The organism is Psychrobacter sp. S1-30-MNA-CIBAN-0213 (assembly GCF_040309845.1).
In the GTDB taxonomy this organism is placed as follows: domain Bacteria; phylum Pseudomonadota; class Gammaproteobacteria; order Pseudomonadales; family Moraxellaceae; genus Psychrobacter.
On the sequence record NZ_JBEOPE010000003.1, the window covers coordinates 230,686 to 346,028 of the forward strand.

The following is a 115,343-nucleotide window of genomic DNA, read 5'->3' on the forward strand; positions in this document are numbered from 1 at the left end:
TATAGAGCACGCTATTGTCTATTTTAAAGCTTCAAAATATAATCAATGACACGCGTAAATAAAACAATAATATGGTTATTTTTTACGGTAAATTTTCCACACTCCATTGTCCGCTAGCGGATTGCTATATGCGTCATTGCGACGCTTACGCGGCGTCTGCCGACTATCAATTATTTTGAAATCTGGCAGCGCATGGACGATAAGCCCAGTACGATAAAAGCGTATGCGTTCAGGCTCTAACATCTCGCTTTTATGGTCACGGCAAAAAACATACGCTCGCAGATCAATAAATTCACGATGGGCAACTAAGCGCGCCTCATCGTCATTATCAAATACTGACGACATACGCGCGATCTCATCAGCACTGTAATCACCGCATTTATCGGTAAGCGCACCGACCGACCCAAAGCTTTTGGATTCTTTTGCATGGGTCTTGGTTAGATGTAGGCGCTGAACATGGTAGATAAACTGTGGAATCTCAAGACTGGCCGGCAATGGTAGATAGTCGGGTGGTAGATTGGCAGCAGGATAAAATGCCATTGCACGCTCAAGCAGAATTTGCCAGCGTTGTTGGTAGGCTTGGACTTCTGCTAAGTTACCTTCATAAATGGGCATGTCGCGAATTTGGCGCAAAATATCAGGCGGAAACTGCTCATTACGAAAGCTGGAGATATCCTCTTGCAGCGTTGATAGCAAAACCTTGGCGTGTTTTTTGCCGTCTGTTGAAGTAGGGTTGTCGATATAGTCGGGGGCGACAAAGGGCGCCGAGCGTCTAGACATAGTGTTATATCATCAATAGATAAGTTGAAAAAATACTAATAAGTATGTTTGCCAAAGTCAATCTATAGCTTAAATGGTGGTTTACAATAGTTATTATAACCATATAAGCCTGCTTGGAATGGTTTTTTTTGAAATCGGATAAGCAAAAGCTTGATAAAAGTTGTTAAGGTGATTTTAACGGAAGAGGCAAACGAGGTTATAAATGGACAGGCTTTATAAGATTGAGAAAAATGGAATAAAGTAAAAATCGAGACTAATTTATCATGGAGCATCAACCAAACTCCCTTCCTACTATAAATAAGCAACATGCATTATTAATATCTATCGGAAAAGTATTTGTCAGAATACTGGTTGCAGTCTTAGCACTAGCCTCTGGATTTTGGTTAGTAATGGCGTCGAATATGGGGCCAGCTTATCTGACTAATGTGTGTAATGGATGTTTAGACTTTTGGATTAGAATGAAGTTGTTAGGTCTTGGATTTATCGTTTGGATTATCACAGTAGCTTGGTTATTCTGGCCTATATTACGCTATATTTATCGCTGCATTAGAGGTAACCACTAATTAGCTGCATCTGTATCATCTACGATTCTACCTAACAGCCAGTAATTGTTTCTTCATTACCAATGACTGTTACTAATGGCTGTGACCAATATGGCTATTACCATCAGCAGGACGCTCTGAGATATCACAGACCAGCGCATCACTATGTGCCTCAGTTTGCGGATGCGATAAGCTTTCGACCTGAATGGTGGCGTGATGAATACCGAGCTCTAACAAGCTTTGTTCAAGATTGGCAATCAATAAGCTGGCATCCGAGATTCTCATGTCACCATCGACCACCACATGACAAGATAAGGCGTTTAAGCCGCTGGTGATGCTCCAAACATGCAGGTCATGGACTTTTTGTACCTGTGGATGGGCAACCAATTTATCCTCAACATCAACCAGTGATATTCCTTCTGGCGTACCTTCCATTAAGATATGCACCGAATCACGTACGACGCGGTAACCACTGATTAAGATTAGTATGGCAACAATCACTGACGCCGCTGCATCTGCCCAAACCCAACCAAAACTCATCATCAATAGCGCAGCAATAATAGCGGCAACGGATCCCATTAAATCGCTCAGTACATGTAAGTAAGCACTTTGCATATTGAGATTAACGGGTTCTTTATTGTCCGAGGCTTTGGTATTTGCGTTGTCTTTATTTGAGCTATGACTGTGATTGTGAGCGTGTTCATTTCCATTTCCACTGCGGCTACCTCGATGCATAAGCCACGCAACCAAAATATTGACTAGCATACCGATGGTGGCAACAATAAGCATACCTTGGGTAGCGATTTCAGGCGGTGAATTGAAGCGTTTGATTGCTTCATAGAAAATCATCAGCGCAATGATAACAAGCGTAGCGCCATTGACAGTAGCAACTAATATCTCAAAACGTTTATAGCCAAAAGTCTTTTGATGGGTAGCCGCTTTCTCACCGATTTTAAAAGCCATTAGGGTAGCGCCAAGTGCTATAGCATCGCTTAGCATGTGACCTGCATCAGATAATAACGCTAAACTGCCTGTGAGCCAGCCGCCGATAGCTTCAATAAACATGTAGCCAGTAATGATAATAAAGCTAAACAGTAAAGTGCGCTGATAGCCTTTGGTATCACGCGGCGCTGTTGTTTGCTCTAAGTGTTCATCGTGGTCGTGAGTGTCTTGATTGTCATGAGTGTAGTTGCTCTCATCATCTTTGTGCAGATGCTCAGGCACAGCCGCTCCATTCTGATAAGAGTGGTTACTTTGTTCAGGGTTTGAATTTTTTTGATTCATAACAACACTCAGGTTTGCTGAAATTTAAATAAACTAGTCGATATTAATTTATGCTTTATACAAAGTAGATGCTGCATTTTTGTCAGAATCTATCAAAAGATAATTATGAATTTAACATAGTCGAGTATTAGAAGCTGTAATGACGAGGTAAAAATACGGTAGATAGATAATGGAGAATAGATATAACGGAAGATTATTTAGCCCTTTTTAGCCCATTTAGAATTTAATGTTCAGATTGAGGATACGCTCTAAGACTACCAACCAACAGGATCAATGTCTAAAGTAAGTTTCAGGTATTTGGCGCTGGGCAAGGCGAGTACTGGCTGCCACCATTGATTTAATACATGGTGTAATTGCTGCCGATCTTTTGCTAAGAGCAGCAATTGTGCGTGATAACGGCTGTTCTTTTTACTCATCGGTGCATCGATAGGACCAAGTACGGCGAGGTTGTGCCCATGAGGCAGATTGGCAATGGCATCTTTAAGGGCTTGAGTAGTAGCCGCAAGGGTTTTGCCTTCACAGCGTATTAGTGCGGCGTGGCTATGAGGGGGTAATCCCATCATTTTACGCTCTTGCAATAGCTCACGCGCGAATGACAGATAACCGTCTTTCACCAGCTTTAATAATAGCTCATTATCTGGTTGCAGCGTTTGAATCAGTACGCGACCAGATTTATCACCGCGTCCAGCACGGCCTGCCACCTGAACCATTAGCTGAGCGGTATGTTCAGGCGAGCGAAAGTCTGCTGATAAAAAGCCACGATCAGCATTGGGCAAACAAACTAAGGTGACATTGGGAAAGTGATGACCTTTGGCGACCATTTGCGTGCCGACTAAGATAGCAGGATTGCCTTGATTGATACGCTGATAAATATTCTCCCAGCTATCTTTACGCCTGGTAGTATCGCGATCGATTTGAATAATCGGATACAGCTCTTTACTGGTTTGCGGATTGGCAAAGATAGCGTGTAGGTTTTCGCTCAGCCTTGTGGTACCCATACCCTTGGCATCTAAGTTTTGACTACTGCAATCAGGGCAAACAGTAGGAATATAAGCTTGCCAATCACAATGATGGCATTTCAGATATGAGTTGCTTGAGTAATTGCTATGCTGAGCTTGGCTATTATAATGAACGGTTAAATGGGCATCACAGCGCGGGCAGTCCGCCTGCCAACCGCAAGCCTCACACAATAAGACAGGGGCATAACCGCGACGATTTAAGAATATCAATACTTGATTACCAGCTTCTAGTGTTTGCCGTATTGCACCAATCAATGCATCGGTCAAACCTGTATCAAAGCGCGCGCCGTCATCCGTCATTTGTTGATGAGTACTTTGCAAGCGCACATCAATCAGCTGCATCATGGCAGGTTTGGCATTGCCAGGACGAGTAAGCAGTTGGCACTCTACTAACTTGCCGTCATCGACCAGTTTTAAATGCTCAAGAGAAGGGGTAGCGGTACCAAGCACGACTGGGATATTGTATTGCAGACCACGATAAAGCGCGACGTCGGCAGCATGATAACGCAGTGTATCTTGCTGCTTATAAGAACCATCATGTGCTTCATCAACGACGATAAGTCCTAAATCTTTAAAAGGATATAGTACCGCTGAACGCGTCCCGATAATGATTTGAGCATGACCAGTGCGGCAATCTTGCCAGCCTTGTAGGCGGTGAGTATTGTTCATGCCTGAATGCAGTAAGACGATATGAGCGGCAAAGCGACTGGCAAAACGCGCACGCGTCTGCGGGGTCAGTCCAATCTCCGGCACTAAAATCAAAACCTGCTTGCCAGCTTCTAATACAGCTTGCATCGCTTGTAGATAGACTTCGGTCTTGCCACTACCGGTAATGCCGTTTAGTAAAAATCCTGTATAGCGTTCAGCTTCATGGGCGGTAACAATGGCTGCAACGGCAAGCTGTTGCTCATCATTGAGATCGAGTGGCATTTTTGCTAATTTGACAGGAGATGGCGCTTGTTTTGGCTCAATATAGCGCTCGATAAGACCTTTATCTTCTAGCGTTTTTAAAAAAGCTCGCTCCATACCTTCCAATAAGAGTACGTCTTCACTTGCACCGCGCTCGCCATGTAATTTGAGCATATCAAACTGCTGCTTTTGCTTTTTTGCATTGGCACGAAAGTCGTTGTCGCTCGCATTCGCCAAAATTCGCCAATGGGTAATGAGTAAGTCCAGTGGCTTGCCTTGACGAACTAGGCTTGGCAAGATGACTGCTAAGACATCACCGAGCGGATAGTGGTAATAACGCGCAAGCCAATAGGCCAGCTTTAACATACTGGCATCTAAAATAGGCTCAGCATCTAAGCTTTTATTAATGGGTTTTAGTTTATTCGTGGGTACGCTGCTATCAGCTTCCGAGATATGAGCGACTACAATACCGACTAGAGTCTGACGACCGAATGATACCTCGACGCGACTACCAACATGAGGTAAAGAAGAGCTTGATAAGGCGTTTACATCTGCCGGTACGCTATAGTCAAATACCCGATAAAGGGGCACGGGTAGAGCAACTTGTACCAACATAAAATGCATTCCCAACGTTTAGATATATAGCCTTTAGATAACCAGCTTTTATATTTAGCTTTTAGAGATTTAGAAAATGATATTGATGAGGATAATAGCAATAAGCCCAAATAGCTATATTTGGGCTTACTCTAGAAGTTTTTTAGCAGTAACTTTTTTGACTTAATATTTTAAGACCATTAAATGTACCAATGTGCTAATTGGTGACACGGCCTAATCCAATATATAACGTTACTCAATATATAAAATAGCTTCAATCTCAACCACGCCACCTTTAGGCAATGCAGCAACCTGTACGGCAGCGCGGGCAGGGTAAGGCTCACTTAGGTTTTCAACGAATACTTCATTAAGTACGGCAAAGTCGCTTAAATCAGTTAAAGATACATTAAACTTAACCACATCATTTAAGCTACCACCAGCTGCTTCACAAACGGCTTTCAAGTTAGCAAATACTTGCTTCGCTTGCGCCTCAAAACCGTCTCGTAATTCCATCGTATCAGGATCGAAACCAAGCTGTCCTGAAATATAAACAGTGTTACCCACTTTAACTGCTTGTGAATAGGTGCCAACGGCTGCAGGAGCTTTATCAGTTTGGATGGTTTGACGGCTCATTTTATATCCTTATTGTATGTTCATTAGTTTAGTATGCTAAAAAGTTAGCAGAAGAGTCTAGCATTGTTTTGAATTTTTCTAAAATTTTAGGCTAAAAGTATCGATTTTTTGACAGATTATCTAGGATACGCCCTAATCAATAAAAATTTAGATAATTGTTATAAATGTTTTTAGAGCTGATATAGGCGTACGATATTAGGAAAGCCCAATAAAGAGCGCAGCTCACGAATACCTTGCGCTAAGTGATCGCGGCTACGGACAATAATATGAACAATGGTATCACTGCTACGTACATCGACCGTTTCGACGCCGATATTCAGCTGACGCAAGTGGTAGATGACTTCAGTGATTTGTTCGTCGCTAAGAGCGATAGATAGTTTTAGATAAGCTGGAAAACGAACTTTTCCGCCTTCTTTCCCGCTTTGCTCAACTGCCTCACCTTGTTTTATCCCCTTATCACTACGCCAGCGCAATTGTATGACCTGATAAGGATTGTCTTTACGAATATCGTCCAGTGAGAAGCATTTATGTCGATGTACAACCAGACCATGCTTTGATAAATGCCCAACGATAGGGTCGCCATAGATAGGATGGCAGCAATTGGCAAAATCAATCTCAACACCTGCAGCATTGGCAATCAGCTGTTGGGGCTGCGTCATATCGTCATTATGTCCTTGTACTTGTAGATTGCTTACCTCATCGCTAAATAAGCGTGATACTACAAGCTGCGGTAGTAGTGTACCAGAACTTATCTGCTCAAATAGAGCACTCTTTTCTGGTAAGCCGCGCCATTCAATTAAGTTTTTCCAATCGCTATCAGTCAAATCATCAAGATTTTTTTGGTAAGTTTTTAACGCTCGATCTAAAGCTTGTTGACCATGATGCTGCTTGTCAGCGGCGGATAAATCTTTAAACCAACGTAAAATCTCTTCACGTGCTTTGTTGGTGACCACAAAACCAAGCCATTCAGCTTTTGGTTCTGAGTGGCTATTGACTTCAATTTCAACCAGCTGGCCATTTTTCACAACCGTACCAAGCTTGGCTTTTTTGCCATCGACATTTGCACCGACGGCGACGTTTCCGACCATAGGACCGACCGCATAGGCAAAATCTAGTGCGGTTGCACCTTGCGGTAGCTCATAAGCGCGTCCCTGCGGACTATAGCAAATGATTTTACTGGAATGCAAATAATCCATCAGCTCATTAATGGTAGAGACAGCCGCCGTAAAGTCAGGACTGTTTTCATCTAAAGTGTCTTCATCGACCAAGTCTTTCATATTGCGTAACGAAGCTTGAATGACTGATTGACTAACGTCAGAGGCGTGTTCTGCTCCGATTACGCCAAGTCTTGCCGCACTCTGCATCTGCTTGGTTAAAATAGTTACTTTGACACAGTCGTTATCACGCTCATAGATGAGGGTGAGCGACTGATTGCCACCAGGTAGCGGTCTGCGAATATTGTCTTCAATATGAGAATCATCAATCTGGTATTTTTTGATCAAATAATAAGCCAGCTTGTCACAAGCTTCAATATTATCGAGCACAATCTCAAAAGCATAATGACGGAGCAGGGCATTGATTTCACCGCGATTACGGAAAAATTGTCGATATATAACCACGCGGTTGTCTAATACTTTTACGTGTCCACCAAGCTCTAAATTATTGAGTACTATAGTCAGATAGCGATGAATAGCTTCCCTTTGAAAATTACGTCCAAGACCATGCTGTAACAGTTTGTCAGATATTTTGTTATACATATCAGAGTTAAGATTGCGATAACATAAGACTTCAATATAATCGGCAATATCATTGAGCCCCATTAAGCGTGCAAATGGTACATAAAAATCTAAAGTCTCTTGAGCAGTAGCGCGTTGCTTTTCAGGGCGAACGGCATCAAGTGTAGACATGTTATGCAAACGGTCGGCAAGCTTGATAATTAATACGCGTGGATCGTTCAAAGTGGCGGTGAGAATTTTATGAAAGGTAGCGGCTTTATTTTGTTGCTTATTATGAGTGGAGGATTTTAATTTGGTTACCCCATCGACCAGTCTTGCGACTATCTTACCGTAGCGCTCTTCAAGCTGCTCGTCACTAACCTCAGTATCTTCGACTGTATCATGCAAAATAGCTGCAATGATAGTATCCCGATCTAAGCGAAAGCCAGCTAATATTTCAGCGACCGCAATAGGATGCGTAATATAAGGCTCTCCTGACTTGCGCTTGTCTTTTATGTGCGCAACATCACCAAATGCGCAGGCATCAATAATATCATGGCGCTCAGCTGCACATAGATACCCAACCGAACGCAGTAAATTATACTGAGCTTCATCAACCAAATAGTGACTGAGTTTGGGTAAGGTTTGGCTCATAGAGTGGCGATCCTATTGTTCGTTACGATTTTGGTAGAAGCTACTTGCCCAATGCCTATACGTTAAATAGAACAATGCTATTTAAATATTGGTTGGACGATAATGCTTTTAAAAGATTGTGCTATTTGAAAATAGGCAAGCTCGAAAATTACTGTTTTTCATCTTCATTATCACTACGCCACCCTCTAATTAATCGTAAATTGCGTTGAATGTCAACTACTAAGCGAGTAGACAATTTAAAAACCTTTAAGTAATAATAAATGATACCAGCTATCTCCGAGTAACGACTGTTGACAATCGTTTAGAAAATTATACTGGAATTACCTATTGGACTTAAACGGCAAAAACCACAGCATGACACTGTGGTTTTTGTTATAGCATTCAATTCAAACTGTAATATAAATTATATTGCTACAGATTAAATAAAATCAAGATTATACAGCTCTAAAAGCTATGATCACCCGATAATGCTAAATCTAGTGAGCTGGTCGCAAAAGTATGCTCCGGCTGATTTAGGATATCACGAGTAATCTTGCCAGCGGCAATTTCACGTAGCGCCAATACGGTAGGTTTGTCATTGTCAACTTCTACTAGCGGCTCAGCAATACCTTTAGCCAGCTGGCGAGCGCGTTTGCTGGCAACTAATACCAATTCAAAGCGATTATCAACATTTTCCAAACAATCTTCAATCGTCACTCGTGCCATAGATAGCTACCTCGGTTGTTTTTATCAGTAACGGACATTGTCCGCAACTCGATAAAAATAGTATCAAAAATATAAGGGGTAATAACTGGCTATTATAGCATTTATTTACCCAAACGCGCAGTTGCTTTTTACGTCTAATCTTTTAGAGGATATAAGATTGGATATTAGGCTTATGATTGGTCAGGCGAGCCTGATAATAAGTTTGTAATAACGCGACTATAGCGCTGCTGTTGACGTGTTAAAGTCTGTCTGTCAGCAACGATAATGGCTTTTAGCTCAGTCAAGGCAACCTCAAAATTATCATTAATCACCACGTAATCTGCATGTACGTACTGTGACATCTCATTAACTGAGCCTGCTAAGCGCTGTTCAATAACATCGGTACTGTCTGTCGCACGTGTCGATAGACGCTGACGTAACGTAGCGACGCTCGGTGGCAAGATAAAAATCATGATTGCCTCAGCAAATATATTTTTAACTTGCAGCGCGCCTTGCCAGTCAATTTCCAAAATGACATCAATGCCCGCTTCTAACTGTGCCCGTACGCTTTGCTCTGCAGTACCATAGTAATTACCAAACACTTCGGCGTGCTCTAAAAACTGTCCTTCGCCGATAGCCTTTGTAAACATATCTATGCTGGTAAAGTGATAATGCTGACCGTCAATTTCGCCAGGTCGTGGAGCGCGCGTGGTATGAGAGACACTAACAGTCAAATCGTTGGTGGTAGCAAGTAGCTGTTTAACCAGTGAGGTCTTGCCAGTACCGGAGGCGGCAGTAATGATAAATAATGAACCTGTCATACAGTGTGTCCTAATGAACGGATAAAGGCTGGTAAAAAGATAAAATGCCATCATGTAGAGTGATACAAAGCATGATTGCTTGGTAATTATAAACTGCTTTTAATACTTTTATTTTAGTTAGTCGCCTCTCCAGTTCAATTACGACTGGAACGGTGGTATTTTAAAAGGCAATAAAAGCAAATTATGCTAAAGTAGAGTATTCGTTTCACCCTAATTTTTTAGAATCTAAATTATCCAATGATAGGCTGCCTTATGCAAATTTATCTTGCTAATCCACGCGGATTTTGTGCTGGTGTGGATCGCGCAATTGCGATTGTTAACGAAGCATTGACCCGTTTTGAGCCCCCTATTTATGTGCGTCATGAAGTCGTGCATAACAAGTTTGTGGTTTCAGACTTGGCCAATCGTGGCGCGGTATTCGTCGAAGAGCTGGATGAAGTGCCGGACGGCTCAATCGTTATTTTCTCCGCACATGGAGTTTCAAAAGCCGTTGAAGACGAAGCGACACGTCGAGACCTAACTGTCTTTGATGCAACTTGTCCTTTAGTCACTAAAGTACATATCGAGGTCGCAAGATTTGCGCAAGACGGTATGGACGCAGTACTAATCGGACATGCCGGACACCCTGAAGTTGAAGGCACGATGGGGCGCTTTAACCGTCGTCATGGTGGACAAATCCATCTCGTTGAAAATGAAACTGATGTCGAAGCGTTGACAGTGCAAAATGCTGAACGTTTGGCATTTGTCACCCAAACCACGCTTTCGATGGATGATACCGCTCGTGTCATCGATGCATTACGTGACAAGTTTCCTAGTATTCAAGGTCCGCGCAAAGACGATATCTGTTATGCCACCCAAAACCGTCAAGATGCGGTCAAAGATTTGGCCAGTCGCTGTGAAGTCGTCTTAGTGGTGGGCTCACCAAACTCGTCAAACTCTAATCGTCTGCGTGAGTTAGCAGAGCGCATGAATTGCCAAGCATATCTGATTGATGATGCTAGCGAGATGAATCGTAAATGGTTCGATGGGATTCAAAGTGTTGGGGTAACCGCTGGAGCTTCAGCGCCTGAAATACTGATTCAAGAAGTTCTACAACAACTACAAGATTGGGGCGGTGATTTGCCTAGTGAGTTGTCGGGTATTGAGGAAAACGTGACCTTTAGTTTGCCAAAAGCCTTGCGTATTCCGGTTACCCAAGTAGGCAAGTAGAGGTAGAGCCCGTTCAAAATAAAGTGCTTAACAAAAACCATCTACTAATAGGTTAGGTAGAATGAAAAAACAGAAAAAAAGGTTTGTACTAGCAGAAGCGACTCTTGACGAGGTTAACAAGCAATTGAAAATAAATATGTTTGTAATTGGATTGGTTGTCGTGTTGCTTGGGCTGAATATCGTGCATTTTATGAAAGACAATAGTCTTTTTTATAGTGCCTTAATTGTGATTATGATCTTTTTGTTATTCTTAATTATAAAGAGTCGCAAGATTCTTTATATAAGAAAACAAGAGCTTATTAGGTAGGGCGTAAAGGTAAACCAGCGCCCAAATAGTCTACGAGTAACACAATAATACTGAGTCTAAAAATACTGAGTTCAAAAAACACTATTAGAGTGTATTTAATAAACCCTCATAATAAAACGTAGTGATGTTTTTTTACATACAGCCACTTCTCATAACAATCGAAACAATGGATTGGTCCGAGAGATTTTATAAAAAACTAAGGATGGTTATGTCAGCTTATTACAACTTTATAAAACGTGAACAGCAAACAGATGGTACCTGCGTTGCGCATTATCAGCCAACTGAGCATGCGCAAGGTGCGTGGAATGAACATGAACAACACATGGCGCCAGCGACTGGGTTACTGGCGGTCGAATTAGAAAAGTTTGCACCGCAAGCCAATATGCGCGTTGCCCGTATTAGTCTTGATATCTTGGGACTGATCCCGCTTGATGAGTTTACGGTTACTACCCGTTGCATTCGTCCGGGCAAGACCATCGAGCTAATAGAAGCAGTAATGAGCAGTCGTGGCCGCGATTGTATTATCGCTCGTGCGTGGCGACTGATGACTCAAGATACTAGCGTTGTTGCAGGGTTAGAAGATCAAAAGGCGTTGTATCAGCCAGATGGGTTGCCTGTTTGGGACGACATGAAAGGCTGGCCTGGCGGTTTTATTGAAAGCGTGCGTTTGGTTGCTTCTCCAGATCGTCGTGCGGGCAAAGGTATGGTTTGGATAACCAATGATATCGAGATGGTGGCAGGCGAATCAACCGATGATTTGGTACATCTATTAGGTATGGTTGATACGGCCAATGGCGTCGTGCCACGGCTTGGAATAGAGCTGTCAGCCGCCCAGTGGATGTTCCCCAATACTGATTTGCAAATTCATATGCACCGCGCACCTAAAGGTCGCTGGCTTGGTATCGAAGCGGTACAGCAATATGGTGATGACGGAATAGGGCTTACCAGTGCAGTACTGCATGATGTGCATGGGCCTTTTGGTCGCAGCGAGCAAATCCTAACTATTCGACCGATGCCGCGCTAATCTGTGATTCATTATAAGCAAACAGAAGTTAAATAATGCTTTAAACTTAATAAAGCTACCATTTATGCTTGAAATTTTTAACCGTGCCCCTATTTGATTAACCAGCCTAGCATTATTTATCGCAGATTTTATCAATTAGCTGCGCTTATTTGCTAGTACTTGCAGTTCTTGTGATTAATATATGCTGCTAACAGCATCTTTGGTACGAATAATAGGAGTTTTTTATGAGTGAACAGACCCAAGCGGATAATAACAACGCTGATAATCTCAATACTAATAACAGTAACGCTAATGAAAGTACCCCTGAATTAAAAAAACACACTTTTGAAGCGGAAGTTGCGCAACTGCTGCATTTAGTAACCCATTCGCTTTATTCTAATGCCGATATTTTTGTGCGTGAGCTGGTTTCTAACGCTTCTGATGCGTGTGATAAATTGCGCTTTGAAGCTACCAATGACGATAGTCTTTATGAAGACGATGGTGAGCTGCGTATTCGTATTGCAGTCGATATCGAGGCCAAAACCATTACCTTTACTGATAATGGTATCGGTATGAATGAAGCGGATGCCATCGAAAACTTGGGTACGATTGCTAAATCAGGTACTAAAGCATTCTTAGATAAGCTGTCTGAATCACAAAAGCAAGACGGTCAATTGATCGGACAGTTTGGTGTTGGTTTTTATTCAGGATTTATCGTAGCTGATACGATTAGTGTTGAATCGCGCAAAGCAGGCGACCCCGCGGATAAAGGGGTGCGCTGGGTATCAGATGGTACTGGTAGCTTTACGGTTGAGCCTATCAATAAAGCAGCGCGTGGCACAGCCATCACTTTGCATCTAAAAGAAGAATATTCTGAAGGCGAAGATAACTATCTAGATCGCGGCAAAATTAAGCGTTTGGTCAATAAATATTCAGACCATATCAGCCTGCCGATTCAGATGCGTAAAGAAGTCTGGCAAGAAGATGTAAAGGAAGAAGGCGAAGACTCTGAGGCGAGCAATACTCCAGCTGGCGGCGAGATGGTACTTACCGATGAGTGGGAAACCATCAATAAAGCCAGTGCGCTTTGGACCCGCTCAGCGTCTGAGATTGAAGATGACGAGTATGTCGATTTTTATAAAAACATTACTTATGATATGGATGCGCCACTGACTTGGACGCACAACCGTGTTGAAGGTCGCGTTCAATATACGCAATTGCTGTATATCCCCAAAAAAGCACCAGTAGATTTATATACTCGTGAACAGCAGCATGGTCTTAAGCTTTACGTCAAACGTGTATTTATCATGGATGATGCTGAGCAACTGCTACCGATGTATTTGCGCTTCGTCAAAGGCGTCATTGATTCAGCAGACTTGCCATTGAATGTCAGTCGTGAGTTATTACAAGAGTCACGTGATGTGAAATCTATTCGTGATGGTAACGCGCGTCGCATTCTGACAATGCTATCAAGTTTGGCCAATAGCGAAGACAATGACAAGCAAGAAAAATTCGCGCAGTTCTACGCAGAATTTGGCGATGTTATCAAAGAAGGTGTTGGCGAAGACATGGGCAATCAAGAACGTATTGCCAAGTTACTTCGTTATGCTACCAGCACTAATGATAAGGTCGAGACTAGCTTTGAAGATTATAAAGCGCGCATGAAAGACGGTCAAAAGGCTATCTATTATCTAACGGCTGATAACTTAGCCGCTGCCAAAAACAGCCCGCAACTTGAGCTGTTTAAGAAAAAAGGTATCGAAGTTATCTTAATGACTAGCCGTGTCGATGAATGGGCAATGAACTTCTTGACTCAGTTTGATGATATGCCGCTACAAAACATCGCTAAAGGCGCTGTAGATTTGGGCGACTTGCAGGACGATGAAGAAAAGGCAGAAGCTGAAAAGGCACAAGAAATCATGAAGCCAGTTGTCGATAAACTTAAAGTGGCGTTAGGCGAACGTGCAAAAGATGTCAAAGTCTCAACACGTTTGGTAGACAGTCCAGCTTGCTTAGTCGTTGGTGAAGGCGAGCTGTCACCACAAATGATTCAAATGCTTCAGCAGATGGGTCAAGATGTACCAGCGAGTAAGCCAACATTAGAAGTTAACCCTGATCATCCGCTTATCAAAAAGCTTGAGAGTAGTGAGCAGTTTGACGACCTTGCGCAAGTCATCTTTGACCAAGCATTATTGGCTGATGGCGGTCAGTTAGAAGATCCAGCTGCTTATCTTAAACGTGTCAATGAATTATTGATGCGGTAATGTCTAGTAGCTGATGTGAAAGGAGGTCTTGAATTCAAGGCCTCCTTTTTTTATTCGCTTTTTAAGTCAATATTTTATATGGATTTTTACAAATTATGCTTATCGTCTTAGCTGACAATCCGTTACAATCGCGATAGATTAGCAGGATAAACTATGAGGTTATGTTATCGGTATGATGATAGTCATTTCTCTCGACTGGATAGAGGTCTAAGTCTTTGCCACTCTCGTCGCTAAAAACCATTTCACTTCAGCGTTTCTCGCTCAATTTCGCTGCCAATATTATCGCTGCCCTTTGGATGTTGGTAGGGTCGACCCGTGCGTTTTCTTGGGTAAAACCAACCTTTGTACAATTTGCCTTATTCGCCTTATTAGCGCTAGGCAGCAACGTATTGTTTTCTTGGTTAGCTGCTGAAGCGGGTAGTGTCTTCAATGAACAAGGATTGGTCAGCTATTTGATTTGGCCCGCAATCATCTCTTTGGTCGGTATTATTCTTGCGAGGCGTTCTGGCAACCAGATGCTGGTATTCGTACCAGTAGTGCTATGGTTAGTGGCCGACACGTTATCTGCACTGCTACAAAGCATTGTGCAAGTTTTAGGCAGTCACGGCTGGTTACCTGAATGGAGCTATTCATTTTTACCGATATTGTTTCTAGTACTGTTCTTATGGCAAACGCTAGCATTATTGTGGATCTTTGCTCGTAGGCAACGTACACCGTGGTGGGAGCGGATTATTATACTGATAGGCGCTGTGGCACTATTGACTATTTGGCAGCGTAATGTCGCTGATCAACCTATTTTTAAGCAAATACCTGTACAGCCTATTTTAGAGGAAGCGGCACTTTATAAGCAGCCACGCTTATTGCAGCAAGCATTAGCCAGTATTGACCCAAGTATGCCTGGTAAGAGTGATTGGTATTTCATGGGTGTGGCAGGCTTCTCTGATCAAAACGTCTTTCGCTCTGAAATTAATAAAGTGCGAGAATTGTTTGATGTGCGCTTTGGAACCAGTGGCCATTCACTGGCGCTAATTAATAATACTTATAGCTGGTTAGATGAGCCAGTGGCGACTAAGACTAGTATTTTACAAGGCTTGAAAAAAATCGGTCAGCAAATGGATGCTGATGAAGATGTGTTATTTATGACCTTATCATCGCATGGTGACCAAGACTTTATTCATTTATCCAACCCTCCACTAGAGATGGATAATCTAGATGCCGCATGGCTACGAGAGGCACTTGACGCATCAGGCATTCGCTGGCGCGTGATCGTGGTATCAGCCTGTTATTCTGGTTCATTCATTGATGAGCTAACGTCACCAACGACTGTCGTTATTACCGCTTCAGCAGCCGATAAAATGTCGTTTGGTTGTACTAATACGGCTGAAATGACCTATTTTGGTCAAGCCTTCTTTGCGGAAAGTTTACGTGAAAACACCAGTTTTGCGGCAGCGTTCAAGGATGCCAGCCTACGTGTTAGTGAGCGCGAAAGCTTTATGGGCTTTGAGTCATCAGAGCCACAAATGGTCGTCGGTAGCTTAATGAAAACCGCCTTGCCTGCATTTGAAAAGACGTTATTTGATAAGACGCGCTCCTCAGTAGCGAACATCACTAACAATACTGCTGTCCCTATTAATATTATCCCTGAAGATTCTACTGATAAGCTGGAGAATCCTGCTACGTCTACTACAGAGTAGAAGATAAACGCTAATTTTCTATAATTGGATCATTTTAAAACCGATACAGTGCTGCTGGGGTAAATTTTTTGCAGCCTCTGTCACGCTTGCGAACAGCACGCAATAAAAATTTATACCAGTAGCATGTGGCTATTAAAGTATCGATTTTATTTCGAACTGACTATATGTTATAGCAATCACCTTGGCTCCAGCTCATCCTAAAAATTGTTTCTATAAAAATTATTGACTACACTATTTATGAAGTCTTACTGCTTGAGATTTCTTATTATTCGTTTTGCCTAATTGCTGTTGATACGTGCACCCTTTTTCAGCGTTCCTGTTTTTCAGCACTCCTTTAATTTTTGAAAATGGTATCATGGTCTTATTGCGTAACTGTCTCATTGCATAATTTTTATAAGCATCACTTGTTCTAATTTCGATAAAAAGGATATCAATCATGAATAATTCTTACAATAATAATCTATCTGCCAACACCCAGCTCACGCAAAAAAGCGTGAACCGCTGCTTTGACGGTGAACAGCATTACTATAGTCACCAATCAACCGCGACCAAAACGCCAATGACGTTTAGTATTTATTTGCCAGATGAAGCGCTTGCAGGAAAGCTTTGCCCCGCCATATTGTATTTGTCAGGTTTGACTTGTAACGCCGATAACGTTACTCATAAAGCGCACTTTCAGCAAAGATGTAGCGAGCTTGGCATGATATTTATTGCACCAGATACGTCTCCTAGAAGTAGCGAAGATGACGAAGTGCCGAACGATGAGCGTTATTTTGTGGGTCAAGGCGCAAGTTATTACGTCGATGCAACTAATGCGCCGTGGGCCGAAAACTTCAATATGCAAAGTTATATCGTAGATGAGTTGTATGACTTGCTTCGCTCTGAGTTTGCCATTAGTAGTCTCGGTATTACAGGCCACTCAATGGGCGGTCATGGTGCGCTGCTACTAGGTTTTAAGTTCCCAAGTAAGTTTGTCAGTGTCTCAGCGCTATCGCCAGTGTGTGCAGCCAGTGAGTCAGCATGGGGTCAAGCAGCTTATACCGAGTATTTCGGTGATGATAACGATCTGTGGGCTCAAGCTGATGCAGCGCAGACGATTAAAAATGCTGGTCGCAAGTATTCAAGTATCTTAGTTGATCAAGGTGCCGATGATAACTTCTTAGCAGAAGGTCAGCTACAAACGTCCAAACTACAAAAAGCTTGTGAAGAAGCCAAACAGCCGTTAACACTACGCTATCAAGCAGGTCACGACCACAGCTATTACTTTATTCAAACCGTGATTAATGATCATATCGAGCATCATTGGCGTATGGCGCAGTTGAGCTAGTTACACCCTTATGCTTATCTGTAAATTTACCCTAAACTATTATTTATAAAGCGATTTTTGTGACTGTGCTGTAGATAGACGGCTTAGCGGATAGTTTAACCAAGCTCAGTTATTGATATAAAATAGGGCTTGGTTAATTAAATGCTTAATACGCAAAAGGTAAAAGTTTATGGTATATCATCAAGCGTCATCCATAGGTGAACGTTTAAATAGTCAGCAACAGAATATACAATCATCACTTGCTACTATGCAGGCTGACATAGAGACAGCTTTACGCACAAAACGAGCAGCCAGTAATAAGACCAAAGATACGCTCAGCTTAGATATTGTGAGCTCAGATCAGTTGCAGTCAAGACCAGATAATTTAGCAGCTGATAAAATACTGGATGCCGCGCAAATATCACGTGTGATAGAAATGGCATGGGAAGATAGAACGCCTTTTGGCGCTATAGAGCACAGTTATGGACTTAGTGAAGCTAACGTCATTAAATTGATGCGTCAACAGCTAAAACCCTCATCTTTTCGTCTATGGCGCCAACGTGTAACCGGTCGTTCTACTAAGCATCAAGCGAAACGACCTTTTGAAGTAGGCCGTGCCTATTGCAAAACCCAATATAAGCCACGATAGTAGTTTTAAGACAGTAATTTTTAAGATATCAGTTTTCGAGGCACAAGTCTCCGAAGAATAAGCTTTTAAGGCATTGTTTTTTAGAATAGAAAGTTTATCGGTTTATCTAGCATTAATAGTGTTGAGGTAAGCCTTCTCGTTTTTGTCAATTTACCAAACTTATCAATTTATCAAAACATTAATTAGGTAGCTCAATTATGATTAGCCCTTCTAAACAATATCTAATCGCCCCTTCAATATTATCTGCTGACTTTGCGCGTTTGGGCGAAGAAGTGGAGACTGTTCTAAAAGCAGGCGCCGACGTCATACATTTTGATGTAATGGATAACCATTACGTACCGAACCTGACCTTTGGTAGTATGATTTGTAAGGCGTTACGTGATTATGGTATTGATGCACCCATTGACGTACATCTAATGGTCAGCCCAGTCGATGGTATGATTGAGCAGTTCTTAGAAGCCGGTGCTAGCGTTATTACTTTTCACCCAGAAGCTAGTGGACATGTTGATCGCTCCTTGCAACTGATTAAAGACGGCGGGGCTAAATGTGGTTTGGTACTTAACCCAGCCACGCCACTGCATTATTTAGATTATGTAATGGATAAAGTCGATCAAATATTACTGATGAGCGTCAACCCAGGATTTGGTGGGCAGTCGTTTATCGAAAGTACCTTGGGTAAAGTGCGCGAAGTCCGTCAGCGTATCGATGCTAGCGGCCGTGATATTAGGTTAGAGGTAGATGGCGGTATCAAAGCGAGTAATATTCGTGCTATCGCTGAGGCTGGTGCTGATATGTTTGTAGCTGGCTCTGCTATCTTTAATCAAGATGATTATCAGGCAGCTATTACTGCCATGCGTCAAGAGTTAGCTTTGGTAAATAGCAGCAAATAGCCATTATAGTGATACAGGTAAGAATAGTCTTACGTCACAAAAAGGTGCATTATGGATAAGCCAACCTCACCAGTACAAGACGATAAGGGTTCGTCTAATCGACAACAAAAACGCAGTTTAGTACCCAAAGGAATTACCATTGGCTTAGCGATATTTTCGTTGATACTGAGCCTTGCTGGATATGGTTTTCGCTTAATGGTGGGGGATGATGTCGGAGATGTGTTACGCCATGCGGCGGTAATAGTACCTGCTTTTGTGCTCGGTATTCCGTTACTTTTTTGGCTTGGTGCGCGTGTATTCAACAAGTTGAATGGTACTGACATTGCGGGCTGGAATGCGATAAGTCTCGGTTATCTGACTTCTTGTATCTCATTGCTATGGTTGATGGGCACTTATAGCTAAATTTCACATTATTCATAAATTTTTTATCATTATTAAGTCATGATTTTAGTCTTGACTGGAATTTTATATGCAAATTATGCCCACCCGTATTGCGAATATTATTTACCCAAAAGATTTACCTAATGTTTTGTTCACTAGCCTTATTATTGCTTGTCTATTGTTAGGGTTAGCTTCGCTGAGTCATGGCGAAGGGTTCCAAGGCTGGTTACATGTTTTTGAGAGCTGGCTACTGATGCTGTTGATATTTCCCACCGCTACTGCCGCCGTCGCACTGCCATTTAAATATCGTGACCCGACGCTAGAGTTAAAACTCATGTATTATCTGGGTATGTTCGTCGCCTTGTTATTTACCTTAGCCAAATTGCGCTACTGGCGTTAATTGAACAGTTATTATGACGTAGTCAATATCGGCTTATTTATAAGACTTGCGTTAATGCTCTTGAATTCTAGGGTCAAAGCGTCCATTGTATGAGTATGATACATTTACCCATGTTGTCTTGAGACGTAAAACTCTATGCAATGACAAGACGGTATAATTGAGGATACATTAAATGCCATATGATATTGATAATGAGATAGAAGTAGACAACGATACCCAAGATAAGTTTGCAGGATTTGCTAAAGAGACGACTCTTGAACTGGTAGAAGCAGATGACGGTAGATTATTGTTGCGTGATGCTGAACAAGATGAAGCACCACTAATGACCATCGACTTTTCTGATAAGCTTAAAGAGTTGCTTGGTAGTGATACTCAAGCTATCGGTCAGCATATGATTCATGCAGCTATTCAAGTGATTATGCAAAAGCAGATGAGTCAGTGGCATGCGCATGTCTACGATAAAGAACCTACGAATTATAGCTAACAGGCTATGATTGAACTTAAGGCAATTTATTTATAATAAGATATAAATTGCAGACAATAAAAAAGGGCTTATCAATTGATAGGCCCTTTTTTATTGTTCAAATAATTTTATTTATAGAAAAATCATTCTATAAAAAATACAAATTATTTGATTTTTGCTTCTTTAAAGATCACATGTTGGCGAATTTTAGGATCAAACTTTTTGATCTCCATTTTGCCAGGCATTGTGCGCTTATTTTTAGTAGTGGTGTAGTAATACCCAGTACCAGCAGTTGATACCAACTTGATTTTATCTCTCATGATAGCTTTCCTTTAAATGATGGCAGACAAGCGCGTGGCTTAAACTTTTTGACCTTGTGCGCGCAAATCTGCTAACACTTTATCAATACCAACTTTGTCAATGATGCGCATACCTTTAGTAGATATACGTAGACGTACAAAACGGTTTTCAGATTCTACCCAAAAACGATGGTTGTGAAGGTTTGGTAGAAAGCGACGACGGGTTTTGTTGTTTGCGTGCGAAACATTATTACCCACCATAGGGCGCTTTCCAGTCACTTGGCAAACTCTAGACATGGCGAACTCCTGATCTATGAGGTATGAGGGATTCTCATACCAGTCTGGGCAAGTTGCGCGTATTTGCGGCATGGACACAGCAAGCGGCACCATTGCACCAAACAAAACTATATGAAGGTTGAGCTGGTTTTCGCTGTCATCTAAAGGCAAATAACAGACTGACCAATTCAGAAAATTTTAAAGCCGACATTTATACCATAAAATCAGTAAACATTCAAATTATTTTGTGATAATCGTCGTCATAAAAGTCACCTATTATACCCTGAATCTACGTTCGTATGTCATCGATTACTTAACCCGTAGGTATAATTTTTAGTTGTAACTTATAACAAAAGTCAGTAAAGTTGCTGTTAGAAATTTAATACACTTTATATATATAGTAAACATACGGTAACCTTATCTACTTTTGCTCATATATTTGTAGATTGGGAACGATTCTTGCTTATCTTCTCGAATACATCATTGCTGATTCGGAGTCCAAAAAATGTCATATAGCCCGCTACCTTTTACTTCTAAGCTGTTTCAATTTACATCTTTGACTTGCGCATTGGCTTTAGCAGGTTGTGGTGGGGGTGGCGATGGTGACACAGTAGATTCTGTTGCACCTGCACCTGATTTAGGTGTTACGCAACCTGGAACAGGTGGTGGTACTGGCGGTAATGGCAATGCTGGTGGCGATGAACAAGTGCCAGACGTTGAGCCGGACTTCTTTATTCAAAAACTGAACACAGCGCCTACTATCATTGAGTTATCTGATGAGCAAGCAGCCTTTAGCGTTACTGTTAAAGCTGTTGAGAAAGTATCTGGTGGAGCGATGGTTGGTAAAGCCGTGACTCTAAAAGTAGTAGATTCTGAAAATAACGGTATCACTATCGAAGGTCAGAGTACCCAGACTACCGACAATGATGGTAACGCGGTATATGCATTAAAGCTCAATCCGCAAGCAGTTGCTGATAAAGATAAGCTGATAGCCAATGGTTTTACTCTAGTGGCGACTGCTAACAAAGCGGATGGCACTTCGGTCGCACCGCAGGAGTTAAAGGTTTCGGTAAATAGGAAAGGCAGCGGTGGTGGTACTCAAGTTATTGAAAGTAAGCTTGATATAAGTACTTCGTTGACTACTAGCTCGGTCTCCAATAATGTCTTAAATGTATATGGTGATACAGCGACACTCAGTGTCATTGCCAAAAATAGTAAGGGTGCCCGTGTTCAAGACGTCAAAGTTGGGCTAGGTATTGATAATATCAAAGGCATCTCTATCGTAGGTGGCAGTAGTAAAGTCACAAATGCGGATGGTATTGCAACTTTCAGCATTAAAATAGATGAAAATCTTTCGAAAGCTGAGCGTGATGCATTGCTACAAGGTGAAGGTATTGCATACGCAATCAGTATCCAAGAACAAAATGGTGCTACTAAGCAAGAAACGGATAACTTAACTGTAGCGTTGCCTATCTCTGATTATGTCTTAGATGTGAAAGGTAGGGACGTAGTGCTTAATGCCTATGGAGATGAGAAGTCACTGACTATCACGGCAACTGCTAAAAACTCTAAAGTACCAACCTCTATTAATGGGGCAAAAGGGACAATCAAACTTAATAATGCAGTTACTGGAGTTAAGCTTAGCACAGAGGCTTTTACCTTTGATACAACAGGGAAAGCAGTTGTCAGTCTAATTGTAGCACCTACACTTACTGCAGCTCAGCGCAAAGAAATTGTAGAAAAGGGCGTTAGCTACACTGTGGTTTTATCTGAGCCTAATCGTTCTACCACAGCAAAAAATGTTAAAAGTATGGTTGAAATCCCAACTGCAAAATATGACATTAGCTTCGATAATAGCAGTAAAAAACAGCTTTCAAGTTCAGGTGGTACAGCGGTAATTAGCTTTCGTGTGAATGATAAAAATGGTGGTGCTATTGCTAATCAAAAGGTAACTGCTAGTTTACCAAAGATTTTAACAGATGCACGTTTGCTAACATTTAATGGAGCTGCTGAGCAGAATACTGATGCCAAGGGTATGGTTAGTTATACTGTTATTGTTCCAACAGGTTTGACTGTATCACAAAAAGAAAAACTAGAAAAAACAAGTAGTTTTATATTAACAGCTACTGCCACTGAGGCCTCAGGTGCTGGTAGCAGTGTTAGCAGTCAGCCTATTACAATAGGTTCAGACATTGGTAAGAGTGATATTACGCTTTCACTTTTAGGTACGTTACCCAGCGTCATTACCCCGTTAAATAATGAGTTCACATTACAGCTTTCTGGTAAGCGTATGGATGGCAGTGCTGCTAACGACAGAGTAGTGAAACTCATTCTTGACAAGGCTCAAGGAGTCACTATTGTTGGTAATGAACAGATGACCAATAATGCAGGTATGGCATCATTCACTATCCAGATAAATCCAAACCTAACTCTATTGCAACGTGATGCACTGATTCAATCGGGTATTAACTACACAGCTGTTTTGACTGATAATGATGGTACACAATCTAAAATTAATCAGAAAATTGATATTAAACGGCCAGCTACTAGTATTCAATTTGGTTCTATTATTAACCCAAGTATTAGTCAGTTAGGTGGTACCGGTCAAGTTAATGTTAAATTGGTTTCTAAGCAGGATGTTACTCAAGCTATTAGAGACCAACAAGTAACGATCAAGCTAGATAATTTAGCTGACACTTATGGTGTTACTGTTACCCCAATTACTCAAAATACAGATTTTAATGGTCAGGTGGTATTTACTATAAATGTACCAGCTGACTTAACAATCACTGAGCGTGCTGACCTTAAAAATAGAGGTATTAGCTATCAACTGTCTTATGTGGAAAACGGTGTTACGTATGAACAAGCACAAAAGGTGCAGCTCACTACACCAAGTGTAGCCTTAAATATCTTAAACACTAATAATGACACTGGTAATCAAGTCGACTATCAACTTAATAACATGGGTGATAATACACTTATTCAGGCTCAGCTTAGCAATCAAACTAATAAGACTTTGATTGCTAATCAACCTGTCAGCTTCGTTTTAGATAACAAAGCGTTAGCAAGGTTGCTAATAGTCAATGGACAGGCAGGGTCGGGAAGTATTACTGCCAATACTGATAGTAATGGTGTTGTTAACTTTGAGGTCATTGTAGAAAACGGCTTATCTGATGCAGAAAGAGATGCGCTAAGTAAGCAATTATTAACGGCAACGTTAACTGAGACCTTAACTAATAAGACTCAGCAAGTTAAGATTCAAGTAAAGTCTATGTCTGCTGTGATCTCGTTAATCAACGATCAGTCAAATCCGCTTAATTTAAATGGTGGTGAGACCCAAATCGTAGTGACGGCACAAGATAAGGCTGATAATATTGTTGCCGGACAAAAAGTATTTCTAGCTTTACCAGCTGCTGTAGCTAGTCAAGGTATCACACTTGTATCGAGTAGCTCGCAAATCACTGATAATTCGGGTCGCGCTACCTTTACTATCGCCGCGCCAAACAATCTCACTGATGCACAAAAAGATGCTATTGGAAACAGTTTCGCTATAGCACTATCTGCTGCTGACAGAAACAATACTATCGTAACTCAAGCCAGTAGTGTCGCAACAGTTAGACCAACTGCCGACGGTACACAAGAAAACTTAACCATTGGTGCTAATAAAGTCGTCAACACTAAAGGCGATACATTTAAAGTCTTTGTACGAGTTGCTAATAACGACGGTAGTATCGGCAATCGCGAAGTTCGTTTAAATGTTAATGATCCTATCAAAACTGGCGTGACTATTAGTAATAACATCGCTACAACTAATGGTGACGGCGTAGCAACCTTTGATCTCACGCTTATAGACGATGCTAAAGTCAACCAAGCGATTCTAGAAGCGGGTATCAAGCTAACGGCTACCACTACCACGGCTGAAAACATTGATTTGATACAGAACTATATCGTTGCAGTAGATACTGCTACGATTGATAGTTATCAGCTCATAGCGTCCTCTGATAAGTCTACTCTAAACACTGGGGGTGATCAGACTAATGCTACCTTCCGTGTGACGGACAGTAATGGTGGTATTTTGGTAGGGGTGCCTGTACAGCTAAGTATTGAAGACTTAGAGGCTAGTGGTGCGGCTTTAACCACACCAAGCATGGTAACCACTGATGCTAATGGTCAGATCGATGTCGGCGTCATCTTAGCAGCCAATTCTATTAATTCGCGTCTAAATCATAGTGTAGTGATTAACGCTAAAATCGTTACACCACAATACGATGCAGATGGCAAAATCAGCATGCAAGTGCGTGAAGAGAAGTCATTAAGCTTATCAGCTATCGGTACAGAGATTACTATTACAGCTACAGAAGCTAATCTAAAAGATGGCGCTTCTACTACTATCACGACCACATTAGTAGATGGTGCAGGACGTGCTATTGCCAATGCTGGTATGGAGTTAGTCGACGCGAACGGTGATGTTATCCACTCTAGTGCAACTGCTATTAGCAATGCAGATGGTAAAGCAGTATTTAATGTTAACGAAGCTGATTTGAGCTTTGATAGCAATGGTAATTTACGTGTATTTGCTCGCGCTTTGGGTGAAAATAGTATCAATACTCAGCGTAGTCCAAATAGTATTGAGTTGGTTAAGATTTCTCAAGCGGGCATCAGCTTTATTAATCTTGAAAACGTTTACAATGTCGATGAGCCACAATTAATTAATGTTCAAATTCGTGCTGATAGTGCAGAACAGGCGGCAACTCTTGTAGGTAAAGAAGTTGAAGTGCAAACGACTATTGGTAGCTTAATTCCGAACTATTTAGATAAGTTCACTGATAAGGTTATTGTAACTAAGCCTATTAAACAAACTGATATTCAAGGTAATATCATTACCGTGAAAGTATGGCTAAAATCTAATCTTGCTGGTACTGCTGTATTACAAGCAACAGTTCTCGGTGAAAATGTTAATGGTCAGCCTAAATATCAAACGACAGTTGATACACGCTTCCGTGCTACGACACCTGCTAAAATGCTATTCCAAGCAGTGAAATCTGTTATTACTCCAGGCAGTAGTACTGAAATTGTGGCTACAGTAAAAGATAAAAATGATGTGCCAGTCGAAGGTCAGACCGTCGTCTTTAGTCGTGCGTCAGACTCTTCAGCAGGTCGTTTGTCGGCTGCGACAGCAGTGACAAATAGCAGAGGTGAGGCACGTGTTGTCTATCAAGCCAATGCAAGTTCACCTATCGGTGGTGTGATTATTAATGCGCGCTTACTGCAAGATAACGGTAATATTGGTAGTAAAACCACTAATATCACTGTATCGAAAGAGGCTGTATATACCACTTTAGCATTCTCTAATAAATTATCTTCTGATGATATTTACTATACTGTACGTGGTTCGATATCTGTTATGGATGGCTCAGGTCGTGCTGTAGCGAATCAAGAAGTTTCAATAAAGTCTTATGCGACTGATTATGCACAAGGTAAGGTGTGTCTGCTAAACAGTACCGTGACCTTCCAAGGAAGAGAGACGACTGATAACAACGGTGTTATAACCACACCGGATCCTTTAGTTAAGGAAGATAAAGAGTTAATTCAATTTGAGTCAGACTGGATTAATAGCGAAGATGATCCAAATTATAACTTTACGTTTGATAAAGATCCAAACTACAATTACACCTTAGATAAAAACCAAGATCTTAATGGCAACGGTATACTTGATACTATCAATCCAGTCGCTATTATCGGTGGTACGGTATCAGATGATGGTTATACCTTTATTACTAACGAAGAAGGTCGCGCTGACTTTAGTATTCGCTATCCAATGCGCTACTCAAACTGGGTCAAAGTACGTTTTGATGCCACTACTTTCTTAAATGGTAGTGAAAATAAGCAAAGTATTTATTACAGACTTCCATTTGCAGAGAGTGATAAATCTATTAATGGCTCAAATGTAGAGTCGCCATGGATTGGCGCTACTAGTCCATTTGGCGATGGGGGCGTAGAGTGTGTAAGTAGTATGAATATTGAGGTTGACGAAAGAATAGGAAGCAACGGTTATACAGCAGTTAGTTTGTTATCTAGTTCGAAAAATAGTCAAAATTATACGATTTCTATTGGTAGAGAAGCTAAGACAGATAATGGTGCGAATCATCCGTTCTATTCAGTTGACTTTAATCAAGCCTTTAGTTTGGGCTCTGTTGTTAGTGTAGGTAGTAATGGAGTTAGGTTTTCTAAAGTTATTAAAGTTGAATAATGGTTTATAATCTTTATTCAGAAGACTAGCATTTAGAACGAACCCCCAACCCTCGTGTTGGGGGTTTTTGTATTGGTAATATAAATAACCAAAAAAAACCAACTCAGTAAGCAAAACATTGCAAAAACGATTAAAATAACCAATTCCTATGCTAACGCTGATTTTTAAGCTGGGCTTTAATACTTAGTGGTAGAAAGTTTTTCTTCTTAAATTGGATGCATTATGTCAGACACTGAAACGAATACTTCATCAAAAACCTCACCTCAAGTGGCATCTAAAGTGCTGCCTATTACTACTGCTATCGATACTGCAACACTTTTAATCAAATGCCGCGATCAAGCCGGTATTGTGCAGGCGGTATCAGAATTTATTCATCGCTATGGCGGCAATATTATCACTCTCGATCAGTATTCAACTGCACATGAAGGTGGGCAGTATTTTATGCGTCTGGAGTTTGCGCTAGCAGGGTTAAGCGAAATTATTGATAACTTTGAAGCCAGCTTTGCGCATACCGTTGCCAAGCGTCATAACATGACTTGGCGTCTACATGACAATGCGATTAAGACTAAAGTCGGTATCTTGGTATCGAAGTTTGATCATGCATTATTAGATTTGTTATGGCGTCATCAACGCGGGTTGCTCGATTGCCAGATTACTTCTGTTGTAAGTAATCATGAAGATCTGCGTCAAGCGGTAGAAAACTTCGGTATACCTTTTCATCACGTACCGGTAACTAAGGATAATAAACCTGAGGCGGAAGAGCGAGTTGATGAATTGATGGCAGGTAACGACTTAATAGTATTAGCACGCTATATGCAGATACTATCGTCTGATTTCATTGAACGCTGGCCAATGCAGATTATCAATATTCATCATTCATTCTTACCAGCTTTCGTCGGAGCAGATCCTTATCGTCAGGCGTATGACAAAGGCGTTAAGCTTATCGGTGCGACTGCGCATTACGTCACTGCAGAGCTCGATCAAGGCCCTATTATTGAGCAGGATGTGCACCGTGTGACCCATCGTCAGGGCGTGGTAGAATTACGTGCTATTGGTCGTGATATTGAGCGCAATGTATTGGCACGCGCAGTGAACTGGCATGTGCAAAATCGAGTCATTGTGACAGGCAATAAAACAGTGGTCTTTAATTAGAGAGAAGATCTTATTAAATAAGCGTTACGGTCAGCAATATCGTTTATGATTTATGCTGACCGACTGTGAGGCTCACTCTATAACACTAGCTCTAAGACAAACTTGCTACCGACAAAGCCAATTGCTAATAAGATAAAGGCATAGAAAGTAATATTAGCCGCACGTTTGCCACGCCAGCCAGCGCGCCAATTGCCTATCAACAGTATGCCAAATAGCAACCAAGATAACATGCTAAATACCGTCTTATGCACAATATGCTGCGCCATCAAGTCTTCTACATAGATAAAGCCAATTCCCAGCGCAATGCTGAGTAGTATAAAGCCTACCAATATCATATCGAATAATAAGCTCTCCATACTTTGTAGAGGCGGTAGTTTATTGACCCAAAAACGATGGATGGTATGATGCTTAAGCTCACGAATTTGCAGACGCAAAAATAGCGCTTGCACTGCAGCCATCAGCAGCACACAGTAGGCAGCAAGTGATAATAGAATATGCGCTTCAAGACCGATGCTGACATCAGTTAGTGGCTGATAAGGTGCGCGGCCAACATAGCCCACTGTCATACCAATAAGCGCAGTCGGTGCGGCTAGGATACCTAGACTAAGAATAGGACGGTACAGACAGAAGAGTACATAGAAAAACAAGAAAAACAGACTAATTAGGCTGATTATGTTAAATAAGTTAAAATTTAGCCCATATAACGTAACCACATACGGATATAATAGGGCGGCATGTGCGAGCATACCGACGACCAGTAAGCCAAGGCTTAAGCCTTTATGAATAGGGTTGCTCTTCGTCAACGCCCAACTGATATGGATACTGACTGCTATATAAGCCATACTAGCAATTATGAACGCAAGGTGCACAGGTAAAAGCCTCATCCCATAATGAGCGCAAAATCGCCGCTCAATTTAACGCTAAAGTGGTATTATTAGAATAATCGTCCAATCTATCATAAAATGAAGGCTAGTTGAGAATCATCTCTATTATTATTCATAGATGCTAAGATCATAAATAGTTATTCATTATGAGGCACCAACTATTTATAGAGGTTTATATAAGCCACTCAATAGATGACAGTTTATATAGCGGTATTTATATAACAGTATTTGTTTAACCGTATTACTATGGCTGTCAATCCATTAGAGTAAAGCCAAATGCGTCTAAAGTCTTAGCGGAAATTACGCTATAGTATTGATAGTCAATCATTTTTAGATAAATCATATTCGATGTAAATGTGCGATACCCTAAATCATTTTGTTTAATCCATCTTTAATAAAGTGCTTTTTGACTGCATATACCTTGACAAGAAGCCTTTTTATAAAAATATTTTAATTGTTTAATTGAGAGTTATTTATGTTTGATACCTTAACAGAACGTCTATCGTCGAGCCTACGCAATATCGCCGGCACGGGGCAACTGACTGAAGACAATATCAAAGACACGTTACGTGAAGTGCGTATGGCGTTGTTAGAAGCCGACGTGGCGCTACCGGTCACTCGCGATTTTGTGAAACGCGTTAAAGAGCAGGCGCTTGGTGCTGAGGTGCTAAAAGAATTAGCTCCAGGTCAGGCGTTTGTAAAGATTGTCCACGATGAGCTGACCGAAATGATGGGCAGTGCTAATCAGCAGCTTGAAATGACGGGTAAGCCTCCTGTGGTATATCTGCTAGCGGGTCTGCAAGGTGCGGGTAAAACCACCACTGCAGGTAAACTGGCCAAATATCTACAAGAGCGCCATAAGAAAAAGGTCATGCTGGTCTCAGCTGACGTCTATCGTCCAGCGGCAATACAGCAGCTTCAGCAAGTAGCCGGTCAAGTTGACGCCAAGTTCGTTAACTCAAGTAGCGACGAGAACCCAATTGATATCGCCCTACGCGCTATCGAAGAAGCAAAAATTCAATACCAAGACATCTTGATTATTGATACGGCGGGTCGTCTAGCTATCGATGAGACCATGATGGATGAGATTAAGGCGTTAACCGCTGCGGTTAATCCATCCGAGACACTGTTTGTGGTTGATGCCATGACAGGTCAAGATGCAGCCAATACTGCCAAAGCCTTTAACGATGCGTTGCCATTGACGGGTGTTATCTTAACTAAGACTGACGGTGATGCTCGCGGCGGTGCAGCGCTTTCTGTACGCGCTATCACAGGTAAGCCGATTAAGTTCTTAGGTCGCGGTGAAAAACTCGACGCCTTAGAGCTATTCCATCCTGAGCGTATTGCCCAGCGTATTCTTGGTATGGGTGACGTACTGAGTCTGGTTGAAGAAGTCGAACAAAAAATCGACCGTGATAAAGCCGAAAAAATGGCGAAAAAGATGCAAAAGGGCGGCGACTTCGACCTTGAGGATCTATTGACTCAGTTCCAGCAGATGAAAAATATGGGCGGTATGTCGGGCTTCCTTGATAAAATGCCAGGCATGGGCGGTTCGGATATGCAAAAAGCTGTCGAAGACGCTAAACCTGAAGAAAAAGTCCGTGAAATGGAAGCGTTAATTAATTCTATGACCCCATTTGAGCGTCAGAATCCTGATAAGATTAACCCTAGTCGCAAGCGTCGTATTGCTGCAGGCTCAGGGCGTGAGATCCAAGACGTCAACCGTTTGCTCAAGCAGCACAAGCAAATGGCAAAAATGATGAAAATGATCTCCAAGCCTGAAGGCATCAGTAAGATGATGAAGTCTATGCAAGGGTTAATGGGCGGCGGCGGTGGCGGAGCTGGGGGCGGTGGTCCTTTATTTGGCGGCGGCGGTCAGCAAGGCGGTCCTAAAGATGTGAACCCACAACAAATGGCGAAGCAAATGGGACTTGATCCTAATAATATGCCTAGCACTGAAGAGATGCAAAAGCAGATGCAAGAGATGGAAAACCAAGCGCCAAAAAAGTTTAAAACGCGCTTTTAAGTAGTAGTTGAATTTGTTAGCCCTATAAGTCTAATAAAAACCCAGAGCTAAAGTAGTTTTGGGTTTTTTTATGGATGCTATTTAGCTCACCTATTAGAACACCTATGTTTATATGTCTTCTCATGAATAAAGTGTGAAAAACGTAGAAAGTGATAAAAATCGCTTACCCTAAATGTTATGATAGGCGCTATTTTATTAGGGCGTATTTTTTATATAGTCGATTCAATTTGAAAGTGGTACTTTGAAAGTGGGACAGGGCAACCGAGTGTCGATGGTTATGTCATACTTCAAACGAGGTTAACGCAGCAACACTTTTATAGTGGACTGGCTATAGTGCCAAAAGTATAAGCCGAGGTTACAATGTTTTTAGCAATGGATACCGTGTTCGATCAGTGCTCAATCGCAATTTTAGATGCGAGTGGTCAAGTACTGTCGAGTCATACCGAGACTGGTAAGCGCCAGCAGACCCAACAAATTTTACCAATGATCGATGCAGCTCTGTCTGAATCTAAACTGAGTCTTTCGGACATGCAGGCATTAATATTTAATCGAGGTCCAGGTGCATTTAGCGGTATTCGTATTAATACTGCGGTGGTACAAGCGCTATCAGTGGCACATGATTTACCTTGCGTAGGAGTCTCAAGTCTGCAAGCGATTGCGCAGCGGGCATATCAAAAATATGGTGTAACGCAAGTATATAGCGCCCTTGACGCACGTATGCAGCAAGTTTACTTTGGGCAATATGCAATAAAAGATAGCGAGCAATCAGATCCTCAATCAGATCATGCTGTCATGCAGCCAGTGTTAGTCAATGATGAAGAGAGCACTGAGCAACTGCTGGATTATGTTAGCCAAACAGTACTCGATATTCCTATTGCCGGTAATGGCGCGTTGCTCTTAAAACTATATGATGGACAAATATGTCATGACGATGTTTGGCCGGATGCGACAGTGATTGGACAACTGGGTATTGCTCAGTTTATAACTTCTGGCGGCACCGATGCGGCGCATGCGCTACCAAAGTATCTGCGCAACCAAGCGTGGAAAACGTTAAAAGAACAAGGTAAAGCATAGTTTTTAATATAGTCATTTAAATACAGTAATGTAAACGTCATTCATAATAGCTAGATGCGTAGTATTAACCATGCGCCAAACCTTATAAAAGCAACGACAATATAGGACAGCCAACAGGTCTGTTTTTAGGAAAATAATTGTGGATATACTCTTGTTAATTCAAGCTGTCATCATGGGTATCGTTGAAGGTATCACTGAGTTTTTGCCCATCTCTAGTACTGGTTACCTAATCTTATCAGCTGATCTGATGGGCTTTTGGACCAAAGACAAAGTTGACTTGTTCATTGTTGTGGTTCAGCTAGGTGCGATATTAGCGGTCATTTATGATTATTGGGGCAGGTTATGGCAAGCATTGATGGGTCTGCTGACGGGCAAAGCAGAAGGCATGACCAATCCAAGGCAGTTGGGACTGAGTCTGATCGTTGCCACTGTTCCGGTTATGCTCGTTGGCTTCACCTTTGCGGATGAAATCAAAACTTATTTGTTCAATCCTATGATTGTCGCCATTATGCTAATCATTGGTGGTTTGCTGATCTTTTACGTGGAAAAACGTCCCAAGACGATCATTGCTACAGAAGCCGAAGAGGTCAGTTTAAAAACGGCGCTAATGATTGGTTTGTTTCAGTGTTTAGCATTGATACCAGGTACGTCACGCTCAGGGGCCACTATTATTGGTGCCCTTTGGCTTGGGGTCTCGCGTAAAGCTTCAGCAGAGTTTTCATTCTTTTTGGGTATCCCAGTCATCGTAGGTGCAGCCTTGTTGGACTTGCTCAAACACGGTGATGTGTTGACCAGTAGCGAGGATTGGTTGGTATTAGGCGTAGGCACAGTAGTGTCCTTTATCGTAGCGCTACTTTGTATTCGCTGGTTAGTCGCGTGGGTGAGTCGCCGTGATTTTACGATTTTTGCGTGGCTACGCATTATTACTGGGGTGGTGGTATTACTGGCGTCTTGGTTGTTTGGTTATCAGATGGCTGGCTAGATTTGCACGTTGTTTTACTAGGTTTGCAGATAACATAAAGGGAGGGCAGGTATGACCGCTTTGCAGCAAGAGTTTAGAGAGGCTACCGCCTTTGTGCATTGCCAGCTACTCTATGTTAGCGAATCACAGCAAGCGCAGATTGATAGCTTGCAGACGTTAATAACTGAACATGAACTGCCAATCGTTTTAAATACCGAGCTATTTACAGAAAAACTCAATCAAAAACGTCGCCAGAAATTAAGTCAGATATCTACCCAGCCTATTTTATTGTTAGAAGAAAAAAATAAGCTGTCATGGCTTAGTAATGGACTGAGTGTGGCACCGGAATGGGATAAGCTACAACGCCGTGTGGTGAGTGCTGGACGTAAATCTGAGCTGTTATTACAAGCTGCTAAAATCACATCGGATAGCATGGTCATCGATGCTACCGCTGGATTCGGTCATGATAGTCTGATATTAGCCAGTACAGGCGCGCAAGTAACGATGCTTGAGCAGCAACCCTTGATGGCATTGCTATTGTTAGCAGAGCAGCAGCGGATGAGTGCATTACCGAATTGGCAAAAGTTGATGACGCGTCTACATATTATAAATACCGATGCGCTCAGCTATTTTTCAGATCTAAAAGCTGAATCAGTAACTGCAGATAGCAAAATGATTGATGTGGTGTATTTGGATCCAATGTTTCCAGAGGATAGCTACCAAGATAGCAAGACAGGTAAAGGTGCTAAAGTAGGTAAGCATATGCAAGCACTGCATCAATTAGCTAGCCCGCCAACATCAGAAGAAGAACGACAATTGCTACAAAGTGCGCAAGCTGTTGTTAGTCAAAATGGTGAAAAACAAGGTCGCGTGGTCGTGAAGCGGCCGCAGTTTGCACCGTTACTTGCTAATCAACAACCAAGTGAAAGCTGGAATAATGAAGCAGTACGCTTTGATGGTTATTTTATTTAGCTATCTATGTAAAACAAACTAATTAACAAGCTTAAATTCAATAGGCTCAGGAGCACGTAGTGACAACGCTAATAATTTGGGCCATGGGTGCAGGCCTATTATTGATAAACATCATACTGCGTACTCGAATTTTAAGGTTAGAGGCGCGTTTAAAAGAATTGAGCAACCCACAAGAGCAATTAACCTTTTTGCGTCAACAAGCAGCAAATAAAGAGAAAGTTGCCGCCATTAAAGCCTTACGTAAACAATATCCTGAGATATCACTGATAGAAGCAAATCGGATGTGGCAAGATATTTAGAAGCTATATATTTAGAAGTTGTATATCTAGAGGCTATAGATACTTAGAGCCGTTATATTTAGAAGCTATATGTTTAGAGATGATTTAATGACCAACAGTCCCTCAGCTTTGAGTTTCAAAGAAAAGCTACACGCCTACATGCAGCTAACGCGCTTTGATAAGCCAGTAGGCATTGAGCTATTACTATGGCCAACGCTGTGGGGCGTAATGCTGGCAGCGATAGGTCAAGCGCAGCAGCAAGGGGCAACGGCAGGTCTGCCAAGTCTGAAGATATTTGTGTTATTTGCTCTGGGCGCGATTTTTATGCGGGCAGCAGGTTGTGCGATTAATGACTTCGCCGATCGCAAAGTAGACGGTCATGTGACCCGTACCAAAGGCCGCCCATTAGCAGACGGTCGCTTATCTGCTCAAGAAGCCATCGCTGCATTTTTGCTGTTGGTATTATTAAGTGCCAGTCTATTATTTTTCTTGCCCGTTGAAGTGTTTTATTGGTCGCTGGGCGCGGTCATACTGGCGTTTATTTATCCGTTTATGAAGCGTTTTACGCATTTGCCACAAGTGTTTTTAGCCGCCGCTTTTGGTTGGGCAATACCGATGGCTTATGTAGCAGTGCAAGGCTCCCCTGATATCTGGTGTTGGCTGTTGTTTATAGCTTACATGTGCTGGACAGTAGCCTACGATACCCAGTATGCCATGGCTGACCGTGAGGACGATTTAAAGATTGGAGTTAAGTCAACGGCGATATTATTTGGTCGCTATGATGTAGTTATTATCTCGCTGCTACAAACGTTGTTCTTGCTCATTATGGGCGTGGTTATGTGGCATTATTTTGCGCCGACGACGTTAGGTGTCACTCCAGTATTTGGTTTGGCGCTAGTAGCAATGATGTTTGCCAAGCAAAACAGTGCTTGTGCCAGTCGTCAAGCTTTAGCATGTTTTCAAGCGTTTTTAGCCAATATATGGGTAGGACGTTACGTCTTTGCTCTCATAGCAATTGCTTGTATATGGACGACTTTTAATGGATAAATTAAATAAATTTTCGAGATTAAAAGCGAAAAAGCCGACATATAAACCTATGGTAGACTATCAAGCAAAGCTGGCTGAGCATGGGTTAACACGCGAGCAAGTCATCGCTACCGAACGTAAATTGGCGAAGTTTGCTAATACCATGGATTCATTAGTCCGTATCCCGTTTACCAAACAGGGTATGGGCGCCGATGCGGCACTATCGACTATTCCGCTAGCAGGAGATTTGGCAGGACTCGCGTTGACCAGCTATGCGTTTGTATTGGGTCGTCAGCTAGGTGTCCCAGCGCATAAAATGACACCAGCAGTCAGACTGGCGCTCATCGATATGGTGGTTGGCATCGTACCTGGAATCGGGACGCTGCTGGATATCTTTATACGTCCTAGTCGTAAAACCTTGGGCATCGTACATCAGCACCTACAAGATGAGTATGGCATCACTGAAACCATGCATATGGATCGGCCATTTTTACATCAATCACTAGAAGACAAGCAGCAGCAAAGTCGCTTTTGGCGTAATCCAATCGTTGCTTGGCTCTATCTGCATATACCTGACATATTAGGGCTAGTCGTTTTGATATTTATTGTTTGGGGATTGTGGGCCGTGATGAGCTGGCTGGTCAGCCTGTTTGGGCAAACAACTGGCCTTGGCTAAACCAAAGCAATAAAAAAGGCGGCACACGATCGTAACATGTGCCGCCTTTTTTATTGCTTAAAATACTATTTTTAAGAAGCTTAAGCTATTTGTCTTTTAATAAATTACTCAGTGATGACTTCAGCTTCAGCACTGACAGCATCGAAGCTGGTAACTTTATTATTTTGAATAAAATCAATATTGCTACCACCGCCATGACTGACCAGTTGAATACTACCATCGCTTGAGCGATATGTAGGATTATTACCTTGGCCTTCTGGCGCGCTTAGCGTTATTTTTGGTTTACTAGGCAAGGTCACAATGGCATTTAAAACGCCTGCTGCCGACGTTTCAAAGACAACAGATAAATTTTCACCTGCCGCGCTTTTATAACTGACATCAGTGATTTGCGCGCCTTTAATAGCTTGTTCTGGATTAGGAGTCGCGGCTGCAGTATTTGGTTCTATTTCTACCGTTTCGATATCGTTTTCAAGCTCGTTTAAGTTAACATCGTGCTCTGAATCTGTGATGGAATCAACCGAGTTTTGAGAGCTGTCTATAGGTGCCCCATTATCATGACTATCATTAACAGGCGTAGTTTGAACGTTTGTTTCAGCTTTTGCCTCATTAGCTGCTTCAGGTTCTGGTGTCCTTTGGCAGGCAGTCAGTATCAGCACACTAAAAAAAATGGCGGGAAAAACACGCAAGTAGGACTTGGATTTTAGTAAAGCTAAAGTAGGGGCTTTCATAATGAGGTTGTTATCCATCAAGAGGGGTTTATTTAAGCATAGTAAGCTGTGAGCAGTAATTTGCTATTGAATGACAATATATGACTAAGTGCTTACGGTAATAACTAGCTTTCGCTGTCCGCCATATTTTTCGAGGTTGTCTCTATGCTCACATAGGTAAATACCTTGCCACATTCCTAGTCCTAATGCGCCATTGATAAGTGGAACGGTTAAGCTGACCCCAAGCATTATACTTTTAAAATGAGCTGGCAGATCGTCTGAACCTTCTAGCGTATGTCGATATTCTGGCTGGTCGGCTGGTGCTATTTTGTTAAGCCAGTCTTCGGTATCTAATCTGACATCTGAATCAGCATTTTCGTTGATAGCGAGACTGGCGGAAGTATGCTGTAAAAATAGGTGTACTAGACCTGCTTTAGATGTATGAGTTATTAGCGCCTCGATGGCATCTTCAATCATTGGTGTTATGATATGAATACCGCGCGCATAGGCAGGCAATGTAAGAGTGGTTTGTTGGTAAGCCATTTGAATATGTCTCGTTATTATACCAAACCCAAAAAATATACTTAGCGGTGTCAAACTCATTTAGCCCATAAGGCATACTACTTAACCTCGTTTTGCTTGATACTCTGATTTTTGGGAACGGTATTAAAATTACTTTCAATACTTAATATTACAAGATATTCGTAGGCGTTGAAAGCGATGCCTTAAGAAGGACGAAACTCACTTCAAGGTTCTTTAATTGAGCGGCGTTTGCAAACGCGTGCGATTTGGCGAGAGTCGTGCAAGCATCGCCGCTGACAATGGTGCAAACGAGCCTAGCATCATATCTGCCAAAGTTTCAGCGCATATAGGCGCTAGCGCATAACCTTTAGCGCCCATCGCACTCATAGGCCAAATCCGTTTACTACCGACTAACTGCCCAACCATCGGATGATAATCAGGGGTCTGGGTGCGAATGCCTGCGCGTCCCTGCCACAGACTGGTATCTGTTGGAATGACCGATTCCATCTCAGGAATGGCAGTGACTAGTTTTTCGCGGCTAATCTGGTGTTCTTCATTACGAATATCAGTGTCTGTATCATTGCGCACAAAGCTTGCGCCTAGTAATAAATACTGTTCGCCTTCTACTACCTCATTCAACTTACTGTCACCAGCTTGCCCGCTAAATGAGGTGCAATAGCCACCGTACTTGAGAGGAAGTTTGGGCAGTTTTGCCCATTGTGCTGCTGAGGGAATAAACCAAGAGAGCTGACCGCGGATTTTACGACAATCAAAAATACGTTTATCTAACTGATGGCTCTCAAAAGCGGCACAAATCACCACGTTATCGGCGATGATAGATATTATATCTTTATCCTGATTACTGCCTTCAATACAAACATGGCTTTCCATCTCGTTAATACTGCTAACTTCTAAGTGTTGAAAGTGAATTAGCGGATGGGTCAGTATTATATTTTTTAATGCTTGAGGATTGACCAAGCCAGATTGGGGTAAGTACAAATTCTCTAATAAATCTTGCGTTTTTAATCCAGTAGCCTCTTGTGCTTGCGCAAGCGATAGCGTGGTTGCCATGTCGTCGGGATAGTTTGCAATTTGTTCTGTGCCGATATTGGCTTTCATAAGTAGATCAAGAGCGCCAGTTAACTCAAGTACGGGCGCTGTATTTTGCTTTGCAGCCTTTTCATTGAGCTTTCGATATAGTCTGCTGCTATAGAGATAACCTATGGTATGCAAATGTTCGTCAACGTGATGGATAGGCGTCATTTTGGGTGCGAGTAGGGCGCGAGGGTTGCCTGATGCTCCCGCCAAAGGGGCTGACTTATCCAGTAGTGTGACATTGATACCGCGATTGGCTAGCGACCATGCCGCTAGCAACCCTGAAACGCCAGCACCAATGATGACAGTATGATTCTGATCGCCAGATTTTGTAGAACCTTCATTACTACTATTACTATCAGGTAGCAGAGGGTCGGTCATGATGGCCGTTAGCATTTCACGCTTACGCCCAAAGCCTTTAACTTTTTTAATCTCAAATCCACAATTTTGTAGCGCACGTTTGACAATACCGGCACAGCTATAGGTGGCTGCAGTCGTCTTTGAACGTGACAGGCGCTGAATTTGTGCAAAGATATTTTCAGCCCATAAGGTACTATTGCAAGAAGGTGCAAAGCCATCTAAAAACCATGCATCAATGTAGGGCACGGGCTTGGTAGACGTATCCAAAGCTAATTTGGCTAAGCTGATAGCTGCATCGCCCAACCATATATCAACGGTCAAATTATCATTGAAAAAATGCAAGCGATGACAGCCCGCGATAAGAGGAGGATAGGCAGATAAAAATAGCTCAATTATCTCTGTCAGCTCGGGCGCACGCTGTCCCCATAATGCCAGTATCTGCGTTAAATCTGCAAGCGGTATCGGGAATTTTTCGGTAGTAATAAAATGCAGTTTCGCAGTCGCTAATTGTGGATGCGTTTCACGCAGTTGTCGCCAGAGCTGCCAAGTCGCCAAGAGATTAAGGCCAGTACCAAAACCCAATTCAGCGATGGTAAAGCATTGCTTTGGTGCAAGGTTTGCCAGTCGCTCTGGTAGCTGGTTATGTGCCAAAAACACATGACGCGACTCTGCTAGACCATCAGCATGTGAGAAGTAAACATCCTCAAACTCACCTGACACTGGCACCATATTACCTGTATCATCCATTTGCCAGTCAATATTGGCAGGAGTAATGACGTTTGATGGTTCAGCATTTTTGATTTGAGCGGTAGGCATGAAAACGTTCTTAGGAGCGTTGATGGCTCTATTAGAGAAGCTTAAACATTGAAGAAGCTTGGAAATAGTTAGGGTTAGTAGGCGTGAAATATCGAATAGAGTCTATCAATAACAACTGCTGATACTACCAGCGCTCACGACGCACAAACACTAACCACGAGACGAAAATACCGACCAATAAGCTAATCAACACCGTGAAAGCACCATATAAAAACAACTGACCTTTGCTCTCATAGACTAAGACGTTAACTTGAGTTTGTAAGTCATTAACTTGTCTTTGTAGCTGTGCATTGCGACTGAGTAGCGCTTGGTTGGCATCGGATAATGCTTTATCTGAAGGCTGTAGTTGTGCTGCTAAAGTATTGTTAGCTGGTGTCGTTGATTGATTAGCGTTATTTTGATTCGTTGCAGGCGGCGTTGCTGCCGGATCGGTATTCGTGATCGTTGGGGCAGCTTGCGCTGATATCGCAGTGATGACAATGATGCTAGCAAGACTATATTTATAACATTTTTTTAACAAAGATGAGCGCTGACTCACGATGGCACTACCTTATCTGCTATATCGTTAGTAGGTGCTGGCAACGTTTTTATAAAAGGCTTGATATCAACGTGACTGTACACGCCATCACGTAGATAAGGTTCTGCGCTTGCCCATGCCTGCGCTGCTTCAAGTGAGTCAAAATCTGCAATAATGAGACTGCCTGACATATCACTTTTACCATGTTCAATAGGGGTTGGCCCTGCAATAACTAGGCGTTGCTCGCGACTTAAAGCTTGTAAACGTTCAACATGTTCAGCACGCGTAATTTGACGCTGTGCTGCGCTGTTGGCCACATCATGACCAATGATAGCAAATAAAGACATAATCCTTCCTTAATAAGTAGTAAGAATAAAGAGTTATAATCGGTAAGAACAATACTGATTTATCATTAACAATTAATTATTGTCGCTATGGGTATTTAGAAACCATTTAACTTTTATTATAAAATAACGAATACCAAAGTATATTTTATTTTTAATGCTGATAGAAGTAAGCAAGCAGGATACTATTATTAACCTTTATTTCGCAGACTTGTCAGTTAAGGCTGGATTTAGATGCTTTTTTAATACCGCAAATTGAGCGACAACGAACACCAACATAATCGGAATCCAGCCATAGGTTTTAAAGTTAATCCATGCTTCATCAGACATTGTAAATGCCGTGATATAATGTAATACGCCCATAAAGGCAAAGAACAGTGCCCATGCGACAGTTAGCTTTTTCCAGCCACTCATCGTTAGGGTGAACACATCTTTCATCGCTAGTTGCATTAGAGGCTTGTTGATAGCCGCACTAATAAACAACGTTAAGGCAAAGATACCGTTGATAATTGGTGATTTCCAACGTAGATAGATGTCATCACGTAGCAGTAGCGTACCACCACAAAACACAATGGTTAATAGTAATACAACCCATTGCTGCTTATCGAATTTACCTTTTTGGCGCACGAAATGAATCGCATAAATGATAATAGTTGCAATCAGCAAGGCACCTGCTGCTGCCAAAATACCGCTCTGACGGGCAGTAATAAAAAAGGCAATCAGAGGAATGAAGTCTAGTAATGCTTTCATAACAAGTGGGATGTCCAACAAAAACGTAGTGGGTAGTTTACACGTCTACTGCGCTAAAAAAAAGCAGACAACACTACAATCATATTCGATAATAGGCGTAAGCCATAATACGTATCATTACTATTCATCCATTTAGCTATAGTCAATCCACTATAAAAGAGTTACAGCGTTAACCTCGTTTGAAGTATCACTTATACATCTGCACTCGGTTGCCTTGTACATCTTTTAAATTGAATCAATTATATTATTCATTCAATTATTCCCAATTAATCCATCAATATCCGTATTAAAAACCTAAGGCCAACTTTATGAAATTCGATTTACATTGCCATAGTACCTGTTCTGATGGCACTTATGCACCGGCAGATGTAGTGCAGCGCGCGCATGCAGCTGGTGTCGATGTGCTGGCATTAACTGATCACGATACTTTACTAGGCATTGATGAAGCTAGAGCAGCAGCAACTGCATATGGAATGACGCTTATCAATGGCGTTGAGATTAGCTGTGAGCATACGCTAAACGGCGGTTATGGTAAGAATAAATCAACCAATAAAATCATTCATGTGCTTGGACTCGATTTTACAGATCGCGAAAAAATGCACGAAACTCTACAGCAGTTGCAAGAAAGCCGGGCAACTCGTGGTCAGCGTATCACTGAAAAACTCAGTAAGCTGCTGGATATTGATTATGATGAGCTTTGGCAAGCCGTACTTGATAAAGCTGGTGGCAATCCACAAGCAGTTGGGCGTGCGCATATTGGGCAAGTGTTATTTGAGCGTGGCGAAGTTAAGACCGTACAAAAGGCTTTCGATAAATATTTAGCCGACAATAAATCCGCTTATGTGGCGATTGATGCCCTGAGTATGGCGGATGGTATTGAGCTGATTCATGCTTGCGGCGGTAAAGCAGTGCTCGCGCATCCAACGCGTTATCAGCTTTCGGCTACACGAGTACGTAAGCTTATCGAAGAGTTTGCTCAGCTTGGCGGTGATGCTTGTGAGTTACCAGCGACTAGTGAGCCGATCAGCACCCGAAAAATGGTTGATCGTAGTATTGCTGAACATGAGCTTGTCGCTTCAATTGGTAGTGACTTTCATGGTAGTAATATGCCATGGCGACGTTTGGGTGATGTGCCAAGTCTGACTACTGAGCAGCTCGGAGTCTGGCAACTTTTTGAAAATACTAGTTATTAATTATGAAGCAATTATCAACCATATATCGTATATAGATACCCTTTATAACAATCGTATTGCTAAACTATTTGAAAGTTGTCAAACTCAATAATAAACATATCAGAATTATACGAGTAAGAATAACATTCACAAAAACGAGTATAGTGCTGCGTCGATGGATGGCTTGATAAAAATTACAAAGCATATCAATCATTTAAAGAGTAAACCAATAAGATGCTCATCTGCCATATCCTAGGATTAATACTAATATAGTAATAAAGGCGCAACGCTTTTAATGCTTTGAACTTATCTATCAGTCTGTCAGTGGCTATCAACAAACGATTCCGTTTGGGTTAGTGTTAACGACAGATTGAATGTGCACGTGGTAACGCGTATATGGTTACATCGATATATCGGCTAGGCTACAAAAAACTTTCCCAAATGATTTTTGAGTGGCAAGCTGCGGATAGAGCATCATTGTTAGCCTTGTTCATTGTGATGGAAGTCACAATGCATTGGTTATGGTGTCTACTTGTATGGTTACGGCAAGATGCCTTTGGCAGCTATGTAGATATGGCGCTATTATATCCAATATGGGTAACCATAACGCTGATGGGATTGTTTTTTTGGTGGATGGTAGGCCATTTATCGCATATTAAAAATGACTATAAACGTCTACATAATTGGCAAATCGTACTAATTTTTGTCTATAGCTTATATATTGCAGTTGTCGTTTTGGTAATGGGTCATAGTAGTTTGGTCTCAGGAGTGTCGCTAGTTGGCGGTACTATGCTGGCGATGATGCTGGTACGCCGTCGTTATATTTGGTATGCATTCTTAATTCAAGTATTCTTGATTATGTTAGTGGCTATTTTGCCTTATTTGGGCGTGAATTTGCCCAGTATGCGTCAACTCACCATTACTTCGTTACCGCTTGGTACTTATAGTTATCAGACTTATACCGAGATGACTAATATGGAAAATGCGATAGCAGCCACTATTTTTCAAGATGGTACGCTTAGCTGGGATAGCATAAACGAGATTCGTCGTTCTTCAGTATTCTTTTGGCGTGCAACGCACATGTATTTGGCATTGCCCAAAGCTATTTTTATGGTATATGTATTTAGTACACTATTATTAATCTTAGATAACAGTAAAAAAGAAATTATACAGCATGCCAATCATGACGAGCTGACAGGACTGAAGAATCGACGCTATGGTCTGACCCAAATGCGGCAAACGCTAGCAGATTTGACAGATACTCAGGACTATACCGTCATCTTGTTAGATTTAGATTTATTTAAATATATCAATGATAATTATGGTCATGAAGTCGGCGATCAAGTATTAAAAGAAGTTGCGAATATATTGATGGATACACTCGCTGATATAGACATTGTTAGCCGTTATGGCGGTGAAGAATTTCTAATTATCTTACCTGATATGGCGCACGATTTAGCGATGACTATTGCGGAACAATTGCGTTGCGATATTGCCAATCACGTGATTCAAGTAAATCATAGTCTCAGCTTTAGTATAACGGCGAGTCTAGGGCTCTATACATTGACTCATACTGAGCGGACATGCATTAAGCAAAGATATGCCTCTATAAAGTCAACAGAACACGCACCGCAGCTAACAAAGTCGCAGATAGTTAAGTCGCGAAGAGGTAAGCGGGTGACTAAACAAGCTCCAGAGCTACCAAAGGCGCAATTGCCAAGTGATATTTGCCAGCGCTTAATTAGGATAGCAGACAAAGCTTTATATGAAGCCAAAGATCGTGGCCGTAATCAAGTCGTTAGCGCCAACGAGATGCTAGCAGCGGAAAATAGTAATATTGAGCCCCTTTATTGCACCTAAAAGCTGCTACCCCATTGGCTAGCAGCTAATGACAGCGCAGTTTAATAAAGATTGTTTGACCTTCATGCACTACGCAATTAATTACAAGGTGCTTAACCATTGCACCAAGCTTGCCAATACACTGGTCGCAAAACTGCCAGTCGTCAACGTAAAGTTTAATACCAGCGTTTGCTCATTACTATTTTGACTACCTTGCCATTCCCAACTCAAGGCTTCAATCGGCAATCGTAGCGCTCGTCGTTGTGCTTTCACATCGCGCTTCTCTAACCCCATTGCCAGCTGCGTTAATAACGCACTACTCTGTACCACATCGTTCTCAAGCTGAGCTGCTACGCTGCTGACTTTGTCATTAGCCATGCCCCATAACACGCCTGTTGGATGAATATCACCGCTAGCAACTCGCGCGCGTAAAGTATCGTCTATTTCTTCACTGGTAAATATCGAGCCTGAACCGTCTAAGTTAAACACCTCACCTGCGAGTCCAGTATTCCAACTACCATCCCGTACCCGTGCAGCCAATATCTCATTGAATATTAAGCTACGCGCGGCAGACAATTCCATAGAATTTTGCTCTCGCGGCGCACGTTTACGTTTGCTCTTCTTTGGCTGAGGTCGACTTTCTGGCGTTGGACGCGCAAACAATGCCAAGGCTTCTCTAATGTTATTACCATTCCATCCAAAACGCTGTGGGCCAAAATAATTGGGCACGCCGCTTGCGCTGATATTTTGCAAATGCTTTTCTACAGACGACTTATCTTCATTTTCCAACTCAATATCTCGCAAGGTGATAATAAATTGATTAGCTCGGTGCGTACCACGATTAAGCTTTTTATTGTGCCAATGTTGAGCAAGGATAGTGACCGACTCGCTGTCGCTGATATCTACTGGTGCAAACTCAGACTCTGGCAATTGCCTCAAAGGTATTCTTAAGCTAAACCACTGAGTCGTCAGCGCATGACGGTCTTTGAGTCCTGAATAACCGACATCACGTAAGGGAATCTCTGCCCACTCTGACAGTAATTTAGCCAGATAGGCAGTATTCACCCCTGACTTCTCTATATGTAGCCATAAGTGCTCACCCTCGCCAGTAAAGTCTAACGGCAATATTTCATTGACGACAAAATCTGTGTTATGGGTCTTGTAAGTCGCTTGTTTGAGAGGTGGCAAAGTTGGCTGCGGTAATTGCGCAGTATCCGTCGCTGCCTCGATATCAAAACTGGTGATATCAAACTGTTCATTATTAGATGCCTGACTGTTTAAGTCAGGTTCAGAAGTAGACGTAGCTGTCATTTCGTTCTGGTTATCTTGATCTTGAGAATTCATAAAGTCGTCTTGTATTTTGGTTATAAGCTTTAGGTTGAAAGAATAGAGCTATTCGTTAAAGGCTAGTAAAGGTTAGGAAGTTACGTTTTGCAACGCAGCAAACATACAAATAAACAGCGTACGCTAACTGGGCTTGCTACTATCAATGAATCTACTTTTTTTAAATGTATACTTGATACTAAATAAAATGGTTACATAACATTATTATGCGTTACTGGTACAAATTTTTCTCGCTTGCTGTGCCTACGCCGACAGAGGCTTCGTAAAATTCATTCCAGTAATGCTTGGTAGTCCGCAGTAACCCTGTATTCATTAAAGTATATCGACTATCTCAAACACGTTTTACGCAGAACATAATTATAACTGTTAAGGATGACCTATGAGCCAAGTTAATAATAACCAAGCCGATAACAAAATCGCCGCCAAAAATCTAATAACGTTTAATAAATCTGACATTCCAAGTGGCGGTATGAAATCCTATAAACAAGATGACGATAGTATCATTTTAATTACCCGTGATGAGGACGAGTTTTTTGCCTTTGATGGCAAATGTCCTCATGTTGGTGCAGATTTAGGTGATGGCATGCGCTGTGGTAATCGAGTGGTCTGCCCGTGGCATCATGGCAGTTTTGACAGTCGCGATGGTACGCTATTAGAGCCGGTTGCCATGCGCGGATTGACTCAATATGAGCTAACAGATGAGGGCGATAGCTTGACCGTCAATACCTCAGCGAAGATAGATAAACGCGTTGCAAACGATAAGCTGACTGATACGCATACTATTATCGTTGGTGGCGGCGGTGCAGGTTTTATGACGGCCAATCAGCTGCGTCATACCGGCTATGGCGGCAAAATCACCTTAATCAGTAAAGACGATAAAGCCCCTTATAACCGTCCTTTATTATCAAAAGCATTTTTAGCAGGAAAAATGGAAGAGAAATATTTGATGCTTGGCGGCAGCGAGTGGGCCAGTAAAAATAATATCGAGCTACGCTTAAACCAAACCGTCAGCGAAGTATTACCTAATGAACGCACTATCGTAATGAAAGATGAGAGTGGCAATAGTGAACAGCAAACAGCGGACTTCCTAGTCGTAGCGACAGGTGCTGAACCTAAGATACCACCTTTTAAAGGCGTTGATTTGGATGGCGTCTATACGCTACGTAGCATGGGTGATGCCAAAGACATCAAAGCGGCCAGTAATGACAAGCACGTCGTTATCGTAGGCACAGGCTTTATCGGGATGGAAGTGGCGTCTGCTTTAATGGAGGCGGGGAAGGCGGCATCTGTCACCGTTATTGGGCGCAGCCGCCGCGTCATGAGCAATATCGTCTCTGAAACGGTGAGTAATGCCCTTATCAAACTCCATGAAGAAAAAGGGGTTACCTTCGCATTTGGCGCAGGTGTTGATGAAATCAATGGAGAAGGTAGTAAAGTCAGCGGTGTAAAACTGTCAGATGGCAGTACGCTCGATGCTGATGTTGTTATCTTAGGAACTGGGGTTGCCCCACGTACCGAGTTGTTAAATGAGGTAAATACTCCGGACGGCGTGCAAGTGGATGAGCATCTACAACTGCGTGATGGCGTCTATGCGCTGGGCGATATTGCCAAAGCAACCAACCAAATGGGGCGTATGCGTATTGAACATTGGCGAGTGGCATTGCAACATGGCATCGTGACGGCAGCAGCTATTTTAAATCAAGACAACGTCAACTCGGTAGAGGAGCGTATTCCTTTCTTTTGGACCGCACAATATGGCAAAAGCCTACGCTATAGCGGACACGCCGCTACGCCAGATAACAATATCTTGTTTGGCTCGCCAGATACGCTAGATTATATCGAATATTACTTTGATGACGATGGGGAAGACACGCGTGCTAGTGCTGCTAGCACGTTAGGGCGTAATAAAGAGCTGGTTGCCTTTTCTGAGCTACTCCGCCGTGGTCATGCGCCAACGCGTGCGCAAATCAATGCAGGATTTAATCTCATCGACCAAGCACAGGCGTTATCACGCTAGTACTTAAATCTGATAAGGTTTACTATAAAGGCTGGTCTATTAATTTAGGTCAGCCTTTTATCATATAGCCTTTTATACTAAATAGACGGAAAAGGACAACCAGTTTCATGAATAAAGAACAGATAAATAAAGAACAGACAGGTAAAAACCACTTGAATAGAGAGTCCGTATTTTTACGACAAGCAGAAGCGGATGATATTGACGCACTCGAACAGTTACTAAACCGCTGCTACCGAGAGACAGAGGGCTGGACCAATGAAGCGGATTTAGTCGGTGGTATTCGTATCACTCAAGCTGAGCTAGCAAGCATCATTGCCAATCCAAAACACTATCTGTTCATTTATCCAAAAACGACCACAGGCGAACGCGGTGGAGATGAAACCGGTGAGCTGTTGGGTTGTATTGCAGTCGATATAAAAGTTGATGACAATACAAATGAGAGCAACCTTAATAGGACTGACAATGATAACAAAGCTTATATTGGTATGTTTGCCGTACATCCAGAGCTGCAGGGGCAGGGCGTTGGTAATGTAATATTACAAGCCGCTGAAACTTTCGCTGAAAGACATTTAAAAAGTAACAGCCAACCAACCCGTCTTACTATGTCTATTTTAAGCCATCGACCTGAGCTATTGGCTTACTATCAGCGCCGTGGTTATCAGTTCAATGGTAATAAGATGCCATTTCCATATGATGGCAATAATGGCGAACCAAAACGTCAAGATTTAGAGTTATTAGAGTTAGAGAAAATCGTTAACGCTTAAAGGTTAACTTTATCTATATCAAACTTGAGCTAACCCCAAAAATGCCCAAAGGTCATAAACAAGCCAACGCTTAGCAGAACAAATGCCACAATAATTAAACGCTTAAACCAGTTGAAAGCAGGCAAGCGCGTGGCATTGTCATCAGACATTAGGTAAGCAAATAAAAACAATAAGCTTGCTGCCAAAGTCATGATGCCTAAACCAATCGGTAATATAAAAAGGTATACCTGCCACACAGTCATCTCGCAACGGTCATTATTAAACGCATCATAGCAGTATCGTGATTGTGCTGTCTGTATGTGGTTTTACACTAAATAAAAAACTGGCAATAAAAAAGGCTATTCCGTCAAGAATAGCCCTTCTTCTAATAGCACCCAGTCTATCTAACGCATCGTCACAAATTCTTCCGAACCCGTAGGGTGAATAGCAACGGTATTATCAAAGTCAGCTTTGGTAGCGCCCATCTTTATCGCCACCGCAAAGCCTTGAATCATCTCATCGACACCAAAGCCAATACCATGTAAGCCAATAACTTTTTCATCATCACCTAAGCATACCAGTTTCATCACACACTTTTGACGATGCTGAGTCACCGCGCTATACATAGAGGTAAATGCCGAGGTGTAGCATTTGATATTGTCCTTGCCATATTCCTTAACAGCATCGATCTCAGACAAGCCAATCGTACCGATAGCAGGGTGAGTAAAGATAACTGTCGGTATCAACTCGTACTTTAAATGCTCATTAGTCTTATTGTTAAATAAGCGCTCAGACAGACGCCTGCCTGCCGCGATAGCGACTGGCGTCAAATCAATACTGTTCTCAATAATATCGCCGACCGCATAAATGCCTTCGACATTAGTATTTTGGAACTTATCGACTTTGATTTTGCCAACCTCGTTCGTCTCCACACCCGTCACTTGCAAATTGATGTTGTCCGTAGAAGGCGCACGACCAATTGCCCAAATCAAGCAATCTACGGTATCAAGAGCGCCATCTTTGGTAAATAACTCTAAACAGCCATCTTCCTTTTTATTGACTTCCGTTAGTGTGGTATCGGTGTGCAATTGGATGCCGTCTTGCTCCATCTCTATCAGTAAAGTCTCCACGATAGTATGGTCAAACGAGCGCAGTGGCGAGTGCTGACGGACATACAGATGCACCTCAGCGCCTAGACTGTTAAGTACGCCCGCGATCTCAACAGCGATATATCCTGCGCCGACGATAGCCACACGTTTTGGTAAATGGTTTAACCTAAAAAATCCATCAGAATCAATACCATGTTCTGCGCCTTTGATATCAGGGAAAATAGGGTGACCGCCTGTAGCAATCAAAATATGGTCAGCGGTAATATGCTCGCCATTGACTTCGACCGTATTGGTATCGATAAATTTGGCAAAACCTTTTATTACCTCAACGCCATTTTTCGCCAAGTTATTATCATAAGAGCGGTGAATGTTTTGGATATATTGTTGACGACTATTGACCAGCTTTTGAAAATCAAAGCCTTTTACTTCCACATCAAAGCCATAATCTGGCGCATATTTTTCGATGGCTTCGGCAACTTGTGCCCCATACCACATCACCTTTTTAGGTACGCAGCCCCAGTTTACGCAGGTGCCGCCCAATTGGTCAGCTTCGATAATGGCGCATTTTTTGCCATAGCTCGCCGCTCGATTAATCGAAGCAATGCCGCCGCTACCGCCGCCAATGGAAATATAATCATAATGTTTTGTCATTGTTATGTCTCTTTATTAAGTTTTGGTGCAATTTTGAACTCTATTGTAATGGGTATGATAATAAATCTTACAAGGTTTTTATCATTAGGGTGTGCTGAGTCGCATCGGTATGTAAAAGTATTTAGGCAAAAATAGCCCGCCATCTAAACCTATCTACACCCACTTAAACAATGGCACGCCGCCTATAAAATAACAGTCCAGGAATGGACAAACCCAGCACCAATCCTGAGGTCACAAACAAGGCTTCAAACAAATACACCATCATTTGGCTAAATAATTCGTCCGAAAAACCAAAATAACCAATCTGCACCATACTAACCATTGCCTTATAAGCGGCGATGCCTGGCATCATACAGATGACACTTGGTGAGATTAACGCTTTGGGTGGTAAGGTATATTTTTTAGAAAAATACACGCCCAAAAAGCTGGCAAGCATCGCCCCAAAAAAGCTGGCCACCACCAAATGGATGTGCTGATAGACAAGCGCTGTTTTTAGCCCGAAGCCAAACGCGGTCATCAGCAAACACGGCAAAATATAGCGTTTGGGCACGCTGAACATAAGCGTCCAACCAAGGGTAATGATACACGACAGCACCACGGTCTCAATGAACCACATGTCAAAACCCCCAGTGCTGTATTTGCAGTAAAACCAGTGCCATCACAATGCCAACGCACGCTGACAAGGTCAACATATAAGTAAAAACCGCACGTCCAACGCCAATATTGACATAGCCCTTTAATATATCTGAGAAAGAATTGATCAAAGGAAAGCTTGGTATCAAAAGTAGAACGCTAGAGGCAACGGCAATATCGGCATTATTACCAATATCAAAGTAATAGGTCGTCGCCCCAATCAAAGAGGCGATAAAAGCCGTAACAATGACCGTGATAAAGGGATTGAAGTGGTGCTTAGCCAAATAAATGCGGGTAAACATCGCTACCATGCCAGCGATAAAGGTTACGGCGGTAATCGACCAACTGCCGCCATTAAGATTCGCAAACGCGGCACAAGATGCGCCAACAAATATGCCCACTAGCCACGTTGGATAAACCGTTTTATCTAATTCATCAAACGCAAGGGTGGTGCGGTCAGTAAGCTCAGACTTCAGCTTATTGTTATATAGCTTGTGGCTATTTGTATCGGCTTCGGTTTTATTGATAATTTGCTGGATTTGTACCAATAAATTGACATTGATGCTTTGATTAATAGTGTCTCGAGTGGTGGTGATACAGCGTTCATCACAGATGGTCGTCAAGGTGATGGCATTAAAATTAAGCGAACATTCTACGCTACTCATTCCCAAAGCGAATCCCAAACGTTTAGACAAGTCAACCACCACAGCGGACTCGGCACCATATTGCATAAGGAGTAATCCGCAGCGCACGCATAATCGAGTAATGCGCTGTTGCTGTACGTAGCTGATAGAGGTCATTGGGCGAGTACGCATGTTGGCTATTGTGATTTTTGTGAATAGTATAACTATAAACAGTGTGAGCGGTTATAGGATATCGATACGGCAAGGTAACGATAGCATAACTTGCCGTGCTTATTTGCTACTATTATAAAGCGTAAACCACTGTCGCAAGGAGAATAAAATGCATATCGCTATCTTAACGCTGACTTTTGCGCTATCCGGATGTAGCTCATTAAAAGAAAAGCGCCAACGTATGGGCGGCCTGCACGCCCGCTTTGGCAATACGCCAAGCGTCGCGGTATGTGAGAGCGGCGAGCGTGATCGACATGATGCCAGCGAGTGGACATTCGTTATAGTCGGGCTGTCTAAACGTGAAGTCGAGTCGCAGTGTAGTCAGATAGAGGAGAAGATAGAACGGACGGTAGATGCAAGGATGATGAATGTTGAGAGAGAGTTTATTTAGGTTGTGAGCTTTGGCTAGCTTACGATCTAAGTTAGGTTTTCTGTCAAATTATTAGTATTATCTAACCACATTTTTATAGAAGGTTCGTTGTTCGGATTATCAACAATGTTTTCTCGCAGTAGATCTAGTATCCATAGCCTAATTTCTTCACGTTTACCACTAATATCTCCTAGACATGGATGTAATAAAATTGAATGGATAAATAACTTACGGTATCTTTGGTTACTTTCTATATCTGCCCAAATTACCTGTTTCAAAATATCTTTATCAATTAGCTTTAGGAGGTCTTTATCATGACTATTCCAGGCTCTACGACTATTTTTATGAAAATCTAAAAATATTGAAAGTATCTTTTTAGAGCTAAAACTGTTAGTTCTGAAGCTCGCTAGTGAATTAACAGTAAAATCGTAGAAGCGATCTTCAGGCTTTTTTCCAAAAAAATAGAAGTCATCTATAGACATATGACTTTTAGATGACCTAACTGATTGTTCAATATGTCTTTTAATATGGTCTTCAAGTTGAGTAGCCAAGTCTGACCTATTGCTAGTTTCGAGAATATCACAATAAAAGCTTAAGTTACTTAATTGTTCTGAAGATAGACTGCTACAAGCTACATAGTATAATCGTTCGGCAAATTTTGGTTCGATCTCCAAGTTATGAAACTCTTGTAACACTTGGGTCTTCAGTCTGCTATCTTCTAAGTTTCTCTCATTGATAGTATCTTTTTCATTTAGAAGTTTCGCCATATCACTGTTTAGGTCTAAATCTCTAACCAATGAAACAACGAAATGACCCCAACCTGAAATAATGAAGTTTGAAATAAATGGTTCGATAATATCTCGAATTTCATTAAGTTTTTCAAACTGTTTGAGAATGTGTAAGTCTTTCTTAGATGATGTTTCACTAGAAGATGATTTTAAGTCTATGAGCCGATCTGAAAAAACTGGATTTTTCTCATCGAGAATTGTTATAAACGATTCAAAATCTATCTCTGAACCTAGTAATTTAGGCATATCATGCGCAAACATAATTACTAAAAGAAACTCTAATATTTGTTTCTTACTTACTAAAGATAGTTCACTGCCTGAGTTATCTATTATAATCTTTAAAGTGCTCTGAACACGTTGATAAAATCTTAAGTTCTTTATATTTAATGTTTGATAGAATAGCTCGTATATGGGGAATAAGTCATTATCATCAACTATATCTTTCTTAATAATGGTTATCGATTCACTTAGAGTTAAGATTTCATCAAAGACTTTTTCTTTGTATTCATGAAATTTTTTATTAGCTTCCCCTTCGTGTAGTAAAACAATAACTTTACATTTTTTTTCTAAATTTAAATGATTGACTAGCCCCATTACATCTTTGATATCTAATTTGTCTGATATTCGCTCAATATCGTCTATACATATTAAGGTTTCATTAACCATATTGGATATAGTACTAGTAATCATACTTTTGCTAAGAGATAGAGCAACACCACTGCCTTCAATCTTAGGTAGATCAACTGCCTCAATTGTGCTTTGAAAAACTTTCTTTATTCCAGATAAATTATCACTGCTTTGTGATGTAGAGTAAGATTTGATAGCTATTTCAAATTTTAAGGCATCCAATGAATCAATGCCGAATAAGGATACATAAGCAATTTTCTTAACCCGAAAATTTTCACGATGTTTTTTACAGAAATTATTCCAAAAATGAGTCTTACCAATACCCCATTCGCCAGTCAGAGCAATAGCAAAAGAGTCTTTAGTATTGATAAGCTCAAAAAGCTTCTTCTCAAGATTTGCTACATTTGCCATTGCTCATTACCTTACAGATGTTCTTAAAATAATTATCATGTTAACACTAAAATAAAAACTCAACCCAACAAAAAAGGCCACTCCCTAAAGAATAGCCTTTTATCAATTATTAATTAACTAACTTGTATTAACTCACTTCTTGCATCGCCTGCTTAAGCATTGGCTTTAAGAACTCACCAGTATATGAGCCTTTCACTTCCGCTACTTCTTCAGGTGTACCTTCAGCGATAATCAGTCCACCACCTTTACCACCTTCAGGGCCAAGATCAATAACCCAATCGGCGGTTTTGATAACGTCAAGATTGTGCTCGATGACCACGATGGTATTGCCTTTATCACGTAGGGCATGCAGGATATGTAGCAATTTATCGATATCATGGAAATGCAACCCAGTGGTTGGCTCATCCAAGATATAGAGCGTCTGTCCGGTATCACGTTTGGCAAGCTCACGTGCCAGCTTCACACGCTGAGCTTCACCGCCAGATAGTGTTGGCGCAGACTGACCGAGGCGAATATAGCTTAGACCAACATCCATCAATGCTTGCAGGCGACGATAAATCGCTGGAATGGCTGAGAAGAACTCAGTCGCATCCTCAACGGTCATATCGAGCACATCGGCGATATTTTTACCTTTATAGTGAATCTCTAAAGTCTCGCGGTTATAGCGTTTGCCTTCACAGGTGTCACACGGCACATACATGTCTGGCAAAAAGTGCATCTCAACTTTGATGAGACCGTCACCTTGACACATTTCACAGCGTCCGCCTTTAACGTTAAAGCTAAAGCGACCCGCTTTGTAACCACGGGCGCGCGCTTCTTGCGTTTGTGCAAACATCTCACGTACTGGCGTAAAGACACCGGTATACGTCGCTGGATTTGAACGCGGCGTACGACCAATCGGGCTTTGATCAATATCGACCATTTTGTCCAAATGCTCAAGACCATTGATGCTGTCATGCTTATCCGCGATGAGCGTTGAGGCATTATTCAACTGCGTGGCGGCGAGTGGCATCAAGGTACGGTTGATGAGGGTCGATTTACCAGAACCTGAGACGCCAGTGATACAAGTCATGATACCTATTGGCAAGGTCAAATCAACATCGTGTAAGTTGTTACCTGATGCACCTTTTAGCTCAATGGTCATCGGTACTTTTTTCGGTTTGGCTTTCCCTTTTTCCTCAATCTCTATCGTTTTAGCCTTGTGACGAATGCTTGGAATCTCGATTTTTTTCTTACCAGACATATATTGTCCAGTTAGTGATTCTTCGTTCGCCATGATGTCATCGACCGTACCCTGAGCGATGATATGACCGCCGTGTACGCCTGCGCCAACACCGATATCGATAACGTGATCCGCTTGGCGAATGGCGTCTTCATCATGCTCAACGACCAGTACCGTATTGCCCAAATCACGTAAGCGCGTTAGGGTTTTTAGCAGACGATCATTATCGCGCTGATGCAAACCAATTGATGGCTCATCGAGGACATACATCACACCCATCAGACCTGCGCCAATTTGGCTGGCAAGACGAATACGCTGCGCTTCACCACCTGATAGCGTCTCAGCAGAGCGGGCAAGGGATAGATAATCAAGTCCGACACTGACGAGGAAGTTTAAGCGCTCATTAATCTCTTTAAAGATTTTTTCTGCAACTTCACCTTTATGACCGCCAATTTTTAGCGTCTTATAATAGTCAGCAGCGTCACCGATAGATAGCTTAACGATTTGGGCGATGGTTTGATCGTCTACGCGCACGTTGCGTGAAATCTCATTGAGACGCGCGCCATCACAGACGTTACACGTGGTATCGGCCAAATATTTTGCCAACTCGTCACGGACTAGGTTACTTTGCGTTTTGGCATAACGGCGCTCTAGATAAGGCAGCACACCTTCAAATGGTACGGTTTTATTGGTTTTACGACCGCGCTCATCGGTAAAGTTAAAAGTTAATTTTTCTTTACCCGAGCCATGCATAATGAGATCTTGCTGCGCATTTGGCAGCTCTTGCCACGGTGCATCCATATCAATTTTAAAGTGCTTACAAACAGTCGAAAGCAGGCCAAAGTAATAAGCATGACGCTTATCCCAACCATTAATCGCGCCTTGATTGAGCGATTTTTCATGGTGAGTAATCAGCTTTTCGGCTGAGAAATACTGACGTTTACCGAGACCATCACAACTTGGGCAAGCACCATAAGGATTGTTAAAACTGAACATACGCGGCTCAAGCTCAGACACTGCGCGGTCACAAACAGGGCAAGAGTGCTTGGCAGACATGACCTGATTAGCATCACCGCCTTCTTTTGGATTGCCATCCATAAAGTGCAGCGTCACCAAACCTTGACCTAAACGTAGGGCAGTCTCCAAACTTTCAGCGACGCGGTTGCCTAAGTCGTCACGAACTTTAAAGCGGTCGACCACGACTTCGATCGTATGCTTTTTCTTTTTATCGAGTGTCGGTAGTTCATCAGTATCGTAAACATCGTCATCGACACGTACGCGTACGAATCCTTGACCAATTAATTGCTCAAGCAGAACTGTATGCTCACCTTTGCGCTCACGAACCACTGGCGCAAGTATCATTAGTTTTGTGTCATCTGGGAGCGCCATGACTTGATCGACCATTTCGGTGACCGACTGCGCGACCATTGGCTCGCCATGTTCTGGACAATAAGGCGTACCGATACGCGCATAGAGCAGACGCAAATAGTCATAGATTTCGGTAATCGTACCGACCGTTGAGCGTGGATTATGGTTGGTTGATTTCTGCTCGATAGCAATCGCAGGGGAGAGACCTTCAATACTATCGACCTCTGGCTTCTCCATTTGCGAGAGAAACTGACGCGCATAAGCCGATAGACTCTCGACATAGCGACGTTGCCCTTCGGCATAAAGCGTATCAAAGGCCAGCGATGATTTACCAGAACCAGATAGGCCAGTAATCACCACAAATTTATCTCGTGGAATGTCTAAGTCGATGTTTTTTAGATTATGAGTGCGTGCGCCGCGAATCTTAATATGCTCGTGTGCCATCGGTTCTGGGTTTCCTATTTGCTAAAAGCGTTATTAAAACAACTATGTACGTATGGTTATAAAATACAAAAATGTAGATAAGGTTTAATTAAAAGATTTAGTCATGCTACTTGAAAATAGACTACGCTTTATTTGATTATTAAAAATAAAAGGTCTTTATAACCATCATTAAAGATTTATAGGTACTTATTATTTATTAGGGTATTCGATGATTCTAACTATAAAGCGATTCGTTATTTAAATATTGACAAAAGTTTAAATTTTAATTGAATTGGCTTTATTGCTGTAATGTATGTGAATACTAAGTTATCAACGTTAATTTCATTCTCAAAGTTATCATAGAGTAATAAATTAAGGACTTAATGTCACGAAAGGATATAAATAAGCCAATTTCATATTCTTAGAAACTATTTATTATGCTTTATCTCTTAAGCTCTATCTTTTAGACTCTATGAGTACTTATAAACTGGGAATATCTACAAACTACGAATAGTTAAGTACTATGAATAATTGCTCGTAATATCATTGTTCGCGTTCATAAGGCTATCCTGTTTATATACTGCTCTATCATAACTTTTACAACGTCTTACTTTATTGTCATGACTACAGGATTATTCAAGGCATCAGTAGGTATTAGATGCACTTAGTAACAAAATTATTGAGTAAAATGAATGAATTGGGATGGCGTGGAATAGTAAGTCTAGGCAGGAAGACAAAAGTCTCGGCAACTAAGTAGCGAATGTTTTATACTGTGGGGCTTGATTTATGGGTTGAGCGAATAGACGAGCATTTTGCCAAATTATTATTAAATTTGGTACATGTCGCTCTTAGAGCAGGTAGCTCTAGATGCTACTTGTCAGTCTTACTAGCCGATAGTTGCCAGAGGCAGTCGATAGACCCATAAGTGTAGCGCAGCTGTGCATTGTCATAATGTATAGATGTCAGTCGTGATGTGATAAACCAGTGAGGCAAGTATGAATAGCGTAGAAAAACGGGCAATTCTGGGGGTCGGTGGTATATTTGCCTTGCGGATGATTGGCCTGTTTATGATTGTGCCTGTGTTTTCTGTGTATGGTGACAATTATGCGCATGCCACGCCATTTTTGATCGGTTTAGCGGTCGGTATTTATGGGCTAGGGCAGGCTATTTTTCAGATACCAATGAGTCTTGCCGCGGATAAGTTTCCCCGTAAACCTATCATATTTTTGGGTTTAATATTATTTGCCCTTGGCGGTATCATCGCGGCAAATGCGACTGATATTTATGAGGTCATTATCGGTCGAGCGCTGGCAGGTAGTGGTGCGGTCTCTGCGGTATTGATGGCATTACTCGCTGATGTGACGCGTGAAGAGATGCGCACCAAAGCGATGGCAACCATGGGCTTGACCATTGCCACCTCTATCATGCTCGCTTTTGCCTTTGGTCCTTTATTAGTCGGTTCACTTGGTATCTCTGGTCTGTTTTGGTTAACCGCAGGCTTTGCTGTTTTAGCGATGATGCTACTTTTCGTCGTGCCCACACCGCTACGAGTCCTTAAGCATAATTTGGACAATAAATCGATTGGCCAGCAATTGGCTAGCGTGATAAAAATAGGCGATTTAAACCGCTTGCATATCGGCATCTTTGCGCTACATCTTACCATGACGGCGATATTTGTTATTTTGCCGCATCAGCTAAGTGACGTGATGGGCTTGTCTGTACGCCAGCAGGGCTTGGTTTATTTGCCATTGTTATTTATTGGCTTTGCCGTCGCGATTCCGTTTATCATCATTGCCGAAAAGAAACGCAAAATGCGCCAAGTGTTTTTAGGAGCATTGGCGCTAATGACTGCCTCATTAGCGTTGCTCGCCTTTGGTAGTCATCTTGGTGTGGGTATTATTTTAGGTCTATTATTATACTTTATGGGCTTTAATTTACTTGAAGCCACCATTCCATCATGGATCTCGAAGCGGGCGCCAGTAGCGAATAAAGCGACGGCAATGGGACTTAACTCATCTAGCCAGTTCTTTGGGGCCTTTGTTGGCGGTGCGATGGGTGGCTTACTATTGACGCAGCCAAATCTGCTGGCCTGGGGCATATTAGCCGCTATCATGGGTGCAGCGTTACTCTTCATTATCCCGATTGCCCAGCCGCCTTATCTATCAAGTACGACAGTCACTATTCCTAAAAATATCAACATTCAAGATTGGTCACGGCAAATGCTGGCAGTAGATGGCGTCGATGAGCTGGTGGTAATGGCAAAAGAACAGGTAGCATACCTTAAGTTAGACAAAACCCAGCTAACCGATACTTCACGACAGGAGCTGTCGCATCTTGCGCAAAGCCCCCTAGATATTTAAACAAAAATTGGTTAAAGTAAAAACAAATTACTGATAGTATTAATTGGTTCCATTAAATGACAGTTAAAACTATTCATTAAATTATTCATAAGTAAAAGGACGGTACCATGCGCGGAGTTAATAAAGTTATCATTATCGGTAACCTTGGAGCAGACCCTGAGGCACGTCAATTTAATAATGGCGGTAGCGTGACCAATATCTCGGTTGCGACGTCAGAGCAATGGACAGATAAGCAAAGCGGTGAAAAAAGAGAAGCGACCGAATGGCATCGTATTGCATTATTTAATCGCTTAGGAGAGATTGCCGCGCAGTATCTTCGTAAAGGCAGTAAGGTTTATATTGAAGGTAGTCTGCGTACCCGTAAATACCAAGATCAAAGCGGACAAGATCGTTACATCACTGAGATTCGTGCTGAGCAAATGCAAATGCTCGATGGCACGAGCAGTGGTGGTCAAGATAGCAATAACTTTGGTGGTCAAGGCTCAAATCAAAATCAAGGCGGCAGTTACGGTAATCAAGGCGGACAAAGTAATCAAAACAACTTTGGTCAGCAAGCAAACAATCAGCCAGCTCAGCAAGGTGGCTACAATCAAGCTGGCGGTGCGGCAGCTCAAGGCAGTAACCAGAATAGCTTCAATAACCAAAATGCACCGGCTCAACAAAATCAGTTTAATCAGCCTACTCAAACGCCAGCACAATCAAAACCTACGGCTATGCCAGATGGCCCGGTAGATGATGATATTCCTTTTTGAGGAATACATAATTAAGTAATGTTGATTAAGCTAGATAGAGCCTATGTAAATAGGCTCTTTTTTTATATCTATAATATAAAAATAGTTTACAATAGAGTTATGAATAACATACATAATTAAGTGTTGATTAAAGGGTTCGTACTATGGCTCGAATTAAGAACTTGGTATTTAGTAATGGAGAGAGATATCCAATCCTAATAGATTCAGATGGTACTCCTAACTATTGGGTTACGTTGTATGTCACAGAGAAGCTAAGACCTTCTCAGACACAGTCCGCAATTATTAATACTCTTGGGCATTTGATACACCTTGCATTATGGGAGGAGATCAATAATCGAAACCTTATAGAAGAGTTTACAGAGTCCAAGTTTTTAAGCACCGAAGATGTCTATTCTATTCGTGATCATTGTATGTTGGATAGTAGAAGCTTGAGGAAATGGTTGAAAAGATCGAGTAGCAATATCGTAAGGTTTCCGTCAGCATCAACTGCGAATTTCACACCTATCCAAAGTATTTCTAGTAATCATGCCTCGAATAGAATGTCACATATAGCTTCCTACTTAGATTTTATAGTTAGAGTCTTGCTAAAAAACAAATTGGTAAATAAGGTTGTATCATCTTCAATTGCTAGTATGAATAAGTCATTATTGGCTAATAAACCTAAGGGTAGTAAAGGGAGAGGTTTGGCTACTGACCCTAATTTAAAATCTGCACCACCTGAAGCTTTCGCTCGAATATTAGAAATTGTGAAAGAAGACTCACCTGATAACCCTTTCAAGGGTACGGATGTTAAGTTACGCAACGCGATTATATTCGAAGTTATGGATTCAACAGGTATGAGGGCTGGTGAGATTTTATCTTTACAAATTGAAGATATAGATTTCCATAATAATGCCATTTCGGTTGTAAGGCGTCATGATGCCATTGAAGACCCTCGTAAAAGACAACCAGTAGCCAAAACTAGAGAACGTAGAATCCCTATTAGTCAAAATCTTACTGGACGTTTGAAAGATTATATTATGGATAAGCGGTCAATTATAGATGAAGCAAGAAAGCATCCTTATATTTTCGTCACTCATAAGCATGGCAAATATTTTGGCAAGCCAATATCTAACAGTACGTTTGTTAATCGGATACTTAAGCCTGCAATAGCAGTAAGTCCAGAATTACTTGAAGAAATAACAAGGCATGGATTTCGTCATAATTTTAACTATAACTTGTCAAAGCGTATAGATTCGATAAATGCAGCGGCAAAGATTGACTCAAATATAAAGCCAGTTAATGAAAAGATGGAAATTCAAATTCGAAAAGAACTAAATGGATGGAGTTCTGATACAACAGCTGAGACATACAATCTAAGACATGTAAGAGAAGAGGCGAATCGAGTTATGTATGAAGATATGGAACATTGGTCTCAATTTATAAATAAGGAATAATAAAGTGCAGTTTCTATTAGTAGAGGACAGTAACAACCTACAGGTTTACTCTGAAGATAACTCAGTGGATAGAAAAATAGATAAGCAGCTTAAAACTAAGTTTGGATATCCATTTAGCTTTGATGATCATAAGTGGCGTTTAGATGGGTCGTCTGTTATCAACTTCAATAGCTTAACTTCTATGGATGATGAGCTAAAAGATGGTTTTAAGAATGCTTTGTGCCGTTATGCAGAAGAGTTATCAGCGGGACACACACTTAATTCTTTTAAGTATTTCAATGCTTTTATGAAAGCTAATAATGAAGGGCACATAACTGTACAAAGTTTATCAAACTACAGAGCTTCGTTAAATATAGATAATGAATATAGACTAGGTGCGCTCAAAGGTTTTCTTTTAGCTTGGTATGAATGGGGATTTAAGGGTGTTAATAATGAGGTTGTTAGTTACTTAAAGGAATTAACACTTAAAGGTAGTCCTAAAGGGAATGCAGTAAAAGGAGCATGTCCATATTCTGGGCCTTTAACCCTAAATGAACTAGGGTCTTTAATTGATTGGGCTTCAAATGCTTTTAATAATAAAGAATTAATCCTGAAAGAGTACGCTTGTTTTATGGTATTAGCGCTTACTGGCCGACGGTTTGTCCAAATTCGCTCATTGAGATCGCAAGATTTAATGATCCATGAGGGTAAAGATGGACATGATTATATTATTAATTGTCCTAGAGCAAAACAGATTCGGGCTAATTTCAGGTCACAATTTACACCTCTTCTGATCAATGAAGACCTATATCTTATTTTAAATAACCAACGAAATGCATCAATCAAATTAGTTGAGAAACATTTAGGTTTCAAGATATCTTCAAGAGTTAAAGATCAGGTTCCCATATTCCTTGAAGAGACTAGGCTTAAAGAAGTCGCAGATGAAGAAGATTTGGAAAATAAGCTAGAAAACATACCAGACTATTTACATATGAGCCAACGTACAGGATTCAGCCTTCTTAGAGGCATTTCCGTAAAGAGTACAGCCTATTCAGAGCGCACGGGAGATTTTATTAATTTTACTGCATATAGGTTTAGGTATACAAAAGGTACTAATCTTGCTCGCCGTGGTATAACTGGAGTGGCACTAGCTGCTGGGCTAGATCACTCAGATACACAGCATATTGGTATTTATGTAGAAAATACAGAAGAAAGAGCTAAGCAAATAGATGCAGTAATGGCTCCAGTATTAGCACCGTTGGCAAAAGCATTCGCTGGTAAGTTAATCGCTTCTGAAAGGGATGCTGTAAGAGCAAACGATCCAAATAGTAGGATAAAGAATGGGGGTTCAGAAAGTATAGGAAACTGTGGAACACATTCTTTCTGTGCTTCTGGTTATAGAGCTTGCTATACCTGTATTAACTTTCAGCCTTGGCTGGAAGCTCCTCATGAAAATGTTTTGGAGGAAGTGTTATTTGAAAGAAAAAGACAAGAAGAGTCTGGAGTCTCTCCTTATGTTATCCAATCAACAGATCGTTTACTTCTTGCTATTCAACAAGTAATTTTGATGTGTGAAGAAGAAAAATTAAAGGAGAAAATAGTAAGTGGGTAATATAATTTACTTTCAACCTAGACATGAGTTAACAGTAAAACAGAACTTAGAGTGCTTCATTGTTCATTGCCGAGAGAATTTAACTTTATACGATGATCAAGGTGGGTGGAGCAGTAATCAATGGAAACACAAACAAAAAAATCGTTCAATAGCAATGACATTTTCGAAATATCGTGAAGTCTCGAATCCAGCTAGTTTTGAGCCATTAGAAGAACCTTTTCTATCTTTTGCAAAGGCATATATTCGTTACAATCAAAGTATTAAGGCTGTATCAAGTGTCACTAATAAAATGGTTGCTTTGCGCGTAGTGCATGATGCTTTATTTGAAGTTTACGATGAAACTGATATATTAAAAATTGATGGTTTAGTCTTAAGTAAGATAAGCGAACTAACTAATAAGCGAATATCTAATGATGATCGTAGAAATAAAATAGGCTATCAAATACAAATATTGCTTAATTTTATTCGAGATAAAAGCTTTGTACCTACGCTTCAAGTATGGGTAAACCCTTGGCCTAAAGTGGGCGCAAAGGCTGAAAGAACTGATAAGGAGTCTAGAGATTGGCAGGACAATAGATGTCCAAGTATGCATCAGATGTTAGCTTTAGCCGATAGCTTTGCAAAAGCTGAAACTCAGGAAGATAAGTATTGGTCTAGCATTATTGCATTATTAATGTTTGCACCTGGACGAGGTAGTGAGTTAGCAGAGCTGACTGTTGACTGTATCCATAGGAGTGAAAATGGTGCGCTAGGCATTAGATGGTATTCTGCAAAAGGATTTGGTCATACAATTAAATGGGTGCCAAAAGATCTCGAAGACACTGTATTAGAAGCACATACAAGGCTAATGGAAATTGGGCAGCCAGCAAGAGAAGCTGCTAAGTTTGCGTATGATAATCCTGACACTTTCTTTCGTCACGAAGGGTGTTGCACTCCAACTAACTTCCCTGAGTACAAAGAATTAAATGCATATGAATTTGCATGTGCAATGAACTTTTCTGAATCTACTACTAAAAATTTACTCAATAAAAAGATAAATCTGCATTCTGATGAAGCTTGGAACTATATTGGTGAATATCAAGCTAAATGGATACAAAAATTGAGAAAGGATGGTAGCCCTACATATGAAAATCTAGCTCAATATACATTGAATGAATATAAGAAATCAGTCTGGCCTAATATTCCTTCGATTAAGCGTCCAATTTGGGATTCTTTAGTAATTATTAGGGATCGTGAGCTTCATAATCAGTTCTCTGCCAGAAATTTTTCATGGCGTTTACCAAGTATTAATGAATTAAATGCTCAGTTAGCTATTCGAGATAAACTTAAAAATCCACCCAAGACAATTTTTCAAAGAATGGGTTATAAAGAAGAAGATGGATCTGAGATTCAATTAACCTCTCATCAAATTCGTGTTTGGCTATCTACTAATGCTGAGCGTGGCGGGATGGATGCATGGCAATTAGCTCAATGGGCAGGACGAGCTAGAATAAACGATAACCGATATTATGATCTTCGAACTAGCAAGGAGCGAGAGCAACAAGCTAGAAGTGTCATAGAGTTTAATGAGCGTCCTACTGCGCTTCAAGCTATAAAGCATAATTTGCCTGTAAGTTATAAGGACTTAGGTTTAAATCGTATAGGTATTGCTGATGTTACTGAATATGGGATGTGTACTCATGACTATGCTATGTCACCGTGTACTAAAGGTGGCGAATGTATGACGTGTAAAGAACATGTATGCATCAAAGGGATGCCTAATACTTTAGAAAGTATCATTAGATTAGAAGGTCAAGTAGAGTCCCAATTCGAAAAAGCAGAGCGTGACGAAATTAGTGGTCATTTTGGTGCTAACAGATGGGTAACTCATCTCAGTTGGAAGTTGGCACATATTCGCACGCAGCGTTTATTGCTTGAATCAAAGGACACCGCTGAAGGGACTGTTTTATGGATTCCACCAGACCATGACCCTAGTCCAATCAAGCGTGCGTTAGCACAAAATGATTTGCAGGTTTCAGCCAGTAGCGAAGATTATGTTGAAGAATCTACACTTAATTTAATGCTAGGAATCGAAAATGCCTAAACAAATTATCACACAGAAAACTCTCCAAGTTGCGTTGCATGAACTAGATAATTGGAGTGGTAAGCTAACATGGAACAGGTATGCTGAACAGCTTGCTAAAGTATTAGGTGAGGATACAATTAGTCGGCATACCCTAATCTCATACAAGGTACTAGTTGAGGCTTTTAGGGAGCGAAAAGCAAGCTTAAAAGAAGCTAAAAACAGTGATGCACCAGATATTACTCTGGAGTTTGCCAAAAAACAAATTGATATGCTAGAAGCTAAAGTAAGACGACTTGAAAGTCAGAATGAGAAGTTACTAGAACAGTTTGTAAGATGGCAACATAACGCTTATATGATGCCGAAAGTAGATATGAAGTTGCTTAATCAGCAGTTAGATAAACCTTTGCCTCAAGTGAATAGAAGATGATTTTAGTCCAAAGATGTGAAGAATTTGTAGTGATGTTATTATTAGTCAAAGATATTCAATAGAACTCTTACAGAATTACTCTCTCGTTGATTTTGCTAAGGAGTTTAAGAGTTGAGCGTGGCTATATTTTTGTATCCAAAGCAGAAAACTAAAGTAATTATAAAGCAGCTATGCAAAAATTAAATTAATAGAGTATTTGATTATAAAAATTGGGCTTTCACATGGAAAAAAACGAAGTACAAATACAAATACAGACGCAAATACAGAGATGGTTGTCTCGCAAAACAACTACAGGTTCTGTTAGACAAGTAACAGGATTGCCTATCGCCTTAGCATCAGATGTGGGATTAGTACGGTCTGAGAATCAAGATCGGCTAGTATTGTTGCGTGCCCAAGTAACTAATGAAAAGTCATTTTTAGTTGGAGTTTTATGTGATGGTATGGGGGGAATGACTAATGGTAAAGAATGTGCTGAACTTGCAATATCATTCTTTATTTCTAGTTGTATTGTGCATAGACAGATGGGGTTAAAAGATAGGCTATTAAATGCCGTTAATTCTGCTAACGACGCAATATATGAGAAATATAATGGTGATGGTGGTACAACCCTTTCTGCATTCATACTGGATAACGATAAACAAATAGAAGTCGTGAATGTTGGTGATAGTAGGGTTTATTTAAAAACTGATATAGGTTTTGAGCAAGTTACAACTGATGATACTGTTGCAGGGCAGCTTAAAAATAATCTTCATACCCCTGAAGTAAGCGGCCTTCTTCAATATATTGGGATTGGACCGAGCTTAGAGCCTCATTTTATTGAGCTACCTCATATAGATAAGATTTCAAAATTATTAATGACTAGTGATGGTTCGCACTACATAGTACACGAAACTCTTAAGCGCATCATGACGCCTGTATTACCCGCATCAGAGCTTGCTGAAAGACTCATAAATGTAGCTAAATGGTGTGGTGGTCATGATAACGCAAGTGCTTTACTCTTAACAGATTTACCTTCTCTATTTCTTAAAACTGAAAATGTTTATAAAGGGACGATAGATATTTGGGACTCATTTGGAGAAATGCAATTGTTTGGAATAGAGACAGCATCACCCAAAAAACCTCAGGTAATTTCTAATGTTAGTGTAGATCCGAAAGCAGATATAAACGCAAGTATTATATCTAATACAAGTGGGACCTTAAAAGATAAAGACACCTCTAAAAGTAGTGATAATCTTGATGATAAACCCAAGTCGAGAAAAGTCAGACAGAAAAAAGAAACCAAAAAAGAACCGGAACAGCCTAACTTGAGGATTGATTTTGAATAATATTCTAATGAATGGATTACCCACAAGATATATACTTGATGGAGAGTCAGAAAGCGGTGGCTTTAGTGATGTGTTTTATTGTCATGATACTCACTTAGAACGTAAAGTCGCGATAAAGACGATTAGAGATGCTGATCAAGCTAGACGACTAGATGATGAAATAGAAGCATTATTGAAAATTAGGTCGAAACATGTAGTGCAAGTATTTGACGTCATACGTGTGTCAGATATTGCTACTGATATGGATACAGTTGGCATTGTTCTGGAGTATATAAACGGTGAAGATTTAGTTGAATCTAAATATCATCTTCAATCTCATAATGATTTGCTAAAAGTACTTTGGCAAATTGCTTCCGGCATATCTGATATTCATGATGCTAAGTTGATTCATAGAGATATTAAACCTAACAACATGAAACTGGATAGCGAAGGTATTGTTAAAATATTTGACTTCGGATTATCAAGGAATTCGGGTTTGGATGCTGTGACTTTTGGATTTAAAGGCACCCAAGGATTTTCTGCTCCTGAACAGTACACTCATCAAGAGGTAAACTTTACATCTGCTATCGACATATATGCATTTGGAATTTCAGCTCTTTATTTAGCTACACAAGATATACCTAAGCCACTATTGGAGATGCCACCTAAAGCTGCTCCTATAAACTCTTTTGATTGCCCATACTTAGATCCTTATCCAACTTTAAAAGTGCTTTTTGAAAATTGTTTAGCACATGATCCTACTGATAGACCAGATATTGCGGATATCACAAACGAAATTAGTAAATATTTACTATTTAACAAACATCAAGCAATCGTTGTTATGGATGGAAATACTAACTTATTAAATTCATTAACTAAAAGTGCAAAATTAAAATATGGGACAATCGGTAGTTTTGAGATTGAATATACTGGACATGATTTTGTATTGAAAAATGTTGTAGGTGAAGTGTTTGTCAACAATGAACAAGCAACGTCTGGCAGAAAGATTCCTGGAGCATGTGTAATTGGTTTAGGAAGCAAACAAAGGCAGCATTTTGAAAGAAGGTTTGTAACTTTTGATGTTTCAAATCCGGAGGTTACATTATGATCGGTCCACACGAGCGAGATGATATTGTAGGTGAGCGATATCGAATTGAAGAATTTGTTGGTGAAGGGGGCATGCAATTCGTATATGCGGCATACGATAAAACTCTCAACAATAGAATTGCACTAAAAACTCCAAAAAATCCATCTGCGGAAAAGAGGTTTCATAGAAGTGCAGTTGTTTCAGCAAAGGTTAATCATCCTAATGTTGCAAAGACATTAGACTATTTTGAGGTTGGCGAGAGGGCGTATTTAGTTGAAGAGCTGGTTGTTGGAGGTGATTTGTCTAAAACTCTCCTTAAAGAAGCAGATTATTTAGATCCGTTTCTTGTGGCTAGATTATTTCATTATTTAGCCAAAGGACTTGCTGCTTCGCATCATGCAAATGTCATACATAGAGATTTGAAACCAACAAATATAATGATTGTTAATGGTTTTCAATTATTGGGTGTTAAGATTACAGATTTTGGTATTGCTAAGATGGCCGCTGAAGAATTAACAGAAGCAGCCATAGGTGGTGAAGATACGCTAAGTGTTTCAGCTACTGCTCTTGGGGCATTGCCTTATATGTCACCCGAGGCTATAGACACTCCCAAAGATGTAGGAGTACAAACTGATATTTGGTCGCTTGGGGCTATGATGTATGAATTATTAACAGGTAAAAAGCCTTTTGGCTCAGGTTTAAAAGTTGTTAAACGTATCCTTGATGCTGATTATGAAGACTTTCCTGAGTTCGTAACCGCCAATCCACAGTTTAGCCACTTATCTACGAAAATAGTTGAGCTAATAAAAAAATGCCTATCTATCGATTCAAAAGATAGACCAACTGCTGATGAACTAGTTACAGAATGTGGCCTACTTTGCTATCCAGTTAGAGAAAGATATTTTGGTACAATGAGAACACCAAATAATTCAAAATGGGGATTTGTCGATCCAATTGATAATACTACTAATATTTTCTACCACGTGGATTGTATATATGGTATTCGACCTCAAGCGGGAGAAAGAGTTATGCTGTCTAAGTATGAAGGTAGTGGTGCCTATCGTGCCTTACCTCTAGTTCGTATGAAGCAGTAAGTTCTTAATAAAATCATTACTAGTAACTATGTCTATTACTTGGAATGTTGATTAAGATAGCTAAAAAGTTGTTTTTTTCCTTTATTTCTACAAATTTATAAGTAAATGTTGATTATAGATATAAAGCACTAGTTAAGGTTATGATAAATAAAAACTTATTTATATATCTATTGAATTACGTATATATTACCTTTTTAACTTATACACCTTAGACTTTAATATAAAAAAGAGCCTTCAAATATAGGCTCTTTTTTATGGCTAATGTTTTTATAGCCTTAAATGCGTTAGGGAATTAAAAAGTAGTTGGTTTTTTCTGTTTATAAAATGAGTCATTTAGATGTTTAACCATATTTCTATAACAAACTTATGTCTATAAAAGATAATAGAATATGCGTAGTTATTGATAGATGATTATGAAAGCTAATATTATTTAATATGAATATAGACTTTTATTATTCAAAAACTTAAATGCTATTATTAATATTTAATTATTCATTAAGGATAAAAATTATGTTAATCTCGCACGGTTACTAAAGCTGTTTAATTAGGTGTCGCATATTATAGAATCGATTAAATGGATTTACATTAAATCTGGTTTAATTACTATATTCAAAGAGACATCAACAGCGGTAAAGCAGTATTGCTAGATATCTATCCAGCGCTCGAGAAGTTATAAAAGACCTATTGAGCTTATTTCTATTTTTGAAACCGAGGCTGTTATGAATAAAAATAATACCATTGATTTAGACAATTTAAACGTAGATGAGTTACGTGCCATTACTGAAAATGCACAGCAACTTATCGCCAAAAAACAACACCAGCGTTTATATGATGCTTATATGCAGTTCGAAAAAATTGCAGAAGAAAGCAACAGTACCATCGAAGAGATTCTAAAGGCTGGTGAAAAATTAGAGAAAAAACGCAGTATCAAATATCGTAATACTGATAACCATCAAGAGACATGGACTGGCCGTGGCCGTAAGCCTACGTGGTTAGTTGATGCACTAGCAGCAGGTAGTGATCTTGAAGATTTTGCTGTATAAAAATCAAGCTAATATGGTAGCTTGTTTATATAATGACTATGGGCAAGATATATTTTGCTATAGCCAATCTATATTGCACTGACTTTATCAGCTCTTTGAAAGAGAGTTATATATTAAATTGATAATGCAATTGTCTGATTAGATTTTAAGAGCCAGTATCTTTAAATAAAGATACTGGTTTTTTTGCTGTCATATATAGGTGATTGTTTGTTATGATAATATCATTTTTACCTTGCCAATAAGAGTACTCTAACTGTGCCCAAAGCATCTGCTTCGTCTCATAAGCGTCCTCGTAAGCTGTGGTGGCTGGTTGGATTCATTTTATTCACTCTATTTGCATTGTTACAGATGCCAGCAGCGTGGGTAATTGAAAAATACGCACCGGATTCACCTTATGTGCAGCATGTGTCAGGTAATTTATGGCAAGGCTCAGCCATTTGGCAATTGCCAGTAGCGACCATCCCGTTGACAGGTTCAGCCGATTGGTCTTGGCAGCCGTGGCAATTGTTCTTAGGTAAAATAGGCGCTGATATCGACATCAGTACCGGTCAAACGCGCCTTGATGGACAAATCAAAGTAGGGCGTAACGCTTGGCAGGTTGCTGATATGAGTGGCAAAATTGCGCCGGAAACGCTCGCTGGATTGGTCGATTGGCAGCTGCCCAATACCCCTATTCAAGTCAATGCGATTTCATTGCAACGCAAGTCAGGTTCAGATCCAAAGTCGATAGGCTTTACAAAAGCAGACGGTCAGCTGACATGGGTTGGCGGTGAAGTCGGTTATCCAAGTGGCGGTAAAGTGTTTTATATCACGATGCCAGCCATGCGCGCTGAACTCAGTACAGAACAAAAGAATGATACAAACCTGTTGCATATGAATCTATTGGACAATCAGGATAAGCGTTTAGGCGACTTGTATCTTGATGGCGATAATATGCTAGATATAAGTTTGACGCAGCGGTTATTAGAGAATATGCCAGAGTATGAGGGGCAAGCACCGAAAGATACAGCGGTGGTGAGTGTTCGCCAGCCGTTAATGACAGGCCTAGGGGTGCGTTAAATGATGAGTGTATCGGCACGCCTAAAACCAGTGATAGATAACCTGAATCGATTTTCGGCATGGCTGTTATTATTGGCCCTTGGTTGGTTAGCTTGGACAGCAGCACGTCTACTATGGCTGATATTAGCGCCGCCTACTGCACCTGCCTTGCAGATACAGTCATTGCAGAATAATGCAGCATCCAATGCTGATAATAGCAGTTTGTTTGCTATTTTCGCTGACCCTGAACCTGTTGCAGCTGCCGTACAGCCACCGCCTAACGTGGCTCTAAAAGGGGTGCTGTTAGCGATACCAGAAAGTTTATCTTCGGCATTATTAGATGTAAATGGTGAAGTAAAAAATTACCGTATTGGTGAAAGCTTACAAGATAGTGGCTATACCCTTATTGCAGTCGATTGGAATGCTGTCATTATTACTGACGCTGCTAGTAAGCAAATTGTCATTAGCATGGCGGACTCAATGCCACTTGATCAAAGTGATATGGCTGCTGGGAACGTGAGTAATCAGCGTTTGCCAGATAACAATAGTTCGACTAATAATTCGTTACCATCAACGCAACCGATGCCGATACCTAACTCTACACCTAGTGATGATGTTGCTGATTCTGCTAATGGATCTGCTGCCGATAGCAATGATACAGGTAACTCAAACTCTGCTATTGATGAAGCCGTTACAGCATTACAAGACAGTCCAGCCAGCTATTTGAGTCGTATGGGGGTAATGGCTGCAGGAGAAGGTTATCAAGTCACCGCTGCGATGCCAGCCGGCGTACGTAATCGGTTGGGACTAGAGCCGGGTGATCGAGTGCTTAAGGTGAATGGTCAAAGTATCGGCAGTGATCCTACGCAAGATGCTGGCTTATTAAAACAAGTTCAGCAGTCAGGTGAAGCTCAGATTGAAGTAAAACGCGGGGACCAAGTGATTACGATTCGTCAGCAGTTTTAGACTCTATTATTGTGTTTAAATGAAAGCTGTTTGAACAAGTCACCACTATTTTAACCAAATGACAATATTGTTAGCGCTATCTTAGCAACGTTTCAGTTTAGACTGAGTGATATCACAATGGGTAATTATGACCATGATAAGTTTCCATAAATTTTCAGTAACACCTTTACGCCATTCATTGCAGCGTTTGCTGTATATATGTCGGCCATTGTGTTTAGCACTGCCGCTATGGGCAGCAACGTTTGGGTTTGCCAGTGCCGAAAGCTGGAAGGTGAATCTGCAAGACGCGGATATCAAGGCTTTCATCAATGAAGTGGCAACGATTACCGACCAAAACTTTGTTCTTGATCCACGTATTAATGGCAATGTGACCGTTATCTCCAACAAAGCTTTATCTCGTGATGAGATTTATCAGCTGTTTTTGAGTGTGATGCAGGTCAATGGTATTGCAGCGATTGATTCAGGAACGACGATTAAACTAGTCCCTGACAATGTCGCTAAGCAGTCCGGTGTTGCCGTCGATTTGCGCGGTGATAGTGTCGGTGAAGCGCTAGCAACTCGCGTTATTTATTTGACCAATACGCAGGCAGCGGAGGTATTGGGCGTTATTCGTCCACTAATGCCACAATCTGCACATGCTGCTGCTGTGCCTGGAGTAAACGCACTGGTACTGTCTGATCGTGCTGATAGTTTGAACCAATTAACCACGCTTATTCGTGATTTAGATAATAATGTTAATGATAGTTTACAGGTCATACCGCTGCGTCATGTAGATGCCGAGCGTATGATGGACCTCATTAGCGCGCTGGTTTTAAGTACAGGTGCAGGGCAGGCGCAAGGAGGTAATCAGCTTAAAGTTATTGCTGATACTTCCAGTGATAGGCTACTGGTTAAAGGTAGTCCTGAGATGATTGCTAAAGTGCAAGAAATGGTCAATCAGCTTGATACTACGCCCTCGCGTCGGCTAAGCGGTTTACGAGTCTTTCGCTTAAAGTATGCGAGCGCCGGACATATCGCAGAGATGCTACGCGGCTTACTTGCCAATCAGTCTATTAATAGTGCTGGTGCAACTTCAACTTTGGAATCAGCCTCACTCAACGATGCTAGTAGCACAGGCACGAGTGGTGCGTTAAATAGTAATACTGGTGATACGTCAAATGGTAACAGTTTAACGGGTGGTAATAACTCATCGGCAGCATCTGCGACTAGCTCAGGTGGATCAGGTACAAGCACTGGCGGCCGCCCGTTCAGCATTATCGCTGATGAGACTCAAAACTCAATTATCGTTAATGCTGCACCAGAGCTGATGTTTGAGATTGAAGCTGCTGTCAATCAGCTGGATAACCGCCGTGCACAAGTCCTCATTCAAGCTGCTATCGTTGAAGTCTCAGGCGATGATGCGACCCAGCTTGGGGTACAGTGGGCACTGGGCAATGCCAACAGCGGCTATGGGGTAGTTAACTTCAATAATGCTGGAGTCAGTGCAGCATCACTTGCCGGTGCAGTGCTGTCCGGCGGCGCATCAGGTATCAGCTCTGCAGCTGGCTCTATCGCTGGGGCGTTACTTGGCATTGGTGATAGTAGTACAGACCGCAATGGAAATACGCAATTTTATGGGGCTATTTTGCAAGCACTCGACTCTTCTACTAGTGCTAACTTATTATCCATGCCATCAATTTTGACGTTAGACAACGAAAAAGCCAGCATTTTAGTCGGTCAAAACGTACCTTTTGTGACTGGCTCTTATACCACTAGTGGTAGCTCTTCTGACAACCCATTTCAGACTATTGAGCGCCAAGATATCGGTATTAATCTTAACGTCATTCCCCACATTGGTGATAACGGCACGGTACGTTTAGAAGTTTCGCAAGAGGTGTCTTCAGTGGTACCAAGTAGCGTCGGCAATGCCAGCGGGTTAACTACTAATAAAAGCCTTATTAATACTACTATTTTAGCAGACGACCAACAGACTATTGCGCTTGGCGGTTTGATGCGTGATAACACGACGACCAGTCAACAAAGAGTCCCTGGTCTAGGTAACATACCTATTATTGGTCGACTGTTTCGATCTGATAGTGACAATACCCAAAAGAGTAACTTAATTATATTCTTACAACCAACTATCCTACGCGATGGTGGCGCAGTCGCTAGTGTCACGGAGCGTAAATTTAATCAGATGCGCGTATTGCAATTGGTTATCGATAAAAACGGTACGATTAAGCAGCTGCCATTGAGTGGCACTGAAGGGTGGGATGGTAAGGTTGATGCCGACTATGAGTTGATGCCACTGAACCCGCTCGTACCTAAGCGAGATCAAAAGCCAAAACCTGCATCGCAAGGATTTACAAAGGTTGATAGCCCAAGTACGGGGATTACTACTTATCCGCTAAAGCGCTAAGTGCTAGACTTCTGAGTTTGTCATTAAGCTGTGTATTTAACCTACGCGAGACAATAGTAGAGATAGAGACAGTAATTGGGAGTTAAGTGGATGAATAAAAAAAAGTGGCTGACATTGGGTATTGTCGGAACGGCCTTACTATTGCTACCAAGACGTAGCAGCTGGCAAGCAACTCTCAATGCTAATGAGGAATCTAGAGCAGACGACTCAAAAACTAAAAAGCACCAATCTAAAGGTTCTAAAGCTAAAGACTCTCAAGATAACGAATTCGGTAAGAAAAAGTAAACCGTTAAGAAACCGCTTTTATGTTATCAAAATGAGGACACGCCCTAATAGCTTTATATCAATGCATTAATGTGTTGATACAAAGCTATTAATCACTTAAAAACCGAAAATTTTCTATCATCATAATCAACTAACTACTCATTCATAAATCATTCATTAACCGACTATAAAGAACTTACTATCAAGGCGGATTATGACTCGTACAGACCCAACTTCAATTTCAAACCACTTCCCATTACCTGCCATCTATCCTCTTATCGATACCCACACTCATTTTGATGCGCCAGTCTTTGATAGCGATAGACAAGCACAGACGCGGCAAGCTTATGTGCACGGTGTTCATCATTTGATGTTGGTCGGTTATCTATATCAACATTTTTCTCGACTGTATGAGACTCAGCAGGCAATCGAACAAATGCATTTGTCTAAAAGCATGGACAAAGCTAATTGTGCAAACTTATACCCTAAAGCGCATATTGCGCTTGGTCTACATCCTTTTTATATCGAACAGCATACTGATGCGCATCTCACTAGTATGGCGCAGATGATCCAAGAACAGCGCCCGTTGGCAATTGGTGAAATAGGATTGGATACCTACACCGATGCGATGAAACAACCTGAAGCTTTTGCCAAGCAGAAACGCTTCTTTGAGGCGCAGCTAGATATAGCGGTAACGCACAAGCTACCTGTGATGCTGCATATCCGTAAAGCGCATGCCGAAGCGTTGGCCATCATCAAAGCACATGATTACAATGCGCATAAGCTAGGCGGTATTGCTCACAGCTTTAGCGGCGGTGAGCAAGAGGCGAAAGCGTTTGTTAAGTTGGGCTTTAAGCTTGGTGTTACTGGACAAATTACCAACCAAAACGCCAAAAAGCTGCGCCGCGCCATCAAAGCTGCCGTTGATAGCTACGGATTAGAATGTTTGGTCATTGAAACCGACTGTCCTGATATGACGCCGATCATGTGTCAGACATCAGATGACGATCAACTAACTAGCCAATCAGACAGTCGCTTAGCATCGGGACAAAGTCCAGATAATGAATGGCAAGGCGCTGACGGACACAACCGCAATATACCCGCCAATTTACCATGGGTGCTGATGAGTCTTAGTGAATTGCTCAACGTAGAGCCAGCAGAGCTTGCCCATCAATTGTGGCAAAATAGTTGCAATGCCTTGCAAACTTCTTGGTCTTATCCCACATAGTATGCAATTAAGCATAAGTCAAAATTAAGCATAAAACACTATTAACTATGATGTCACCAATCACAAGAGCTTCTAATTCGTTATGAATCAACCACCGCAACCCAAGCAAACCGATGTACAACTGGACACTACTGATGGGGCTTCAGAACATGGCACATTAAATGCAGCAACTAATACAGTAAGTAACGTAGCATCTGTAGACCAGCAATACGAGCGGCGCTTTCAAGGGACGCAGACATTATATGGTACAGCTGCATTCGATATCTTTGCTGCTGCACATGTTTACATTATTGGCGTTGGTGGCGTTGGCTCTTGGGCTGCTGAAGCGTTAGCGCGTACCGCAGTAGGCAACATTACTTTAATCGACTTAGATATATTGGTAGCCTCCAATGTCAATCGGCAGCTGCCTGCGCTCGATAGTACTTTTGGTCAAAGTAAAATAGCAGCGATGGGTGCGCGGTTGCATGAAATTAACCCAAAACTTACTTTACATTTGGTAGATGATTTTTTGACTGTTGATAATGTCGACGAATTATTACCCAGTCGCCATGAAGCAAAAACTGCCGCTGCCGAGCATAGACCTATTGTCATTTTAGACTGTGTCGATGATATGAGTGCCAAGCTCGCTATTGCACTACACTGCCGTTTTAACAAACTAAAACTCGTTTGTGCAGGTGGAGCAGGGGGTAAGATAGACCCATCTCAAATTACAGTCAGTGACTTAAAAGACAGTTATCAAGATCCATTATTAGCACGTCTACGTAACAAACTGCGTCATGAGAAAGGTATCAATAGTGCCTTAAAAGATAAATTCGGTATCAGATGTGTGTATTCAACTGAACCGCCGCGTGTAGACAAAAGCTGTCAGGCAGGCGGATTACAATGCGGAGGCTATGGCTCTGCAGTAGCCGTAACGTCTGTGGTGGCAATGATTATGGTCAGTGAAGCGTTACAGATGTTGACCAAGCAAGTTAACGCTTAACCCATTACTTCCTATTAATTTGGAGACAGCTTTGTCGATTCATACCTATCCGCTAGCATTAGATGAGCATTTACGTGTTGCTAAGCTGCATGAATACGACGTGCTTAATACTTGTAATGAGCCCGCATTTTCGCGCTTAACTGAGCTTGTGAAACTATTTTTTGATGTGCCTATGGTTGCCATCACTTTTATGGACGAGCATGTACAGTATCTAAAATCCCCACATGGATTTGGTAGCTTGCGCACGACTAAGCGTGGAGTGTCAATCTGTAATTATACCGTGTTATCTGATAATGTTTTTATCGTGCCAGATTTGTTGCTTGATAAGCGTTTCGCTGGTAATCCATTAGTGACAGAAGATCCTAAGCTACGGTTTTATGCTGGTGCACCTATCATTCTAAAAGAGGATAATAAGACTTATCATTTGGGCTCACTTTGTTTATTCGATATCAAACCCAATCATGAGTTTAATGACGACAAGGCGAGACTGCTAATGCAGTTCGCTGATATGGCAGCAGACGCGTTACAACTACAAAAAAACCAACATCGTGCCAAACATGCCAATAAAATGAAGTCTGAATTTTTGGCCAATATGAGCCATGAGATACGGACACCTATGAATGGCATTATTGGTATGGTCGAGATGCTCGATGATACTGACCTAGATGCCGAACAAAAAGATTATGTAGATAATATAAAGGTATCAACTGAGCATCTACTTTCAATTATCAATGGTATTTTGGACTTATCGAAAGTTGAGTCCGGTAAGATGACTATTGATGCTATACCCATGGACTTATCGGTATTATGTGATGAGATTATGAGTTTGTTTGCAGTTAGAGCTCGTCAGCGCGGATTAACACTTGATTATAATTATAATGAAGAGCTATCGCCTTACGTGCAAGGCGATCCGGTACGCCTCAAACAGATTTTGGCAAACCTTGTCAATAACGCCATCAAATTCACTCGTGAAGGTGGGCGTGTCAGTATCAACGTCACCCACGCGCCGCATTGTAGTGAGGGTGGATGCAGCAGTCTAGGTTTAAAAACTGATAAGATAATCTGCCATGACATGACTGTCTGTATTGATGTTACAGATACAGGTGTCGGTATCAAGCCCGAATCCTTGGATGCCATATTTGATGCCTATAACCAAGCAGACAAGTCCACCCATCGCTTATATGGTGGTACGGGTCTTGGCTTGTCTGTATGCAAATCTTTAGTTAATTTGATGAGCGGTCATATTTGGGCAAACAGTGTAGTGGGAGAAGGCACTACATTTAAAGTATTGTTGCCACTAGCAACTATAGATCAAACAGAATATGATGATTGGCAGCTCTCGGATACTATAGATGTTGAGCCTGACTCACAGTATTCGGGACATATATTACTAGTTGAAGATGATAACGTTAATGCAATGATTGCCAAAAAAGCCCTATGTGATAGCGGACACAAGGTAACGCATGTCACTGATGGTCAAAAAGCTATCGATAAGTTCTCAGCACATCCGCAGCGTTTTGACGTGATACTAATGGATCATCACATGCCGATTATGGATGGGATGCAAGCAACGATTAAGCTGCACGAGATTTATGATCCAAAGTCGTTACCACCTATTATTGCACTGACTGCAAACGCAATGGATGGTGAACGCGAAAAGTATCTGAAAGTTGGTATGCAAGACTACTGCACCAAACCTTTCAAAAAAGAGCAACTTAATGCGCTGGTACAATACTGGCTCATGCATCAACAAGCCACAAAAAAACAAGCCAATGACGGTAGGCTTAAAGCATTATCTTGACCTTCAGTTATTACAAATAGTTATTACGAAGACCAAAAAAAGCTCAACCATCGTTACGATGGTTGAGCTTTTTTATGGGTCTAACTTTGTTAACCAACACGAGTCTGATAGTCGCTCGTGCGCGTATCGACACGGACTATTTCGCCTTGTTGTACAAATAGTGGTACACGCACAACTGCGCCAGTTTCTAGAGTGGCAGGCTTACCACCACCACCAGATGTGTCACCGCGTACTCCAGGATCTGTTTCAGTAATCTGTAATTCGACGAAATTTGGCGGAGTAATAGTTAATGGCACGCCATTGAATAAAGTAATCACACATAGTGCGTTACTATTTTCTTTTAACCATTGTGCTGCATTACCTATCGCTGTTTTGTCCGCTTGTAACTGCTCAAAGCTTTCAGGATGCATAAAGTGCCAAAATTCACCGTCGTTATACAGATAGTTCATTTCAGTATCTATCACGTCAGCAGCTTCTAAGCTGTCACCTGATTTAAAGGTTTGCTCAAGCATTCTGCCACTACGCAGATTACGCATTTTGACACGGTTGAAGGCTTGACCTTTACCTGGCTTAACAAACTCATTTTCGACAATGGCATAAGGATTGCCATCAAGCATGACTTTTAAACCGGCTTTAAATTCGTTGGTAGAAAAACTTGCCACAAGAGACTCCTAAAGGTTGCGGTAATTATATTGATAGATTGCTACTAAGTTAATGATTAATTATCGGTGCGCCACCAAACCTGACATGATGATATCTGTGCTTAAATACCTATCATAACTGGCCGAAGTCTGTTAATGGCAAAGGTAGATAGGCATAAACCATTATGTTTGATAGGCATGCTTTGATAGCGCGCTGACTTACAGCGTATAATGTCGGTTTTTAGGCACACGCATTAGGTTGTCATGATAAACCATTTAATCACACAAAAAAACTGGCAAACACAATTATCCGAAGCGATTACTTCAGTGGATGAGTTGCTTACCGTACTCAATCTTGAGACGCTAAAAGCCCAGATTTATATCCCAGCGCACTTTCATCTGCGTGTCCCGCGTGCCTTCGTTGCTAAGATGACTGCTGGCGATGCCAATGATCCGTTATTAAAACAGGTCTTGCCAGATAAGCAAGAACAAATTACGGTGACGGGTTACGTCGCTGATCCGTTGGCTGAAAACGATCAAAACCCAATCAAAGGGTTGCTGCATAAGTACCAATCAAGGGTGCTGTTAACAGTCACAGGCGCTTGTGCAATTCATTGTCGTTATTGCTTTCGTCAGCATTTCGATTATAACGCTAATATGCCAACCTCGGCTGAACATTTGGCCATCACATCATATATTACCGAGCATCCCGAAGTAAATGAGGTAATCTTGAGTGGCGGCGATCCACTCAGTGTCTCTAATCGGCGGCTGTTTGCATGGCTTGATACTTTAGAGGCGATACCGCAACTGACGACTATTCGTTTGCATACGCGCTTACCATTGGTGATTCCTGAGCGCTTGGACAATGCGTTGTTAGATCGTCTTAGCCAAAGTCGTTGCAACATTGTCATGGTCATTCACTGCAACCATGCTAATGAGATTGATATCAATACCGCTGAGTATTTGCAGCGAGCGCGGGTTGCTGGAGTCGTGCTACTAAATCAAGCAGTCTTATTAAAGGGTATTAATGATAGCGTAATGACTCAAACAGCGCTCAGTCAGCGTTTATTCGACGCGGGCGTTTTGCCTTATTATTTGCATGTGTTAGATAAAGTGGCGGGAGCTGCGCATTTTGATAACGATGAGCGGTCGGCTATTAGCTTATATTGGTTATTATTAGCGGCACTTCCTGGGTATCTGGTACCCAAACTGGTACAAGAATTGCCGAATAGACCATTTAAAGTACCGATTGATATTTACAAAGGCAGTTAAGGTATTCAACATAGTAAGTTGTGTTAGTATATTTTGCTAAACATTAGTAATGCTCTGTGGTGTGCTAAGAAAATAATGGATGTGTCAACTGCTAACCTGAACTTAAATGTTTTGCTAAAGAGGGCTTATGATAACGCTGTCAGACTTTCAGAATTATTTATCACATAAAGCACCACTAAAACAGCCTTCGCATAACTATGTTAATGGACAAGAGCAGCAACTGCTTAAGTGGGCAGCGAGCTTACCAACACAGACTGAGGCTCAGCAGGCAATGCAGCTTGAGCAGATATTGACTGAGCTGGCTGTTGCAGACTTAGATGATAAACTGCGACTTAAGCTTTTGAGTATTGTCTCCTGTGCCTCGGATCGCTTAATTACCTCACTGCATAAACACTATAACTATGAGTTGGGTGCATTCAACAACGAGCAGCTGGCATATATTTCTCAAGTTGAATCGTTATATTATTTGACTATCTTGGCTTATGACAATGTTATACAACGTAAGAGCTTAGCGTTGAATGACCAGCAAAGCACAACGTCAGGACATGGTTGGAGACGTTTTCTAACTTTAGCAAAAACCTCACCGCTCATTTTAGCGGCCACTATTTATCAATCGCTAATAACCTATCAAAAGTTATTGTATGGGCAAAATATATCCTACCAACAACCACGGCCATATTTATGGGCAGCATTCAATGAGTTGTATCACTTAGCTTGTAAAGTAAATGTAGCTCACACTAATTTAAGCACGCAGGTAGTTACGAATCATGCGCTTAGCATTCACGACTTATATGTACAGATTTGCTTGCATAGTTTATTGAATGTCCGTGCCATGCGTCGTCCCAATATGTTGTTAACTCAACGTTTACTACCCTTATGGTCAACTCATGTCCATGCTACTATTGAGCCGCAGACTGAGACACGTATTTTTGTGGATCTGCAAAGTGACAACCCGCCTGAATACCTTACTGCCAACTCAGCCATCAATCCTTATGAAGAGCATCATCGTTGCTTGTTTATCGACCTTGAGCCATTGACAGCATATCTACATCAGCGCAAGCAGGCCTTACTTGATAGTAATAATGCAGCGATTGAATATCAGCTAGTTAATAAAATGTTGATGGCGATTAAGCATCGTTATGTCGAGCGGCAAATGGTAATGCCGACCAAATATCATTCAAAGCAGCGCGCTACTATCATTAGGGGTTTTAACAACATTCATTATGAGGTAGCAGGTGCGCATAGCTTGATGAACATAATTGCTGCCTCAGAGTTACCGACTGAGCAATTGCCACGCTATGATACGCAGCCCAAAAAAGACGTTGTAAACATCACACTTAACGTTGAGACTTTTGATCACGCGGATACCACATCGCAATTTAGAACATTGCATTTATTGCCAACAGAAGACCTAACACAACCTCAAACAGCAATAGATGAAAGGCTAGAAAAACCGTCTTCTCATTTGAATAAAACTATCGTAACTGATGTCGATACTCATACTATTGATAAGCTTAATACGGCTCCGCCACCACTAGGCCTGATGAGTTTGTTATTGTTACATCATCCAAATAATAGTAGCAAATTGAAGTGGTCAATGGGTATGGTGCGCTGGCTCAATTTTGAAAATAGGTACATTGAAGTAGAGTGGCAGGTATTTGGGCATGCATTGACAGCTTGTGCCCTGCGATTAGATATTAGAGACCACCGTAGCCAATGCTTTGTACCAGCTTTTATGATCGCTGGTGATAAAGAATTGCAAACAGAATTTACTATCATAGTCCCTCCTTATCACTTTCAATCTAATGATAAAGTCATGCTGCGCATTGATGACAAACAAAAGACGCTTTGTTTGCAGCAATGTTTAATCAATAGTGATGAGTTTAGTCAGTATAAAGTGATACAGATTTAATTGAGTAAGGCTGATACAATCCACATTTTTATGCAAATTTGATTGCGATTAATTTTTGATTGTAAGTAACTGGAGAGTCGGTTATTTTAAATCATAATTTATAAATTGTGGTTAATAGTAGTTAACTAGCTGGCACTATTCGTTAGTTAAGTATTGCTTAAGTGTTATTGTAATATAGTATACTATAATCACGATTATAAGAATAAAAAGGCCTATTATGCGAACCAAATCTATCTTAAATCTGTTGGTTATAGACGAAGATCAGCTATATGCTGAGCGTTTAGTCAGTTTATTATCTGCTTATTATGATGAGGTTAATTTAGGATTCCTAGACGATAAAGAAGAGCTGCTAAAGTCACTGCGCCACCAGTGGGATGTTTTAGTGTTTGGGCGTGCCTATGATTTGAGCTTCACTGATGTGGTCGGTATTGTGCAGGAACAAAACCTTGATTTGCCTATAATTGGGCTTATGAGTGATGAGATGGCAGGCACTGGCCGCAACGATGATGGTTTGCCAGCAGTCATTGATGGAGTGATGGTAAAGGCACTGTTAGCAGAAAAAGAAGTGCAAGTAGTAATGGCCATCTGCCTGCAACATGCTAACTTACGTAGTCTGCGACAGCTGAATACTTTGCGCTATGTACTCTCTGAAGCAGAGCAGCGCGCCAATATTTTGATTAAAAACTCTAAAAGTGCCGTTGCCTACATTGATCAAGGAATCCATATCTTTGCCAATGACCCTTATTTACAATTATTCAATTTTGAATCGATGGATGATATTATCGGTTTGCCTGTCATTGATTTTATCGCAGGAAAAGACAACGTTAAAGGCTTTAAAGAGTTTTTACGTCAGTTCGATAAAGGTAATCGCGAGCAAGTTGAATTCAATTTTGAAAGTAAGCGTATGGACGGTAGCACTTTTGAGGCCAAGCTACAGTTAGCAGCAGCTACCTTGGATGGTGAGCCAGTTACCCAAATTATCATTCAGCAAAATAACAATAACAGTGCTGAGATTGCTAAACGTTTAGCAGTAGCTGAACGCCAAGATAGCCTAACAGGACTTAATAACCGTCGCGGCTTTGAAGAGCGTTTTGAGGCTTTACACCAATCAGTGCTAGAAGGTAAGGTGAGTGCAGGCTTATTATATATACAGCTAGATAATATTGGCAAAATCAGTAGTAGCTTAGGTTTGCAAGGAGTAGATGCCACCGTTCAGCAAGTGGCTCGTATGCTGGAGCAGACAGTAGCAGATGGTCATATTAGCCGCTTTAGTGATACGGCATTTACCGTTCTAGTTGAAGGTTTATCGTCTCAGGCACTTATCGAGCTCGCTGAGAGTGTTCGTCAGCATATCAGTGATATGCTCATTGAAGTTGATGAACGCACGACTAATACAACAGTCAGTATTGGTATTGTCAAAATGGACGCTAACGCTGCCGAGCCGCAAATATTGCTCGAGCGTGCTATTGATGCGATTAATCATATTAGAATTGAGACTGCAAACCACGGTAATGCTTATCATCTGTATGATCCAAGTGAGCATGCGAACAGTGATGATAGTGCTTTAGCCGAGTACTTAGTAAGTGCCATCACTCACAACCGCTTTGAGCTTTTCTTCCAGCCAATTTATGATATCAATCAAGATCGCAGTGACTTTTTTGAAGTTTATCTGCGCCTGCCATTAGCCGACGCTGATAATACTGTGTTGACACCTGACAAATTTATGACAGTTGCAAAAACACACCATCTGCGCGAAAAAATAGACCGCTGGATATTGATCAATGCTTGTAAACAGTTAAATGAGGTGCGCAAGACTCACCCCGAAGCGCGCATCTTAGTCCAGTTGACCAGTGCCTCATTGATAGATAAGAAACTGCCTAGTGTGGCCAGTCAGCTAATTAAAGCAGTGGGCGGCGTATCAGGAGCCTTAACACTGCAGTTTAATGAGCAAGATGTGGCCAATCACCTTACGATTGCCAAATCTCAGTTTGCAGCTCTGAGCGATATTAGTTGTCAAGTAGGTATTCATAACTTTGGCACCTCGGCAAAATCAATTGAAATTGCTGAATTCGTGCAGCCTGATATGACACGCTTGGCTCGTGAATATGTCAATGAGATCAGTAAACCTGATAATTTGGATGCCATTAAATCTCTGATTGTTCGCACTAATGAGCTTAATATTGATGTGTTGATGCCTTATATTGAAGAGGCCGCTACGATGTCAGTGTCATGGAGTGTCGGTGCGCGTTACTTGCAAGGCTATTATTTAGAGATGCCAAATAAAACGATGAACGTTGTTTAAGAAGATCGTTGTTTAAGAAAAATGGTATTTAAAGAGAAACTGTCTAAAGAGCAGAAACCCTCTAGATCATAAAAATTAGCTATTAAGTTTCGATGTAATTTAACAGCGTACGCTCAGCATCTCAGAGCGTACCAACATTTCTGCATTATCGCTACACGTCTGCTATCATCCTCACACGCTTATAAAGCCCCCTCAATCAATAAATCTGAAGAATATATAAATATGCCTATTAACGTCAATATTGCACTCGGTGGTATATTAATTGCAACGTTTTCGCTCACTGCTTGTGAGCGTACGCCACCTGATTATCGTGACCCTGTTACCTTACCAGTGTATAGCGCAGGGGATGCTGATAATGGCGCTATCATCTATGAAGAGGCTTGCGGCCAGTGCCATCAGTTAAACCCGGGAAGTAATAAAAAAGGCCCGCAACTGATGAATATATACGGTGCGCCTGCTGCCGAGTTAGAAGACTATGACTATGGTGCAGCACTAACAAGCTCAGGCTGGGTATGGGATGCCGAAACATTAGATCCTTATATTGCAGATGCTCAAAAAGCGATGCCAGATTCAAAGATGTTGTCAGACCCGATGCCAGATGCCGATGAGCGTGCTGATATTATCGCTTATCTGTCTACTCTGCGTATGACTGCTCCGATTGTTGATAGCGATGGGAATCAAGTGGTAAAGGCTAAGCACACGCAGATGAACAATGAGGCAGTCGAGATACCAGCAGGTGCAGAAAACAAGCCAGCCGCAAGCTACTGATATCAAACCTTTAATAACTCTGCCTTATGTTTATTATAATTAATCTTACGTATTTCCATTAGAACGCTTTTTGATTGCTCTTTTTAACCTTATTATAATAGGGTGTATTTGATATTGACCATAACTCTGACAGAGTCTATCTGTAAATATTCAAGCATGCTCTAATCAAGTTGGTAGTTTATTATGCACCAAAGCCATGCTTACGATTTATCATCTCATAAAAATACGGTATCTCAGTTAGAGTCAGACTCTGGTTTAGAGCATTCAAACAATACTACTGCCGATTATTTAGCCAATCAACGCCAAGTGGCACAATTGCTTGTACAGCTCAATCAAGTGGTGCTCGATAAGCCGCAAGTGGTTAAGCTTGCACTTAGCTGTGTGCTGGCAGGTGGGCATTTGCTACTGCAAGATTTACCGGGAATGGGCAAGACGACGTTAGCACAAGGTTTAGCGCAGCTACTTGGCCTATCATTTAATCGTGTGCAATTTACCAACGATATGCTGCCAGCAGATATCTTGGGTATGAGTATCTATAATCAAACTACGCAGAGTTTTGAGTTCCGTAAAGGGCCTATCTTTACTCAGCTACTACTTGCCGATGAAATTAACCGCTCCAGCCCAAAAACTCAAAGTGCCTTACTTGAAGCAATGGAAGAGCACCAAGTAACCCAAGATGGCCAGACCTATCGCTTACCCAAGCCATTCTTCGTCATTGCTACCCAAAACCCAATGCAGCAAGCGGGTGCGTATCCGCTGCCTGAGTCACAATTGGATCGGTTCTTGATGTGCTTGTCGCTTGGTTATCCTTCGCCAACAGCAGAGCGCGCATTGCTCCGAGGTCAAGATCGTCGAGAGCTACTCGCAAGTTTAGATGCGATGCTTGCTACGGATGCTGTGCTGCTTGCACGCCAAGGCGTTCAACAAGTATATGTCGCGGATGTGGTACTGGATTATCTACAGCGTCTGGTCGCAAAGACCCGAATTAGCCAAGAGTATCATGGGCTATCACCGCGAGGTGTATTGTCGCTGCAGCGAGCAGCACAGGCTCATGCGTATGTGTCAGGTCATCAAGAGGTATCACCAGAGGATATTCAAGCAGTATTTACTGCTGTTACAGACCACAGGTTAGGTCAGCGCTTTGTGCCATCGCATGTCGTTGGTGGGCAAGCACCACAGACCATTGCTCAGCGGATTATCAATGAAGTAACGGTAATTGTTTAAATAATAATTTGGACGAAAGCAAAGTTATTTAAGTGCTAACCATAATGACAAGGCAGCTATGACTGTATTACCGCGCACCTTATCACCACGTACCCTGACCCAGCCAATCAAACGAGCAATGGCACGCTGGTTTGCTAAGCGTGCTCCCAAGAGTGATAGTGCTACTCTCAACTTGCGTAATGTCTATATTTTCTTCCGACGTGAAGGGCTACTTTTCGCTGTACTATTGATGATTACCTTTATTGCTGGTATCAACTATGGCAATAACTTGGTTTTGGGGCTTTGTTTTTACCTTATTAGTATATGGCTGATTAGCTTTCATATGACCTTTTTGCACATATCTGGCGTGCAAGTTCAATTGCTGGAAGTAACTATGGCAGAAGTAGGGGCGCCAGTTTGGGTGACCCTGCAAGTGCGTAGTGAGAGTCGCCAACCAAGACGACAATTGATGTTCAGGTTTGAGCAACATCAGTTGGATAAGCAAGAAAATAACGAACATGGCCATAAGCGCAACAGCAAGCGTAGCCGTAAATTACTTAATAACGATCCCAAGCTGCAGGTACTGCTACCGCGCGTACAAGGTGAGCAAATTATTCGTCTGCCTATTATTACCTATAAACGCGGTCAGCTTGAGCTTCCTAGATTAACAGTCAGTACGGTTTATCCGCTTGGTATTATGCGCGCATGGTCGTACGTTTATTTTGCGCGCACTGCTTGGGTCTATCCAAAGCCATCGGCTTTTGACTGGCAGACACAGTATGTGACTGCAAGCTTAGATGATTTGCCGACGGGTGGACAGTATAGTCAACATATCCAAGGCCAAGATGATTTTGAGCGTCTTGATAGTTACATCGAAGGCGAATCACTAGCAAGAGTCTCGTGGGCGCATGTGGCACGTGGTCAGGGGATGCTTACTAAGCATTTCGCTGATCCAGTCGGAGTAGAGCAGGTTTTAGATTATGCCGATATGCCAGCTGCCCATCATGAACAAAAGCTTGCGCAACTGGCTCATGGCGCAATTACGCTTGGCAGCCTTGGAGTGCCCTTTACCATGCAATTGCCTAACGAGAGCCATACAGAGTCAGCGATTGGACATGGCGAGGCATTTGCGCAAGTGTGTTTGCTTCGGTTGGCACAGTCGTCATGATTGATTCTAAGCGCACACGCAACCCTTCTTCTAACATATCTTTGCCGAACTCATCTGCTTTTGCAGCGGTAACCTCGCCTGCAAGTTTTGAAAATCTAGCATTGGGAAATACTGCTAATAACAGCTATAACCCAAACAGAAAATGGTATAGCAAATTGCTAGCGCTACCGGCTTATTATTGGGTATTGCTGACTCAGGTTATCGTAATCCTTCCCCATGCTGCTCATCTGCCACTATGGTTAATGGTCTTTGCTTTAATCACTATCATTGCCCAACTGCCTTATATCAAAGCTAAGTTTAAACAGAGGTTTAAGCAACTGCGCCATCTCAAGCGCATGTATCAAAGCATGCAAATGCTTGGGTTTTTATTAGGACTGGTAGGCTTGTGGCTGACTTATAACACAAGCTTTGGTCTGGATATGGGTGTGGCATTTTTAGTACTGTGCTTGATTAGTAAGCTTTGGGAGTTGTATAAGCGCCGTGATGCTTATGTAGTGTTAAATTTATCACTGTTTGTGCTTGCTGCGCTATTTTTGATGAATCAAGGATTAGTCACTACTTTAGAGGTCATCATAGGTACGATTGTCATCTTGCTAGCATTCATTGCGCTTAATGACGATGGCAATATACGCGGTGATGGACGCCTGCGTACACTTGGCATATTAGGAGTAGGGGCACTACCGTTATTAGTGGTGCTGTTTTTATTCTTTCCACGGCTACCGCCATTATGGTCAGTGCAACTATCAGGGCAGCAGGCGACAACTGGCGTCTCTGATAGTATGTCACCTGGTGACTTCGCTAATCTAAGTCAATCAACCGCGCTTGCTTTTAGAGTTGAGTTTGCGGATGAAACTCCACCACAACATGAGCTGTACTGGCGTGGTTTGGTATTTAGTGACTTTGATGGTGTGACATGGCGACCTAATCGTAGCACGCAGCAGCAGTGGCAGCCTACAAAGCAAATTCCTGTATGGATTGAACAAGCACTTGCCACCGTTCCTGATGAAGTACAGCTTGCACCCAATAACTATGAAGTTATCTTGGAGCCAACTCAACAAAACTGGTTATTTGGTCTCGATTACCCATTTACCCAGCGTACAGACGTCAGCATTACCTCAGAATTTACCTTATTAAAAGACTTACCTGTTACCCAGCAGCTACGTTATAACGTCCTACGTTTTGCACCGATGCGTATTGACCCTGTGCTTGATAAGTCCTCTCGTCGTATTAACTTGGCTCTACCTAACGATGGCAATCCGCAAGCGCGTGCACTTGCTCAGCAGCTATTTGCGCAATCAGGCTCTGATCCTGTGCGCTATATGCAAGCGCTTGAGCGCTGGATTAATCAAACGGAATTTCGTTATACGTTATCGCCGCCACGGCTAAATGATAACCGTATCGATGAGTTTTTATTTGATACCAAAGCAGGGTTCTGTGAACATTATTCTTCAAGTTTTACTTTTATGATGCGTGCGGCTGGCGTTCCAGCGCGAGTCGTGGCTGGCTATCAAGGCGGTGAGCTGAGTCGCGGTGGCAACGTGTGGGAAGTACGGCAGATGGATGCTCACGCATGGACTGAAGTATGGCTTGACGGTCAGGGGTGGGTACGCGTTGACCCGACTGCATTCGTCGCGCCAGAGCGTGTTGAACAAGGGATGGACGCATTAACTCAAACGCAAGGAGCGGCATTGTTTGGCGATGGTGCTGGCGCGCAGATTAGCTACCAGCAGTATCAGATGCTGCAAACACTCAGACGTTTGTCTGACCAAGCCAGCTATTATTGGCAAAAAGATGTTGTTGGCTACGATCAAGATAAGCAAGCAGGCTCGCTACTAAAGTGGTTCAATATCAGCTCGTTCATGCAACAAATCGTTTGGCTTGCGGCCAGTGCCATCGTGGTCATATCAGTGTTGGTGCTGATAATATGGCAACGTCGACGTAAGCGTTGGCATCCGGCAGATTTGCCTTTGGCTAAATTGTCTAAACGAATTAGTAAAAACGATAAGTTACTCGCTCGTGATGAGAGTGAAGGACAATTAGCGTGGCTTGATCGGCTAGCGGATAGTCTAGCAGCGCCTGATAACATATTAATGGCAGACAACCTAACATTCACTCGACAGCATATCGATAACATTAAACAAGATTACCGACAACTACGCTATGGGCGACTGAGTACGCTCGATGCGAGTAATGCTAAATATCAGCGCGCACTCAAACAACTTAAGGAAAACGTATGTAGGTTGTTGTAAGTATTTAGCTTGGTTAAGGTTGTCCATCATAATTGCTTATTACGGTTTTCACTATATAATCAGGTTGTTCAAGCTGTTAAATCACGTCTATTTGAATAATAACTTCTAGTTTAGATAGAAAACACTTGCAAAGTCTCGAAAACTTGCTAAAATGCTCAACCTAAATAGGCGTATAGCTCAGTTGGTTAGAGCGCTACCTTGACATGGTAGAGGTCAGCAGTTCGAATCTGCTTATGCCTACCAAATTCGAAAGTCCCAATCATAAGATTGGGACTTTTTTTATGCCTGTAATATATGGGCTGTAGCGGAAAATCTTTGCTTGCGGCACTCTATAATTAAGGTTGTTTAATTAGCTATAAATTAGCTAGAAAAGCGACGGTGACCAAACGGTGACCAAACGGTGACCAAAACGTGACCAGCCCTCAAAAATTACTAAAACATAAACCTTCTTTTTGACCTCTACCTCAATTTTCAACTTCAAGTCTATTTCTCAATATTTTCTGATTCATTTTCTTCTACATATTCAAAAATATCTCCAACTTCTACTTCTAAATATTTGCATAGCTTATCTATAGTATCGAAATCAATTCTTGTAGATTGATCGTTATAAATTTTGTGCAAAGTGGTTTTACTTATACCTGTCGCTCTAACTGCATCCGCTACTTTTAGTCTTCTTTCAGCTAATAATGTTGGAAGATGATTAACTAGCATTCTAAAACTCCAATTAAAGTTATAAAAAGTGAGCTATGATGAATAAATTGTAGAAACTAACATGGGCGATTTTAATCAGACAGCTCGATGGTGATGACCCATGCTGTCGATTTCCTAGTCATTAAATTCATATCTAACACTTGCAGTTCGATGCCTGTATAGCTCACTCAAGCAACTGTTGATCAAGTCGATTGGATGGAAGCGATGATACAGCATCACTCGATTGCCATTTTGACCAGCTCAAGAGCAGATATCGAAGACCCACGAGTACAATAGCTCGCTGACGATATTATTAAAGCGCAAAAGCGTGAAATCGCTGAGATACAAGCTCTTATCGAAGAGCTAGAATAAACAATGAGGTTTGTAGATATTATAAAGCTATGAAGTGCTAATCAACTAATTTGGTCTACTAATGTCACATAAAACACATACAGTGTAATGCTTTATGCATACACTATGTTAGAATATAATATATAAAACATAGATACAATAAGCAGTATGTTGGGCATCGTCTACCACATCAGATAAGGAGTAATCATGATATTTCATCAATTGTACGAACCCCTTTCTAGCACCTATACCTATCTGCTAGGAGACGAGGATACAGGTCAGGCTATCCTGATTGATCCGGTCATCGCGACCATGGATCGTGACTTGGCTGAAGTACATAGATTGGGGCTGGATTTGGTTTACACAGTTGACACGCATATTCATGCAGACCACATTACTGCAGCATTAGAAATGAAGCGTGCTGTCGGTAGCAAGATTGCAGCACCTGCCTTTGACCGTCTACCGTGTGTAGATGTCGGGCTGGAAGAAGGAAAACCTTTACAGGTTGCTGGTATTACCTTGCATCCATTGCATACGCCGGGACACACTGATGGTCATTTTGCGTATCTCTATAATGAGCGGGTGTTCACTGGTGATGCTTTACTTATCGATGGATGTGGTCGGACCGACTTCCAGAACGGCGATGCCGATGCACTGTATAAATCTGTGCGGCAGAAACTTTTTTCTTTGCCAGACGACACGCTGGTCTATCCTGCGCACGACTATAAGGAGCGCTTTGTATCTTCAATCGCTCAGGAAAAAAAGCGCAATCCACGGCTTGGCGGGGACATAACACTCGAAGAATTCAAGGTCATCATGAGCAACCTAAATCTATCGTATCCAAAATTCATTGACTATGCTGTCCCTGGCAACCAGCAGTGCGGTGTCTGCCCAGAGGATTTACCAGAAAATTTAGCCACTTACTGTCGCCAGATGATGCAGAGCCTTCAAGGATAATATTACTGATTTCAAGGGATTCTATGTTTTCACTCTCAACCTATGCTACACGTACTTTTGATAGTTTAGATTGAAATGGGAGAGGAATATAGTCAAGATATTTTTTAAGCATACATATTAATTATCAAAATCAATAGTTAAAAAAATAGAAACCTATAATTATTGACCCTTGCTCTCAAATCCGTAGATATTAACTTAGAGTTTTTTAATTAGGCAACCTGACGGCATAGTCTGTTGATTAATCTTTATTGGACGTGCTCAAATAAGTTCTAATACACATCATTAGCTCAACAGTCTAATACAAGTGATTCCATGACAACGGTCTATTCTGAGTAGTCTATAAATGTATTTACAGATGCAGCAGACTGATTCCTTTGGGGTACACTCTTAAAAATAAAATTTCATTAGAAGAACACAAAATATGACAGGAAATATTGTTAATACCTAGGGTTTTACGACTTAAGCATATTTTTTTAAGCCCTTTTAGCCATTAATTTAATGCCTAACGCAAGGAATACAATCCCACTTATTTTACTTAAAACAGTTTTAAATAATAGATTTTTTCTTAAGCTTTTGGAATGAAAACATTGGTTAATACACCTTGCTTGTATATTTAACAAGCCTTTAAAGACTTGAAACTGAGGTTTGCGCAATTTCTATCTTCCTGCAAGCTGTTTGCTATTAAAGACTCCTTTTTGCTCGTTATCATATTAAAGCTTAAATAGCACAAATGACTTGCGCAGATATATTTCACTAGCATAAATGCCGTTGGGTATTTGACTAGTAATACTGGTCAACCTAGCGAAGCCAACAAAGTATGTATTAAAATGCCTGATTAATGCCCAAAACAGAATAAAATCCAGCTTCCCTGCCTTATGAAATACTATATGTGATGAGATACATACTATCTGTGCCTAGAGTTAGGTTCAACAAAATGGCAGCCACGATAAGTCCTACATAGTTCTCAATACCAAACATAGGTAACACTTTCTTTCGATGGCGTTAGACACCCAGAATATTATAGATTACTTGGATCTTTCAACAAACCAATAACGATAGAGATACAAACCAATAACGGCTGAGGCCATAATACTTTTGTTATTGATGTATTATTAAATCAATTTCGTCAGATTTGTTTGCCTAACTTCAATATGACATTATTTGATAAAGTCACATTATTCCAATAAAGCCACTGTATTAGGCTGTTGTCTGAATGCGAAGGACATTAGTGAGGCGAGACTAAGCTTCTTATGAATGTAAGACCGTACACAGTTGGTGCTATTTTTGATAGCTATGTTGTCATTGACCACTGAGACCGCAAACTTCCTGAAGAATCACTTCATGAAATAATCACTATTGTAACGTTGCGGTCAGTTATTGCCTTTTTAGCTCATCTTAGCTGAAAAATAAATCTGTTTCTCTTTTTCATAGAATGGTCTCATGATCATCGATTTTCATTTTTAGGAAAATGATATGAATACTCAAATAACAGAAAACCATACGTACATTGATGGGCATAAGATTGCATTTTTGGAACAGGGCTCAGGTAGTCCATTAATTTTGCTGCACGGTATTCCAACCAATAGCCTCATGTGGCGAGATATTATTCCACAACTTGCAAAAACACATCGCGTCATCGCCCCCGACCTTCTCAATTATGGTCGATCTGCGAAACCGAAAAGCGCGGATGTGTCCATTAATGCTCAGAGCAACATGATTGTAAAGCTCATGGACGTTCTAGGTGCGCGGCAAGCAGATATTGTTGGACATGATATTGGTGGGGGTATTGCTCAGTTGATAGCAGTTAATTATCCAGAGAAAGTTAGAAAGCTCGTTTTGATAGATAGTATCTGTTTCGATTCGTGGCCTATCCCAGAGTTTGAGCCATTACAGGAACCTGGCGCTGAGTCGGAGATGAGTCTTGAGGACTTTTTAAGTATGATGCGAGGCTTTATGCCAAAAGGTGTGTACGATAAGAGCGTCATGACTGATGAGCTTATTGAGCTCTATCTTGAACCTTGGTCAACTGAAGAGGGTAAGCGGGCCTTTTTTCGCAATCTTAGACGGTTGAACAAAGAATATACTCAGGCCATTGCTGACGAGCTCAGCAACCTTCCACATGAGACACTCATTATATGGGGTGATAAAGACCCCTTTCAGAAACCAGAATACGCGCCAAAACTGGTGGAAGCGATTCCAAATGCCAATCTTGTCTGGATCAAAGATGTTGCTCATTGGTTAATTGACGAGAAGCCTGATGAAATTGGTGAACACATCAATCAATTTCTTAGTTAAAGCATGAGTAGTACGGAGATATCTAACATGGCAGCACTGCACCGAATGGCAATGATACTACTCTACATTGCTGTCCAGTGCAGCGTTTTCGTTGTACCGCTCGCCATTACAGAAAATTAACCGGAGACATATCAAGGCTAATTTTACAGATATTACTGCCATCTTCATTAGCAAGTTGCTCAAGAGGAAAGCAGATTAGAGCAATACGAAGTTAATTCTCAACATTTCTGCAGACACTAAACCACGCAGCCTAGTTCTATTTCATAAGTGTCTTATGGTTGGGATGATTACCATTCTGGTTAATCAGGAAAGCGTTGCAGCTTTTAAAGCTTCCTCAAATTCTTCTGTGGTAAATACATGGCTGGTAATCATTCTCAAATTCATTAAAGCTCCTTGAAAAGTATCTAGTCCCGGTAACTTAGCACTCCCACTGGCATCTGCAATCACTCCTACTTCAAATCCTTCTTCAAGAAGATTCCGAGTATGGGATTCTACACATAAATTTGTAGACATTCCGGCCATTAGTACTTTTTCTATCTTATACTTTCTAAGTTGCAGGCTAAGGTCTGTATTCTTTGGGCTATACAATTTATGAGGGTTACAAAGAATAATATTTTCTCCTTCAAGGTATTGCTTAAATTCCTCGAGAAAATCGGCCCCAGAGTCTTCAAAGCCTTCCATATCCAACCGCCCTTTGCGTTTATACATCTCTTTGGAATGCATAAACTCCTCAAGAGCACCACCAAACTTCCATTCCTTATCTGTCGGAAAAAAATAATGGGGTGATATGAATACCTTCATTCCTTTTTCTCTGGCTAGCCTAAAGACGGTAGACATGTTCTCTATTGTATTATTCTCTTTAACACTTTCTTTTACAATAGGCCAAGCCACCCCATCTTCTCGCAAAAAATCATTCTGCGGATCGGTTATTACTATGGCAGTATTCTTATCAATTTCAAATCCGGGATCCGGAATCCCAGCTTCCTTTGCAGCACTAATTACTTGCCATTCTGTACTTTTCATAATTTTATCCTTGTCTAATATGAAACTTTTGAGAATCCAGAACATTGGAGCTGATAAGCTTTTAAGTACAATAATGTCCTATCTCAATCTAGCACCTGATTCGTAAGAAAACCAGTTTTTCTTACGAATCAGGTTATAAAATATAATTTTCACTAGTGGTAATTAGACCTCCAAAATAGCCGATTGCTCCTATAAGCTAATATATGTTTAATCCAAATCGATTACAGTTTGCAATCGATAGGCGGGCTGTGAGCAAAGCCGAACTGGCGGAAAAGCTAGGTATTACTCCTAGAACATTAACAAATTATCTAAATGGAAATACTGAGCCTAATTTTGTTGATCTTTCAAGGGTACTAAGCTTGCCTATCGATTTTTTTAAAGGCAGTGATTTACCAATCATTGATGAACATAGCGTTAGTTTTAGATCTCATTCTAGAATGACCAAGAAAGTCAAAGCCGAAGCTCTAACTTATGGCATAACCGGTTTTATGCTTAATGATTGGTTTGAAGAAGCGGCTAATACGCTCCGTTATGACTGGGGTTTAGGCGATAAACCTATTGGAAGCTTAATTGCTCTGTTAGAGTCGAAAGGTATACGTATTTTTTCGATTTTTGTAAAATCGGAATATATTGATGCTTTTAGCGTTTGGTATGATGACCAGCCTTTTATCTTTCTGAACAACCAAAAAACTATGGAGAGAAGCAGGTTTGATGCATGTCACGAGTTAGGTCATTTAGTTAGAGATATCTACAGCATGAAAATGTCTGAAAGTTTCGGCAAATCGCTTGATCAAGATTTAGATTCTAAAGCAGTTGAAAGAGGTGCAGATGAGTTTGCGTCTGCGTTTTTAATGCCCGAAGTTGCATTAATGGAATATAAACATGTAAACCCTACTTTAAACAATCTTATTGAGCTGAAAAAAGTGTTCGGTGTATCTTTAGTGGCACTGGCATATAGAATGCATAAACTAGGGTTCATAAGCGAATGGATTTATACAAGAGTGCTTTGTCCAGCAATTGCAAAGTATAACTATCGCAAGTCAGAGCCTCATCCTATGAATAGATAGACCTCTCAAGTACTCAACACGATAACCAATGAACTAAATTCAGAAGGAATAAGTCTAGATGATATTGCTAAAAAAATTAATCTTAGAAAAGCTGATATAACTCCATTGCTGTTTCAATTTGCTGATAGCACAAAGCCTTTTCATTTGTTCCAAGTTTTAAAATGAAGTGAGATCGTCAGTCGAAATTGATAGCTGCTTTCACTTTGGTCACTCTTAATTCAACGACTCATGCATACATATGGGCGATCATTAAATTAAAAAATGAATGACCATGCGTACCAATCTCCTCATTATCAATTATAAGTACCCACCTATTTACGGCTATACCTTAATATCAACTAGTGATTTTTTGGAAAAATTCAACAATAGGAAAGTAAGTGTATGATGCATATACCTCATATGCATTCGAAAGACAAAAATATCTTAGGCTTTATCAAGCATTGTTGTGCCACTACAAACTATCTCGAATTGGAAAAACAATGATTCAAACCGCTATCCATTATTTTCTACACTTTGGTATGCCATTGGTCATCGCCTATATGTTTTTTCGTGACGACTATAAACGGGTATATTTAATCTTATTGGCCACTATGCTAATAGATTTAGATCATTTGCTGGCCACTCCTATTTTTTCACCCAATCGTTGTAGCATTAACTTTCATCCGCTGCATACTTACTATGCAATGGCAGTATATGCGGCTATGCTATTTTTACCAAAGCCTTATAAAATAATTGGTTTGGGGTTGTTACTACATATGCTAACCGATCTGAATGACTGCGTAATGACCTATCTTAATTGTCCGCAGTGTTTGAGTGAGGCTCCTGCCCTTGAGTTGGTGGAATGGCTTGTAAAAGCCACTAGGTTTTGATACGGCTGTGACTACATCCTTTTGTGCTTCTCTCATAGATCACATCTTCAATAACTTCTAGAAGTATATACATCGCTATCCAATCCTAAATGAGTTTTCGTATTAGACCGCTTGTGTTCTAATGCGAGGATTGGGTTTGTTTAGCTTGTTACTCTAAGATTAGTGAGATAGCTCTGTTTCTAATCAGGTAGTAGCGGCAAGAACTAACCGCTACTCCTTTTACATCGTTTTAATAGTGCTGTAATCACCACGGGTACGCAAAACAACTTGAACATCCGATTCGCCGCGATTGCGCCAAAACCAGCCGTGATTACCTGTAAACGCAGCTTCTAGAACACCTTCATCAGCGGCAACTCTGCGACCTTTTTCATAACTAATGGCTTTGCCTGATGCATCACCGTGAGTGTCAAAGTTAACCTCACCGCCAGTGACTACCCAAGAGTATTTTGCTTTGTCACCTGAGTCCATTTTCATTTTAATTTCTATTCCTTCACCTGGAGTCAGGATGAAGGGAATTTCATCACGCCACTGTCCATCAGCGACAGTAGTATCAGTAGGCGTGGTATCCATTGTTTGTTCTGTCACATTGTCGATGTCTGGGGTTTCGGTTGCTAGTAAACCAGCAGCATCGGCGGCGACTTCTTCTGCTAATTGCTGCTTAACCTGTCCCATTTCCGTCAAACGAAGCAGTTTACCAACCCCAGTTGGGTCAATACCATATTCAGCTGGGAGAACCACCGTAAATAAAAGAACTATGGCTGCAATTACAGCCAGAACAGTAGATTTCATAAGCTGCTTTGAAGAGGGAAGTTCAGCCTGCAAGGGGGTATCACTGTTATACATATTAGAAATCCTTAGATTATTGAGACATTAAATAGCCAGTGAGCTGCATGCCCACTAAAATAAATCCTGCGCTCATCATGGCAACGTTGGCGGTATAGGCGTTACGGATGAAACTTGACGTGCGTCGCCAGTAGCTCATACCAATCAATATGATCGCTAGAGCCAGTAGTTGCCCAATTTCCACACCCACGTTAAATGCGAGCAGGTTAGGAAGTAGACCGTCAGGTGACATCTCATATTCAAGAATTTTAGTTGATAACCCAAAGCCATGGAAAAGGCCAAATATAAGCACTGCTATTTTGGTGTTTGGTTGATACCCGAACCATCGCTGAAAAGCACCAATGTTGTCTAAGGCTTTGTAAACAACAGAGAGACCAATAATTGCATCAATCAGATAACTGTTCATACCGATGTTGAAATACACGCCTAAGATCATCGTGGTGGAATGACCTAATGCAAATAAGCTCACATAGATGCCAATGTGCTTCATGCGGTAAAGAAAGAAGATGACCCCGAAGAGAAACAGGATGTGGTCATACCCCGTTATCATGTGCTTAGCGCCCAAGTACATAAAGGGTAAAATATTGACCCCTGAAATCTCCTGAATATAGCCTTTATCGCCCGCTGTTACAGCGTGAGCCAAAGCTTCATTGCTGCCAATAAGGACATAGAAAAGCAGTACCGAGAGTAATAGCAGACGGGTTTGCCAAGTCGCCCATGGCGAGCTTGTTGGTCTATTATGAACATAGCTGTGCATTAAGAATCCTATGGTGTGAAATAATGGATACACGGCATGATGTAATACAATAAAAAATTTTGACCTCAATCGATAAAGTAATCATGACTTGCATCACTAAGCACTTTCTTACAGATTGACACGTAAATCATGAGATTTTTGAATGCAAACCAAGTAATTAAGGAGTAAGATACTATCCCCTAGGGGGGGATACTGTCAATAAAAAACTTAGGTTTTTATCGGGTATAATCATATTCCCTAGAGGAAGGACACTGTCACTATGAAAAAACCACACATACACGCTTCTCATCCAGCCGTTATCACACGCCTTAAAAAAGCGAATGGTCATCTGAGTAGTACGATAGAAATGTTGGTAGAGGGTCGAACCTGTCTTGATGTAGCGCAGCAGTTGCAGGCTGTAGAAAATGCCATTCATCAAGCTAAAAAAGTTTTAATTCAAGACCACTTGGATCATTGCCTTGAAGACTTATTAGGGTCTGTTGATAAAAACCAGCAGGACTCTATAGATGAGTTTAAGGAAATAACCCGTTATCTATAAGGTCAACCGGCTGAAATAAAGAGGCATCGGATGCTTAGTATCTTTGTGAATCGAACCTATCGCCACTTGTTTGCCGCGCAAGTGATTGCTCTGATTGGTACTGGTCTAGCTACCGTGGCGCTAGGATTGCTAGCATTTGATTTGGCTGGGAATAATGCTGGGGTCGTTATGGGAACCGCATTGGCCATCAAGATGGTTGCCTATGTTGGTATCGCACCCATTGCAGCAGCCTTTGCCGAACGGTTGCCCAAACGCACGATGCTGGTAACACTGGATTTAGTACGCGCAGGTGTCGCTCTCTTACTGCCATTTGTCTCCCAGATTTGGGAAGTTTATGTCCTAATTTTCGTGCTACAAGCCGCCTCAGCAGCCTTTACACCGACTTTTCAAGCCACCATTCCTGATGTTCTACCTAACGAAGCAGATTACACCAAAGCCTTATCGCTCTCACGCCTCGCCTACGATATGGAAAGTCTGGTCAGTCCCATGTTAGCAGCAGCATTGCTGACAGTAATGAGCTTTCACAATCTGTTTACGGGGACGGTACTGGGGTTTTTAGCGTCTGCCATATTAGTCGTATCGGTCACGCTACCAGCGCATGCAATGCCCGTGCGACGTAGTATCTACGATAGAACCACACGCGGCATTCGAATCTATTTAGCTACCCCTCGACTGCGCGGATTACTCGCGGTCAATGTTGCTGTTTCTGCCGCTGCGTCTATGGTTTTTGTGAATACAGTGGTAATTATTCAGGGTGGCATGGGACTAACTCAGAGCGCAGTCGCATTAGCATTGGCAAGCTTCGGTGCAGGCTCTATGATTGCTGCCCTAGCTTTGCCAAGTTTATTAGGTAAGCTGACAGACCGTAGGGTCATGTTAAGCGGTGTAGGGTTGTTAGTAGTGGGTATGTTCGCTGGTACATTGATAATAGGACAAAACTCGCTCATGGCCTTATGGTTCGTGCTAGGTTTAGGTTACTCTGCTGCTCAGACACCTGCTGGACGCTTGTTATGGCGATCTTCACATCAAGAAGATCGTCCTGCATTGTTTGCCGCTCAGTTTGCCTTGTCTCATGTCAGTTGGTTGGTGTTTTATCCTTTGGCTGGTTGGTTAGGTGCTCGCTACAGTATGACCGTAGCTTTTGCGGTATTAGGCTGTGCTGCTGCACTAGCCGTCTGGGCGGCTTTAAGAGTATGGCCATCTATTGATTTAACAGAGATTGAACACGAACATTCTAACCTACCAGAAGGTCATGCTCATGCCACTGGATCTCCTACATCCAACGGGATACGCCATACCCATCCTTTCGTAGTCGATGACTATCATCCGCGTTGGCCAAGCTCAGGTCGTTGATGTCGACTTTATATATAACAGGGGGTCGCCATTGCGGAAGCATTGGTGTGTGAAAAGGGCGCTACTAAGGACTTTCTTTCCAAAAACCAATGACATACGGCGCTGACATTCTGAAGCTTACTATGCTACTGATTTATCAAAGCACTCTCCTGAATTTAAATCACCCCATTCAGATTTTATTAACTTCAACAGACACGTGAGACATTTGAGGTATGGATTCTGATAATAATTTTTTATATTCTTCCGTACTCAAACCTTAGTATTAAGCACATCACCTAAGTAAAAAAAGAAGCATAAGAAACCCTTCATGCTATACAAATAATAGCATGAAGGGTTTCTTAATATCTTAATTGCTTCAGTGAGCCACACATTATCAATATAATAATGCCTATAAAAACAAAGTAATTATTACCTAATAAATAAGGAATATCGTAAAGATATTTTTTAAGCATCAATGCTAATTATCAAAACAGATAGTCAAAAAGATAGAAATCTACAAGAATTTCTATCTTAATGGAATAAAGCAGCGTTTATGATGCTTTTGGTAGATCTTGCTCAGCAGTCTCAACGTTTAAGTTGAAAGCGTTAAACTCCTCTATCCTATCTGCCTCTTTGTTTAGACTTTTGAATAAAGTAATGCACATAATAAGCAGGTTTTACTATCAGGCCGCTTTATTTACCAAGTTTAAATCTAAACTTTATCTGATATAAATCGAACCATTCTTAGGTTATTCCTATGGATTTGGAGTCGATTTTTCCAAACTTATTATATAACCATTATCCTAAAGCGACCCATCATACTAATTCTGGATACTATCATTAGAATTCATAGTTGCGATCAAATCTGTAAATTTTTCACCTTGGACTGAAACATGTCCTTTTAGTAAGGTTTCGGCTAAATCCTCATCAGTATTGATAATGGCATCTACAATGCTTTGATGTTCTTCAAAAGAATTCTGCATCCGATTATTTACTCGCAGTTGCAGCCGTCTATAGGGGTGTAATCGATTATGCAAGTTGCTCGTTTGCTCTATTAAAAAATTATTATGACTAAGCTGATAAAGAAAAAAATGAAACTTCCTATTGGCTTCGTAATAACTTTCTGTGTTTCCTTCTAAGACATATTCTTTGCATTGGTCATGAAGAGACAAAAGCTCAACTTTTTCCTCTTCATTTATCCTTCTAGCCGCCAATCTGCCACACATTCCTTCAAGCTCTGCCATCACCTCAAACATCTCACACAACGTGACGATGTCCAAAGTAGGTATTATTGCTCCTCTACGAGGTCGGATTTTTACTAATCCTTCAGATGCCAGAAGCTTCAATGCTTCACGGATAGGTGTTCTTGAGACCCCATATTTTTCACAAAGTTTTGCTTCGTCAAGTTTAGTTCCAGGTGGAAGACGACCATAAATAATTTCATCTTCTATTTTTTTACTGACCTGTAATGATAAGGGTAAATCATCAATTAAACTCATAAATCCTCCATTTGTATACAATAAACAATTCAATAAATACAATATGGTTGCGCTTTCAAACCAACTGTATTAGATTATATCAAACAAGTAGGTAGTAGGTGATAGATCCTTCTAAAGGTTTTGAGCTCTATTAAGGCTTATATTCTTTATAAGGTAGGGATAGATAAGGAAATTCAAAGAACCCTAAAAGACACCATCAAACTACAATTATTTGCGCTTGTGCCTAAATCTAGTTGTTACTAGTTTAGATTCTTATTTTATACAGCCCGTATATCAAGTTAGATATTACCGAGAAGGCTGTCATGATATCCAAGGAAGGTTTTTATGATCATATATGGTACTGCTTTATTGGCAGTTAGTTATTTGCTAGGAGTTTTTCTTGGTGGATTGCTAGGACAAATATTAGGGGTTGACGCTAATATTGGTGGTGTAGCTATCGCAATGATTCTACTAATTGTCGGCAAAGAAATGCTTGCTAAAAAAGGTTATCTACCTAAGTCGACGCAGTTTGGTGTTCTATATTGGGCAGGTATGTACATCCCTATCGTTGTTGCGATGGCTGCAGGACAGAACGTAGTCGCTGCACTATCTGGCGGAATGGTAGCAGCTGTTGTTTCTGTTATTGCGCTTACTGCAACTGTCTTTGTCGTACGCTTACTTAATAATATTGGTAATGATTACGATACATTTACTTGGGATGATACTGAAGAGCATCGCGACCAATTGTGAGTGTTTTATCAATATTATTAACACTATAAGAAAACTGAAACTACCAATTCAATCGCCCAATGGAGTAATTAAATGGACTTAATTATAGAAACCCTCACTAAAAATGCCTTTGTAACTGCTCTAGCAGTAACAGGCCTGGTGATGCTCTTCTCTCAAATACTATCCAAGTACCTAACCAACAATAAACTACAGTCATCTGCAATTGCTATCACCCTTGGTTTGGTTGCTGCTTATTTTGCAGGTCTATATACGAATGGTAGCAAGGGTATTTCCGATATAGAAATTTTCTCTGGATTTGCTCTTCTAGGTGGCGCGATGCTGCGAGATCTTGCCATTGCATCTACTGCTTTTGAAGTGGACGTTAAAGAAATAAAACGTGCTGGGAAAATCGGTATTATTGCCTTGATATTAGGTTGCGTTATACCGTTTGTGGTAGGGGCCGGTGTTGCATGGACATTAGGCTATAGAGATGCTGTCTCTATGACTACCATTGGTGCAGGTGCAATGACTTACATTGTGGGTCCTATTACAGGTACAGCAATTGGAGCAACCTCCGATGTGATTGCTTTATCTATTGCAATTGGTTTGATTAAAGCAGTCTTCTTTATGATCGCAACTCCTTTGCTTGCCAGATTTATGTATCTTAAAAGCCCACGTTCAGCCATGATTTTTGGAGGCTTGGTAGGTACTACTAGTGGAGTAGCAGCTGGCTTGGCAGGTACTGATGTAAGACTGGTTCCATATGGAGCATTGGTAGCCACTTTCTATACGGGGCTAGGTGCTCTATTAGGCCCGTCTATATTTTTCTTAACACTAAACGCAATATTTTAATAAGTAGATAAAGGAAGTCTTATGAAAGCGAATATTGACAAAAAAGTATGGGATACACAAAAAACTAGACGGCTTACCAAACTAAGTGCTGCAAAAGACAAAGGATTAGAAAAACTAGTCCCGAGTGATAGAACAATTGAACTACTGGAAACGGTACTTGCATCTGAAGATAGAGTTTGTATTGAAGGTAATAATCAAAAGCAAGCTGACTTTTTATCTGAATGTTTATCCCAGTGTAATAATGAAGTGCTAAACGACTTGCATATATTACAGTCGGTTTTAGCGCTACCCAGCCATATCGATATATTTGAAAAAGGTATTGCCAGTAAAGTGGATTTTTCTTTTTCTGGTCCACAAGCATTGAGATTAGCCAAGCTGGTTCAGCAACAAAAAATCCAAATTGGCTCGATTCATACCTATCTAGAGTTATATGGTAGATATTTTATCGACTTAATACCAAACGTGTGCTTGATCACAGCACATGCTGCCGATGCAGAAGGCAACTTGTATACCGGTCCAAATACTGAAGATACACCCGCAATTGTAGAAGCCACGGCATTCAAAAGCGGTATTGTCATTGCACAAGTGAATGAGCTAGTAAATAGCGTGCCACGCGTTGATATTCCTGCGGACTGGGTAGATTTTTTCATTGTGGCACCTAAGCCTAACTATATAGAGCCTTTGTTTACACGTGATCCTGCCCAGATTACTGAAGTACAGATATTGATGGCAATGATGGTGATAAAAGGTATCTATGCACCATATCAAATTAAACGCCTAAACCATGGTATCGGCTTTAATACAGCCGCCATTGAATTGCTTTTACCTACTTACGGGGCAGAATTAAACCTTAAAGGCAAGATTTGTACTAACTGGGCACTTAATCCTCATCCTACTATGATTCCAGCGATAGAAAGCGGGTTTGTGGATAGCATTCATAGCTTTGGCTCAGAGGTAGGGATGGATGAATACATTCAAAGTCGTCCTGATGTGTTTTTTACAGGCAAAGATGGAAGTATGAGATCCAACCGTGCTTTTAGTCAAACAGCAGGTTTGTATGCTTGTGATTTATTTATAGGCGCAACCTTGCAGATTGACTTACAAGGTAACAGCTCGACCGCGACGGTAGACCGTATTGCAGGTTTTGGTGGGGCTCCCAATATGGGATCAGATCCACATGGACGTAGACACTCTAGCTATGCATATCTTAAAGCAGGTAAAGAAGCCACAGACGGACGCGTTGTAAAAGGTCGTAAGCTCGTGGTGCAAATGGTAGAAACTTACCGTGAGCATATGGATTCTGTATTTGTCGAAGAGCTTGATGCATGGCAATTACAAGAAAAGATGGGAAGTGATTTTCCACCCATCATGATCTATGGTGATGATGTCACGCATATTGTGACCGAAGAAGGGATTGCAAACTTATTATTGTGTCGCACACCAGAGGAAAGAGAGCAAGCTATTCGCGGTGTAGCGGGCTACACACCTATCGGCATGCAACGAGATCATGAAAAAGTTAAAGAATTAAGACAGCGTGGGATTATCCAAAGACCAGAGGATATTGGCGTAGATGCTTCAAAAGCTACTAGAGATCTATTGGCAGCAAAATCTGTTAAAGATCTAGTGAAGTGGTCCAATGGAACTTACTCTCCACCAAGTCGTTTTAGAAACTGGTAAAAATAATACTAAGGATATAACTATGAATGTACTTAATTTCGACTTTATTTCACAGCCAATCGAAAACATCAGGAAAGAAGTTATTTGCGGTGTGGTTGGCTCAGGTAATTTAGAGGTATTAGTAACACCCTTAGCTAATAGTGAAAATAGCAAGTTTATTATTGATACTTCAGTCACAGGCTTTGATCACATTTGGCAGGCTGTGTTACAGGACTTCTCTAGTCGTTATGCAGTAGGTGGATTGGAGTTTAAAGTTAACGATATGGGTGCGACTCCTGCGGTAGTGAGTTTACGCTTAAGCCAAGCGATTAACATCTTAGAGGACGAATCACATGGATAATTCACATATTCAGCAAAGCTTTTATGAAAAGACGGCACGTAATCGGATAGCCAGTATTGTTGATAAGAACAGTTTTCAGGAAGTCCTTAAGCCAGGTAGCATACCTGTGAGCCCAAATCTTGCGTCTTTAGATATTGTAGGCAGTTTCGATGATGGTGTCATTATTGGGCAGGCAAAAATTCAAGATGAGCCAGTATACATGATCGCTCAAGAAGGCAAATTCATGGGTGGTGCGGTAGGTGAAATACATGGGGCAAAAATTGTCGGCATGTTACTCAAAGCTATTGAGGAAAAGCCTAAAGCCATCATATTTTTGGTTGACTCAGGTGGTGTTCGCCTTCACGAGGCAAACGCTGGTTTAATCACGATTTCTGAGATTATGCGTGCAATGTTAAAGGTTCGCAATGCAGGCATTCCTATTATTACCGTCATTGGTGGTACGAATGGTGCCTTTGGTGGCATGGGTATATGTGCGTGCCTAAGTACGCACGTTATCATGACAGAAGAGGGACGTTTAGCCCTTTCAGGTCCTGAAGTCATTGAAACTATTAAGGGTGTAGAAGAGTTTGACTCTAAAGACAGAGCTTTAGTCTGGCGAGTGACGGGCGGCAAAACACGCTATCTGCTCGACCATGTCGACTTTTTGGTTGAGGATGATATTGAAGATATTAAACAAGGGATTGTTGAAGCTCTTCAGCAACCTGCTGTGGATTTAGATTTAGATTATTTACAGCAACAGCAAGCCGCATTGCAAAGTCAGTATGATCAGTGGTTTGGAGAGAAAGATAGCATACCAATTTGGCAATCGATGAACATAGACAACCCTGAATCTATCTCCATGCTTAGCGCTCAACAGATTAGAGCTATTAAAAAAGGATAATGTCATGCAAACGAAAACAATTTTAGAAGCGCTTTTTCCTAACGAGCTTGAGTATCACATTGATAATTCAATGATACGAGGTAGTGCAGACACTAAACTTGGGAAAGTTGAAATTATTGGTACAGTCGATTCTGCAGCTATGAACCAGCTGATTGCAATGACCCTTGCAAATGAGATATTAGATGTCATAGCAAAAGGTCAAAAAACACCCATCGTATTTATTGTAGACACGATGGGGCAAGACTCATCGAGAGCTGACGAGCTATTATGTTTAAATAGAACATTTGCTCATCTAGCATCTTGTGTAGATTTGCTCAGACGTAGCGCTCATCCAAATATAGCCATTGTCTTGGGTGAGGCGGTTAGTGGTGGGTTTTTATCTTATGGTCTTATGGCAAATCAAGTATTTGCTATGCAATCAAGCCAAGTTAAAGTAATGGACTTAAATGCGATGTCCAGGGTAACCAAAATACCGTTAGATAAACTGAAATCCTTGTCACAGACATCAGCCATTTTTGCTCCAGGTGTAGAGAACTATTATGCAATGGGAGCAGTTGATGATATCTGGAAAGAGCTTGATGAACATCTGGTAGAAAATGCTCTTGAATCCCAACTGATACATATTGATGATTTTCTTACAGATGATCGCCGGCAAGTGGCAGAAGAAAGAAAAGGGCGTTTATTATGCAATGATATTGTTCAGTCGGTTTTAACGGCTTAATGTTAAGCAAGTCTTTATAGAGGTGAGATGTATGCAACGTCATGATTTAGTTTACTTACAACCACATGAATCATACGGTTTTATGAATGCATCTCTACCTTTATCTGTAACGACGGCTGTTGGTAAGATGATTGAATCTCAACAGCCATTGACTGCTTGTAGACAAGATATTAATAGTGTAATCAAAGTTGCTACTAGTTATATAGAAGACGGTCGTAAATATCGTTTAGCACTAAACCTATCTAAAACGCCTGAAGTCATCACTTCACCTTTAGCACTTGAGGCTTTGATATCTCAATTACCGCAAGCGATTCGAGAACACACTCAAAAATTTATCGAACGCTGTTCTCATTTAGGTTGTGATGTGCGTGTCTATGGCTCCTTTGCCAATCAATATTTTACTGGTTTGCCTTTTGTGAAACCAACATCAGATTTGGATATTTTAATCGTTGCACACAGCAATAATATCTCACAAATATTATTAGAAATGGAAGCCTTTAACCTACTTGCTAAATCTGCCGTGGGTTTAAAAATTGATGGGGAGATAAGATTACATGGATGTAACGACATATCTTTTAATGAACTAATCTACGCCATTATGTTTGATATTCCAACCGTTTTAGTGAAAACCCTTTGTGATATCAAGCTTCAAAAAATAGACGTATTACTAGGATGGAATACTGATGAATTTGAACACTTTATTAGATCAAACAAACAAACCTTTATTGCCCACACAGGCAGTCTGGCAGCAGATTGATAATTTAGCACTTGAAGCTTTATATGATGAGTTAAGTCTTGAAAATAAACCGGGTCTTGTCTGTCCTTCAAGCAATGGTAGTCACACAGATATGAACCACCATACCTTTATAAATAGCATCACCTCTTTGAAAGGATATTTTTCCACTTTAAGTCAGTTTGGCTATGACGACAGGCCATTCGATGACTTAAAAAATATGGGAATTTATCAAGAAGAAAAAATGAGAGAGGCTACCAAAAATATTAACACTCATAAAGGTGCAATATTTAATCTGGGTTTTGTCTGTGCGGCGATTGGTAGGTGTATACAAACAGAAATACCGTTAACAGCTATCAATATTTGTGAGCAATTGGTTGACAGGTGGCAGTTTGATTTAACGACTCGTTTGAAGCGTGAGCCAGATAGCCATGGTCAAAAAATGTTCAAGAAGTACGGCATAACTGGTGCTATCGAAATGGTTTCTAATGGCTTTGAGGTTATTTTAACTGACGTTTTGCCATGCTTCTATGACACTATTTATAGCACTCGAGATTTTGAAAAAGCCAGTATACAAGCGTTAATGACACTGATATCTGTATTATCAGATACTAATATTGTGTGGCGGGGCGGGATAAAAGACTTAGAAAATGCTCAAGCGTTGGCGAAACAGTTTTTGCAGCAAGGGGGTGTTCATCAATCAGATTGGCGCCAAAAAGTAAGTAATATCAATCAGTATTTTATTCATCATAACCTCAGCCCAGGTGGTAGTGCTGATCTATTGGCCGTCACGATATTCTTTTATAAGGTGGAAAATGAATTTAATTATCCTATTTAGTGGGCAAGGCCTACAAAGCCAAAAGCACGTGGATGAAGTACTGACCTATACTTCGGAGCACGACCAATCGATTCTAAGCGCTATGGTACCAGAGCTATTCGGTGAAAATACTGATAGTGATAAGTTGTTTGATAACAAAGTTGCGCAACCGTTTATTTATACTTTGCAATACTATCGATGGCATCAGCTACGTCAATTGATTGCAGCACCAATGGCTTTTGCTGGGTATTCTTTAGGAGAGGTAAGTGCCTTTTGTTGTAGTAGCCAGCTCACATTTGAGGAAGGATTAGATTTAGTTAGTAAAAGAGCCAACCTGATGCAGCAAGAAGTAACAGAGTCTAGTGGGCTATTAGCAATCAAAGGTGTGCGTGATAGTAAATTGGATCAACTGCTTGAAGAGAGCAAAACCTATCTATCTATCAAGATTAATAGAGACCAATTTATTATAGGTGGTCATAAGAAAAATCTTGAACAGGTAGCAAGAATTTCTCAAACACTAGGTGCGCAAAATGTGCAACTGTTAAATGTGTCAGTACCATCACATACGGTAATGATGCAGGGTGCGTCAGCAAAGTTCCGTAAATATACAGACTCATTAGCTTTATCCGCTATGACAATACCGATTGTTAGTGCTACTGAAGGCGTAAGGTACAGCGAGACACATCAAGGTTTAGAAATCTTGTCACGTCAAATCGATCACGCATTAGATTGGTACTGTTGTATGGAAAATATTGAAGAGTATCAGCCAAGCATGGTGATAGAAATAGGTCCGGGCAATGCTTTGTCTAGAATGGTAAATAACTTGCTACCCCATGTGCCTTGCAGAAGTTGGGATGACTTTCGTAATTTAGATGGGTTAAAAGAGTGGATAGAAAGAAGTAGCTAAGATTCTAGTTGATGGCTTGTATAATTTAGAGCCTGATACCTGATTTGTTTAATAAGTCTATCGTATACGAATAATCATAATAAAAAGTAGGCTGTATGATGTTATATGTGTGGTTTGCCATTGCAGGTGCGTTCGCGGGTGTCAGTGCTGGCTTGTTCGGTGTGGGCGGTGGCATGATTATTGTGCCAGTACTAGTGTGGATTTTTACTGCGTACCATTTTCCTCCTGAAGTGATTACCCATTTAGCGATTGGTACTTCTCTTGCGACTATTGTTGTGACCTCTATCAGTTCCCTGACGGCACATCATAAGCGTGACGGTGTACGCTGGGAAGTTTGGCGTAGTATGGCATTAGGTCTAGTCCTTGGTGGTTTAGTTGGAGCAGGTATTGCCGATATGATTGATGGCAAGGTATTGCAAATTATTATTGGTATTGGTGCATTATTAATGGCTTTAAAGATGTTGTTCTTATCTAGCAAAGAGCAAGTGGACAAGCCATTACCGCACGCTGGTGTACAGTTTGGTGCTGGTATGGGGATTGGTATGGCATCGTCTATTTTCGGTATCGGTGGTGGTAGTTTGACTGTTCCATTTTTAAATTGGGCAGGACTGCCAATGAAGCAGTCAGTTGGAACCTCAGCCGCTTGTGGTTTGCCAATCGCTTTGGCTGGAGCAGTAGGTTTTGCATGGTTTGGTCAAGACGTGGTTAACCTTCCTGAAGGTACGATAGGCTTTGTACATGTTAGTGGGTTTTTATATGTCTCAGTTGCCAGCTTCGCTATGGCAAAAGTCGGTGCCAAGCTTGCGCATGTATTGCCAGCCTTGATGCTTAAACGTGCATTTGGAGTGTTATTATTGTTCGCTGGCGGGCAGTTATTGTTGAGTGGTATTGGGGTATTGTAAGTGTCTTAACTTAAAAAGCTATTTGTTAGACATTTTTTATACCTAGGTTAATGTCAGTACTTACAGTGATGGACATAGAGTTTTGACCAATAGTATTTGCAGTCCACAAACTTATAAGACCACCTCATAACTCGTACTACGTCCTGAAGCGGCAGACTTTTCTAACATACCTTTTTCTACCAAATCATTAATATCTCTTAAGGCGGTATCTGTTGAACACTTCGTCATCGTCGCCCATTTTTTAGTCGTGAGCTTGCCATAGAAGTCAGTCAGTAATATATTGAGCATCTTTACTTGCCTTGGGTTCATTGCTTGCTGACGGTGGGTCTGCCAAAAGCTTGCTTTACTGATGATTTTATCCGTTGTTTTCTGTGCGGATAATAGTGCTTGCTCTAAAGTTTGTAAAAACCAAACCAACCATTCAGTAATATCTGAATCCCCTTTTTGAGTACGCTCTAGTATTTTGTAGTATTCATTACGCTGTTTAAGTATTTGAGCCGACATGCTGTAAAAACGTTGCGTACTATCATCACTTTGCGCTAGCACCCGTTCAGTTATTGCACGAGTCAAGCGGCCATTGCCATCATCAAAAGGATGCAATGTGACAAACCATAAATGAGCGACACCCGCTTTAATGACAAAGTCTAAATTATCCTGCTCATTAGCTGGCGTATTGAACCATAATAGAAAGCGCTCTAACTCTATAGGTAATCTATCTGCACTTGGCGCCACAAAATGAACCTGTTCACGCCCGTAGCCACCAGATACCACTTGCATAGGTCCTATACTATCATCACGGATTTCTCCTGCTTTAATACTATACAGTCCACTATATCCTGTCGGGAACAAAGCGCTATGCCATCTCAGTAAATCATTCAATGTCAGTGGCGTTTGATAATCATAAGTGGCCGCAAGCATCATCTCAACAACTGCATCAATCTCGCGCGTAGCAGCGGGCATGCCACTAGTATCTAAGCCTAAGTGACGCGCAACAGAAGAACGTACTTGCTCATCATTTAACGTCTCACCTTCAATCTCAAACGTTTTAACTACTTCAAGAGTGACAGCATCTAACTGTGCTTCAACGTTCAAATCAAACCCTAACGTTAATAGTTTGCCAAGCAGGTGTCCCTGTAGCATCCGCAAACGACTAACTAGTGGCAATAGTTTTTTATCCGACCATTGCCATTGTGTCCAGTCTGATCTTTCATGGATGTAGGTCACATGCTTCATGATTTCCCCTAAGTTATGCGGTAATTAGAAGTTTATTCTCTGCATATTATGCAGAGAATAAAAGGTTTGTTCAATGTGTTTCAACTATGAATAAGCGCTCTAAAAGGTATCAAATGAAAGAGTAGAGTAAATAAATTAGCTCTAATGGATGAAAAACTAGGTTAGTTCTCACATAATTCAGGAAAGAGTAGGGGTCAAAGTACTGTAAAATGGCAGTGACCAATTACGAGTTAAATATTAATGCATGTTAATTTTGTACTGATTTTTATTGCGAGTATAAAGCTATAGGCCTTTAAATACAGTAGATAGAAGATAACGTCACTTGAGGACAGTTGCTTGACCTACCTTGACATGGTAGAGGTCGCTAGTTCGAATCTGCTTATGCCTACCAAATTCGAAAGTCCCAATCATAAGATTGGGACTTTTTTTATGCCTGTAATATATGGGCTGTAGCGGAAAATCTTTGCTTGCGGCACTCTATAATCAAGGTTGTTTAATTACCTGAAAAAGCAACGATGAATAAAACTAGATTAATCTATAAATAGCCTTATACTTAAAAAATCATATGAGCACATATTGCAATAATCGGTAATGAAATAATGGTTCTTAATAGAAAAATTATTAATAACTGAAAAAAGCTCACTGGAATCTTCGTTCCTAAAATCAATCCGCCTACTTCCGACATATAGATCAATTGAGAAACTGACAAGCAAGCTATTACAAATCGAGTTAATTCTGATTCTATTGAAGAGCCGATAATAGCAGGTAAAAACATATCTGCAAAACCCACCATAATAGTTTTTGACATTTCTGCTGCAAAAGGTATATTCAATAACTCTAAGAATGGGATAAACGGCATACCTAAATAATCAAATACAGGTGTTTCTTCGGCAACGATTAAGCCCATCGTCCCGATTGCCATAACGACGGGTAATATTCCGATCCACATATCCAAAATATTTTTTAACCCATCCTTTAAGAAGGTAGAAAAACTTGGACTCTTTTCTGCTTTGTGAACGGCTTTATGCAAACTGTGCGTAAATAACGTTTTTCCTTCAGGAATAGTTTCATGATCTCTATCACTATTCTCGACTACATACGTATTGTCAATTTTAGATAAAGGCAATAACCTTGGTACTATCAAAGCACAAACAATCCCGCATAAAGCAACCACTCCAATCATATTAAGAAAATAGCTTTCTAGTTTAACTTGAGAGATGACAACCAAGCAGAACGTAATCGAGACTGCTGAAAAACTGGTAGCAATAACTGCCGCTTCTTTTTTAGTATAAAACCCACCTTCCAATTGTTTATCAGTTAATAATACGCCAATGGTTCCATCACCCAACCATGATGTTAAACAATCTACAGATGATCTACCTGGCAAACCAAATAGAGGTCTCATCACTTTACTTAATAAAACACCAAAAAACTCTAATAAGCCAAAATCAAGTAGTAATGGTAGCAATAATCCAGCTAAGAAAAATACGATAAAAAGTATTGGCATTAATTCATATAATATTAAGCCCCCGATACTATCTGAATATATGAATTCATAACCATATTTGAAATAGGTAACGACAACAAAAAATGCACCAAGCATTCTAATAATAAGCCAAGGTGTTGTGACGTTCAGTAAGTTATTTAAAAATGCATTATTTAAAATCAATGAAGGTTTCATGATTTTAGTATAGAGCGTACAACACAATGTAATCATAATTGAGATTACGACGAACAGTGGCAAAAGGTCACCCATGTAACCTTGTATATAGTCCTTTAACACAGAGATAGGAATGGTAAATCCTTCTGCATATGATACAAATCTACCATCTACATATGGAATTGGAAATACGAAAAGCATCAAACCTATTATAGATGGTATAAAGAATTTTAAAAACTGTCTGATATTGATACTGCTAACATCTTGACTCGAAGCACTGGCTTTAATAATGTCCATATTATTGTTACTCGCAGTCCATTTTTTAACTAACCTAAAGAAATATTTGCAATAAATATACTTAGGTTAGATGCTTTAACTCATTTTAAATAACTTCACACTAGTAATTATTTAAAAGAGACTGTGTCACTTTTTCTAAAATTTTAAATATTCTGGTTGAGTCATCTTTTGAATTGTTATACAAAGGATTGATTTCTGCCATTTCCCAACAGCATACTTTCTTATTCTTGATTAATTCTATGTTAAGTTGCATTGCTTGTTCATATGACAGGCCATTCATTGCAGGCGTACCTGTTCCTGGAACATATAAAGGATCCACACTATCAACATCAAAAGAGACATAAATGTGATCGCAATATTCCAATTTTTTGAAGATTTCCTCTACTGTGGAACTGATTCCTTTTTGAGTTATCTCAGCAACGGTATATAAAGGGATTTTATGTCTTCTAATTAAATCCATCTCTTCTTCTTGATAATCTCTAACGGCACAAAAAACCACATTTTCAGGCTTGATTGATGGCTCATCAGAAGCCATAAATTTTAATCTCTCCCAATACTCTTTTTCTTTTTCAGAAAGCTCATTTCGCTGACATTCCAGATTGTCAATTGCACAAGCCATAGCCAAAGGCATTCCATGCATATTTCCTGACCCACTGGTATATGGTGAATGAAAGTCAGCATGTGCGTCTATATAGACCACACCAATTTCAGAATTGGGATGCGCCATCTTAAGGCCATGCATCGTTCCTGCACAACTAGAATGATCTCCAGCTAAAACAATTGGGAATTTATTCTCATTTCTTATATCTTTTATTTTATGTGCTAACTTAGAGATAATCGGTTCAATCACATCAGCATATTTTGCATGTGAAAATTGTGATTCCCCTTCACTATTACTATCATCCTCAATACTGTCGAATTGCAATTTTTCAAAATAATCTGCATTGAGTTCTTTTGATGACGCTTTTAATGCATCAATTCCTAGAGAAGCGCCTTTTTTATATCCTGCAATATCTGAATAAACTTCTACTATTCTTATATTTTTCATCACATCAGTCATGATTTTGTCTCTATTAAAGAAAATAAATTTTTTATATCATTTAAATTTGGGATTAAATTGATTTTTCTATATTAAAGCTCTTGAAAAATAGCAGATAGATTTAAAATAATAAACATATCCATAACTGTCCAAGAGCCTTGCTAAACATAGATAAAATTTAAAAAATGATGTTGGTTTTAAACGTTACACAAAATGAGAAGGGCTTATTTTTTTGTATAGTCGATACT

General features: G+C 41.0%; 97 protein-coding genes and 1 tRNA gene. 65 read left to right on the plus strand and 33 right to left on the minus strand.

Translation table 11 applies throughout. From position 1 onward, the window contains the following. Positions 1 to 75: 75 nt before the first annotated feature. From AAEY87_RS04450 to gmk, 7 genes are all read right to left on the minus strand, one after another. On the minus strand, positions 76 to 780 hold the full coding sequence (locus AAEY87_RS04450) for a hypothetical protein (RefSeq protein WP_350656098.1): 705 nt from the start codon (positions 778 to 780) through the stop codon (positions 76 to 78). 635 nt (positions 781 to 1,415) lie between these two features. Beyond that, on the minus strand, positions 1,416 to 2,606 hold the full coding sequence (locus AAEY87_RS04455; protein ID WP_350656099.1) for a cation diffusion facilitator family transporter: 1,191 nt from the start codon (positions 2,604 to 2,606) through the stop codon (positions 1,416 to 1,418). 254 nt (positions 2,607 to 2,860) lie between these two features. Further along, on the minus strand, positions 2,861 to 5,149 hold the full coding sequence (locus AAEY87_RS04460) for a primosomal protein N' (protein WP_350656100.1): 2,289 nt from the start codon (positions 5,147 to 5,149) through the stop codon (positions 2,861 to 2,863). A 231-nt stretch (positions 5,150 to 5,380) separates the two neighbouring features. Next, on the minus strand, positions 5,381 to 5,761 hold the full coding sequence (locus AAEY87_RS04465; RefSeq protein WP_068037519.1) for a RidA family protein: 381 nt from the start codon (positions 5,759 to 5,761) through the stop codon (positions 5,381 to 5,383). Between the two features lie 170 nt (positions 5,762 to 5,931). Beyond that, positions 5,932 to 8,130 carry a RelA/SpoT family protein gene (locus AAEY87_RS04470; protein WP_068037516.1) on the minus strand — a complete coding sequence of 733 codons (2,199 nt, stop codon included), beginning with the start codon at positions 8,128 to 8,130 and terminating at the stop codon, positions 5,932 to 5,934. Between the two features lie 444 nt (positions 8,131 to 8,574). Further along, positions 8,575 to 8,835: a DNA-directed RNA polymerase subunit omega gene (gene rpoZ / locus AAEY87_RS04475; RefSeq protein WP_068037513.1), complete on the minus strand. Its 261-nt coding sequence runs from the start codon at positions 8,833 to 8,835 to the stop codon at positions 8,575 to 8,577. 170 nt (positions 8,836 to 9,005) lie between these two features. Then, positions 9,006 to 9,635 (minus strand): guanylate kinase, encoded by a 630-nt coding sequence (gene gmk / locus AAEY87_RS04480; RefSeq protein WP_350656101.1) that lies wholly within the window; start codon positions 9,633 to 9,635, stop codon positions 9,006 to 9,008. A gap of 252 nt (positions 9,636 to 9,887) precedes the next feature. On the opposite strand from gmk, the gene ispH reads away from it, so the two are divergent. From ispH to AAEY87_RS04500, 4 genes are all read left to right on the plus strand, one after another. Next, on the plus strand, positions 9,888 to 10,844 hold the full coding sequence (gene ispH, locus AAEY87_RS04485; protein ID WP_350656102.1) for a 4-hydroxy-3-methylbut-2-enyl diphosphate reductase: 957 nt from the start codon (positions 9,888 to 9,890) through the stop codon (positions 10,842 to 10,844). A gap of 515 nt (positions 10,845 to 11,359) precedes the next feature. Further along, positions 11,360 to 12,175, plus strand: coding sequence for a thioesterase family protein (locus tag AAEY87_RS04490; protein ID WP_350656103.1), 816 nt, complete (start codon positions 11,360 to 11,362; stop codon positions 12,173 to 12,175). Positions 12,176 to 12,399: 224 nt separating this feature from the next. Beyond that, a complete protein-coding gene (htpG, locus tag AAEY87_RS04495; RefSeq protein WP_082785712.1) occupies positions 12,400 to 14,418 on the plus strand; it encodes a molecular chaperone HtpG in 2,019 nt (672 codons plus the stop codon). A gap of 215 nt (positions 14,419 to 14,633) precedes the next feature. Continuing rightward, positions 14,634 to 16,112 carry a C13 family peptidase gene (locus AAEY87_RS04500; RefSeq protein WP_350656104.1) on the plus strand — a complete coding sequence of 493 codons (1,479 nt, stop codon included), beginning with the start codon at positions 14,634 to 14,636 and terminating at the stop codon, positions 16,110 to 16,112. 231 nt (positions 16,113 to 16,343) lie between these two features. Here the strand turns inward: AAEY87_RS04500 and AAEY87_RS04505 are convergent, their stop codons facing one another. Next, positions 16,344 to 16,550, minus strand: a complete 207-nt coding sequence (locus AAEY87_RS04505; RefSeq protein ID WP_068329228.1) for a hypothetical protein — start codon at positions 16,548 to 16,550, stop codon at positions 16,344 to 16,346. Between AAEY87_RS04505 and fghA the strand changes: the two genes are divergently transcribed. The 6 genes from fghA (at position 16,549) to AAEY87_RS04535 (ending at position 20,222) form a co-directional block, all read left to right on the plus strand. Next, positions 16,549 to 17,439 carry an S-formylglutathione hydrolase gene (fghA, locus tag AAEY87_RS04510; protein ID WP_068329225.1) on the plus strand — a complete coding sequence of 297 codons (891 nt, stop codon included), beginning with the start codon at positions 16,549 to 16,551 and terminating at the stop codon, positions 17,437 to 17,439. The genes AAEY87_RS04505 and fghA overlap by 2 nt on opposite strands. Positions 17,440 to 17,818: 379 nt before the next feature. Further along, the gene (locus AAEY87_RS04515; RefSeq protein WP_350656204.1) at positions 17,819 to 18,067 is read left to right on the plus strand and encodes a TIGR03643 family protein; all 249 of its coding nucleotides are present in this window, start codon (positions 17,819 to 17,821) and stop codon (positions 18,065 to 18,067) included. A 197-nt stretch (positions 18,068 to 18,264) separates the two neighbouring features. After that, on the plus strand, positions 18,265 to 18,957 hold the full coding sequence (gene rpe, locus AAEY87_RS04520; RefSeq protein ID WP_350656105.1) for a ribulose-phosphate 3-epimerase: 693 nt from the start codon (positions 18,265 to 18,267) through the stop codon (positions 18,955 to 18,957). A 51-nt stretch (positions 18,958 to 19,008) separates the two neighbouring features. Further along, positions 19,009 to 19,359 (plus strand): hypothetical protein, encoded by a 351-nt coding sequence (locus AAEY87_RS04525; RefSeq protein ID WP_068037496.1) that lies wholly within the window; start codon positions 19,009 to 19,011, stop codon positions 19,357 to 19,359. Positions 19,360 to 19,426: 67 nt separating this feature from the next. Continuing rightward, positions 19,427 to 19,738, plus strand: coding sequence for a hypothetical protein (locus tag AAEY87_RS04530; RefSeq protein ID WP_068037494.1), 312 nt, complete (start codon positions 19,427 to 19,429; stop codon positions 19,736 to 19,738). Positions 19,739 to 19,910: 172 nt separating this feature from the next. Then, on the plus strand, positions 19,911 to 20,222 hold the full coding sequence (locus AAEY87_RS04535) for a hypothetical protein (protein ID WP_068037491.1): 312 nt from the start codon (positions 19,911 to 19,913) through the stop codon (positions 20,220 to 20,222). A 143-nt stretch (positions 20,223 to 20,365) separates the two neighbouring features. On the opposite strand, the gene rpmG is transcribed toward AAEY87_RS04535, so the two are convergent. Together rpmG and rpmB are read right to left on the minus strand one after the other, a co-directional pair. Next, on the minus strand, positions 20,366 to 20,521 hold the full coding sequence (rpmG, locus tag AAEY87_RS04540; protein ID WP_068037488.1) for a 50S ribosomal protein L33: 156 nt from the start codon (positions 20,519 to 20,521) through the stop codon (positions 20,366 to 20,368). A gap of 39 nt (positions 20,522 to 20,560) precedes the next feature. Continuing rightward, complete coding sequence (rpmB, locus tag AAEY87_RS04545; RefSeq protein WP_068037487.1) at positions 20,561 to 20,797, minus strand: 50S ribosomal protein L28; 237 nt, start codon at positions 20,795 to 20,797, stop codon at positions 20,561 to 20,563. A 484-nt stretch (positions 20,798 to 21,281) separates the two neighbouring features. Here rpmB and AAEY87_RS04550 point away from each other — a divergent pair, with 484 nt between their 5' ends. Then, positions 21,282 to 27,026: an Ig-like domain-containing protein gene (locus AAEY87_RS04550; protein WP_350656106.1), complete on the plus strand. Its 5,745-nt coding sequence runs from the start codon at positions 21,282 to 21,284 to the stop codon at positions 27,024 to 27,026. 222 nt (positions 27,027 to 27,248) lie between these two features. Next, the gene (gene purU, locus AAEY87_RS04555) at positions 27,249 to 28,178 is read left to right on the plus strand and encodes a formyltetrahydrofolate deformylase (protein WP_502945445.1); all 930 of its coding nucleotides are present in this window, start codon (positions 27,249 to 27,251) and stop codon (positions 28,176 to 28,178) included. A 77-nt stretch (positions 28,179 to 28,255) separates the two neighbouring features. On the opposite strand, the gene AAEY87_RS04560 is transcribed toward purU, so the two are convergent. Beyond that, positions 28,256 to 29,047: a cytochrome C assembly family protein gene (locus tag AAEY87_RS04560; protein WP_502945446.1), complete on the minus strand. Its 792-nt coding sequence runs from the start codon at positions 29,045 to 29,047 to the stop codon at positions 28,256 to 28,258. Between the two features lie 490 nt (positions 29,048 to 29,537). On the opposite strand from AAEY87_RS04560, the gene ffh reads away from it, so the two are divergent. From ffh to AAEY87_RS04595, 7 genes are all read left to right on the plus strand, one after another. Beyond that, positions 29,538 to 31,088 carry a signal recognition particle protein gene (gene ffh / locus AAEY87_RS04565; RefSeq protein ID WP_068329207.1) on the plus strand — a complete coding sequence of 517 codons (1,551 nt, stop codon included), beginning with the start codon at positions 29,538 to 29,540 and terminating at the stop codon, positions 31,086 to 31,088. A 360-nt stretch (positions 31,089 to 31,448) separates the two neighbouring features. Beyond that, on the plus strand, positions 31,449 to 32,162 hold the full coding sequence (tsaB, locus tag AAEY87_RS04570) for a tRNA (adenosine(37)-N6)-threonylcarbamoyltransferase complex dimerization subunit type 1 TsaB (RefSeq protein WP_350656107.1): 714 nt from the start codon (positions 31,449 to 31,451) through the stop codon (positions 32,160 to 32,162). A 139-nt stretch (positions 32,163 to 32,301) separates the two neighbouring features. Continuing rightward, entirely contained in the window at positions 32,302 to 33,144 is an 843-nt protein-coding gene (locus AAEY87_RS04575) for an undecaprenyl-diphosphate phosphatase (protein ID WP_068037476.1), read from the plus strand. A 51-nt stretch (positions 33,145 to 33,195) separates the two neighbouring features. Further along, positions 33,196 to 34,095, plus strand: coding sequence for a class I SAM-dependent methyltransferase (locus tag AAEY87_RS04580; protein WP_350656108.1), 900 nt, complete (start codon positions 33,196 to 33,198; stop codon positions 34,093 to 34,095). A gap of 59 nt (positions 34,096 to 34,154) precedes the next feature. After that, entirely contained in the window at positions 34,155 to 34,394 is a 240-nt protein-coding gene (locus AAEY87_RS04585) for a hypothetical protein (RefSeq protein WP_350656109.1), read from the plus strand. Positions 34,395 to 34,481: 87 nt separating this feature from the next. Continuing rightward, positions 34,482 to 35,420, plus strand: coding sequence for a 4-hydroxybenzoate octaprenyltransferase (gene ubiA, locus AAEY87_RS04590; protein ID WP_350656110.1), 939 nt, complete (start codon positions 34,482 to 34,484; stop codon positions 35,418 to 35,420). 49 nt (positions 35,421 to 35,469) lie between these two features. Continuing rightward, the gene (locus AAEY87_RS04595; RefSeq protein ID WP_350656207.1) at positions 35,470 to 36,075 is read left to right on the plus strand and encodes a DUF4112 domain-containing protein; all 606 of its coding nucleotides are present in this window, start codon (positions 35,470 to 35,472) and stop codon (positions 36,073 to 36,075) included. Positions 36,076 to 36,179: 104 nt separating this feature from the next. On the opposite strand, the gene AAEY87_RS04600 is transcribed toward AAEY87_RS04595, so the two are convergent. The 6 genes from AAEY87_RS04600 to ispZ form a co-directional block, all read right to left on the minus strand. Further along, the gene (locus tag AAEY87_RS04600; protein WP_350656112.1) at positions 36,180 to 36,803 is read right to left on the minus strand and encodes a hypothetical protein; all 624 of its coding nucleotides are present in this window, start codon (positions 36,801 to 36,803) and stop codon (positions 36,180 to 36,182) included. Positions 36,804 to 36,887: 84 nt separating this feature from the next. After that, complete coding sequence (locus tag AAEY87_RS04605) at positions 36,888 to 37,325, minus strand: secondary thiamine-phosphate synthase enzyme YjbQ (RefSeq protein ID WP_350656113.1); 438 nt, start codon at positions 37,323 to 37,325, stop codon at positions 36,888 to 36,890. Positions 37,326 to 37,538: 213 nt separating this feature from the next. Continuing rightward, positions 37,539 to 39,575, minus strand: a complete 2,037-nt coding sequence (mnmC1, locus tag AAEY87_RS04610; protein ID WP_350656114.1) for an FAD-dependent 5-carboxymethylaminomethyl-2-thiouridine(34) oxidoreductase MnmC1 — start codon at positions 39,573 to 39,575, stop codon at positions 37,539 to 37,541. 124 nt (positions 39,576 to 39,699) lie between these two features. Then, complete coding sequence (locus AAEY87_RS04615) at positions 39,700 to 40,113, minus strand: hypothetical protein (protein ID WP_350656115.1); 414 nt, start codon at positions 40,111 to 40,113, stop codon at positions 39,700 to 39,702. Then, the gene (locus tag AAEY87_RS04620; protein ID WP_068037454.1) at positions 40,110 to 40,439 is read right to left on the minus strand and encodes a YciI family protein; all 330 of its coding nucleotides are present in this window, start codon (positions 40,437 to 40,439) and stop codon (positions 40,110 to 40,112) included. Before AAEY87_RS04620 ends, AAEY87_RS04615 begins: the two co-directional genes overlap by 4 nt. A 195-nt stretch (positions 40,440 to 40,634) precedes the next feature. Beyond that, positions 40,635 to 41,186, minus strand: coding sequence for a septation protein IspZ (ispZ, locus tag AAEY87_RS04625; protein ID WP_068037451.1), 552 nt, complete (start codon positions 41,184 to 41,186; stop codon positions 40,635 to 40,637). 308 nt (positions 41,187 to 41,494) lie between these two features. On the opposite strand from ispZ, the gene AAEY87_RS04630 reads away from it, so the two are divergent. Next, positions 41,495 to 42,379: a PHP domain-containing protein gene (locus AAEY87_RS04630; RefSeq protein WP_068037449.1), complete on the plus strand. Its 885-nt coding sequence runs from the start codon at positions 41,495 to 41,497 to the stop codon at positions 42,377 to 42,379. A 375-nt stretch (positions 42,380 to 42,754) separates the two neighbouring features. Further along, positions 42,755 to 44,218: a GGDEF domain-containing protein gene (locus AAEY87_RS04635; RefSeq protein ID WP_350656117.1), complete on the plus strand. Its 1,464-nt coding sequence runs from the start codon at positions 42,755 to 42,757 to the stop codon at positions 44,216 to 44,218. An 81-nt stretch (positions 44,219 to 44,299) separates the two neighbouring features. On the opposite strand, the gene truD is transcribed toward AAEY87_RS04635, so the two are convergent. After that, positions 44,300 to 45,541 (minus strand): tRNA pseudouridine(13) synthase TruD, encoded by a 1,242-nt coding sequence (truD, locus tag AAEY87_RS04640; RefSeq protein WP_350656118.1) that lies wholly within the window; start codon positions 45,539 to 45,541, stop codon positions 44,300 to 44,302. A gap of 379 nt (positions 45,542 to 45,920) precedes the next feature. Here truD and AAEY87_RS04645 point away from each other — a divergent pair, with 379 nt between their 5' ends. Continuing rightward, positions 45,921 to 47,558 carry an FAD-dependent oxidoreductase gene (locus AAEY87_RS04645; protein WP_350656119.1) on the plus strand — a complete coding sequence of 546 codons (1,638 nt, stop codon included), beginning with the start codon at positions 45,921 to 45,923 and terminating at the stop codon, positions 47,556 to 47,558. A gap of 107 nt (positions 47,559 to 47,665) precedes the next feature. Further along, positions 47,666 to 48,322, plus strand: a complete 657-nt coding sequence (locus tag AAEY87_RS04650; protein WP_350656120.1) for a GNAT family N-acetyltransferase — start codon at positions 47,666 to 47,668, stop codon at positions 48,320 to 48,322. A gap of 29 nt (positions 48,323 to 48,351) precedes the next feature. On the opposite strand, the gene AAEY87_RS04655 is transcribed toward AAEY87_RS04650, so the two are convergent. The 4 genes from AAEY87_RS04655 to AAEY87_RS04670 form a co-directional block, all read right to left on the minus strand. Next, positions 48,352 to 48,564 carry a hypothetical protein gene (locus AAEY87_RS04655; RefSeq protein ID WP_068037443.1) on the minus strand — a complete coding sequence of 71 codons (213 nt, stop codon included), beginning with the start codon at positions 48,562 to 48,564 and terminating at the stop codon, positions 48,352 to 48,354. A 141-nt stretch (positions 48,565 to 48,705) separates the two neighbouring features. Next, positions 48,706 to 50,061: a glutathione-disulfide reductase gene (gene gorA, locus AAEY87_RS04660; RefSeq protein ID WP_350656121.1), complete on the minus strand. Its 1,356-nt coding sequence runs from the start codon at positions 50,059 to 50,061 to the stop codon at positions 48,706 to 48,708. A gap of 163 nt (positions 50,062 to 50,224) precedes the next feature. Further along, positions 50,225 to 50,677, minus strand: coding sequence for a threonine/serine exporter family protein (locus AAEY87_RS04665; protein ID WP_068037441.1), 453 nt, complete (start codon positions 50,675 to 50,677; stop codon positions 50,225 to 50,227). A gap of 1 nt (position 50,678) precedes the next feature. Continuing rightward, the gene (locus AAEY87_RS04670; RefSeq protein WP_350656209.1) at positions 50,679 to 51,494 is read right to left on the minus strand and encodes a threonine/serine exporter family protein; all 816 of its coding nucleotides are present in this window, start codon (positions 51,492 to 51,494) and stop codon (positions 50,679 to 50,681) included. 163 nt (positions 51,495 to 51,657) lie between these two features. Here AAEY87_RS04670 and AAEY87_RS04675 point away from each other — a divergent pair, with 163 nt between their 5' ends. Then, positions 51,658 to 51,939, plus strand: a complete 282-nt coding sequence (locus AAEY87_RS04675) for a DUF503 domain-containing protein (protein WP_350656122.1) — start codon at positions 51,658 to 51,660, stop codon at positions 51,937 to 51,939. Between the two features lie 26 nt (positions 51,940 to 51,965). Here AAEY87_RS04675 and AAEY87_RS04680 read toward each other — a convergent pair whose 3' ends face one another. Continuing rightward, on the minus strand, positions 51,966 to 53,744 hold the full coding sequence (locus AAEY87_RS04680) for a P-loop NTPase fold protein (protein ID WP_350656123.1): 1,779 nt from the start codon (positions 53,742 to 53,744) through the stop codon (positions 51,966 to 51,968). 127 nt (positions 53,745 to 53,871) lie between these two features. Continuing rightward, entirely contained in the window at positions 53,872 to 56,778 is a 2,907-nt protein-coding gene (gene uvrA, locus AAEY87_RS04685) for an excinuclease ABC subunit UvrA (protein WP_350656124.1), read from the minus strand. A gap of 974 nt (positions 56,779 to 57,752) precedes the next feature. On the opposite strand from uvrA, the gene AAEY87_RS04690 reads away from it, so the two are divergent. The 17 genes from AAEY87_RS04690 (at position 57,753) to AAEY87_RS04770 (ending at position 78,593) form a co-directional block, all read left to right on the plus strand. After that, positions 57,753 to 59,117 (plus strand): MFS transporter, encoded by a 1,365-nt coding sequence (locus AAEY87_RS04690; RefSeq protein WP_068037410.1) that lies wholly within the window; start codon positions 57,753 to 57,755, stop codon positions 59,115 to 59,117. A 107-nt stretch (positions 59,118 to 59,224) separates the two neighbouring features. Next, complete coding sequence (ssb, locus tag AAEY87_RS04695) at positions 59,225 to 59,869, plus strand: single-stranded DNA-binding protein (protein ID WP_068037407.1); 645 nt, start codon at positions 59,225 to 59,227, stop codon at positions 59,867 to 59,869. 143 nt (positions 59,870 to 60,012) lie between these two features. Next, a complete protein-coding gene (locus AAEY87_RS04700) occupies positions 60,013 to 61,305 on the plus strand; it encodes a tyrosine-type recombinase/integrase (RefSeq protein WP_350656125.1) in 1,293 nt (430 codons plus the stop codon). 4 nt (positions 61,306 to 61,309) lie between these two features. Then, a complete protein-coding gene (locus AAEY87_RS04705; protein WP_350656126.1) occupies positions 61,310 to 62,896 on the plus strand; it encodes a site-specific integrase in 1,587 nt (528 codons plus the stop codon). Continuing rightward, positions 62,889 to 64,979, plus strand: coding sequence for a hypothetical protein (locus tag AAEY87_RS04710; RefSeq protein WP_350656127.1), 2,091 nt, complete (start codon positions 62,889 to 62,891; stop codon positions 64,977 to 64,979). Before AAEY87_RS04705 ends, AAEY87_RS04710 begins: the two co-directional genes overlap by 8 nt. Further along, positions 64,972 to 65,388, plus strand: coding sequence for a hypothetical protein (locus AAEY87_RS04715; protein ID WP_350656129.1), 417 nt, complete (start codon positions 64,972 to 64,974; stop codon positions 65,386 to 65,388). The genes AAEY87_RS04710 and AAEY87_RS04715 overlap by 8 nt, the downstream gene beginning before the upstream one ends. Positions 65,389 to 65,609: 221 nt before the next feature. After that, positions 65,610 to 66,713, plus strand: a complete 1,104-nt coding sequence (locus AAEY87_RS04720; RefSeq protein ID WP_350656130.1) for a PP2C family protein-serine/threonine phosphatase — start codon at positions 65,610 to 65,612, stop codon at positions 66,711 to 66,713. Continuing rightward, positions 66,706 to 67,800, plus strand: coding sequence for a serine/threonine-protein kinase (locus AAEY87_RS04725; protein WP_350656132.1), 1,095 nt, complete (start codon positions 66,706 to 66,708; stop codon positions 67,798 to 67,800). Before AAEY87_RS04720 ends, AAEY87_RS04725 begins: the two co-directional genes overlap by 8 nt. Continuing rightward, positions 67,797 to 68,873 (plus strand): serine/threonine-protein kinase, encoded by a 1,077-nt coding sequence (locus tag AAEY87_RS04730; RefSeq protein WP_350656133.1) that lies wholly within the window; start codon positions 67,797 to 67,799, stop codon positions 68,871 to 68,873. Before AAEY87_RS04725 ends, AAEY87_RS04730 begins: the two co-directional genes overlap by 4 nt. Before the next feature lie 719 nt (positions 68,874 to 69,592). Next, the gene (locus AAEY87_RS04735) at positions 69,593 to 69,916 is read left to right on the plus strand and encodes an H-NS histone family protein (protein ID WP_350656134.1); all 324 of its coding nucleotides are present in this window, start codon (positions 69,593 to 69,595) and stop codon (positions 69,914 to 69,916) included. Between the two features lie 255 nt (positions 69,917 to 70,171). Further along, positions 70,172 to 70,975: a type II secretion system protein N gene (gene gspN, locus AAEY87_RS04740; protein ID WP_350656135.1), complete on the plus strand. Its 804-nt coding sequence runs from the start codon at positions 70,172 to 70,174 to the stop codon at positions 70,973 to 70,975. Further along, entirely contained in the window at positions 70,976 to 71,920 is a 945-nt protein-coding gene (locus tag AAEY87_RS04745) for a type II secretion system protein N (RefSeq protein ID WP_350656136.1), read from the plus strand. It begins immediately after the preceding gene. A gap of 133 nt (positions 71,921 to 72,053) precedes the next feature. Continuing rightward, positions 72,054 to 74,318 (plus strand): type II secretion system secretin GspD, encoded by a 2,265-nt coding sequence (gene gspD, locus AAEY87_RS04750; RefSeq protein ID WP_502945448.1) that lies wholly within the window; start codon positions 72,054 to 72,056, stop codon positions 74,316 to 74,318. Between the two features lie 90 nt (positions 74,319 to 74,408). Then, entirely contained in the window at positions 74,409 to 74,603 is a 195-nt protein-coding gene (locus AAEY87_RS04755) for a hypothetical protein (RefSeq protein WP_068037401.1), read from the plus strand. A 193-nt stretch (positions 74,604 to 74,796) separates the two neighbouring features. Then, complete coding sequence (locus AAEY87_RS04760; protein ID WP_350656138.1) at positions 74,797 to 75,810, plus strand: TatD family hydrolase; 1,014 nt, start codon at positions 74,797 to 74,799, stop codon at positions 75,808 to 75,810. 82 nt (positions 75,811 to 75,892) lie between these two features. Continuing rightward, positions 75,893 to 76,792 carry a tRNA threonylcarbamoyladenosine dehydratase gene (locus tag AAEY87_RS04765; protein WP_350656139.1) on the plus strand — a complete coding sequence of 300 codons (900 nt, stop codon included), beginning with the start codon at positions 75,893 to 75,895 and terminating at the stop codon, positions 76,790 to 76,792. 31 nt (positions 76,793 to 76,823) lie between these two features. Continuing rightward, complete coding sequence (locus tag AAEY87_RS04770; protein ID WP_350656140.1) at positions 76,824 to 78,593, plus strand: GAF domain-containing hybrid sensor histidine kinase/response regulator; 1,770 nt, start codon at positions 76,824 to 76,826, stop codon at positions 78,591 to 78,593. 89 nt (positions 78,594 to 78,682) lie between these two features. Here the strand turns inward: AAEY87_RS04770 and efp are convergent, their stop codons facing one another. Beyond that, positions 78,683 to 79,255 (minus strand): elongation factor P, encoded by a 573-nt coding sequence (gene efp / locus AAEY87_RS04775; RefSeq protein WP_068037394.1) that lies wholly within the window; start codon positions 79,253 to 79,255, stop codon positions 78,683 to 78,685. Between the two features lie 243 nt (positions 79,256 to 79,498). Here efp and epmB point away from each other — a divergent pair, with 243 nt between their 5' ends. The 8 genes from epmB (at position 79,499) to AAEY87_RS04815 (ending at position 90,351) form a co-directional block, all read left to right on the plus strand. After that, on the plus strand, positions 79,499 to 80,506 hold the full coding sequence (gene epmB / locus AAEY87_RS04780) for an EF-P beta-lysylation protein EpmB (protein WP_350656141.1): 1,008 nt from the start codon (positions 79,499 to 79,501) through the stop codon (positions 80,504 to 80,506). A 127-nt stretch (positions 80,507 to 80,633) separates the two neighbouring features. Then, the gene (locus tag AAEY87_RS04785; protein WP_350656142.1) at positions 80,634 to 82,418 is read left to right on the plus strand and encodes a cyclic-di-GMP receptor FimW-related protein; all 1,785 of its coding nucleotides are present in this window, start codon (positions 80,634 to 80,636) and stop codon (positions 82,416 to 82,418) included. Between the two features lie 217 nt (positions 82,419 to 82,635). Beyond that, positions 82,636 to 84,720 (plus strand): EAL domain-containing protein, encoded by a 2,085-nt coding sequence (locus AAEY87_RS04790; protein ID WP_350656143.1) that lies wholly within the window; start codon positions 82,636 to 82,638, stop codon positions 84,718 to 84,720. Between the two features lie 222 nt (positions 84,721 to 84,942). After that, a complete protein-coding gene (locus tag AAEY87_RS04795) occupies positions 84,943 to 85,488 on the plus strand; it encodes a c-type cytochrome (RefSeq protein WP_350656144.1) in 546 nt (181 codons plus the stop codon). A gap of 183 nt (positions 85,489 to 85,671) precedes the next feature. Further along, a complete protein-coding gene (locus AAEY87_RS04800; RefSeq protein ID WP_350656145.1) occupies positions 85,672 to 86,712 on the plus strand; it encodes an AAA family ATPase in 1,041 nt (346 codons plus the stop codon). A 58-nt stretch (positions 86,713 to 86,770) separates the two neighbouring features. After that, on the plus strand, positions 86,771 to 87,859 hold the full coding sequence (locus tag AAEY87_RS04805) for a DUF58 domain-containing protein (RefSeq protein ID WP_350656147.1): 1,089 nt from the start codon (positions 86,771 to 86,773) through the stop codon (positions 87,857 to 87,859). Continuing rightward, entirely contained in the window at positions 87,856 to 90,108 is a 2,253-nt protein-coding gene (locus AAEY87_RS04810) for a transglutaminase TgpA family protein (RefSeq protein WP_350656148.1), read from the plus strand. The genes AAEY87_RS04805 and AAEY87_RS04810 overlap by 4 nt, the downstream gene beginning before the upstream one ends. Positions 90,109 to 90,274: 166 nt before the next feature. After that, positions 90,275 to 90,351: transfer RNA gene (locus tag AAEY87_RS04815), tRNA-Val, on the plus strand. Positions 90,352 to 90,591: 240 nt separating this feature from the next. Here the strand turns inward: AAEY87_RS04815 and AAEY87_RS04820 are convergent. Next, the gene (locus AAEY87_RS04820; RefSeq protein ID WP_350656150.1) at positions 90,592 to 90,819 is read right to left on the minus strand and encodes a helix-turn-helix domain-containing protein; all 228 of its coding nucleotides are present in this window, start codon (positions 90,817 to 90,819) and stop codon (positions 90,592 to 90,594) included. A 537-nt stretch (positions 90,820 to 91,356) separates the two neighbouring features. Here AAEY87_RS04820 and AAEY87_RS04825 point away from each other — a divergent pair. Further along, positions 91,357 to 92,106: an MBL fold metallo-hydrolase gene (locus AAEY87_RS04825; RefSeq protein ID WP_350656151.1), complete on the plus strand. Its 750-nt coding sequence runs from the start codon at positions 91,357 to 91,359 to the stop codon at positions 92,104 to 92,106. Positions 92,107 to 93,579: 1,473 nt separating this feature from the next. Then, positions 93,580 to 94,401 (plus strand): alpha/beta fold hydrolase, encoded by an 822-nt coding sequence (locus tag AAEY87_RS04830; RefSeq protein ID WP_350656152.1) that lies wholly within the window; start codon positions 93,580 to 93,582, stop codon positions 94,399 to 94,401. A gap of 303 nt (positions 94,402 to 94,704) precedes the next feature. Here the strand turns inward: AAEY87_RS04830 and AAEY87_RS04835 are convergent, their stop codons facing one another. After that, positions 94,705 to 95,424, minus strand: coding sequence for a cysteine hydrolase family protein (locus AAEY87_RS04835; RefSeq protein WP_350656153.1), 720 nt, complete (start codon positions 95,422 to 95,424; stop codon positions 94,705 to 94,707). Positions 95,425 to 95,672: 248 nt separating this feature from the next. On the opposite strand from AAEY87_RS04835, the gene AAEY87_RS04840 reads away from it, so the two are divergent. Continuing rightward, positions 95,673 to 96,491, plus strand: coding sequence for an ImmA/IrrE family metallo-endopeptidase (locus AAEY87_RS04840; protein ID WP_350656155.1), 819 nt, complete (start codon positions 95,673 to 95,675; stop codon positions 96,489 to 96,491). A 479-nt stretch (positions 96,492 to 96,970) separates the two neighbouring features. After that, a complete protein-coding gene (locus tag AAEY87_RS04845) occupies positions 96,971 to 97,360 on the plus strand; it encodes a DUF6122 family protein (protein WP_350656156.1) in 390 nt (129 codons plus the stop codon). A gap of 219 nt (positions 97,361 to 97,579) precedes the next feature. On the opposite strand, the gene AAEY87_RS04850 is transcribed toward AAEY87_RS04845, so the two are convergent. Both AAEY87_RS04850 and AAEY87_RS04855 read right to left on the minus strand, forming a co-directional pair. Next, positions 97,580 to 98,203, minus strand: coding sequence for a transmembrane anchor protein (locus AAEY87_RS04850; RefSeq protein WP_350656157.1), 624 nt, complete (start codon positions 98,201 to 98,203; stop codon positions 97,580 to 97,582). Positions 98,204 to 98,219: 16 nt separating this feature from the next. Next, complete coding sequence (locus AAEY87_RS04855) at positions 98,220 to 98,960, minus strand: HupE/UreJ family protein (protein WP_350656158.1); 741 nt, start codon at positions 98,958 to 98,960, stop codon at positions 98,220 to 98,222. A gap of 259 nt (positions 98,961 to 99,219) precedes the next feature. Between AAEY87_RS04855 and AAEY87_RS04860 the strand changes: the two genes are divergently transcribed. Beyond that, positions 99,220 to 99,498 carry a metal-sensing transcriptional repressor gene (locus AAEY87_RS04860; RefSeq protein WP_068329102.1) on the plus strand — a complete coding sequence of 93 codons (279 nt, stop codon included), beginning with the start codon at positions 99,220 to 99,222 and terminating at the stop codon, positions 99,496 to 99,498. Between the two features lie 30 nt (positions 99,499 to 99,528). Then, the gene (locus tag AAEY87_RS04865) at positions 99,529 to 100,851 is read left to right on the plus strand and encodes an MFS transporter (protein WP_350656159.1); all 1,323 of its coding nucleotides are present in this window, start codon (positions 99,529 to 99,531) and stop codon (positions 100,849 to 100,851) included. Positions 100,852 to 101,651: 800 nt separating this feature from the next. On the opposite strand, the gene AAEY87_RS04870 is transcribed toward AAEY87_RS04865, so the two are convergent. Then, positions 101,652 to 102,329: a GntR family transcriptional regulator gene (locus AAEY87_RS04870; RefSeq protein ID WP_350656160.1), complete on the minus strand. Its 678-nt coding sequence runs from the start codon at positions 102,327 to 102,329 to the stop codon at positions 101,652 to 101,654. Between the two features lie 324 nt (positions 102,330 to 102,653). On the opposite strand from AAEY87_RS04870, the gene madL reads away from it, so the two are divergent. From madL to AAEY87_RS04920, 10 genes are all read left to right on the plus strand, one after another. Then, positions 102,654 to 103,058: a malonate transporter subunit MadL gene (gene madL, locus AAEY87_RS04875; protein WP_350656161.1), complete on the plus strand. Its 405-nt coding sequence runs from the start codon at positions 102,654 to 102,656 to the stop codon at positions 103,056 to 103,058. A 72-nt stretch (positions 103,059 to 103,130) separates the two neighbouring features. Then, on the plus strand, positions 103,131 to 103,889 hold the full coding sequence (gene madM, locus AAEY87_RS04880; protein WP_068329089.1) for a malonate transporter subunit MadM: 759 nt from the start codon (positions 103,131 to 103,133) through the stop codon (positions 103,887 to 103,889). Between the two features lie 21 nt (positions 103,890 to 103,910). After that, positions 103,911 to 105,566 (plus strand): malonate decarboxylase subunit alpha, encoded by a 1,656-nt coding sequence (gene mdcA / locus AAEY87_RS04885; protein WP_350656162.1) that lies wholly within the window; start codon positions 103,911 to 103,913, stop codon positions 105,564 to 105,566. 22 nt (positions 105,567 to 105,588) lie between these two features. Next, on the plus strand, positions 105,589 to 105,906 hold the full coding sequence (mdcC, locus tag AAEY87_RS04890) for a malonate decarboxylase acyl carrier protein (RefSeq protein WP_350656163.1): 318 nt from the start codon (positions 105,589 to 105,591) through the stop codon (positions 105,904 to 105,906). Beyond that, entirely contained in the window at positions 105,899 to 106,786 is an 888-nt protein-coding gene (locus tag AAEY87_RS04895; protein WP_350656164.1) for a biotin-independent malonate decarboxylase subunit beta, read from the plus strand. The genes mdcC and AAEY87_RS04895 overlap by 8 nt, the downstream gene beginning before the upstream one ends. A 4-nt stretch (positions 106,787 to 106,790) precedes the next feature. Beyond that, complete coding sequence (gene mdcE, locus AAEY87_RS04900) at positions 106,791 to 107,507, plus strand: biotin-independent malonate decarboxylase subunit gamma (protein ID WP_350656165.1); 717 nt, start codon at positions 106,791 to 106,793, stop codon at positions 107,505 to 107,507. Positions 107,508 to 107,538: 31 nt separating this feature from the next. Continuing rightward, positions 107,539 to 108,264 carry a malonate decarboxylase holo-[acyl-carrier-protein] synthase gene (gene mdcG, locus AAEY87_RS04905; RefSeq protein ID WP_350656166.1) on the plus strand — a complete coding sequence of 242 codons (726 nt, stop codon included), beginning with the start codon at positions 107,539 to 107,541 and terminating at the stop codon, positions 108,262 to 108,264. Further along, complete coding sequence (mdcB, locus tag AAEY87_RS04910; protein WP_350656167.1) at positions 108,191 to 109,078, plus strand: triphosphoribosyl-dephospho-CoA synthase MdcB; 888 nt, start codon at positions 108,191 to 108,193, stop codon at positions 109,076 to 109,078. Before mdcG ends, mdcB begins: the two co-directional genes overlap by 74 nt. Next, the gene (gene mdcH / locus AAEY87_RS04915; RefSeq protein WP_350656168.1) at positions 109,056 to 109,964 is read left to right on the plus strand and encodes a malonate decarboxylase subunit epsilon; all 909 of its coding nucleotides are present in this window, start codon (positions 109,056 to 109,058) and stop codon (positions 109,962 to 109,964) included. Before mdcB ends, mdcH begins: the two co-directional genes overlap by 23 nt. Before the next feature lie 98 nt (positions 109,965 to 110,062). Then, on the plus strand, positions 110,063 to 110,866 hold the full coding sequence (locus tag AAEY87_RS04920) for a sulfite exporter TauE/SafE family protein (protein ID WP_350656210.1): 804 nt from the start codon (positions 110,063 to 110,065) through the stop codon (positions 110,864 to 110,866). A 111-nt stretch (positions 110,867 to 110,977) separates the two neighbouring features. On the opposite strand, the gene AAEY87_RS04925 is transcribed toward AAEY87_RS04920, so the two are convergent. The 3 genes from AAEY87_RS04925 to AAEY87_RS04935 form a co-directional block, all read right to left on the minus strand. Beyond that, on the minus strand, positions 110,978 to 112,099 hold the full coding sequence (locus AAEY87_RS04925) for a Fic family protein (RefSeq protein ID WP_350656169.1): 1,122 nt from the start codon (positions 112,097 to 112,099) through the stop codon (positions 110,978 to 110,980). 553 nt (positions 112,100 to 112,652) lie between these two features. Then, positions 112,653 to 114,056 carry a YjiH family protein gene (locus AAEY87_RS04930; protein ID WP_350656171.1) on the minus strand — a complete coding sequence of 468 codons (1,404 nt, stop codon included), beginning with the start codon at positions 114,054 to 114,056 and terminating at the stop codon, positions 112,653 to 112,655. 100 nt (positions 114,057 to 114,156) lie between these two features. After that, positions 114,157 to 115,116: an arginase gene (locus AAEY87_RS04935; protein WP_350656172.1), complete on the minus strand. Its 960-nt coding sequence runs from the start codon at positions 115,114 to 115,116 to the stop codon at positions 114,157 to 114,159. Between the last annotated feature and the right edge of the window lie 227 nt (positions 115,117 to 115,343).

Bases quoted from the DNA above. Each gene is read 5' to 3' on its own strand.
- AAEY87_RS04720 (WP_350656130.1), top strand. From the start codon at position 65,610: ATGGAAAAAAACGAAGTACAAATACAAATACAGACGCAAATACAGAGA.
- AAEY87_RS04755 (WP_068037401.1), top strand. From the start codon at position 74,409: ATGAATAAAAAAAAGTGGCTGACATTGGGTATTGTCGGAACGGCCTTA.
- AAEY87_RS04845 (WP_350656156.1), top strand. From the start codon at position 96,971: ATGATTCAAACCGCTATCCATTATTTTCTACACTTTGGTATGCCATTG.
- AAEY87_RS04790 (WP_350656143.1), top strand. From the start codon at position 82,636: ATGCGAACCAAATCTATCTTAAATCTGTTGGTTATAGACGAAGATCAG.
- AAEY87_RS04735 (WP_350656134.1), top strand. From the start codon at position 69,593: ATGAATAAAAATAATACCATTGATTTAGACAATTTAAACGTAGATGAG.
- AAEY87_RS04465 (WP_068037519.1), bottom strand. From the start codon at position 5,761: ATGAGCCGTCAAACCATCCAAACTGATAAAGCTCCTGCAGCCGTTGGC.
- AAEY87_RS04850 (WP_350656157.1), bottom strand. From the start codon at position 98,203: ATGTATAACAGTGATACCCCCTTGCAGGCTGAACTTCCCTCTTCAAAG.
- ssb (WP_068037407.1), top strand. From the start codon at position 59,225: ATGCGCGGAGTTAATAAAGTTATCATTATCGGTAACCTTGGAGCAGAC.
- AAEY87_RS04805 (WP_350656147.1), top strand. From the start codon at position 86,771: ATGACTGTATTACCGCGCACCTTATCACCACGTACCCTGACCCAGCCA.
- AAEY87_RS04620 (WP_068037454.1), bottom strand. From the start codon at position 40,439: ATGTCTTTATTTGCTATCATTGGTCATGATGTGGCCAACAGCGCAGCA.
- mdcE (WP_350656165.1), top strand. From the start codon at position 106,791: ATGCAAACGAAAACAATTTTAGAAGCGCTTTTTCCTAACGAGCTTGAG.
- mnmC1 (WP_350656114.1), bottom strand. From the start codon at position 39,575: ATGCCTACCGCTCAAATCAAAAATGCTGAACCATCAAACGTCATTACT.
- AAEY87_RS04835 (WP_350656153.1), bottom strand. From the start codon at position 95,424: ATGAAAAGTACAGAATGGCAAGTAATTAGTGCTGCAAAGGAAGCTGGG.
- madL (WP_350656161.1), top strand. From the start codon at position 102,654: ATGATCATATATGGTACTGCTTTATTGGCAGTTAGTTATTTGCTAGGA.
- AAEY87_RS04650 (WP_350656120.1), top strand. From the start codon at position 47,666: ATGAATAAAGAACAGATAAATAAAGAACAGACAGGTAAAAACCACTTG.
- AAEY87_RS04645 (WP_350656119.1), top strand. From the start codon at position 45,921: ATGAGCCAAGTTAATAATAACCAAGCCGATAACAAAATCGCCGCCAAA.
- ubiA (WP_350656110.1), top strand. From the start codon at position 34,482: ATGACCAACAGTCCCTCAGCTTTGAGTTTCAAAGAAAAGCTACACGCC.
- rpmG (WP_068037488.1), bottom strand. From the start codon at position 20,521: ATGAGAGATAAAATCAAGTTGGTATCAACTGCTGGTACTGGGTATTAC.
- AAEY87_RS04830 (WP_350656152.1), top strand. From the start codon at position 93,580: ATGAATACTCAAATAACAGAAAACCATACGTACATTGATGGGCATAAG.
- AAEY87_RS04455 (WP_350656099.1), bottom strand. From the start codon at position 2,606: ATGAATCAAAAAAATTCAAACCCTGAACAAAGTAACCACTCTTATCAG.
- AAEY87_RS04580 (WP_350656108.1), top strand. From the start codon at position 33,196: ATGACCGCTTTGCAGCAAGAGTTTAGAGAGGCTACCGCCTTTGTGCAT.
- madM (WP_068329089.1), top strand. From the start codon at position 103,131: ATGGACTTAATTATAGAAACCCTCACTAAAAATGCCTTTGTAACTGCT.
- AAEY87_RS04715 (WP_350656129.1), top strand. From the start codon at position 64,972: ATGCCTAAACAAATTATCACACAGAAAACTCTCCAAGTTGCGTTGCAT.
- gspD (WP_502945448.1), top strand. From the start codon at position 72,054: ATGATAAGTTTCCATAAATTTTCAGTAACACCTTTACGCCATTCATTG.
- mdcB (WP_350656167.1), top strand. From the start codon at position 108,191: ATGAATTTGAACACTTTATTAGATCAAACAAACAAACCTTTATTGCCC.
- AAEY87_RS04680 (WP_350656123.1), bottom strand. From the start codon at position 53,744: ATGGCAAATGTAGCAAATCTTGAGAAGAAGCTTTTTGAGCTTATCAAT.
- rpoZ (WP_068037513.1), bottom strand. From the start codon at position 8,835: ATGGCACGAGTGACGATTGAAGATTGTTTGGAAAATGTTGATAATCGC.
- ispZ (WP_068037451.1), bottom strand. From the start codon at position 41,186: ATGAAAGCATTACTAGACTTCATTCCTCTGATTGCCTTTTTTATTACT.
- AAEY87_RS04690 (WP_068037410.1), top strand. From the start codon at position 57,753: ATGAATAGCGTAGAAAAACGGGCAATTCTGGGGGTCGGTGGTATATTT.
- AAEY87_RS04825 (WP_350656151.1), top strand. From the start codon at position 91,357: ATGATATTTCATCAATTGTACGAACCCCTTTCTAGCACCTATACCTAT.
- AAEY87_RS04550 (WP_350656106.1), top strand. From the start codon at position 21,282: ATGTCATATAGCCCGCTACCTTTTACTTCTAAGCTGTTTCAATTTACA.
- AAEY87_RS04675 (WP_350656122.1), top strand. From the start codon at position 51,658: ATGCATATCGCTATCTTAACGCTGACTTTTGCGCTATCCGGATGTAGC.
- AAEY87_RS04810 (WP_350656148.1), top strand. From the start codon at position 87,856: ATGATTGATTCTAAGCGCACACGCAACCCTTCTTCTAACATATCTTTG.
- AAEY87_RS04765 (WP_350656139.1), top strand. From the start codon at position 75,893: ATGAATCAACCACCGCAACCCAAGCAAACCGATGTACAACTGGACACT.
- uvrA (WP_350656124.1), bottom strand. From the start codon at position 56,778: ATGGCACACGAGCATATTAAGATTCGCGGCGCACGCACTCATAATCTA.
- AAEY87_RS04865 (WP_350656159.1), top strand. From the start codon at position 99,529: ATGCTTAGTATCTTTGTGAATCGAACCTATCGCCACTTGTTTGCCGCG.
- AAEY87_RS04870 (WP_350656160.1), bottom strand. From the start codon at position 102,329: ATGAGTTTAATTGATGATTTACCCTTATCATTACAGGTCAGTAAAAAA.
- AAEY87_RS04935 (WP_350656172.1), bottom strand. From the start codon at position 115,116: ATGACTGATGTGATGAAAAATATAAGAATAGTAGAAGTTTATTCAGAT.
- AAEY87_RS04930 (WP_350656171.1), bottom strand. From the start codon at position 114,056: ATGGACATTATTAAAGCCAGTGCTTCGAGTCAAGATGTTAGCAGTATC.
- ispH (WP_350656102.1), top strand. From the start codon at position 9,888: ATGCAAATTTATCTTGCTAATCCACGCGGATTTTGTGCTGGTGTGGAT.
- AAEY87_RS04525 (WP_068037496.1), top strand. From the start codon at position 19,009: ATGGATAAGCCAACCTCACCAGTACAAGACGATAAGGGTTCGTCTAAT.
- AAEY87_RS04655 (WP_068037443.1), bottom strand. From the start codon at position 48,564: ATGACTGTGTGGCAGGTATACCTTTTTATATTACCGATTGGTTTAGGC.
- AAEY87_RS04470 (WP_068037516.1), bottom strand. From the start codon at position 8,130: ATGAGCCAAACCTTACCCAAACTCAGTCACTATTTGGTTGATGAAGCT.
- AAEY87_RS04595 (WP_350656207.1), top strand. From the start codon at position 35,470: ATGGTAGACTATCAAGCAAAGCTGGCTGAGCATGGGTTAACACGCGAG.
- mdcA (WP_350656162.1), top strand. From the start codon at position 103,911: ATGAAAGCGAATATTGACAAAAAAGTATGGGATACACAAAAAACTAGA.
- AAEY87_RS04895 (WP_350656164.1), top strand. From the start codon at position 105,899: ATGGATAATTCACATATTCAGCAAAGCTTTTATGAAAAGACGGCACGT.
- rpmB (WP_068037487.1), bottom strand. From the start codon at position 20,797: ATGTCTAGAGTTTGCCAAGTGACTGGAAAGCGCCCTATGGTGGGTAAT.
- AAEY87_RS04785 (WP_350656142.1), top strand. From the start codon at position 80,634: ATGATAACGCTGTCAGACTTTCAGAATTATTTATCACATAAAGCACCA.
- purU (WP_502945445.1), top strand. From the start codon at position 27,249: ATGTCAGACACTGAAACGAATACTTCATCAAAAACCTCACCTCAAGTG.
- AAEY87_RS04855 (WP_350656158.1), bottom strand. From the start codon at position 98,960: ATGCACAGCTATGTTCATAATAGACCAACAAGCTCGCCATGGGCGACT.
- tsaB (WP_350656107.1), top strand. From the start codon at position 31,449: ATGTTTTTAGCAATGGATACCGTGTTCGATCAGTGCTCAATCGCAATT.
- gmk (WP_350656101.1), bottom strand. From the start codon at position 9,635: ATGACAGGTTCATTATTTATCATTACTGCCGCCTCCGGTACTGGCAAG.
- AAEY87_RS04665 (WP_068037441.1), bottom strand. From the start codon at position 50,677: ATGTGGTTCATTGAGACCGTGGTGCTGTCGTGTATCATTACCCTTGGT.
- AAEY87_RS04600 (WP_350656112.1), bottom strand. From the start codon at position 36,803: ATGAAAGCCCCTACTTTAGCTTTACTAAAATCCAAGTCCTACTTGCGT.
- AAEY87_RS04450 (WP_350656098.1), bottom strand. From the start codon at position 780: ATGTCTAGACGCTCGGCGCCCTTTGTCGCCCCCGACTATATCGACAAC.
- fghA (WP_068329225.1), top strand. From the start codon at position 16,549: ATGAATAATTCTTACAATAATAATCTATCTGCCAACACCCAGCTCACG.
- AAEY87_RS04630 (WP_068037449.1), top strand. From the start codon at position 41,495: ATGAAATTCGATTTACATTGCCATAGTACCTGTTCTGATGGCACTTAT.
- truD (WP_350656118.1), bottom strand. From the start codon at position 45,541: ATGAATTCTCAAGATCAAGATAACCAGAACGAAATGACAGCTACGTCT.
- htpG (WP_082785712.1), top strand. From the start codon at position 12,400: ATGAGTGAACAGACCCAAGCGGATAATAACAACGCTGATAATCTCAAT.
- AAEY87_RS04535 (WP_068037491.1), top strand. From the start codon at position 19,911: ATGCCATATGATATTGATAATGAGATAGAAGTAGACAACGATACCCAA.
- mdcC (WP_350656163.1), top strand. From the start codon at position 105,589: ATGAATGTACTTAATTTCGACTTTATTTCACAGCCAATCGAAAACATC.
- AAEY87_RS04730 (WP_350656133.1), top strand. From the start codon at position 67,797: ATGATCGGTCCACACGAGCGAGATGATATTGTAGGTGAGCGATATCGA.
- gorA (WP_350656121.1), bottom strand. From the start codon at position 50,061: ATGACAAAACATTATGATTATATTTCCATTGGCGGCGGTAGCGGCGGC.
- AAEY87_RS04760 (WP_350656138.1), top strand. From the start codon at position 74,797: ATGACTCGTACAGACCCAACTTCAATTTCAAACCACTTCCCATTACCT.
- AAEY87_RS04605 (WP_350656113.1), bottom strand. From the start codon at position 37,325: ATGGCTTACCAACAAACCACTCTTACATTGCCTGCCTATGCGCGCGGT.
- AAEY87_RS04800 (WP_350656145.1), top strand. From the start codon at position 85,672: ATGCACCAAAGCCATGCTTACGATTTATCATCTCATAAAAATACGGTA.
- AAEY87_RS04920 (WP_350656210.1), top strand. From the start codon at position 110,063: ATGTTATATGTGTGGTTTGCCATTGCAGGTGCGTTCGCGGGTGTCAGT.
- AAEY87_RS04490 (WP_350656103.1), top strand. From the start codon at position 11,360: ATGTCAGCTTATTACAACTTTATAAAACGTGAACAGCAAACAGATGGT.
- AAEY87_RS04670 (WP_350656209.1), bottom strand. From the start codon at position 51,494: ATGACCTCTATCAGCTACGTACAGCAACAGCGCATTACTCGATTATGC.
- AAEY87_RS04745 (WP_350656136.1), top strand. From the start codon at position 70,976: ATGATGAGTGTATCGGCACGCCTAAAACCAGTGATAGATAACCTGAAT.
- AAEY87_RS04925 (WP_350656169.1), bottom strand. From the start codon at position 112,099: ATGAAGCATGTGACCTACATCCATGAAAGATCAGACTGGACACAATGG.
- AAEY87_RS04460 (WP_350656100.1), bottom strand. From the start codon at position 5,149: ATGTTGGTACAAGTTGCTCTACCCGTGCCCCTTTATCGGGTATTTGAC.
- AAEY87_RS04795 (WP_350656144.1), top strand. From the start codon at position 84,943: ATGCCTATTAACGTCAATATTGCACTCGGTGGTATATTAATTGCAACG.
- AAEY87_RS04530 (WP_068037494.1), top strand. From the start codon at position 19,427: ATGCAAATTATGCCCACCCGTATTGCGAATATTATTTACCCAAAAGAT.
- AAEY87_RS04635 (WP_350656117.1), top strand. From the start codon at position 42,755: ATGGTTACATCGATATATCGGCTAGGCTACAAAAAACTTTCCCAAATG.
- AAEY87_RS04700 (WP_350656125.1), top strand. From the start codon at position 60,013: ATGGCTCGAATTAAGAACTTGGTATTTAGTAATGGAGAGAGATATCCA.
- mdcH (WP_350656168.1), top strand. From the start codon at position 109,056: ATGAATTTAATTATCCTATTTAGTGGGCAAGGCCTACAAAGCCAAAAG.
- rpe (WP_350656105.1), top strand. From the start codon at position 18,265: ATGATTAGCCCTTCTAAACAATATCTAATCGCCCCTTCAATATTATCT.
- AAEY87_RS04505 (WP_068329228.1), bottom strand. From the start codon at position 16,550: ATGATTGATATCCTTTTTATCGAAATTAGAACAAGTGATGCTTATAAA.
- AAEY87_RS04820 (WP_350656150.1), bottom strand. From the start codon at position 90,819: ATGCTAGTTAATCATCTTCCAACATTATTAGCTGAAAGAAGACTAAAA.
- AAEY87_RS04860 (WP_068329102.1), top strand. From the start codon at position 99,220: ATGAAAAAACCACACATACACGCTTCTCATCCAGCCGTTATCACACGC.
- epmB (WP_350656141.1), top strand. From the start codon at position 79,499: ATGATAAACCATTTAATCACACAAAAAAACTGGCAAACACAATTATCC.
- mdcG (WP_350656166.1), top strand. From the start codon at position 107,539: ATGCAACGTCATGATTTAGTTTACTTACAACCACATGAATCATACGGT.
- ffh (WP_068329207.1), top strand. From the start codon at position 29,538: ATGTTTGATACCTTAACAGAACGTCTATCGTCGAGCCTACGCAATATC.